The 115,343-nt window shown below is 39.7% G+C and carries 102 protein-coding genes, 1 tRNA gene and 1 riboswitch (2 of these 104 cut by a window edge); of the genes, 61 read left to right on the top strand and 42 right to left on the bottom strand.

The features are described 5' to 3' along the window. Together R2Q84_RS23725 and R2Q84_RS23720 are read left to right on the top strand one after the other, a co-directional pair. Window positions 1-221, top strand: partial view of a hypothetical protein gene (locus R2Q84_RS23725; protein ID WP_316819094.1) — the end only. The gene continues 478 nt to the left of window position 1, outside the view; the window shows 221 of its 699 coding nt (coding positions 479-699); its start codon lies beyond the left edge, outside the window; its stop codon occupies window positions 219-221. A 34-nt stretch (window positions 222-255) separates the two neighbouring features. Next, window positions 256-921, top strand: coding sequence for a hypothetical protein (locus R2Q84_RS23720; RefSeq protein ID WP_316819093.1), 666 nt, complete (start codon window positions 256-258; stop codon window positions 919-921). 4 nt (window positions 922-925) lie between these two features. Here R2Q84_RS23720 and R2Q84_RS23715 read toward each other — a convergent pair whose 3' ends face one another. Next, a complete protein-coding gene (locus R2Q84_RS23715) occupies window positions 926-1,852 on the bottom strand; it encodes a hypothetical protein (protein WP_316819092.1) in 927 nt (308 codons plus the stop codon). Window positions 1,853-1,953: 101 nt separating this feature from the next. On the opposite strand from R2Q84_RS23715, the gene R2Q84_RS23710 reads away from it, so the two are divergent. The 7 genes from R2Q84_RS23710 to R2Q84_RS23680 all read left to right on the top strand — a co-directional run bounded on the left by R2Q84_RS23710 (window position 1,954) and on the right by R2Q84_RS23680 (window position 9,532). Continuing rightward, a complete protein-coding gene (locus R2Q84_RS23710) occupies window positions 1,954-2,730 on the top strand; it encodes a hypothetical protein (protein WP_316819091.1) in 777 nt (258 codons plus the stop codon). A gap of 15 nt (window positions 2,731-2,745) precedes the next feature. Continuing rightward, on the top strand, window positions 2,746-3,897 hold the full coding sequence (locus R2Q84_RS23705; RefSeq protein ID WP_316819090.1) for a plasmid transfer protein: 1,152 nt from the start codon (window positions 2,746-2,748) through the stop codon (window positions 3,895-3,897). Between the two features lie 51 nt (window positions 3,898-3,948). Beyond that, window positions 3,949-4,563 carry a conjugative transposon protein TraK gene (traK, locus tag R2Q84_RS23700; RefSeq protein ID WP_316819089.1) on the top strand — a complete coding sequence of 205 codons (615 nt, stop codon included), beginning with the start codon at window positions 3,949-3,951 and terminating at the stop codon, window positions 4,561-4,563. 205 nt (window positions 4,564-4,768) lie between these two features. Then, window positions 4,769-4,960, top strand: coding sequence for a hypothetical protein (locus tag R2Q84_RS23695; protein ID WP_316819088.1), 192 nt, complete (start codon window positions 4,769-4,771; stop codon window positions 4,958-4,960). An 18-nt stretch (window positions 4,961-4,978) separates the two neighbouring features. After that, window positions 4,979-6,202 carry a conjugative transposon protein TraM gene (locus R2Q84_RS23690; protein WP_316819087.1) on the top strand — a complete coding sequence of 408 codons (1,224 nt, stop codon included), beginning with the start codon at window positions 4,979-4,981 and terminating at the stop codon, window positions 6,200-6,202. Window positions 6,203-6,278: 76 nt separating this feature from the next. Next, window positions 6,279-7,109, top strand: a complete 831-nt coding sequence (locus tag R2Q84_RS23685) for a DUF4138 domain-containing protein (protein WP_316819086.1) — start codon at window positions 6,279-6,281, stop codon at window positions 7,107-7,109. A 104-nt stretch (window positions 7,110-7,213) separates the two neighbouring features. Continuing rightward, window positions 7,214-9,532 carry a restriction endonuclease gene (locus tag R2Q84_RS23680; RefSeq protein ID WP_316819085.1) on the top strand — a complete coding sequence of 773 codons (2,319 nt, stop codon included), beginning with the start codon at window positions 7,214-7,216 and terminating at the stop codon, window positions 9,530-9,532. A gap of 316 nt (window positions 9,533-9,848) precedes the next feature. Here R2Q84_RS23680 and R2Q84_RS23675 read toward each other — a convergent pair whose 3' ends face one another. Beyond that, complete coding sequence (locus R2Q84_RS23675) at window positions 9,849-10,007, bottom strand: hypothetical protein (protein ID WP_316819084.1); 159 nt, start codon at window positions 10,005-10,007, stop codon at window positions 9,849-9,851. 148 nt (window positions 10,008-10,155) lie between these two features. On the opposite strand from R2Q84_RS23675, the gene R2Q84_RS23670 reads away from it, so the two are divergent. Genes R2Q84_RS23670 through R2Q84_RS23655 form a run of 4 tightly spaced genes read left to right on the top strand, consistent with a single transcriptional unit; the run spans window position 10,156 to window position 14,103 of the window. Next, window positions 10,156-12,111 carry a type IV secretory system conjugative DNA transfer family protein gene (locus R2Q84_RS23670; protein WP_316819083.1) on the top strand — a complete coding sequence of 652 codons (1,956 nt, stop codon included), beginning with the start codon at window positions 10,156-10,158 and terminating at the stop codon, window positions 12,109-12,111. Between the two features lie 21 nt (window positions 12,112-12,132). Then, window positions 12,133-12,849: an ArdC-like ssDNA-binding domain-containing protein gene (locus R2Q84_RS23665; protein WP_316819082.1), complete on the top strand. Its 717-nt coding sequence runs from the start codon at window positions 12,133-12,135 to the stop codon at window positions 12,847-12,849. A gap of 26 nt (window positions 12,850-12,875) precedes the next feature. Next, window positions 12,876-13,691, top strand: coding sequence for a DUF4099 domain-containing protein (locus R2Q84_RS23660; protein WP_316819081.1), 816 nt, complete (start codon window positions 12,876-12,878; stop codon window positions 13,689-13,691). Beyond that, a complete protein-coding gene (locus R2Q84_RS23655; protein ID WP_316819125.1) occupies window positions 13,648-14,103 on the top strand; it encodes a hypothetical protein in 456 nt (151 codons plus the stop codon). Before R2Q84_RS23660 ends, R2Q84_RS23655 begins: the two co-directional genes overlap by 44 nt. 38 nt (window positions 14,104-14,141) lie before the next feature. Here R2Q84_RS23655 and R2Q84_RS23650 read toward each other — a convergent pair whose 3' ends face one another. From R2Q84_RS23650 to R2Q84_RS23600, 11 genes are all read right to left on the bottom strand, one after another. Further along, window positions 14,142-14,321: a hypothetical protein gene (locus R2Q84_RS23650; protein WP_316819080.1), complete on the bottom strand. Its 180-nt coding sequence runs from the start codon at window positions 14,319-14,321 to the stop codon at window positions 14,142-14,144. A gap of 94 nt (window positions 14,322-14,415) precedes the next feature. Next, the gene (locus tag R2Q84_RS23645; RefSeq protein WP_316819079.1) at window positions 14,416-15,057 is read right to left on the bottom strand and encodes a hypothetical protein; all 642 of its coding nucleotides are present in this window, start codon (window positions 15,055-15,057) and stop codon (window positions 14,416-14,418) included. An 81-nt stretch (window positions 15,058-15,138) separates the two neighbouring features. Next, window positions 15,139-15,336, bottom strand: coding sequence for a hypothetical protein (locus R2Q84_RS23640; RefSeq protein ID WP_316819078.1), 198 nt, complete (start codon window positions 15,334-15,336; stop codon window positions 15,139-15,141). Between the two features lie 179 nt (window positions 15,337-15,515). After that, a complete protein-coding gene (locus R2Q84_RS23635) occupies window positions 15,516-15,977 on the bottom strand; it encodes a protein-disulfide reductase DsbD domain-containing protein (RefSeq protein ID WP_316819077.1) in 462 nt (153 codons plus the stop codon). 10 nt (window positions 15,978-15,987) lie between these two features. Beyond that, window positions 15,988-17,529 carry a M28 family peptidase gene (locus R2Q84_RS23630; RefSeq protein ID WP_316819076.1) on the bottom strand — a complete coding sequence of 514 codons (1,542 nt, stop codon included), beginning with the start codon at window positions 17,527-17,529 and terminating at the stop codon, window positions 15,988-15,990. Between the two features lie 19 nt (window positions 17,530-17,548). Further along, complete coding sequence (locus tag R2Q84_RS23625) at window positions 17,549-18,739, bottom strand: TlpA disulfide reductase family protein (RefSeq protein WP_316819075.1); 1,191 nt, start codon at window positions 18,737-18,739, stop codon at window positions 17,549-17,551. A gap of 5 nt (window positions 18,740-18,744) precedes the next feature. Beyond that, complete coding sequence (locus R2Q84_RS23620) at window positions 18,745-20,175, bottom strand: redoxin domain-containing protein (protein WP_316819074.1); 1,431 nt, start codon at window positions 20,173-20,175, stop codon at window positions 18,745-18,747. A gap of 32 nt (window positions 20,176-20,207) precedes the next feature. Further along, the gene (locus tag R2Q84_RS23615; protein WP_316819073.1) at window positions 20,208-21,614 is read right to left on the bottom strand and encodes a RagB/SusD family nutrient uptake outer membrane protein; all 1,407 of its coding nucleotides are present in this window, start codon (window positions 21,612-21,614) and stop codon (window positions 20,208-20,210) included. 8 nt (window positions 21,615-21,622) lie between these two features. After that, complete coding sequence (locus tag R2Q84_RS23610) at window positions 21,623-25,144, bottom strand: SusC/RagA family TonB-linked outer membrane protein (RefSeq protein WP_316819072.1); 3,522 nt, start codon at window positions 25,142-25,144, stop codon at window positions 21,623-21,625. Window positions 25,145-25,467: 323 nt separating this feature from the next. Beyond that, window positions 25,468-26,628 carry a FecR family protein gene (locus R2Q84_RS23605; RefSeq protein ID WP_316819071.1) on the bottom strand — a complete coding sequence of 387 codons (1,161 nt, stop codon included), beginning with the start codon at window positions 26,626-26,628 and terminating at the stop codon, window positions 25,468-25,470. A gap of 97 nt (window positions 26,629-26,725) precedes the next feature. Then, window positions 26,726-27,307 carry an RNA polymerase sigma-70 factor gene (locus R2Q84_RS23600; RefSeq protein ID WP_316819070.1) on the bottom strand — a complete coding sequence of 194 codons (582 nt, stop codon included), beginning with the start codon at window positions 27,305-27,307 and terminating at the stop codon, window positions 26,726-26,728. A 389-nt stretch (window positions 27,308-27,696) separates the two neighbouring features. Here R2Q84_RS23600 and R2Q84_RS23595 point away from each other — a divergent pair, with 389 nt between their 5' ends. The 3 genes from R2Q84_RS23595 (at window position 27,697) to R2Q84_RS23585 (ending at window position 28,724) form a co-directional block, all read left to right on the top strand. Continuing rightward, window positions 27,697-28,074, top strand: coding sequence for a hypothetical protein (locus R2Q84_RS23595; RefSeq protein WP_316819069.1), 378 nt, complete (start codon window positions 27,697-27,699; stop codon window positions 28,072-28,074). Between the two features lie 69 nt (window positions 28,075-28,143). Next, window positions 28,144-28,458 (top strand): hypothetical protein, encoded by a 315-nt coding sequence (locus tag R2Q84_RS23590; RefSeq protein ID WP_316819068.1) that lies wholly within the window; start codon window positions 28,144-28,146, stop codon window positions 28,456-28,458. An 86-nt stretch (window positions 28,459-28,544) separates the two neighbouring features. After that, window positions 28,545-28,724, top strand: coding sequence for a histone H1 (locus R2Q84_RS23585; protein WP_316819067.1), 180 nt, complete (start codon window positions 28,545-28,547; stop codon window positions 28,722-28,724). 57 nt (window positions 28,725-28,781) lie between these two features. On the opposite strand, the gene R2Q84_RS23580 is transcribed toward R2Q84_RS23585, so the two are convergent. Both R2Q84_RS23580 and R2Q84_RS23575 read right to left on the bottom strand, forming a co-directional pair. After that, the gene (locus R2Q84_RS23580; RefSeq protein ID WP_316819066.1) at window positions 28,782-28,970 is read right to left on the bottom strand and encodes a hypothetical protein; all 189 of its coding nucleotides are present in this window, start codon (window positions 28,968-28,970) and stop codon (window positions 28,782-28,784) included. A 34-nt stretch (window positions 28,971-29,004) separates the two neighbouring features. Then, window positions 29,005-29,406: a hypothetical protein gene (locus tag R2Q84_RS23575; RefSeq protein WP_316819065.1), complete on the bottom strand. Its 402-nt coding sequence runs from the start codon at window positions 29,404-29,406 to the stop codon at window positions 29,005-29,007. Window positions 29,407-29,758: 352 nt separating this feature from the next. Between R2Q84_RS23575 and R2Q84_RS23570 the strand changes: the two genes are divergently transcribed. Both R2Q84_RS23570 and R2Q84_RS23565 read left to right on the top strand, forming a co-directional pair. Beyond that, complete coding sequence (locus R2Q84_RS23570; protein ID WP_316819064.1) at window positions 29,759-30,670, top strand: hypothetical protein; 912 nt, start codon at window positions 29,759-29,761, stop codon at window positions 30,668-30,670. 121 nt (window positions 30,671-30,791) lie between these two features. Beyond that, the gene (locus R2Q84_RS23565; RefSeq protein ID WP_316819063.1) at window positions 30,792-31,391 is read left to right on the top strand and encodes a UPF0758 domain-containing protein; all 600 of its coding nucleotides are present in this window, start codon (window positions 30,792-30,794) and stop codon (window positions 31,389-31,391) included. Window positions 31,392-31,437: 46 nt separating this feature from the next. Here the strand turns inward: R2Q84_RS23565 and R2Q84_RS23560 are convergent, their stop codons facing one another. From R2Q84_RS23560 to mnmE, 5 genes are all read right to left on the bottom strand, one after another. Beyond that, complete coding sequence (locus R2Q84_RS23560) at window positions 31,438-32,136, bottom strand: hypothetical protein (protein WP_316819062.1); 699 nt, start codon at window positions 32,134-32,136, stop codon at window positions 31,438-31,440. 189 nt (window positions 32,137-32,325) lie between these two features. Continuing rightward, window positions 32,326-32,688 (bottom strand): helix-turn-helix domain-containing protein, encoded by a 363-nt coding sequence (locus tag R2Q84_RS23555; RefSeq protein WP_316819061.1) that lies wholly within the window; start codon window positions 32,686-32,688, stop codon window positions 32,326-32,328. A gap of 124 nt (window positions 32,689-32,812) precedes the next feature. Continuing rightward, window positions 32,813-33,949, bottom strand: a complete 1,137-nt coding sequence (locus R2Q84_RS23550; RefSeq protein ID WP_316819060.1) for a site-specific integrase — start codon at window positions 33,947-33,949, stop codon at window positions 32,813-32,815. After that, window positions 33,946-34,392, bottom strand: coding sequence for a helix-turn-helix domain-containing protein (locus R2Q84_RS23545; protein ID WP_316819059.1), 447 nt, complete (start codon window positions 34,390-34,392; stop codon window positions 33,946-33,948). Before R2Q84_RS23545 ends, R2Q84_RS23550 begins: the two co-directional genes overlap by 4 nt. Window positions 34,393-34,765: 373 nt before the next feature. Further along, window positions 34,766-36,136 carry a tRNA uridine-5-carboxymethylaminomethyl(34) synthesis GTPase MnmE gene (gene mnmE / locus R2Q84_RS23540; RefSeq protein WP_316819058.1) on the bottom strand — a complete coding sequence of 457 codons (1,371 nt, stop codon included), beginning with the start codon at window positions 36,134-36,136 and terminating at the stop codon, window positions 34,766-34,768. A 93-nt stretch (window positions 36,137-36,229) separates the two neighbouring features. Between mnmE and R2Q84_RS23535 the strand changes: the two genes are divergently transcribed. Together R2Q84_RS23535 and R2Q84_RS23530 are read left to right on the top strand one after the other, a co-directional pair. Then, window positions 36,230-37,348: an AI-2E family transporter gene (locus R2Q84_RS23535; RefSeq protein ID WP_316819057.1), complete on the top strand. Its 1,119-nt coding sequence runs from the start codon at window positions 36,230-36,232 to the stop codon at window positions 37,346-37,348. A gap of 42 nt (window positions 37,349-37,390) precedes the next feature. Continuing rightward, complete coding sequence (locus R2Q84_RS23530; RefSeq protein ID WP_316819056.1) at window positions 37,391-38,872, top strand: CotH kinase family protein; 1,482 nt, start codon at window positions 37,391-37,393, stop codon at window positions 38,870-38,872. A 49-nt stretch (window positions 38,873-38,921) separates the two neighbouring features. Here the strand turns inward: R2Q84_RS23530 and argS are convergent, their stop codons facing one another. Together argS and R2Q84_RS23520 are read right to left on the bottom strand one after the other, a co-directional pair. Continuing rightward, window positions 38,922-40,703, bottom strand: a complete 1,782-nt coding sequence (gene argS, locus R2Q84_RS23525) for an arginine--tRNA ligase (RefSeq protein ID WP_316819055.1) — start codon at window positions 40,701-40,703, stop codon at window positions 38,922-38,924. 22 nt (window positions 40,704-40,725) lie between these two features. Then, entirely contained in the window at window positions 40,726-41,676 is a 951-nt protein-coding gene (locus R2Q84_RS23520; protein ID WP_316819054.1) for an arginase, read from the bottom strand. Between the two features lie 103 nt (window positions 41,677-41,779). Between R2Q84_RS23520 and R2Q84_RS23515 the strand changes: the two genes are divergently transcribed. From R2Q84_RS23515 to R2Q84_RS23490, 6 genes are all read left to right on the top strand, one after another. Then, on the top strand, window positions 41,780-43,171 hold the full coding sequence (locus R2Q84_RS23515; RefSeq protein ID WP_121272627.1) for an arginine decarboxylase: 1,392 nt from the start codon (window positions 41,780-41,782) through the stop codon (window positions 43,169-43,171). A 437-nt stretch (window positions 43,172-43,608) separates the two neighbouring features. Continuing rightward, complete coding sequence (locus R2Q84_RS23510) at window positions 43,609-44,559, top strand: hypothetical protein (RefSeq protein ID WP_316819053.1); 951 nt, start codon at window positions 43,609-43,611, stop codon at window positions 44,557-44,559. Between the two features lie 94 nt (window positions 44,560-44,653). Beyond that, window positions 44,654-46,030: a PP2C family protein-serine/threonine phosphatase gene (locus tag R2Q84_RS23505; RefSeq protein ID WP_316819052.1), complete on the top strand. Its 1,377-nt coding sequence runs from the start codon at window positions 44,654-44,656 to the stop codon at window positions 46,028-46,030. A 59-nt stretch (window positions 46,031-46,089) separates the two neighbouring features. Further along, entirely contained in the window at window positions 46,090-50,079 is a 3,990-nt protein-coding gene (locus R2Q84_RS23500) for an FtsW/RodA/SpoVE family cell cycle protein (protein WP_316819051.1), read from the top strand. A gap of 7 nt (window positions 50,080-50,086) precedes the next feature. Continuing rightward, window positions 50,087-50,881 (top strand): FHA domain-containing protein, encoded by a 795-nt coding sequence (locus R2Q84_RS23495; protein WP_316819050.1) that lies wholly within the window; start codon window positions 50,087-50,089, stop codon window positions 50,879-50,881. 9 nt (window positions 50,882-50,890) lie between these two features. Continuing rightward, window positions 50,891-52,432: a serine/threonine-protein kinase gene (locus R2Q84_RS23490; RefSeq protein WP_316819049.1), complete on the top strand. Its 1,542-nt coding sequence runs from the start codon at window positions 50,891-50,893 to the stop codon at window positions 52,430-52,432. A gap of 23 nt (window positions 52,433-52,455) precedes the next feature. On the opposite strand, the gene R2Q84_RS23485 is transcribed toward R2Q84_RS23490, so the two are convergent. Together R2Q84_RS23485 and R2Q84_RS23480 are read right to left on the bottom strand one after the other, a co-directional pair. Beyond that, complete coding sequence (locus R2Q84_RS23485; protein WP_316819047.1) at window positions 52,456-53,799, bottom strand: TlpA disulfide reductase family protein; 1,344 nt, start codon at window positions 53,797-53,799, stop codon at window positions 52,456-52,458. 112 nt (window positions 53,800-53,911) lie between these two features. Then, complete coding sequence (locus R2Q84_RS23480; protein ID WP_316819046.1) at window positions 53,912-54,346, bottom strand: Hsp20/alpha crystallin family protein; 435 nt, start codon at window positions 54,344-54,346, stop codon at window positions 53,912-53,914. Between the two features lie 85 nt (window positions 54,347-54,431). Between R2Q84_RS23480 and R2Q84_RS23475 the strand changes: the two genes are divergently transcribed. Then, a complete protein-coding gene (locus R2Q84_RS23475) occupies window positions 54,432-54,920 on the top strand; it encodes a thioesterase family protein (protein ID WP_316819045.1) in 489 nt (162 codons plus the stop codon). Here R2Q84_RS23475 and R2Q84_RS23470 read toward each other — a convergent pair. Continuing rightward, on the bottom strand, window positions 54,917-55,291 hold the full coding sequence (locus tag R2Q84_RS23470) for a dihydroneopterin aldolase (RefSeq protein ID WP_316819044.1): 375 nt from the start codon (window positions 55,289-55,291) through the stop codon (window positions 54,917-54,919). The genes R2Q84_RS23475 and R2Q84_RS23470 overlap by 4 nt on opposite strands. Before the next feature lie 95 nt (window positions 55,292-55,386). Here R2Q84_RS23470 and R2Q84_RS23465 point away from each other — a divergent pair, with 95 nt between their 5' ends. Both R2Q84_RS23465 and R2Q84_RS23460 read left to right on the top strand, forming a co-directional pair. Continuing rightward, a complete protein-coding gene (locus R2Q84_RS23465) occupies window positions 55,387-56,577 on the top strand; it encodes an acyl-CoA dehydrogenase family protein (protein WP_316819043.1) in 1,191 nt (396 codons plus the stop codon). A 5-nt stretch (window positions 56,578-56,582) separates the two neighbouring features. Further along, window positions 56,583-56,963: an SRPBCC domain-containing protein gene (locus tag R2Q84_RS23460; RefSeq protein ID WP_316819042.1), complete on the top strand. Its 381-nt coding sequence runs from the start codon at window positions 56,583-56,585 to the stop codon at window positions 56,961-56,963. Window positions 56,964-57,033: 70 nt separating this feature from the next. Here R2Q84_RS23460 and lysA read toward each other — a convergent pair whose 3' ends face one another. Both lysA and R2Q84_RS23450 read right to left on the bottom strand, forming a co-directional pair. After that, a complete protein-coding gene (gene lysA / locus R2Q84_RS23455) occupies window positions 57,034-58,188 on the bottom strand; it encodes a diaminopimelate decarboxylase (protein ID WP_316819041.1) in 1,155 nt (384 codons plus the stop codon). Window positions 58,189-58,377: 189 nt separating this feature from the next. After that, window positions 58,378-59,691: an aspartate kinase gene (locus tag R2Q84_RS23450; protein WP_316819040.1), complete on the bottom strand. Its 1,314-nt coding sequence runs from the start codon at window positions 59,689-59,691 to the stop codon at window positions 58,378-58,380. 231 nt (window positions 59,692-59,922) lie between these two features. Between R2Q84_RS23450 and R2Q84_RS23445 the strand changes: the two genes are divergently transcribed. After that, the gene (locus tag R2Q84_RS23445; protein ID WP_316819039.1) at window positions 59,923-61,656 is read left to right on the top strand and encodes a phospho-sugar mutase; all 1,734 of its coding nucleotides are present in this window, start codon (window positions 59,923-59,925) and stop codon (window positions 61,654-61,656) included. A 14-nt stretch (window positions 61,657-61,670) separates the two neighbouring features. On the opposite strand, the gene R2Q84_RS23440 is transcribed toward R2Q84_RS23445, so the two are convergent. The 6 genes from R2Q84_RS23440 to R2Q84_RS23415 all read right to left on the bottom strand — a co-directional run bounded on the left by R2Q84_RS23440 (window position 61,671) and on the right by R2Q84_RS23415 (window position 70,044). Further along, on the bottom strand, window positions 61,671-62,108 hold the full coding sequence (locus R2Q84_RS23440; RefSeq protein WP_316819038.1) for a response regulator: 438 nt from the start codon (window positions 62,106-62,108) through the stop codon (window positions 61,671-61,673). A gap of 36 nt (window positions 62,109-62,144) precedes the next feature. After that, complete coding sequence (locus R2Q84_RS23435; RefSeq protein WP_316819037.1) at window positions 62,145-63,197, bottom strand: sensor histidine kinase; 1,053 nt, start codon at window positions 63,195-63,197, stop codon at window positions 62,145-62,147. 207 nt (window positions 63,198-63,404) lie between these two features. After that, a complete protein-coding gene (locus R2Q84_RS23430; RefSeq protein ID WP_316819036.1) occupies window positions 63,405-64,652 on the bottom strand; it encodes a glutamate-5-semialdehyde dehydrogenase in 1,248 nt (415 codons plus the stop codon). Between the two features lie 3 nt (window positions 64,653-64,655). Continuing rightward, on the bottom strand, window positions 64,656-65,690 hold the full coding sequence (gene proB, locus R2Q84_RS23425; RefSeq protein ID WP_316819035.1) for a glutamate 5-kinase: 1,035 nt from the start codon (window positions 65,688-65,690) through the stop codon (window positions 64,656-64,658). Between the two features lie 101 nt (window positions 65,691-65,791). Then, window positions 65,792-68,242, bottom strand: a complete 2,451-nt coding sequence (locus R2Q84_RS23420; RefSeq protein ID WP_316819034.1) for an AsmA family protein — start codon at window positions 68,240-68,242, stop codon at window positions 65,792-65,794. Between the two features lie 275 nt (window positions 68,243-68,517). Then, window positions 68,518-70,044, bottom strand: coding sequence for a malate:quinone oxidoreductase (locus R2Q84_RS23415; protein WP_316819033.1), 1,527 nt, complete (start codon window positions 70,042-70,044; stop codon window positions 68,518-68,520). Window positions 70,045-70,369: 325 nt separating this feature from the next. Here R2Q84_RS23415 and R2Q84_RS23410 point away from each other — a divergent pair, with 325 nt between their 5' ends. The 13 genes from R2Q84_RS23410 (at window position 70,370) to R2Q84_RS23350 (ending at window position 85,015) form a co-directional block, all read left to right on the top strand. Next, on the top strand, window positions 70,370-70,873 hold the full coding sequence (locus R2Q84_RS23410; RefSeq protein WP_316819032.1) for a GNAT family N-acetyltransferase: 504 nt from the start codon (window positions 70,370-70,372) through the stop codon (window positions 70,871-70,873). Between the two features lie 110 nt (window positions 70,874-70,983). Beyond that, on the top strand, window positions 70,984-71,523 hold the full coding sequence (locus tag R2Q84_RS23405; RefSeq protein ID WP_316819031.1) for a sigma-70 family RNA polymerase sigma factor: 540 nt from the start codon (window positions 70,984-70,986) through the stop codon (window positions 71,521-71,523). Between the two features lie 90 nt (window positions 71,524-71,613). Next, window positions 71,614-72,273, top strand: coding sequence for a hypothetical protein (locus tag R2Q84_RS23400; protein ID WP_316819030.1), 660 nt, complete (start codon window positions 71,614-71,616; stop codon window positions 72,271-72,273). After that, window positions 72,257-73,477: a DUF4374 domain-containing protein gene (locus tag R2Q84_RS23395; RefSeq protein WP_316819029.1), complete on the top strand. Its 1,221-nt coding sequence runs from the start codon at window positions 72,257-72,259 to the stop codon at window positions 73,475-73,477. The genes R2Q84_RS23400 and R2Q84_RS23395 overlap by 17 nt, the downstream gene beginning before the upstream one ends. A gap of 91 nt (window positions 73,478-73,568) precedes the next feature. Continuing rightward, window positions 73,569-75,962, top strand: coding sequence for a TonB-dependent receptor (locus tag R2Q84_RS23390; protein ID WP_316819028.1), 2,394 nt, complete (start codon window positions 73,569-73,571; stop codon window positions 75,960-75,962). A gap of 49 nt (window positions 75,963-76,011) precedes the next feature. After that, entirely contained in the window at window positions 76,012-77,214 is a 1,203-nt protein-coding gene (locus tag R2Q84_RS23385) for a DUF4374 domain-containing protein (RefSeq protein WP_316819027.1), read from the top strand. A 21-nt stretch (window positions 77,215-77,235) separates the two neighbouring features. Next, window positions 77,236-78,354: a PepSY-associated TM helix domain-containing protein gene (locus R2Q84_RS23380; RefSeq protein WP_316819026.1), complete on the top strand. Its 1,119-nt coding sequence runs from the start codon at window positions 77,236-77,238 to the stop codon at window positions 78,352-78,354. Window positions 78,355-78,436: 82 nt separating this feature from the next. After that, window positions 78,437-80,926, top strand: coding sequence for an outer membrane beta-barrel protein (locus R2Q84_RS23375; protein ID WP_316819025.1), 2,490 nt, complete (start codon window positions 78,437-78,439; stop codon window positions 80,924-80,926). A 158-nt stretch (window positions 80,927-81,084) separates the two neighbouring features. Further along, window positions 81,085-81,157, top strand: a tRNA-Thr gene (locus R2Q84_RS23370). Between the two features lie 91 nt (window positions 81,158-81,248). Next, window positions 81,249-82,124: an urea transporter gene (locus tag R2Q84_RS23365; protein ID WP_316819024.1), complete on the top strand. Its 876-nt coding sequence runs from the start codon at window positions 81,249-81,251 to the stop codon at window positions 82,122-82,124. 80 nt (window positions 82,125-82,204) lie between these two features. Continuing rightward, window positions 82,205-83,941 carry an amidohydrolase gene (locus R2Q84_RS23360; protein WP_316819023.1) on the top strand — a complete coding sequence of 579 codons (1,737 nt, stop codon included), beginning with the start codon at window positions 82,205-82,207 and terminating at the stop codon, window positions 83,939-83,941. A 52-nt stretch (window positions 83,942-83,993) separates the two neighbouring features. Further along, window positions 83,994-84,512: a hypothetical protein gene (locus tag R2Q84_RS23355; RefSeq protein ID WP_316819022.1), complete on the top strand. Its 519-nt coding sequence runs from the start codon at window positions 83,994-83,996 to the stop codon at window positions 84,510-84,512. Window positions 84,513-84,607: 95 nt separating this feature from the next. After that, a complete protein-coding gene (locus R2Q84_RS23350; protein ID WP_316819021.1) occupies window positions 84,608-85,015 on the top strand; it encodes a YtxH domain-containing protein in 408 nt (135 codons plus the stop codon). A 53-nt stretch (window positions 85,016-85,068) separates the two neighbouring features. Here the strand turns inward: R2Q84_RS23350 and R2Q84_RS23345 are convergent, their stop codons facing one another. Further along, window positions 85,069-86,220: an MFS transporter gene (locus tag R2Q84_RS23345; protein WP_316819020.1), complete on the bottom strand. Its 1,152-nt coding sequence runs from the start codon at window positions 86,218-86,220 to the stop codon at window positions 85,069-85,071. Window positions 86,221-86,253: 33 nt separating this feature from the next. After that, window positions 86,254-86,742 carry a YdeI/OmpD-associated family protein gene (locus tag R2Q84_RS23340; RefSeq protein WP_316819019.1) on the bottom strand — a complete coding sequence of 163 codons (489 nt, stop codon included), beginning with the start codon at window positions 86,740-86,742 and terminating at the stop codon, window positions 86,254-86,256. A gap of 193 nt (window positions 86,743-86,935) precedes the next feature. Continuing rightward, a riboswitch (TPP riboswitch) is annotated at window positions 86,936-87,023 on the top strand. Between the two features lie 60 nt (window positions 87,024-87,083). Between R2Q84_RS23340 and thiS the strand changes: the two genes are divergently transcribed. The 10 genes from thiS to R2Q84_RS23290 all read left to right on the top strand — a co-directional run bounded on the left by thiS (window position 87,084) and on the right by R2Q84_RS23290 (window position 95,477). Beyond that, on the top strand, window positions 87,084-87,287 hold the full coding sequence (thiS, locus tag R2Q84_RS23335; protein WP_316819018.1) for a sulfur carrier protein ThiS: 204 nt from the start codon (window positions 87,084-87,086) through the stop codon (window positions 87,285-87,287). Window positions 87,288-87,336: 49 nt separating this feature from the next. Beyond that, on the top strand, window positions 87,337-89,220 hold the full coding sequence (gene thiC, locus R2Q84_RS23330; protein ID WP_316819017.1) for a phosphomethylpyrimidine synthase ThiC: 1,884 nt from the start codon (window positions 87,337-87,339) through the stop codon (window positions 89,218-89,220). A 20-nt stretch (window positions 89,221-89,240) separates the two neighbouring features. Next, window positions 89,241-89,834, top strand: a complete 594-nt coding sequence (locus R2Q84_RS23325; protein WP_316819016.1) for a thiamine phosphate synthase — start codon at window positions 89,241-89,243, stop codon at window positions 89,832-89,834. 23 nt (window positions 89,835-89,857) lie between these two features. Next, window positions 89,858-90,631, top strand: a complete 774-nt coding sequence (locus R2Q84_RS23320; RefSeq protein WP_316819015.1) for a hydroxymethylpyrimidine/phosphomethylpyrimidine kinase — start codon at window positions 89,858-89,860, stop codon at window positions 90,629-90,631. 2 nt (window positions 90,632-90,633) lie between these two features. After that, a complete protein-coding gene (locus R2Q84_RS23315) occupies window positions 90,634-91,275 on the top strand; it encodes a thiamine phosphate synthase (RefSeq protein ID WP_316819014.1) in 642 nt (213 codons plus the stop codon). A gap of 14 nt (window positions 91,276-91,289) precedes the next feature. After that, window positions 91,290-92,051 (top strand): thiazole synthase, encoded by a 762-nt coding sequence (locus tag R2Q84_RS23310; RefSeq protein WP_316819013.1) that lies wholly within the window; start codon window positions 91,290-91,292, stop codon window positions 92,049-92,051. Window positions 92,052-92,059: 8 nt separating this feature from the next. Continuing rightward, the gene (gene thiH, locus R2Q84_RS23305; RefSeq protein ID WP_316819012.1) at window positions 92,060-93,172 is read left to right on the top strand and encodes a 2-iminoacetate synthase ThiH; all 1,113 of its coding nucleotides are present in this window, start codon (window positions 92,060-92,062) and stop codon (window positions 93,170-93,172) included. A 23-nt stretch (window positions 93,173-93,195) separates the two neighbouring features. Further along, entirely contained in the window at window positions 93,196-94,212 is a 1,017-nt protein-coding gene (locus R2Q84_RS23300) for a HesA/MoeB/ThiF family protein (RefSeq protein WP_316819011.1), read from the top strand. A 93-nt stretch (window positions 94,213-94,305) separates the two neighbouring features. Continuing rightward, window positions 94,306-94,611, top strand: a complete 306-nt coding sequence (locus tag R2Q84_RS23295; RefSeq protein ID WP_316819010.1) for a hypothetical protein — start codon at window positions 94,306-94,308, stop codon at window positions 94,609-94,611. Between the two features lie 17 nt (window positions 94,612-94,628). Next, complete coding sequence (locus R2Q84_RS23290) at window positions 94,629-95,477, top strand: S1 RNA-binding domain-containing protein (protein WP_316819009.1); 849 nt, start codon at window positions 94,629-94,631, stop codon at window positions 95,475-95,477. 63 nt (window positions 95,478-95,540) lie between these two features. On the opposite strand, the gene R2Q84_RS23285 is transcribed toward R2Q84_RS23290, so the two are convergent. The 7 genes from R2Q84_RS23285 to R2Q84_RS23255 form a co-directional block, all read right to left on the bottom strand. After that, window positions 95,541-97,241, bottom strand: a complete 1,701-nt coding sequence (locus R2Q84_RS23285) for a GMC family oxidoreductase (protein WP_316819008.1) — start codon at window positions 97,239-97,241, stop codon at window positions 95,541-95,543. Between the two features lie 28 nt (window positions 97,242-97,269). After that, a complete protein-coding gene (locus R2Q84_RS23280; protein ID WP_316819007.1) occupies window positions 97,270-97,854 on the bottom strand; it encodes a gluconate 2-dehydrogenase subunit 3 family protein in 585 nt (194 codons plus the stop codon). Window positions 97,855-98,052: 198 nt separating this feature from the next. Beyond that, window positions 98,053-100,653 (bottom strand): BamA/TamA family outer membrane protein, encoded by a 2,601-nt coding sequence (locus tag R2Q84_RS23275; RefSeq protein ID WP_316819006.1) that lies wholly within the window; start codon window positions 100,651-100,653, stop codon window positions 98,053-98,055. Window positions 100,654-100,665: 12 nt separating this feature from the next. Next, window positions 100,666-103,020, bottom strand: a complete 2,355-nt coding sequence (locus tag R2Q84_RS23270) for a GAF domain-containing protein (RefSeq protein ID WP_316819005.1) — start codon at window positions 103,018-103,020, stop codon at window positions 100,666-100,668. Between the two features lie 78 nt (window positions 103,021-103,098). Further along, window positions 103,099-103,980 (bottom strand): SdiA-regulated domain-containing protein, encoded by an 882-nt coding sequence (locus R2Q84_RS23265; RefSeq protein ID WP_316819004.1) that lies wholly within the window; start codon window positions 103,978-103,980, stop codon window positions 103,099-103,101. Between the two features lie 13 nt (window positions 103,981-103,993). Continuing rightward, on the bottom strand, window positions 103,994-105,946 hold the full coding sequence (gene ppk1, locus R2Q84_RS23260; protein ID WP_316819003.1) for a polyphosphate kinase 1: 1,953 nt from the start codon (window positions 105,944-105,946) through the stop codon (window positions 103,994-103,996). 7 nt (window positions 105,947-105,953) lie between these two features. Further along, window positions 105,954-107,135, bottom strand: coding sequence for a Pycsar system effector family protein (locus R2Q84_RS23255; RefSeq protein WP_316819002.1), 1,182 nt, complete (start codon window positions 107,133-107,135; stop codon window positions 105,954-105,956). Window positions 107,136-107,351: 216 nt separating this feature from the next. On the opposite strand from R2Q84_RS23255, the gene R2Q84_RS23250 reads away from it, so the two are divergent. The 8 genes from R2Q84_RS23250 to R2Q84_RS23215 all read left to right on the top strand — a co-directional run. Further along, window positions 107,352-109,772, top strand: a complete 2,421-nt coding sequence (locus tag R2Q84_RS23250) for a heavy metal translocating P-type ATPase (protein WP_410478436.1) — start codon at window positions 107,352-107,354, stop codon at window positions 109,770-109,772. Beyond that, window positions 109,769-109,954, top strand: a complete 186-nt coding sequence (gene ccoS / locus R2Q84_RS23245; protein ID WP_316819001.1) for a cbb3-type cytochrome oxidase assembly protein CcoS — start codon at window positions 109,769-109,771, stop codon at window positions 109,952-109,954. Before R2Q84_RS23250 ends, ccoS begins: the two co-directional genes overlap by 4 nt. A 73-nt stretch (window positions 109,955-110,027) precedes the next feature. Continuing rightward, window positions 110,028-112,139, top strand: a complete 2,112-nt coding sequence (gene ccoN, locus R2Q84_RS23240) for a cytochrome-c oxidase, cbb3-type subunit I (RefSeq protein WP_316819000.1) — start codon at window positions 110,028-110,030, stop codon at window positions 112,137-112,139. A gap of 21 nt (window positions 112,140-112,160) precedes the next feature. Then, window positions 112,161-112,328 (top strand): hypothetical protein, encoded by a 168-nt coding sequence (locus tag R2Q84_RS23235; RefSeq protein WP_316818999.1) that lies wholly within the window; start codon window positions 112,161-112,163, stop codon window positions 112,326-112,328. After that, window positions 112,325-113,122 carry a cbb3-type cytochrome c oxidase N-terminal domain-containing protein gene (locus R2Q84_RS23230; RefSeq protein ID WP_316818998.1) on the top strand — a complete coding sequence of 266 codons (798 nt, stop codon included), beginning with the start codon at window positions 112,325-112,327 and terminating at the stop codon, window positions 113,120-113,122. The genes R2Q84_RS23235 and R2Q84_RS23230 overlap by 4 nt, the downstream gene beginning before the upstream one ends. Before the next feature lies 1 nt (window position 113,123). Then, the gene (gene ccoG, locus R2Q84_RS23225) at window positions 113,124-114,521 is read left to right on the top strand and encodes a cytochrome c oxidase accessory protein CcoG (protein ID WP_316818997.1); all 1,398 of its coding nucleotides are present in this window, start codon (window positions 113,124-113,126) and stop codon (window positions 114,519-114,521) included. 3 nt (window positions 114,522-114,524) lie between these two features. Then, the gene (locus tag R2Q84_RS23220) at window positions 114,525-114,950 is read left to right on the top strand and encodes a FixH family protein (RefSeq protein WP_316818996.1); all 426 of its coding nucleotides are present in this window, start codon (window positions 114,525-114,527) and stop codon (window positions 114,948-114,950) included. 20 nt (window positions 114,951-114,970) lie between these two features. After that, on the top strand, window positions 114,971-115,343 hold the 5' portion of the coding sequence (locus tag R2Q84_RS23215; RefSeq protein WP_316818995.1) for a sulfite exporter TauE/SafE family protein. It continues 284 nt past the right edge of the window; only the first 373 of its 657 coding nucleotides appear in the window; its start codon is at window positions 114,971-114,973; the stop codon falls past the right edge of the window.

The following is a 115,343-nucleotide window of genomic DNA, read 5'->3' as shown; positions in this document are numbered from 1 at the left end:
CTGTAAATCAGATGAAAGCTTCCGACCGTAAAATACTCTTTGATCACGTGCTGATGGAGTTGAATACAATTCAGGAGTTGTCTTCCAGGCTTTCCAATGCCATGCAGATCAGTCATTCCGCTGGTTTATTGCGCAGTCTCAATCCTTTTCAAAACTATGTGGATCAGGATAGGGAGATTATTGATGACATCATCCGTAATGCAGGTTACCTGAAACGCTGATTGTCTTCTCGAATTACATTTAACAGAATATGCTATGAACAGAACATTGATTACCCTTTTGATGGGCGCCGGACTGATGACTCAGGCTGATGCACAGCGCATAGTTTATGATAAAAAACATTTCCTGTCTGTCAATGAAAATGCGGTTGCTCGTCAGGCTGCTGAACTCAGCCATAACCAGTATCTGGAGAAAATTAATCAGAATCTGGATAACATCAATCTGAATGTAGGTTCAGTAGTTGCGGCACAGACCATGATCTACAACGGACTAGCTAATGTAAATTCCGCTTTGAAAAATGGTTTGGCAATTCGCCAGCTGGGAACCATTGTGGCTGACCTGGTCAGTTACAGCAACCAGATGGTAAATATGGGGCGATCAGATCCTTACCTTTTGTTATTCGCTGAGGACTTTGGCAATCAGATGAAAGCCCGCTCTGTGCGGCTGGTTACAGAAGTTTCCGGGATAATTTTGAAAGAAGGTAACAATGTCCTTGCTGATTATAATAGCCGTGACCAGCTTCTAAGAAAGATCACCCAAGAACTGCAGTTGCTGGTTTCCCTGGCTTATGGTGCCTGGAAAGCGATGTACTGGGCTGAAGAAAGAGGCATTGTTGCTTCATTAAATCCGTTCGCTGCATTTATCGATCAGGACCGGCAGCATGTGGAAGAAGTCATTAGAAATGCTAAGTATTTAAAATAATGTTTCAAACATTCGATGTTTGAAAGTTTTCGGTTCCTTTTGCCAAAGGGTTTCCGCCAATAACGTATTCTTCATCGAATGTTCCGGTTTCCATTTTCAGAATTGCCTTGTTTCGCATCGCTTTGTCCAAAAGTACGTTCGCTGTGCTTTCAATAACTTCAGGGGTAAGTAATTCATTATCAAAAAACTTGTAAAATATCGACATAGGCATCGCAATTATTCCCCGTTGTCTCACGCGAGGCCTATAAATTAGGACGTTCTCCAAATAATTTGTCAAATCGCTTTTCGAGAAAGTCGCTTCGCCGTGTTCTCCAATAAATCCATTATATAAATTATTTTGAAAGGAAGCGAGCTTAATAGATGATAAAACCTTTTTGTTTCTAGCCTGAAAGCTATATGCGAATAACCATATAATTCCTGTGCAAAAAAGTGTCATGGACCATATCAGGAGAAAATTACCTGAAGTCGGATCAAGCCAGTTTTTAAAAATAGGATGCTCAATTACTTGCTTTGGAAATGCTAGAATTAGTGTGAATACTAAAGACAAAAAAGCTAAAGACATTCTTGGGAATACGAATCCAACACTTTGGTGCTCTATTACATCTCTGATATTTTCCTTTAAAACTGAATCAAGTGATTGAAGTGGCGAAACTGAATTGTTAGGCATTAATTGTGTAAACGCTTTGACAAGTTCAGTCACGGTTGAAACCGGTATTAGCTGTTGGTTTCCTTTGTTTGCTTCTAAATATTCAATCGCTTCCTGCAATTCATGAAACTTCTCTTTATGCTCGTCGTCAACAAAATTACCATTTGTTTTATCTGGGTGGCAAAGTGATAGTTCCTTTTTTAGCTTGTCTCTAACGGTATCGGAAAACTCATTAGCTAAATTGTATTTCGATGTTAATATAGAAAATTGTGTGGCGTTAATCATGTTTTTGATATTCCCTTATATAAAAATCGAATATAAATATTCAAACCGAATTTTGTACAACAATTATTTTCAAACTAACCTTATTTTCAAAATTACCTTTTATGAAAAAATACATCTTTCTTATTCTTCTACAGGGTATTACAATTGCCTGCCTTGCTCAACTGGCAATCGAAGACCGAGCCATACGCTACCAGCAGGAACGCATGGTATTTAAACAATGGGACCGCAAGAAGTTTGAGCCGACTTCTGGTTGGCTGGGAATTAATCCCTATTACTGGCTGACCTGGGGTCTGCATCCAAGTTATCCAAAGACTGACCGCCGGCCACTGCGAGGTGCAGGGCCACAGACTCAAAGACTGGGACTGGTGGCGGGTATGAATTCGACCAGTAATGCTTACAAACTGGAGGCTGATACGCTTCGAAATACAGCCTTACTGGAAATCGCGAATAACAGTGCAACAATTTCCGCGGCAGATCCCCTTTGGATCATGTATTATAGCCGGGAGCTGAAAGCTGCCCTTGACTTTTCAGATGCGAGTATTCTTTCTCCTCTCCCAGCTGCTGTTCGCAGCAAGGTGCTTGCGGATGGTTCGTTTTCCTGGTTCAAAAATGAACTGGAGATCTTGAAAGAACGCATCAACGGGGCACGCAGTGCTGATATGGATCGGGGTTCCAGGATTCTGGTCTATCACCGTTTGCTGATGGAGTACCGGAATCTTCAGGGTAACTGGACTGCGAGAACCGCAACAGCTTCAGCAAATCAACTGAAGATCAGTGCGCAGGAAAAAGTGCAAACTTCTGAATTAAATATAGGTTCCTGGTCTTCCGATACAGATGTAGAAATCGCAAAAGAGGTCCTTAAAAACCGGAAGTATTAACTAAAACTCATTCTTATGTACAAACTCGTACTGACAGCAATTCTGCTGTTCACAGGAGGCACTTTGTCTTTCGCTCAGGCGCCGCCTGCTTACAAAAAAGCCCTGGAATTCCTTCAGGGAAACGGTGTATACGAAGATGGAATGATGACCTTTCTCAAGGGGCTGAAAGATTCCATCTGGTCGCACTTCGATCTTTTCATTACCGATGCAAAAGCCCTTGCCGCGATTTTTATGATCATCTTTTTTGCCATCAAGTCTTATGAGATGATGGCGGGAGATAAAAAACTGGAAGTGATGCCACTGCTCAGGCCTTTTGGCCTGGCGATGATCATTCTCTGGTGGGGAGCTTTTGTAAAGATGGTGGCCTTTCCTACTGATCTGGTCGCTATAAAGACCGAGGAGATGTTCAAAAGTGAGCAAACCAATGTCAATAACCTGCGCTACAGCCGGGCGGAATATATGGCTAAAGTGGCGAGCATACTTTATCTGTTTCAGGCGGAAACGGAAGTTGCGGAAAAGGAAAGCGACACCTGGTACGGTCAGGCCTGGGATTCGGTGACCAGTCATGTGAAAGAAGGAATTTCGAAAGTCGTGGTTCCGCTAATCGAACTGAAAAACAGGATGGCCATCGGTTTTCAGCTTTTGCTGACCCAGCTGCTGGAACTCATCGCGATCTGGATTCTCCGGATTTCCGTATATGTCATCTTCATCATTCAGATCATCTACTCCAGCATCCTGATTATTCTTGGACCCTTTGCAGTGGCGGCAAGTATACTACCTGCATTCCGGGACAGTTTCAGCACCTGGGTTGCCCGTTTCATTTCTGTCAATCTCTATACCGGCATTGCTTACCTGATTATGTACATCATGGCACTAACACAGAAATACGCGATGACTTCCGAGATCGCTAAATATAAAGTATTGCTCGGCCCGGAGGGTACAGAAGGTGGGCTTGCTAAGATGGCGATCTTTGCCGGTAACGGCATTTTGTCCTTCGGAACGGTGATTATTGCTTTCCTGATCGGGGCGATCTGTATGTTCACTGTTCCGAGTATTTCTACCTGGATCATTTCTACTTCAGGCACCAGTTCCGCCGCATCCGGCTTTGGAAGAGGCTCAGTGACCGTGATGAGAACAGCGAAAAAAATCACTGGAAAACTTTTCTAGTTGTCCTGATTTCAATTAAACGCTCCAGTTTCTTGAATTCCTATAATTTCTATGCTCATCAAAAGTATTGAAAGTAAGATCCGTTTGGCGACTGTTGTTGCTCTAAGTAGTATATGTTGTTCGGTTCTGATTTCCGGCTTTGCGCTGTTCTCTGCCTATCAGCAGGTACGTGTCGCACGCCAAAGCGTGTATATACTGGATAACAATGTTCCCATCCTTGCCCGGCAGACGGATATGCAAATGAACCGACCTGCGGAATACCGGGCACATATTGATTTATTCCACTCCTTTTTCTTTTCCCTGACACCTGACGATAAATACATCCAGTATCAGATGAAAAAGGCGATGTACCTGATCGACGAATCTGGGATCAATCAACTCAACAACCTGAAAGAAAAAGGTTATTTCAACTCGATTTTATCCAGCAGTTCGGTATTGACATTGGAAACCGACAGCATTTTGCTCGATGTTCCTCGGAAGTATTTCCGGTACTATGGTAAGTTAAAGATTGACCGGCGCAGTGCTACCCTCACCCGATCGCTGATTACCGAGGGTTCCTTAAAAGACATTCCTCGCAGCGATAACAATCCACATGGCCTGCTGATCACGGGCTGGAAAACATTAGAAAACAAAGACCTGGAAAATGTTCAGAAAAATACACTCTAACCGAAACCCGCAGGACACGCTTTTCACTGAACTGCGAAAAACCTTTGCTGTTTATTTCAACCGGGTTGACCTGTGGTTCCGCAATATTTGTTTGTCCTATCCCAGGCAGGTTTATTCCGCAATGGTCATTCTATTGGTTTTTTCCATAGTCCTATCCTTTACTGTTTTTACGGGCAAGCCAGTTGCCGCGCGAAAACCTCCTCCCTTGAAATCAATTTCAGCGGAGTTGCCGGGTGGACCCGGACAGATCACGCAAAAGGCTTTGGCCTTGCAGGAAAGTATGCAGCTTCAGCAACAGATTGAATCCCTGATTGCTCAGGATAGTTTAAGCGCTCAAGACAGCATTGCACTGGAAAAAATGGTCGGTCGCCTACAGAAGCTAACTATTCAAAAATAATATTCGAATTACAGACATATGAAAATCAATTTCAATCAACCCAAGTACATTCTTCCGCTGATCATTCTGCCCTTTCTTTGCTTCTTCTTCTGGGTTTACAACAGCATGAGCGGGGATCGTGAGCAAGAAGTGAAAGACCAGGCAGGTATGCAAAATCAAGTCGGAAATGCTTCCGCTGAAGTGCAGAAAAGTGCTTTTGACGATAAGCTTGATGCTTTTACCGAGCAGTTTAAACAGGCTGATGGCAATAGTGCGGTCAATGCCATTAACGGAGATACTTATAACCTGGATTCAATTGACCAGCTGATGAAACAGCGTTTCAATACCGGGCCACCTGGTAGTCCAGCTGGTTTACCTTATGCTGCTGGAATGACTGTTCAGCAACAGGGTTTGAACAGGCTTTCTACTCAGGATCAGGCGCTGGCCGATGCACTTGCTCAGCTTCGGAATGGTTCCGGATTCAATCAGGCAAATGCTTTTTCGCCCTACACTTCCGGATATCCGCAGCAAACTTATCCGCAAGAATTGCCTGCGGTTAAAGAAAAAGATCCGATGGAGCTTTTCAAAGCGCAAATGAAATACATGGATAGTATCGGCAAAGCGGCCGACCCGGAGTACCAGGCGGAGCTGAAACGCCAGAAAGCGGTTGAGAAGGCTGAACAATTGAAGAGTAATACGCCTCTGCTCAATGTGACCAAGGTGTCAGAAAATTCATCGGTTTTTAATACCGTTAAACCGGGTAAGCCGGATAATTTTATCACAGCTGTAATTGATGAGAATGTGACGGGTTATGCGGGATCCCGGATCCGTTTAAGGTTGCTGGAGGATATTCGTGCCGGGAAAACACTGGTCAAAAAAGGAACTTATTTATATGCCCTGATCAATGGATTCGGGGATCAGCGGGTGACCCTTTCAGTGCGCTCTATTCTGCAGGATGGAAAGATCCTGCCGGTAAAACTGGATCTGTATGATACGGACGGCTTGCCGGGACTGTATGTTCCTGAATCTGCGTTCCGGGAGTTCACAAAAGATCTGGGCGGCAATTCCATGCAGGGCGTTAACCTGCAAGGTAACAGTACCGATGCCAACCAGTTCCTGATGAGCAGCATTGATAAAATGTTTCAGTCTACTTCAGCGGCTATTGCTTCGCTGATCCGTAAGAACAAAGCTAAAATCAAATACAATTCCTATATCTACCTGATTGACCCTGAAGCGCTGCAAAATGCCCAACAGGGTTATTAGTTCAGATTCTTCGTTTCAATGATTCCATTATTCATGGAGTCAATTATTCAACAATTCATCCATTCAATATTTCATTATGAAAACCAGATTTCTATTTCTGGCTGTTCTCTTTTTGACAGCCTTTTCTTTTACTGCTGTGCAGGCTCAAACCCTTCCTGTCATTGACCTTCCGGAAAATGTATCACTGCATTTCATTTCTCCCGAACCGATCCGGTATGTAGACATTTCTACTGAATCCATTTCGGGCGATTTACCCATTGAAAAAGTACTGAGGATCAAACGTATTGCGGATTCCCTATTGTCTCCAGCTGCTGCCGATTTGCAGGCCGAAACCATTGTGACGATAGCGGCTGAAAGTTTCATTGCGCAGTATAAGATCCGATACATTCCCCAGCAAGCCGGAATAGAATTTCAAACTCGGATTGATATTCTTCCTGAACACATGAAGCCTTTGGAAAGTGGTATAACGCTTTCCAGAGTTCAACTGGAGAAACTAGCATCGGGTTTATTGTTCAAAAAATTGGAAAGAGATATTGCCCGAACCAAGGCATTTGGTATTGAAGGAAATGTCAATCATCTGGCGACCTTCAGCGATTACATTTTTATTGATGTTGGCTATCAGAACAAAACAAACCTGAAATTTGATACTGACGAGGTGCGCTTTAAGATTGAGGATGAAAAGGTTACTAAAGCATCTACCGTTCAGGCGATAGAAATAAAACCAGAGTATACCTTATTTAAAAATCCTGCATTTCGAAAGAATTTCCGGAATGTATATGTCTTTAAAAAGTTCAGCTTTCCAGGACAAAAAATATTGAAAATTGAGCTCAACGAAAAGCAGATCAGTGGACGGGTGATTCTGATGAAACTGAAGTATAAAGATCTGCTAGAGGCGGATGTGCTATAATTACAACTCTTGGTTTTACAGATTTTCAACTGTTAAAAAATGCCGAGCAATATATCTTTCATTTTGGCGATTTATTTGTATTTTCCACGATACTATTTTTTAATATGCCAAACTATAATTACCACGTTTTATCTCCAACTGAATTCGAAAATCTAGTGAGAGATCTCATTCAAAGACAAGAAAAAATTACCTTGGAGAGTTTCAAAGAAGGTAAAGACTCAGGGATAGATTTACGGTATGCTAAAGCAAAAAGAAAAAGTATCATTGTACAGGCTAAAAGATATAAAGACGACTATGACGTACTCTACAAAAAGCTAGAAAAAGAGGAACTTCCTAAGGTAAAGAAACTCAAACCTGGGCGATATATTTTAGTAACTTCTGTAGGATTAACACCTAATAATAAGACAGCTATTCTTAATTTATTTGGTGGTTTTATTAAAAGTACAGCCAACGTTATAGGTAAAGATGACATTGATAACCTGCTAGGTTTGTACCCAGATTTAGAAAAAGCACATATTAAACTATGGCTAACTAGTACAAATATCATGCAGGAAGTATTGAACAGTAAGGAATACAACCAATCACGCTTTGAACTAGAAACCATTAACGATGAAATCCGCTTTTATGTCCAGAACGATAGTTTTGAACGAGCCCAAAATATAATATCAAAGGAAAAATTTGTCGTAATATCAGGCATTCCAGGTATTGGAAAAACAACATTAGCTAGAATGCTTGCATTCAGATATCTAGCGGACGGATATGAAGAATTTATTTATATTTCCGGTAATATCGATGATGCATTAACATTATATTCACCTGAGAAAAAGCAGGTTTTCTTTTACGATGACTTTCTCGGTGAAAACTTTTTGTCAGATAAACTATCGAAGAATGAAGATAAACGAATTCTAGCTTTTATAAATAAAATAAAGAGGGAATCTAACAAGATTCTTATCATGACAACTAGGGAATACATTCTCAGGCAGGCTGAAACAACCTACCCCCTTATGGAAGAATTAAAATCTGCCAAGGCTACTTTGGAACTTTCAGATTACACACCACTAATTAAGGCTCAGATTTTATTCAATCACCTGTTCTTCAATAACATTAACCCAGATTACCTAGAAAACATTATCGACGATAGTAATTACTTTAAAATTATCGGACATAAAAATTATAGTCCCCGCATTATTGCTGCAATCGCCAAGGATAAAATTTGGGACAAAGTAGGGCCTTCTGATTTTACAACGGAAATACTTAGCTTTTTAGATAATCCATTTAAAATCTGGGAGAATGTTTTTAATACAAAGATAAGCCAGCTTTCTCAGACTATTCTGCTTGTACTTTCTATTTCAGGTGTTCCGATGTTAATTGACGATCTTAAGTATAGTGTTGAAGCTAATAGGTCATTTTCTGGTCCAGAATTCAAGCTGGCAATAAAGGAACTAGAAAACACTTTTATTCTTACAAATGCTGATAAAAACGGTGTCATCGCCGTTGAGTTTCAAAACAATTCTATCCTAGATTATTTATTAAACTATTTAAAAACGAACAGATCGGAATTGCTCAAACTTTTGAACAACATAAGGTTTATTAGTCAAGGTTTTACTATGTTTTCATTTCCGAAAAGGGAGGCGGAATCCGGTGTAAGATTGATTCAGGAATTTACGCCTATTGATCATGATGATGCAACAATAACGTCGTTTAAAAATGTACTTTCCGAAAAGCTTGAAGAGCTATTCTCATCATGTAAAATATTTAAGAGCAGTTTGTTGGATGATAATTTCAAATGGAATAAAATTGATGACAATCGATTTGAGTGGTTAGCAAGAACTTTTGAGCTATTTGACTTGGAAAAAGACGAAAAGTATCGTTCCAAATTAATCAGCATTATTTCTGCTATTGATCCTTATGAGTTAAAAATTGATCGAGAATTTACTCCTATTTTACACTTACGTTATCAGCTCGGTGATTATTTAGAAACCGACGTTCCAAAGTTTATTAAAGCCGCTGGAAACAACATTGAAGATTTTGACGCTCTAGGACGCTTTTGTCAGATTGGCGACCCTTACAGATCAGAGTTTATTGATTACGTCAAAAGTCCAGAAGGCAAAGAATTAAAAGAGAAAGCATTGGAATGGTGCCAAATTGAATTCGCTAAGGGTTTGTCACCAACTTTTAATCCTCCTCCAACAGACTATTTTACTCGAATTTTTTATAAGGCTGAAATGGAAAGAATTTGTGAAGAAATCAATTACATCAGCGATCGCCTCGGACTTGGAGTAAATTTGGATAGTGAATATCATAAAGAATACGTCCGCTACAAATTGAAACAAAATGCTAAAGTTGAAGACTCTACTGCGGATAACGAGGCTCAGGAGGTTGCTGCCGTCATAAAAGATTTGTTCAAGTCACTAAAACACTAACTAAAATGTACCTAAAGATTTTGCTCGCAATGTAGTTTCCTGATAGTTTTATCTAACTCAGATATATATTTAACCAGACATTTGTGAGTATAGCAAGACTTTAATTGATGTAGTCAGTGTACAAAAAAAGTAAAATATTTCCAATCAATTGGAGGATGATTTTTTTTGGACTATATAAAATTTATGGAAAAACAAATTTCCAAGAAATGATAGAAGCACTAAAATATTAACATTCCCGTAGTTCAATTTCCTCCATATTGAACAGTTTGTCTAAATACCACAAAAGGCGTCCAAATGGAACGCCTTTTGTATTTTTTTAGAAAAAGCCGCTTAAACTATTTTGTTCCTCGTCATATTCCAGCTCATCAATGTGATAAATCTGTTCACGGTCATCATGCTGAATGCAGACCATACCAATTACGTCATTATCCATTGGGATTTGATAGCCTTTTTCACGTGTGGCTTTCACGATCATAAAATCTAACATTTGATTTGTCTCGTATCGATCTTTTGTTTTCTACGATTTGTAGCGACTGCTACATTACAAATATAAGAAAGATTAAAACACAAAGCAAATCGCTGAATTTCCAGACTTTACCGCCTAAAAATGCACATCAAAATCTATGGAAGAAACCAGAGAAATTCAGAAGCTTCACGGCTTCTTACAATGTACCATTTACCTGATGGTCATCTTCGAGATCATCATTTTCGTTTTTGCAGAAGCCCCATTTTTGGGGCTTTTTTCGTTTATAGTGGAAAAGCTCCGGCTGATCCCAATTTATCATAACCTGCTTTACAGCAAATTTGCCACACTAACATTGATCTGCCTGGTCAGCATTGGCACGCTTTCTAAAAAGAAAGTTGACCTGGATCCCAAAAAGCATATCCTTCTTCCGCTCAGTTTAGGACTGCTACTTTTCTTTGGCAGTCTATGGTGCTGGAACCGGCCCTCCTCTCTGGTGTTCAATTCGACCAGTTGGTATAACCTCTATTATATATTGTGTTCCTTGCTGGGTGCGCTGGCGATTAGCCTTTCCATGGACAACATTTCCAAGATGATCCGTTCAGGGCTGGGAAAAGACAAGTGGAATGTAGAGCAGGAAAGTTTCATGCAGCCGGTTAAAAAGGTGGTCACGGACAGTTCGGTGAATATCCCCATGCAGTTCTATTACAAAGGAAAAGTCCACGATGGCTGGCTAAATCTCTGCAACATCTATCGATCGTGCTTGATAGTGGGCACGCCTGGCTCCGGGAAATCCTTCAGCCTGGTCAACCCTATCATCAGGCAGCTGATGGCAAAGGAATATTGCCTCTGTGTTTTTGACTTTAAATATCCGGACCTGGGTAAGATCCTCTATTACCATTTCCTGCTGGCCAAACAGCAGGGCAAATGCAGGAATTATACTTTCCATGTAATCAATCCTACGGAGCCAGAGAAAAGCAGGCGGATCAACCTGTTTCGAAAGTCCTGGTTACAAACTTTGGGTGATGCTTCTGAAACGGCGGAAGCTCTAGTTGAGGCGATGAAAAAAGGTGATAAATCCGGTGGCAGTGATCAGTTTTTTACCCAATCGGCGATTAACTTTTTAGCTTCCTGTATCTTCTTTTTCAGCAAGTATAAGGATGGAAAATATTCCAGCTTTCCGCATGTATTATCTTTTCTGAACCGCAGCTATGAAGAGATCTTTAAGGTATTGTTTACCGAGCCAGAACTGGCTTCCCTGCTCTCCCCTTTCCGCAGTGCTTTTCAGGCCAAAGCCTTTGAACAACTGGAGGGACAGATCGGAACGCTAAAGATCTTCATCAGCCGTCTGGCAACAAAGGAGACTTTCTGGGTATTTTCAGGTGATGATTTTAACCTGAAGATCTCTGATCCGAACGAACCAGGTGTGCTGGTTTTGGCCAGCAATCCCAATACGCAGAACATCACTTCTGCTTGTTTTACGGGTATTGTCAACCGCATGTGCAGGTTACTGAACAGTCGGGGTAATCGTCCCTGCGGTCTGATTGTAGATGAGGCGCCTACGCTGTATTGTCATAAAATCGAAAACGTAATTTCTACCGCCAGGTCCATGCGTTTTGCAGTGGTTTTGGCGCTACAGGAATTACCCATGCTTCAGCAGCAATATGGCAAAGATACAGCCGCTGTGATTACTTCTGTTGTCGGTAATGTGCTTTCAGGTTCTGTCCGCAATAAAGATACCCTGGACTGGCTGGAACGTTTGCTGGGCAAGTCCAAGCAGATCAGTGAAAACCTGTCGATTGACCGCAACAAAACCTCTACTTCTTTAAACGAGCGCATGGAAGCGCTGGTCCCGGCAGGTAAGATCGCATCACTGAATACGGGTGAAATTGTGGGGCTGATTGCGGCAGAGCCTCAGGAACATTATGACGGCAAATATGAAACTTCAGCTGTTCACTGCCGGGTGAACCTCGATAAACAGGAACTCAAAATTGAAGAGGAGAATTATCCGGAGATGCCTGTTTTCTATGACTTCGGCAGCAGAAAAGAAGAAATCCTGATGGGCAATTTCCTCAGGATCAACCAGGAAATTGAAGACCTGGTGAACGCATTTTAATCATCTTAAATACTTTAACTCATGACAAAAGAAAAACCATTCCACGAGATGGTGGCTGATAAACTATTGGCCCAGCTCGAAGCTGGTACTGCGATGTTCCAGAAATTAAATCCTGATCAACCGATCATCGCTTTTATTAAGCCTTTTAATCCGCATACCAATAGGGAATACAATGGCAACAATGCGCTTTGGTTAGCGATGCAGCAGTACAATGATCCGCGCTGGCTGACGATGAGGCAAGCGAACATCATCGAAGCAAAAGTGCCTAAGGGTTCAAAGGCTACCTTGATCAGTTTTATGAAAGAAGTTGATGGAGTCAGTACGCCTCAGAAGGCCTGGGTATTCAATGCCCAGCAGCTGAGCAATATGCCTTCGCTGGCGGAATCGCTAGAAAGATTGCAGGAGCATAAGGCTGCTTTGGCCCAGCAGAAAGAAGCTGATATCGAAGCGGCTCCCCAGGTGCTGGTCGCCGGTGAGGAAGTAGGCTACAACAATACTACCTACAAAATTGTCGATGTGCTCAAGCGTGGCCAGGTGAAGATTGAAGATCTGGCTACTGGTGAAAAAACTAAGATTTCTGTAGAGGATGGCTTGTATAAGTCGCTGCTCCAGGCTAAATATCAACCAAACCTTTCTCTGGGCCAGCAAAACGCACAAGGTCAGGAAGATCATGTCGCCGTTGGTCCGGATCAGGACAATACACAGGATCAGTCGCAGCGGACTGGCCTGAGGCGATGAGCAATTATTGAATCTATAAATTCTAAATGATGATGAACAAACCTATTTTTAAATCAGATGAGTTGCCAATGTCAGAGTTTAAAACACTTGGCTTGGTGAAAAGCGGGGTCCTATTAATCGGTAGTGAGGATCTGCAGGCGTTATTAAACGGACGCAGAACGGACATCAAAGAGTTTCATGACCTGCAGCTCGGCAAATCAACTGTTCCAAGGATCGATGCGAAGCTTTCTTTATTTCGCAATGAAGAAGGTAAAGTAGAATTGCGGATGCATCCGATATACCATCAGCCGGATTACCCCATGGAGCTGACCGATGTGGAGGCAGAGCAGCTGATCAATGGAGAAACTACTTCGATCTACAGGGAGATTAAAAAACCGGGTGAACCTGATAAAGTGTATTTGTTTGAGTTTGACTCGGAAACCAATGAGTTCATCCGGACTGAGCCGGATAAACTGGTGATACCTGAAAGCATAAACGATGAATCGCTTACAGCGGCGCAGAAGGAAAAGCTTCGAAAAGGTAAAGAAGTGGAACTCGCTGATGGTACGAGGATCCGGTTTACCGGAGTGGATTCCCTTCCCTTTCGTGCGAGTAAATATGCGCTGGTGGCTTCATTACTGCTTGATGGTGGTGTTTCTTTTATTTTGTATAAAGGGATCCGGGCTTTGACCGGGACGAAACAGGCAGAAAAAGAAGCGGCATATGGTCAGGGTTACCGAAATGCGCTAGAAGATCTGAAAAAGGCGGAGCAGGAAGTAGAGAAAAAATCCGCTGGCGTTGTAAAGGAAAAAGAAACCATTGAGGAAACAAGAGGTTACACACGTTCAGGCCGCTCACGTTAGTGAAGCGGACTGGCGGGGCATCAGCCATGTGGTTTTCTGTATCGGTGCTGGAGACGTTCAGAGTTTTGTAACTCGTTACCGCAGCAGCTTTCCTGATTTGGGAAGGCTGCTGTTTTTCTACGTGGGGAACATTCCCAATAGAAGTGTTATTACGGGTTTAGCACTACAGATCAAATACCGGAAGGTCATCATGGCAATGCCTGATGATTTGCTGGGTCGAATCATGGGCATAAAAATCGCGATCTGGCTGAAACAGAAAGCTGTAAAGATTAGTTACCGCAAAGATGGTTTCGTTGATATTCACTATGATGGAAGGACATACTTCTTCCATGAGGACAAAATCTCCTTAAGTGCTTTTGAGAAAGCAGTGGGATTGCGCTTAAAAATCAGGTCCTACCAAATTCGCTGTTGAATTTTAATGTTCGTGTGTTCCTGATTGCGCGGGAACCGTTATGATCTGAGTTGCTGTTGTGATGCTTTTTTTGATCTGCGGTTTACTCCCCAGATGAACAGTATCCAGGCTACGCCCGCAAGTCCATACCCGATCCAGATGTTTCCGCTGTTTAATCCTGCCATCATCGCTCCGCTTGAAAATATCAGGGTGATTAAACACCATAATGTTGTTTTCATATCCTATAAAATTTAGTTTAGATGTGATCAGGCCTGCGGTATTCGGCTTCTTCGGTTCACATTAGACCCCGATGGTACTGTAAAAATACCGAAATTATTTATTTTCTGCAAGGTTGTGTTTGCGGTTGACCTGCTTTTCATCCTCAGGATAATGGAGTCTTCCGCTGTCCAGGAGTTTGTTTTTATATTCAATCAGCGTACTGACTCCGATGTTGAGGAAGGAGGCGATTTTTTCGTTGTTGAGGATCTTGTTGGCTACAAGCATTTTGGGGTATTGCTTGTAAAATGCTTCAACCAGATCGATTCCTTTTACGGAGAATAGTTTTTTAAGCTGGAGTTCTTTTCGGTTATGACTGGAGATGATCAGTGATGCCAGTTCCCTGGTTTCAGGAAACAGCTTATATACTTCTTGCATTTGCCTGTGGGTGATGTAAGCAACAAATGTTCCTGCAGTGGCTTCTATGACAAATTCTGAAGGTGTTTGTTGCATGAAGTCCGGACCTGCTTTGATTTCATCTGCTTCAATGATGCTCAGGATGCGGACATTCCCTTTCTTGTTCAAAGCGGATTGGGTGATGAATCCTTCTGAGATGAACATGGCTTTATCTACTTTATCATCGATGTAATAGAGAATGGTGTTTTCAGCATAATAGATACCTTGCCGTTTCATCACAGTTCTCAGGTACTCGAACAGTTTTGGGTTCTGCGGTTTGACGGATTGGAGTGCCTTGAACATGCGATCAAGTATAGGTTCTATATTGTGCATTCTAGCTGCTGGATGTTTTTCATGTTTGAATTTAGCTTTGTTGTTACCTGTCTATTGCCTTGGTTGCAGAAGTCCTACCCTAATCTCCACTTCCGTGGCAAAGGTCTCGAGCTCATCAGCCAACTGTCGTAAAAGGATTCCTTTTAGCTCCCACTGCTCTAGTTGCTTTTTGACGTTCCTTAAGTCTTGTTTTGCAAATTCATAGAGTGTTTTATAATCAGGCTGGTAGTCTTCAGGGATCTTATTCATAGCTGGTTGATTTTCTGTTTTAAATAAAGAGCGGGCGGGTGTTGAAATTAATAACGCTCAAATTGTTAAGTTAACCCCGCCACACTCTTATGCTTTGAAATCCATTTTTAAGAATTGAGAGGGATAACCACAACCCTCCCAAAAATTTCTTACGATATGGAGCGATTTAACATTTTTGGCTATTTCAAAGGAATATTGAATTCGATTTCTTCTGGTGGTAGACATTGCTGGGAGTCGCAGGCCATGAACTCCACCGTACCAGATAAACTTGTCTTCACATATGGCTTTTTCAGCTTCACGATCTGCACAAACTCTACTTTATTATCATAAGACCATACATCTACGCCGAACTCCTGTGAGGCTTCTTTATGCAGTTTGCCCAGCTCCTTTACTTTGCCGCCAAGTAATAGCAGAGGATTAGGCTTAAACTTAATTACCGTAGGCGATGGTCCGCCTTCGGGTGTCGCCTGACTATAAATGTGCCAGCCTTTATCTATCATAGCTGTCATTCTTACTTCGTACAAACCAACCTTACCTTTTATCGGCATAGATGTGAAAGTCCATTTCACTGGTCTTAAAATTTGGGCTTTCAACCCGCTCATCCCACAAAACAGCAGGAGGATCAATAACGTTCGTTTCATTCTCTAAGATTTATTCCCTATCAATTCTTAGTCTATTCGGTCTGTTCGCCAGTTCCAAAGCCGTGTGATAAACCAGCTTCACACGCTTTACCAGCGCATCAAAGTCAATCTTATCTATTTCGTCACTTGGCCGATGATAATCATTGTGAGTTCCGTTAAAATAAAAGATCACCGGAATCCCATGTTTGGCAAAATTATAGTGGTCAGAAGCGGTAAAGTAGAAACGTGGATTCCCTTCTACACCAACCTCCAGCTTCAAACCTACATTATCAGCGTTCACTTTCTTACTAATGCTATCCAATTCAGAACTGATCAACCCGGCACCGACTGTATACACATAGTTGTTATTGCCCTCACGTTTTTCTTCACCTCTGCCAATCATGTCCATATTTAGATTAACAATCGTATTTTCAAGAGGTACAACAGGATGTTCTGAGTAATAGCTCGAGCCCAGTAGTCCCATTTCCTCACCCACAAAAGTGACAAACAAAATGCTTCTTTTAGGTCCCTTACCTGCTTTTTTTGCCTTTGCAAATGCCTCGGCAAGCAACAAAACACCTGTAGTACCAGATCCGTCATCATCAGCGCCATTCATGATGTGGTCAACACCATCTTCACTCTTTGTCCCTCCAATATGATCGTAATGACTACTAATTACCAACACTTCTTTTTTCAACACAGGATCAGATCCTTCTAAATAACCGATCACATTTTCTGCTCTTAAGGGCTTTTCTTGAGTATAGCAATCTAGTTTTATAGGAATTTTAAATTCTTGTAGTACCGGGACCAACCCATATGGCACTTCTTCTACTATGGTATGAACAGAACGATTACCACTTGACAGTATAATATTTACAGCTGCTGTACCCATTTTGATAATTGGTAATTCGAGATTACCCGCATCACTGTATATCTTAGAGCTCTTTTCCAGAGATCTTGGCTTTCTGAGCCCACGACGATACTTCGCGGAAAAATCATTTATTTGATCGAGAGTTTTGTCTACCACGATCAGTCCACTCACATTTTTCCCTTTAAAATATGCTATTTTCTTTTTAAAATCTAAAAGATTACTATCCATAAGTGTCATGATAATTTTTCCCGAGAGATCTTTACTTTCATATGCCTCCGCTCCTTTAGTCTTAAAGCTATAGGCTGCAAGGAATATAGAAGGCTGTTCAAGATGAATTCCTTTTGGTAGGTAACAATTAGATTCTCCCATTGTAAAATCCTTTTCTGCAACCATACGATTCTTACCGATCTTTAAAGAAATGTAACGACGGTCATACACAAAGCCCAGGGATTGAAAATATTTACCATAAATAGGCCCTTTTAGTCCCTGATATTTAAACTGGTTTCTGATATAATTCGCAGCCAACCATGCGCCTTTAGTTCCGGTATATCGTCCTTCAAATCTATCCGAAGCTATAATAGACAAGTGCCTATAGGCATTTTGATTGTTAACAGTCTGTTCCAGATAACTAATTTTGTTATTTTGCGAAAATACAGGTAAAGACAACAGTGCAAACAATAATATGGTTGTTATATTCTTCATACTTCACTCAATAATTAATTTATTTACCTAGTAATTCTTCCAGCTTTCTATCTAATTCTTCCCCTCTTAAACTACCACCAAAATTTGAAACATTCGAGGTTGCACAGTCAAAGGCTATAAGTTTCCCCTCTTTATCGACTAAAATATATGCAGGTATAGCACCTAAACTAAATGCCTGTGTTACATTCTGACTAATTTCAAGTACATGATCCCATTGTGTTTTATCATCTTTAATTGCCTTTTTCCAGTCGGCTTCTCTTTTATCCGAGGAGATTCCGAGAATACTAAATCCTTTATTTCTATACTTTTGATATACGCTTTTAAGTTTAGGAATCTCTGCCCTACATGGTGAACACCATGATGCCCAACAATCAATTAAGGTATATTTATTATTCCTAATTAAACCATGGAGCTTCTCTATTTTTCCTTCAATACTTTTCACTTGGAAATTAGGGATCAATCCACCTCTTACGACGTGTCTGGCTTGAATTGCTATTCTTAGTATATCACCGTAGTAGCTTTGCTTTACTTCTAGAGTAAAGGAATTATAAATTTCCGCAATCAGTTCAGATGTCATCAATCCCAAGAAATTCCTCATAACATATGGCGCAAGAAGTGAAGTTTTGTGTTCCATTATCCATCTAGTTAATTTATTTACGAATTCCTGTTTTACCGAGTCCACTAAATTATTGGATTCTTCAATTGCCGTCTTAGTTTCTGATTCTTTTTGAACTTGGGATATATCAGGATTATTTCTGATATCGTTAATTTTGACATTTAATTTCTGTAAAGATTGGTTCATTTTTAGGTCAAAGTCTTTGGTTAGTGTTACTCTAACCTCCTCATATTCATTTTGTTCTACCGATCCTAACACTGATATGATTTTTTCTCCTATTGTACCTTTTACAGAAATTGGCTGGTTACTTAGAAATATTGCAGTAGTTCCAACTTTAGTTATAAGTGTATCAAATTTAATAAAATGGAAACGTCCATTTGAGGATAATTTTTGCCTGAATACCACACGATTACCCTCTGATAAAGCATAATCTACGGTATCTCGTTCTTGTGTGGTCAAATACACCTTACTTCTATCCGGTAAGCCTTCGAATGTACACGATAGAATGTAACTGTCGTTTTTTTGAGATGATCCCGAAAAGGGTAAAAATGTCACTAAAAGTATAACTAATAGCAAAAATCTAAGTAAATACATATTTTTTATTTTTTTTCTCTAAGTACAAAAACTGGAAGTAGCCTCTTTTCTTCACTTACCTTCAAACCATATTTTTTTAATTCAAAATTTAACAACTGATAATCATTTTTAACACAATGAAATATCATATCTACTTTTTTTGACCCATCAATTCCAGTCTCATCAATAAATACAGGACCTTCCTTCTGATCATTCAAAGAGGTTAAATATTTAGACAAAGCTGCTTTAAATGGAAAGTTACTTATAATCAAACCTCTATTAGACTTCGTATTTTCATACAGCTCCGGCCCTCCTTTTGTCGATAGATTGCTATAATCCTCGGTTCGGTATAATACAATACACTTCAATTCCCTAAGCTCCAATTCACCTTCCATCTTGAACACTTTTTCTAGATCTTCTTTTAGAATGTTTCTAGATTTTAGATCATAAATTGAAGCCATTCCCGGATAAGATAGTTCATATAGAAAATGAGCATTTCGATAATAACGTTCAATCTCCATAGCGGAAGCGTTGTTATTAGGTTGATAATATGGAGTGTGCTGATCGTCAATAATTACTTTTATATCATAATCTATGTTATAAGCTAGTCGATAAAGACTGAGAAGATCTAAACCTATTCGTTTTCCAATTATCTCACCAGTTAATGGATTAACAATATCACTAAAAGTTTTTAAGCCTAAGTGATACAACGATCTCATTAACATAGAGTAGTATGGTGCCTCTAAATCAATTAGTGAATTTTGGGTTCGAATTGTATCTATGTCGTTTTCCAATTGACTCTGATTGAAAATTTTTGAAAATGAGAGAACATATTTACTCAACTCGCCATTGTTTATTAGCAACCTCGGATAATATGCTTCTTCATTGGATAATTCTAAAGGTTCCTTATTTACAATATTAAGTGGATTGCCAGCAATCAGATTTTTAACGTTTTCAGAAGTTGCAAATTCATCAGTGGTCATTCCTCTAACTATTCCGAATTTGTCTATCCACACTTGATAAGGTTCTCCCCGATGAGGAAAGAGCTCATTAAGTTTATGATTACTAAATTCCATCGGCAATTTACTACTTTTGACAATCACGGAATTTTTAAAAAGATGAGAGAAGTTTTCAATGGATTGCCAGGTAACCATCAATACTTCAAGATCATTCTTAAATTCATTCCTTAAACCTTCCATTTTTGGCATACCAGCAATACAGCCTCCACACCCATGGTTCCAAAAGTCTAATATTAAGCCCTTACCCTTGAAATCTGAAAGTCTCGCTTCTTTTTTATGGTAGTTATACATTTGATTTAAAAAAATCAAAGGAATAGTATCGCCTACTTTAAGGCGTTTAGAACTTTGTTGCACGTCATCTGATGTATTTTTTTGAGCAGTACCAGGTAATGAAATCAATAGCACTGCTGCCAGTATAAAGAATTTTAGTTGTTTCATATGTCTTAATTGTATGTTCCGCAATTTTAGCGCTACTTCCAACCGGGGTTTTGATCCATCCCAGTTTTTTCGATCACCTCTTTAGGGATTGGCATAGTATATTTATAACTATTCGGCTCGATTGTATAAGTTGTTCCATTGACAACCCTTTTAAGGGTTATTGCAAACCTAGGATCCCGGTTCAATCTTCTCAAATCACTCCAGCGTACACCCCGTAAAAGCAATTCCTTTTTCCGCTCTTTCAATACCTTTTGTAAAGCATCATTTGCATCGTCAGCCGAAACATCTGTATAGTCTCCAACCCATCTGGTTTTCAGTAATTTATTTAAATCTACCATTGCATCTATTAATCTACCGGCCCGGGCGTAACATTCTGCTCTGATCAAGTAAATCTCATCTGTAGCTAAACCTGAAAAACAATAATTAAACCCTTGTCCACTATAAGTTCCTTTATAATTAACGGAACTATTACTAGCATTGATATTAAAAAAGGCCTTCTTTCGTAAGTCGTTATCAGCATAACTATCATACAAATTCCTGTCAATTTCAAAGTTATAAAAGGAAGTTGCATTGTAAGCGGCACCACTTGAGTAAAAGATAATCTCCGAATTGTATCCTAAAAACGGGTTTAATTCACCATAAGTACCCAGTGTAGAATAATTGAGCAATGTATCGTAACTATTTAAGCAGAAACTGGCATTTAGCTCTGCCTGATCATATTTTTCCATGCTCAAATAGCATCTAGCCAGAAGTGCGTAAACTGACTGTTTAGAAGGCCTTGTTCGATACTCAGGACTTTCAGGTAGAAGGTCTTTGGCTGTATTTAAATCAGCTATAATCTGATCATAAGTCTCTTGCAAACTGCTCCGTTTGCTTGGATTACTAACATCAGACGTTAGACGTAAGGGAATTCCTAGTTTCTGCTGCGCATTACTTGCTTCAAAAGGTGGTGCAAAAATTTGAGCCAATTCATAGAATGCATGGGCTCTGTGAAAAAGTGCTTGCCCCTTTATATTTCTTAGTTCAGTATCTTCTGCAGGTGTATGTACTTTTATTTTTAATATTGTCTCCAACACCAAATTCGCATAATGAACTCTTCGATAACTACCTTTATCACCTGCGTTAAAACTCCAATCCTGACTTGTTCGAAAATTTGCATCATACGTCCATGTATAGGCCGTTCTCTCGTCTGGAAGCGAATTCAGCAGATTTTGATCAATAATAAAATGACTATCTGAAGCTACTTCGCCTAAGCCTGGGGTACCAGTGTTCATAGCATTAGCATTGTCCATTAATGCTTGGAGGTCTTCTAAGGTAGTTGGTACAGCCAACGATTTGTCGCTTTTCACATCGTACCAATTGCTTTTTTTGCAAGAATATGCCGTACAGATAAGCAATAAATATAATATTACGTTTATATATTTTTTCGTTTTCATCATTCTTACGATTAAAAATTTACATTTAAACCAAAAGCTAAATTTCTAGGCTGAGGCGTCATTCCAAAGCTGTAAGCATCGGGATCGATTCCTTTTTTATTCGCTCGCCACAAAATCCCGAGATTATTCGCATATAGATAGAGTCGAATTCCACGTAGAGGTAATCCCTTAATTACACTGCGATCCAAATCATAACTGAGCCGAATATCCTGTAATCGGATATGATCAGCCTTTTCAATAGTAGCATCAGAATTTTTAAAAGCTATGTCTCTTATCGAATCGTATCCAGTTGTAGGCTTAGATGGTATTGTCGTTTTCAGTTCATCGCCTGGCTGTTGCCAACGAATAGCATAGTCTGAATGCGACCTCCAACCGTTGTTAATTAAGTCAACATAATCTACAGTTGGCCGTCTAAAAACATGTCCAAAACGATAAGTTATATTAGCTGAAACCGAGAATGATTTATATCTAAATTCATTTCGAAATGCACCATAAATTGTAGGATTAGTTTGTCCGTTATATATGAGATCTTCAACTTTTGCATTTGGTAAATTAGCGTAATTAGACACCGAATCTGCAAGTATAATCCTTGGGTCTCCATTAGTCGGATTGAGTTTTCCAAATCGATAGCTGTATAAATAATTAACGGGAGCACCAATTTTTGGAATATTACCTAGAACTAATGAAAAAGCATCCGTTGTCGCCAAAATATCGCCGTAATCCGTAATCTTATCTTTATTGATACTCAGCAAAATAGAGGTATTCCAAAATAATCTACCTGTTAAATTCTTTGTATTTAAAGTAAAATCCCATCCTCTACCGTTCATACTAGCATAGTTACCACTGTAGCTTACTACACCAGTTGTTGGCTCAGTTACAATTGGCCCTAATAGGCCTTGTCCTCTCTTATTATAATATTCAATGCTGCCCTGAATTCTTTCGTGTGCTAAGGTAATATCTACTCCAATATTTATAATTTTCACCTTCTCCCAACTTAAACCTGGATTATTAGGTGTTCTCAGTTGACCAAATAATACCTGTCTAGACGGCACGTATAAGTCCACTGGGTCTTGATATTGGAAGGTGGGGAAACTTGTTGCGCCAGAAACAGTATTCCCTGTGTAGCCATAACTTGCCTTAAACTTTAATTGCGATAACCAAGAGATTTTATAAAAGTTTTCCAAATGTGCGTTCCAAGCCAAACCTGTGCTCCATAACGGTGTTTTACGGAGATTGGCCTTTAACCCAAAAAAATTACTTTCATCGATTCTTCCACTGGCTGAAAACAAATATCTATTTTTGAAACTATAAGCAGCATTAGCGAATTGACTACCAAAGCGGGTTAGGTAGTTTCGTGGCATAAATAATTCCCCAATAATTCTTTTGTAGCTTTGTGGACGTCGAACAAAAACTGCTTCTGTAAAGCTTACGGGTTTATGAATATTAGTATTTGGATCAAAACCATACAAGTTATTAAAGTCACTTTCAGTTGTGCTTTCTCTAATTTCTGTCCCTGCAAAGGTATTAATTGAATGATTTTTCCAGGAACTTACAAAACTCAAAGTACCCCGCAGATTCCAGGCGTTAAAATCTGTAAATGTCCGTTGGACTCTATCTCCTACAGGATATGGACTTATTAAGTTTCCGTCTACATCCCTATACATAAAAATATTAATATCATTGCGAACCGCAAAGGCCTTTATCTGTTCGTATTTTTCACTTTTTGTTAATGTTCTTTGATTTTGATATTGCAACTCAGCTTGCAAGCCATCTATAAAAGTATACTTTATGCCTGCCAATATCCTAGTGTCATTATGTCTGCTGGAATTTGTTGTATAATCCAGTTCTTCCAATGGTTTGTATTGCCAATTCAGAAGTCCATTAAACCTAACTGTATCTAAATAACCAAGTCTATAGTATGGGTTAACATTTTCAATGGGATTACCGTAATTATCTGCCAACCGATCATAAATGGATCGACTATAAGAGGGTAATAAGTCTGAATACGAGATGCCAGAAGCTTTATATTCGCTCCTTGTATGAACCAAACTGGTACTTAACTCAAATTGCTTTATTGGTTTAAACGTATTCTTTAGGTTTAAAGAAAGGCGGGTGTTATTAGCTTTAATATCTTGCTCCAAATTCCGATCATATCCTACAGACCCGTAATAAGTAAATTTATCTGCTCCTCCGTTAACATTTAAGGCATATTGTTGGCTTATACTATTACGCAAAAGATATCTATCGATATGGTTGCGAACATCATTTTTACCCATTTCATTTAGTTGTTGTAATACCGCTGGATCACTCGCCGCACTGTAACTTGGATCTCCTGTATTACGTCTTCTTCCAGCCAAGAGTATCTCAATGGCACTAGGTAATGGACTAACAGCACCAAACTGTGGGTATAAATCATCATAAGCATTATACATTCCTGTAGAAAACTGCTCTATTTGAAAATTAATCACCTCACTAGAAGATAAATACGGAATGTAGAACAAGTTTGGTTTTTGCTGAATGCTAAAATTACTACTTACCGAAATCCGCCCAGATTGATTATACTGTCCCATTTTAGTATTGATCACAATTACCCCATTACCTGCGCGTGATCCCCAAATCGCAGATGCAGCAGCGTCCCTAAGGACTGTAATTGATTCCACATCGTTTGGATTTAACGTATTCAAATCTCCTTCATAGGGAAAATTATCAACTACAATTAATGGTTGTTTATTTGCCTCAATAGTACTTTCTCCTCGAATTCGTATCTCATTTTTAGTTGTTGACGCTTTCCCAGCTATCGGATTAGCAATTAAACCACTGGTTACATAATAAATTCTATCCAACACATTTGCCCCTATTTGTCTGTTAAACAAACCATTATCAATCTGAACAACAGATCCTGTAGATTTTCTTAAATCTAACTCCTGATAACCTGTATTATAAGTAACTTTCACTTCCTCTAATTCCCCCGTCAACTGATTCAATTTAATCTCCAAGGGCATTATAGCATCTTTCAATACAATAACCAAGATTTTATACCCCACATAAGAAATAATCAGTTTTGCGTTATCATCAACACCTTTAATTTCAAACATTCCCTTATCATCTGTTTCGTAAACCCTATCCTTCCCTTCTATTTGTACATTTGCCTTCGGCAACGGATTTCCCTCCTCATCCACCACCCGGCCCCTAATATCGCGATCAGCCCAGCGCTCAACCAGGCCATCCAGAAAGGTGGGTGGGGCTTTTGTGATGATGATGTTTTTTGTGTCTATTTCGAATCTCAGACTTTGGTCTTTTAGGCTTGTTGTTAGTACTTTTTCTATGGGTGTGTTTTGGAAGTCTGCGTTTATTGCTTTGCTGTCTTTTATGGTGGCGGCTGTGTAGATGACTGCATAGCCTGTTTGTTTCCGGATCTCTTTGAAGAGTTGTTCCAGACTGATGTTGTCTTTTTTGAGCGTGAGCTTCTGAGCAAATGAAGCTGCGCTTACCTGCATCATCGTTGCTATAAATAAAACTGTGATGAGTTTCATAATTAACAGGATTTTAGGTACATGCCGGTCTACCCAACATGGTTTTGTCGTGTATATTTTATACATTTGGTCTGCTGTTTAGAATAAAAAAATGGTTTACAAGGTCATTTTCTGTCTGATCAGTTTTAAATCAGGGGTGTTTGCTGCACTCCTGATTTTTTTATTTCTGCTCAGATTTTTTTAATCTTCTTAATCTTCGCTAGGGTCCTGTGTATGTTGTTTTTGCTTTCATTTTACTTGGTTTGGTTTAGGTTCTAGTTAATTCGAGATTGGTAATTTTTATCGTTTTTTTTGTTTGCTGTATTGCTGCTTGTTTTTGCTAGTTATTTCTTGCTGATGATGATGCTCTTTCCTTCTGCTTGCATGTTGACGTTTGCTGCTTTGCTCAGTACCCTTAGCAGGCCTAAGATGTTTTCTGATCGGGAGACGCTTCCGCCAAATACATCTTTTTTAAGTTCTTGCTGTTTGAATATGATATCTACGTTGTACCAGCGGCTGATTTTGCGCATGGCGGTTTCCATGGTTTCGTTTTCAAATATGAAGAAGCCGTTTTTCCAGGCGACTGCTTCTTCAGTGTCTACTTGTTTTATGCTGATCTCGCTTGATGCGCTGTTTACGGCCTGCTGTCCGGGTTTGAGTATATGGGCTTTGCTGTTACTGGATTTTGCATTTTTCTCTGCAACTTTTACACTTCCCTCTAAGAGTGTGGTTTTTGTGGCTGCTTCATCTGCGTAGGCCTGTATGTTGAAATGGGTTCCGAGCACTTCGACGGTTTGTTTGTCTGTGGTTACGATGAACGGATGCGATTTGTCTTTGGCTATTTCAAAGTAGGCCTCGCCAGTTAGTTCTATTGTTCTGTTTTTGAGTTTTGCGAAACTGGTCGGGTATTTTATTTCTGATGCTGCATTCAGGTAGACGATGGAACCGTCTGGTAATTTGACCCTTGTTTCTTCTCCTTGTATGGTAGTTAATGTATTGTATTCTGTGGTGGATGAGTTTTGATCGGTTACCTCATAAAGGATCTGCCCGTCTGCTGATTTGGAAATCTTCACTCCGCTCTGACTGGCGATGTTTCCGGCTAAGGCGTCATTGATCAGGATCTGTTTTCCATTGGCTAAGGTTAGCGTCGCTCCTGCTTTTCCTGGTTTGATGTTGCTGGCAATGGTGGTATCAGTGGCTTGCTCAGTTGCTGGTTTGTATAAGTAAATGCATATCCCGATGAATGCTATGACTGCAGCTGCTACGCTGATGCTTTTCCAGAGTTTGAAAGTCCGTGGTTGTTTTGTTGCGCTGTAAATGTTAAGGTCAATATTGCTTTTGATTTCGTTCCAGGTGTTTTCATCAGGGAACTGCTCGCCTTGTCCTTGTGGATCGGCCCTGTGTTCCAGTGCGCGGTAATAAGTCTCGATGAGTTTTACTTCATCAGCACTGGCCTTACCTTGCTGGTATCTGGCAATTAGCTGGTTGATCAATTCCTTTTCCATTGAATACATGTAGGGTGTATAATAGATAGGTTACATAAGCCCTGCTTTTTGCCCAGTCGTGCTAAAAAAATATTTTATTTTTTTTTAAACCCGCTGATTATTGCTCTCCGGATAGGTAAATGAGGATATGAATGATCATCATCGCAGATTTGAGGCTGGCCAGTGCCTTTCCCAAATGGTTTCTTACGGTTTTTGGAGATAGGTTGAGTAGTTCTGCTATTTCCTCGGGACTGCGGTTTTCAGTATAGCGCATTTTGTAAATGATCCGCTGCTGATCCGGCAGGTTGTTGACGATTGCTTCATAGGCTTCCAGCAACTCTTTATACAGCATTTGCTGGTCGGGGCGTTCCTTGCTTTCCAACAGGTCCGTCAGCAGTTCCTGCATGGGCACGAATTTGTCTTGCCTGGCGATGCTGCGGAGCACTAAGTTTCTGATGGAGATGAATAAATATCCGGGTAAGTTTGCGATTTCTTGATGGTTACCCTTGAGCCAAAGACTGGTGAATACATCCTGTGTAATGTCCTGTGCAAGCTCCGGATCATGGAGCCTTTTGTTGGCTTCTGCATAGACATCTTTCTTGTACTTTTCGTAAAGTAGATCAAATGCTGCTTTACTTCCAGAACGCATTTCTGCGAGCAGAAGACTATCAGATTCCGTATGTGTTTTCCCCCTTAGCACGGCGCCTAAGTTAGTATAATTCTGGTGAGTTAAAAAAATCAGCTTCGCTGTTTCCCTGATCCAATTTACAAATTTTTTCGTGTATTATCCTTATCTGCAAATAATTATCTATTGGTTTTCTTTTTGAAACGTGCCTGCTGCGTTGCCGTAGGCTGACCTTATCCTACTAACGGCTGAGAATTAAAAAGAATGCGAATTTCATGCTCCTGAATGCCTGCGAACGCATAATGCTGAGCTGTGCCCATCAACCTCCGGTACTTATATAGTTCTGCTCCTTTTTCAGGAGTCATGGCTCCGCTGCTTTCTTTTTAATCCTCCCCCCGTAAATAAAAAAGGGCTGGCAAAAAAGAGAAAAACAAACAAAATTTTTAACCTTTTAAATTGCTTTTATGAAAGCACTAACTGAATTTACCAATGTCGACAAAGCTGCACTTTTGCATCAGTTATTCCCTGAGGAGATTCCTGAATTGTTGGATTTTATCACTGGCATGTGCCAGAGCATTAAAGAAAAGGAAGCGCTTTATCGTTTTTCCTGGGATAATGGTTTGATGTCTTTTGATTTCTGGCTTCGGTTGTTAAACAGTTCTGAGTCGATGATTGCGCAGAAACGAAATTCGTTAATTAAAAGCCATCTGATTTTTTCAGAGCAGTTATTTTCTGACCATAAGGCCATCTTTCTAAACCATTGTATCAGTGTGTACACCACTGCACGGAAGCATCCCAACCCGAAATTCACTTTGTTGGTTGAGCTGTTGATTCATCCTTAATCACACTAAAATTATCAAAATGTTAAACCTTTCCCTGTACCTCAGTGCAGGGAAACTAAACCGAAAAATATGAATTTAATTAATGGGACTGATCTTAAAACCCAGTTATTGATTTGGGAAGATGCGGTATATGAAGCGATCACACTGGAGTTGGATAGACTGAACAGAACGGTTGCCATTTCAGAATTGGTATTTAATCCTTTTGTGAGTGAGATATCGGCCTACACAGATGGGATTACCCTGAATGAGCATGATGCGCCTGTGGTGGTGACTTCCTTCGCTGATACGGATGCGAAGTTGCTAAGCGATTGCATGAGCGACTCAGAGATTGACAGCTGGGGTTTACTAGGCTTACTAGATGGGCTTGAAAGTATAACTAAATAGAATACTAGCCGGGATTTCCCCGGCTTTTCTTGAATTTAGCCAGAATTCCGGAAAACTGTTATCTTAGCTGCCTTAATTCATAAAAAATGGAAAACTTCACAAAACTTAAAGAAGTGTTAGCTACTGTTGAGGCTGACGTTGAAAAATTTTACAATGCTGGTAACAGTGCTGCTGGTACACGTGTACGCAAAGCCATGCAGGATCTTAAAACCCTTGCTCAGGACATCCGTATTGAAGTTACAGAGAAGAAAAACGCAGGTAAATAAATCAACATTGTTTTGGGAAAACCCCGGATTTGTTTGTGCAGATCAGGGGTTTATTTTTTATTCGCCTTCCTCAGTCGATTGCCCGTTCACTTTTGTGATGTGAACGCCGTCCACAATCGCTGCATCCTTGATGATAAAGTCGTAGAGATGATCAATGATGACATCATATATTTCCTGATCCTGGGGCATTTGCTTTCCTGCAGCCGTTGAGATACTGATTTCAATGGTAAGTGTCTTTGATTCCATAGCTTAGTTGATTTTTGTGGTGGTTAAAGTCTGGTTAATCCGTGTCTACCTGATTCTGCTGAGTGACGAGTAAGACCTGGTTGTCTTTTAACCGGAGATAGCCCTGGTCAAAACAGAAGTGGTAGGTGTCCCCTTTCTTGGTGGTCTGATAGCTGGTGATGTACCTGAAGTTGAATCCCAATGCATCCAGCTTCTCCTTACTTACTTTAGTCGTACCGGTGGTATTCAGCTTCCTCATGATCCGGTAGTTGCTCAGAATGATCTTTGGAATGGTTCTGACAAAATCAGGCAGCGCGATCCTTTTTTCCAGCTTGATTTTATTATTGAAGTCAACTCTACATGCGTCGGTACAAAATTTCTTGTCAATCCTTCCGACACTGAAAATCTCCCCGCAGTTGCTGCAGGTCTTCGACGTCTGTATAGTATTGTTAATCAAGGCAGTTAGATAGATAATAGCTATGCTAAAATAAATTATTTCTCTGATCGGATCTAATAGACCGACAAACTTTATCCGTGTAAGCGACTATTTACCCGTGTATGCAAAAATCTTACATGGATATTTTTTTGGCATTGGTTGATCTCCAGCCTGGGCCCGTTACCATAAATTATGTCACTAAGATCGTCTTTTCGGCTTAGGGTTCGGGCGATAAACCCGCCCCAAGGTCGTCTCCAAAAATGGGGTTTCCCTAAAGGGAGCCTCCACAATTTTTAGCGCTCCACCTTGCCTTTTTCAGCCTGATTAGCCGCCGTGTCGTGAAATAATTTAATGTTTCACTAATCCCTTTATCATGAGACCACCAGCTAAAAACTACTCCAATCATCAAAATTGCGCCCATGCCTGGGCACACCAGCTTAGCCCAAACGGACATGCAAGTAACCTGTATTTTGAAGGTTCTACCATCTTCAGTTATGGCAGTCACTTCCCTATTGCCACACTTGTTGAAAACCGGGTCTTTTTCACTACTGAAGGCTACAGCGTATCTACCTCAAAACATAAATGCCGGGTGCTTTCAGCCGTTTCCCATCTGAAAATTGTTTATGTCAAACATGTACCACTCGGCACTGACCCTGCATCTGATCAATCATTTATCCGAAAGAACATTGAAGACTGGATTTCAGAAATCCAGCATTTGATCAGTACACTGGAAAGATATCCAAGACGCCTTTCTCTCCTTAGGGAGATAGACTACCTATTATCCCTTCTGAGAACTTTTATCGATGAATTGGGAGTTACTCCGGATCATCATCTTCAGCAGGTCCTGGATCACCCGTCACTGAATGCAATCGCTGAACTGAATGCCGCCAGAAAACTCAAAGCTGCTAAAGCTGAACAAAAACGACTCGCCTTACTGACTAAGATTTTTACAGGTCTATTGAAAGCCTGGAAATCAGACCTAGGTAACAATGGATCTCTTCAGAATCCTATTGACAGCAACCTTGCCTACCTACGCTGGAATGATAACACCAATTGCGTGGAAACATCCAAAGGCATTCAGGTACCACTGGAAGTGGCAAAAAAATGTTTTGATTTCCTGCATAGTGTACTACCAGAAGGTTGTAGTGACTGCAACTTCAGGTTAATGGGTTTCCAAATCAATAGCGTAAGCCCCGAGTACCTGATCGTGGGTTGTCATAAAATTGCGATGAATGAAGTAACAGACATTGCAAGAGAATTAGAATGGATCGGTCCCGGCGCATAGCGCGGGATCTTTTTATCCGTGTAAGAAAGTCTTTACCCGTTTAAACTCAAGTTTTATATGGATAATTTTCGGATGGATCGTGGCAGTATGCTGAGGTTTGCTGCAACAAAACCCGAATGTTATGAAACCACAAACCTTAGAAAGCGAAACTTTTGGATCAGGCTCAAGAAGCTATTTCATTGACTTTTCAAAAGCTACAAACCAATCTGAATACATCAAGATTACCCGATCTGATAAACAAGCGGACAATACTTACAAGAAAAATTCAGTAATTATCTTCGAGGAGGACTTCAGTTTTTTGATTGAAAGCTTTTCCATGTTATTCACCAGTGTCATTCATAGGAAGGAAAAGAATCATTCAGAGGTGACTGGTACCCATTCCAATGCCCCTGAATTTAGAAAACGAGGTATTAAAAGCTGGGCTCCTGAAAAAAGGCCAAGAGAGAAGCTGATGGAAGGCGGAGCTGGGTCTGTTTCCACTGCAGAATTATTGGCTTTATTGATTGGATCGGGGACAACAAAAGAAACCGCGGTTGATCTCGCTGCTAGAATTCAAAAAAGTGTTGGTGGTGACCTGAATGCATTATCCGAGCTTCCGCTTAAGAAATTGACCAGGTTTCAGGGAATTGGGGAGGCAAAGGCTGTAAGTATTATGGCAGCTATGGAATTGTCAAACCGTAGGGATACAATCTCCTTTCCGTTTAAATTAAAGGCTGGATAACTCAGGAGACAGCTTATACTTCTGGCTCTCGTATTAAGTCATTAGGCTAGTATGATCTGATCCTGCGTTTTTTCTGCTTCGTTTCACTGAAAAACCGCTTGTATATCAGGCAACCTATCCCAAACGCGACTACTCTAATTAAAGTTTTTGCTAATGGATTTTTGTTGTCGGGGCTTACTTTTGCTTCGTAATTCCCAATTGGTTTAAAGTAAGCATTCTGGCAGCCGTAAAAATTTTTACGGTCAGTCTGTTGAATAATCTCATTCTCCAGATCTGATAAATGAAAAACTCTGGGATAATTGCTCAAATCGATCACCAGACAGTCTGCGCCCTGCTGCTGATAATCCAAATGCTTTTCATAGGTCATCGGATGAGAAACTTCGATTTCCACGAGCAGGTTCTTTTCCTTCCCGTACAATGTAACGTCCGGGCGGTATTTGCTAAAGCTAATTTCAGGTTTTCCAGAATAAGCGAATGCCGGTCTACCTGGTAAATTGATCGAATTATTAGCACAAATAATTTCTTTCGCTGTCTTATGCAATAACGTTTCAAGAGCTGGCTTACAATTTGAATTTGCACTTTTATGTCTGAAATGTCTGGTCGTTAATGGCACATCTAGTACACAAACTATTCTTCCCCCACATTCAGCACATAGAAAATCTTTTCTAGTCTCTTCGGTCACGTCTAGAATATTAAGGATCTGCTGGGTAAGCTTGTATCTGCCGAGCGTAAATTTTGCAGCCATGTTGATTAATTGTTTACATACGAATATGAGCAAAACAGAAAGCGGCACCAATCAGAAGACTGGTGCCGCTTTCAAAATTAACGCTCTCAATACAATAATATAAAATTTCTGAATGTATTGCAAGTTATTTCTCAATTCAACAGATTTCTCGAGACTAATTGACTTTCTTCTGCTTAGATATTCGTTTTGTCAGCGGTTATTTCTGTAACCTGAATGTCTTTCAGCCCTTCTTTTCGATGCATGATATTCAGTTGCCGCAGAACTCAGTTCATCTACAGTTGCCCTTCTACCACTTCTCAACCATTCCAGTAATTCCTTTTTGGAAAAGTACAGGCGCTTGCCCTTTTTGATTACTGGTATCTTGGATTGAGAGCTTAACCCGTAGATGGTGTTTTTTGCGATGCCTAATAAGGTTGAGGCTTGGGTAATAGACAACAAATCTGCTTCAGGTCCTTCTGTTGGCGTTTTTCCTTGTATCCTAAGCTCATGCAATGCTGCTTCGATGTCGTTAAGTTTATCCATTATGACCTGAAAAGGGTTTTCTAATTGCATAGTTTTTCAATTGATATTATTTTTCTGTTGTATAGCTTGATTCCTTCTGGTTTCGTTGCTTACAAATTTTCCGGACATCAAATCTAACCCTCAGAACTGTCCAGCGATTCTGGTGGATGAATTTTTAGGAGGCATTAATCAATGCCTGTATATCAGCCAATTTAATTTTCTCTGTTGTTCCTTTTTTCTGGGTATCCAGCAAGTGCAGGTACCTCATGGTGCTTTTGATGCTTTTATGACCGAGCATTTTCATTAATGTAAATATGTCGGTGCCTAAGGCCAGTTGTAAGGTGGCATAGGTATGCCTTAGACAGTGGAAAGTGAAGTTTGATTTATGAACTCCGGCCAGATCCAGCCATTTCGCTAAAAAGGGTTTGATCCTTGAATAGCGTAGGTCCCTGAAGACCAGATCGTCCAAATATCTCCGTTCACCTAACAATTCAAACGCTTCGTCGGAGATGGGAAATGTTTCAGGTGATTCCGTTTTTTCCTGAGTAAATTGTATGTAGTGGTTCCCATAAAAGCCTCTCACCTGCTCCCATTTCAAGGATTTGATGTCGCAAAACCTAAGGCCGGTAAGTACCGCAAAGATAGAGGCCTTTCTCATCACGCAATTAGGAATCGGTACTTTTACCAATGCGCGAAACTCTTCCAGGGTTAGAAATTCTCGGATTGCTTCCTGTTCATCAATGGGCGGAACGATCTCGTATAAGTTTTCATCTAGCAGTTTTGCTTTGTATGCCGTCTTTAGCATGGTGCGAAACTTTGCAAAATAACTTCCTGCGGTATTAGAGCCGATACGCTTGCCGTACCTGCCAATTCCTGGTCCTGTGAGCATATAGTCACGGTATTCCTCGGAGAATTCCTCTGTGAGATCCCGGAACCGCAATCCTGACCCACCGTAACTTTCAAGGTACCTCCATGCCATCTTCCAGCCAAAATAATTTGAACCTGATTTTCTAGAAGCTATCTTTCTGAAGTATTCGATAAAATTGCCATCTTTTCTTTCTTCGGCTAGAAATCCAAACCGGTGATTCTGGATCTCAATTAGTCGTTGAGCACATATGTTCTGTGCCAGTAAATAAGTCTTCCGGTTTGTTTCCCGCTCCAGATCTGTTTTGGGTTTTTCTAGTAGGTAAAGCTTGAGGAATTGCCTGCGGGTAAACACACCGGTATCAGGATTCCTGATGGCAGGATAAAAGTCTAAATAGAGTGAAATCCTGCCAGTACCAAGGGTTTTCTTTCTTAAGTTAACACTCATAAATTACTGTCTTTTAATGTGGTATTGGTCAGGTTATGAATATCTGCTTTAGATACATAGACAAATTTGCCTTCCTGAAACTTAGAAATATTGTTACGCTTAATTGCTGAATAAAGCGCCTTTTCGGACATACCGGAGATTCTGATGGCCTCTCCCATTGAATAGCAGTCCTTTATTTTCAAAGGTATGACTTTTACTTCTTTTATCATAGCAACAACCTGCTCCTGATTGAACAACTTATCAATCTCTGATCTTTTAATCTTAGTTTGATGTGCGCCAAGGTTTACCGCATTGATTGTTCCTTTCCTGATCAATGCATAGATGGTGTCTTTAGAAGAGTTCAGTAATTTGGCAACTTCCCTGACTGAAAGGAATTCTTTAGCTTGCAACTCTACCATTGGTTTAGATTTAACAGTCTGAGTCTGCTGTTCACTTAGTCCCATCTTGAGCTGTTTGATTCTAAGTTTACCAGCCCGGCTGTTGCAGGTGTGTGAACAAAATCTTGTCACTGTCGTTTTTGCCTGAAAATCGAGTCCGCAGTACTCGCATATTCTGTTGATTCTGATGTTTGAACTCATGGCCTTATTCGTCCTTAGTTATCATTAGTTCTCCTTAATTGTCCGCGGTTGACGGGTTAGCTCGCCACTTTTTCTAAGCGAGGTACAAATCCTCCTTTTGAGGTACAATTCCGGTACAAGAATAGGCTAAATGATGCTGAAAATCAAAAACCTGCGATCAACAAAAAACCGCTATAGGTCTTATCTACAGCGGTTTTCTCAAAATTTTGTATTACTTATTTGGGGCTATTTAGCCACCTTACTTTCCGATACAGAACTTACTAAAGATATTTTCCAACAAATCGTCCGTTGTAACCGCCCCCGTTATCTCACCAAGGTAATGTAAAGCCTGCTTAATATCCATAGCAAGGAAATCAGAAGTAACAGGATTTACAAGTCCTTCAGCAACGCTATTCAAAGCCGTACGGGTTCTTTGCAAAGCTTCTACATGTCTAATATTCGTAACCATAGTATGATTATCAGATAACTTATCCCCTACAGCCGTATCATATAACATTTGCTTAAACTCTTCTATATTTTGACTTTCCTTCGCAGAAATAGAAATAAAGTTAATATCTGATGGTAGTTTCAACTCCTTCAGTTTATCATTATAGGAAAGGTCCATTTTATTGGCAACTGCAATAAAAGCAATCCCAGGTTTGTGTAAACTTAAAATATCATCACGTACTTCGGAAGCAGAAAGATTGACCACATCAAACAAATATACCAAAACCGCCGACTGGCTGATCTTCTGCATGGTTTTCTCTACACCAATCGCCTCTATCGTATCTGTAGCTTCACGAATACCTGCAGTGTCAATCAATCTGAAATTGATGCCGTTGATGTTCAGCACTTCCTCTATCGTATCACGGGTAGTACCAGCTATTTCACTAACAATCGCCCGGTCTTCATTCAACAAAGCGTTTAGCAGCGTTGACTTACCTGCGTTTGGTCTGCCGGCAATAACCGTATTGATCCCCAGTTTAATTACATTCCCCAATTCAAAAGAGCGGATCAGTTTGTTCAGCACCACGGTAATTTTGCTGATCAAGTCTTGTAACTGGTCTCTGTTGGCAAACTCCACATCCTCTTCTGCAAAATCAAGCTCCAGCTCAATCATCGAAGCAAAATGAATCAGCTGTTCGCGCAACACGTTCAATTCCGTACTAAAGCCTCCCCTCAACTGGTTCATAGCTACACTGTGTGCCGCAGCCGAATCAGAAGAAATCAAATCGGCCACAGCCTCGGCCTGGGAAAGATCTAAGCCGCCATTTAAAAATGCCCTTAAAGTAAATTCACCTGGCTTAGCAGCAGAGGCACCTTTTCTGGTCAGTAAGCTGATGATCTGCTGGATGATGTAATTAGAACCATGGCAGGAAATCTCTACCACATTCTCTTTGGTGTACGACTTAGGCGCCACAAATAAACTCACAAGCACCTCGTCGATAACTACATTCCCATCCTTAATTAAACCAAAATGTATGGTGTGGGAATCCTGAGCCAGTAAGTCCTTTCCGCTAAAAACAGAGTTGGTAATGGCAATTGCATCCTTTCCTGAAAGGCGGATTACGCCAATAGCACCCACTCCGGGCGGTGTAGACAAAGCAACTATAGTCTCATTTGTAATCATCGATAATCTTTGTTAAGTTTAATTTCTGGCACAAAATTAGCCAAACATTCGATACCTTATAATGTTATCCCTTCAAAAACAAACAAATTACGAATGAAAGACATGCCGCTTACCGTCCGACGGTCAATTGAATTACTCGGGATCGTGCTCGTTGGAGCCCTCTTTGTAATCGGAAAAGACATCATCATGCCAGTCATCATGGCCTTTTTTATCAGCATCGTATTGCTGCCTGTATTTCGTTTCTTAAGGAAATATAAGTTCCCCGAAATTGCCGCTATTATTCTACCCATCCTGCTGCTCGCGATTTTTGTAGGTGGTATTGTATGGTTCTTCTCTGCACAGATTGGTATTTTGGCTGCCGACTTTCCCCAGATCAAGAGCAATGTAAACTCCCACTTAAAATCACTAAGCGAGTGGTTTAGTACCATTAGTCATGTTTCGACCGCCGAACAAATGAAATTTATCACTGAAAAAAGTGATGACTTATTGGGAATGGCCGGAAAAGCTGCCAGCGGAGCTGCAGTGACTTTAAGTTCCATATTTGTTTTTATGGGTTTATTACCAATCTACATTTACCTGATGCTCTTTTATAAAGACATTTTACTACGCTTCATATTCATGTGGTTTAAACCAGACCACCATCCTAAAGTAAAAGAAGCCATTTACGAAACAGAATCCATCATAAAAAACTACCTGGTAGGTTTACTGATCCAGGTAACCTACATGACGGTTCTTTTAGGCGGTATATTGTTGCTGATCGGTATCAAACACGCATTATTGATTGGAGTGATTTTCGCAATATTAAACCTGATTCCTTACGTAGGTGCCTTAATCGGTAATATTATTGGTGTGATGCTTACCCTCACCTCTTCTACCGAATTATGGCCTGTAATTACAGTACTAGGCGTGATAGCAGTAGTTCAGTTTCTGGACAACAATATCCTGATGCCTAGAATTGTAGGTTCAAAAGTTAAGATCAATGCCTTATTTGCGATTCTGGGGGTAATCATTGGCGGAAGCATTGCCGGGGTCTCTGGCATGTTCCTCTCCATGCCCATTATTGCAGTATTGAAAGTTATTTTCGACAGAACAGATACCTTTAAACAATGGGGCGTATTGTTTGGAGATGAACGCCCGTCGAAGAGCCCGATGACCTTTGCCTCCTTCAGGAAGAAAAAGCCTGTTCCTACAAAAACAGGAACGGAAAAATAGAAAGCATTTAACCACCATAACCAAACTAACCAAATCAACTAAATGAACACCACCACGAAACTGTTCTTATTTCTTCTTGTTCTGGGTACCGGTAGCAGCTGTCGCAAACAAACACCTGTTCAATTAAACAGCGATAAAGAAATTACGGGTTTTAAATTAGAACTTACCCACAATACCGGAAGTATTGAAAAAGACATTGAGGGCAAAATAACCGGCAATGCTATTGTATTGGTACTGACAAAGGAAACTGACCTTACAAAACTCAAAGCAACCTTTGTAACCAGCGGGAAATCAGTTACTGTAGCCAACGTAAAACAAGAATCGATGGTTACCGTAAATGATTTTTCAAAACCACTGAATTACCAGGTAACAGCCGAAGATGGTAGTCAGCGTACCTATACAGTTACCTGTGAATGGAAAATTAGTGTTCCACATGTTTATATTCAAACGGCGAACAATACTCCTGTGACCTCTAAGGACGATTACTTGCAGGCAGACATACAGATAACAGGCAGTACTGCTTATCCGGATTACACAGGAACAACAAAGATTAAAGGTCGTGGAAATTCCACCTGGAACCTGCCTAAAAAGCCTTATCGCTTAAAACTAGATAAAAAAGCATCTATTTTAGGACTTGCCGAAGAGAAAGACTGGGTACTGCTGGCCAATTACATTGATCCAACCCTAATGTGCAATGCGGTAGCGATGAAAACCGGCCAACTATTGCAAATACCGTATACCAATCATATCATTCCGGTCGACGTGACCATAAACGGCACTTATATGGGTAGTTATTCCCTGACCGAACAGGTCGCCGTGAGCAAAAACAGGGTAAACATAGAAGATGGAGGCGTTTTGATGGAACTTGATGTATATTTTGATGAACCATGGAAATTTACCTCATCCAATTACAACCTGCCGGTGATGATCAAATATCCGGATTTAACATCCAATGATCAGCTCAACCTCATTAAAGACGATTTCCAGCTAATGGAAAATACAATTTTTAATAATGGATTTCCCAATAACAACTACACGGATCACTTCGACATTAATGCGCTGGTCAACTATTTCATTGTGTATAATTTAACTGGAAATGAAGAATTGAACCATCCCAAAAGTGTGTACCTGTATAAACCAAAAAATGGAAAATACACCATGGGGCCGTTATGGGATTTCGACTGGGCATATGGGTTTGAAGGAAGTGGAACACATTTCAAAACATTTGACAGACCCTTGTTCTGGAACTCATCTGCAATTGGAACGACCTTTTTCACAAGACTCTTATCCGATCCGAAGGTTAAAACCCTTTACAAACAAAAATGGACTGCTTTCAAGGCAGATAAACTGCCCGAACTCTTAACGTATATAGACAGATATGCGAATACCATTGAAACCTCCCAAAAGAAGGATTATGACAAATGGGGCAATAGTAGTGGAAACTTCAGCGCAGATGTATTGAAAATGCGCAACTGGATAAAAAACCGGGCCACTTACATAGATCAATATGTAGCTGGTTTTTAATTAAATCCCTCCTCAGTTTAAATTGGACTGAGGAGGGATAAAGTAATGCTTACATTCTTTCAGGAACGTTAATGCCTAAAATGCGCATTCCATTCTTTAAGATATTGGCCGTTACGAAACTTAAATTCAAACGGTGTTTTTTAACGCCTTCATTTTCTTCTTTGATAATCGGTGGCGTTTCATGATAAAACTTATTGAACATTTTAGCTACTTCATATAAGTAATTTGCTAACAATGCCGGACTGTGCGCCTTAGCAGCCGATTGGATCTCTGATGGGTATTTAGCCAGCAACATGATCATTTCCAGTTCAGTTGCCGTAATCACTGCATCAGCAACACCTGCATGTGCAAAGTCATAATTGGCTTTTTGCAACAACGACTTAATCCTTGCATGGGTATACTGAATGAAAGGCCCCGTATTACCCTGAAAATCGATAGACTCAGCCGGATCAAATAACAATCGTTTTTTAGGCTCTACCTTAAGCAGGAAGTATTTTAAAGCACCCATACCAATGTTGTAGTATAAACGCTCTTTCTCTGCTTCGTCAAAATCATTCACCTTACCTAAAGCTTCAGTTTTTGCTTTAGCGGTTTCTATCATCTCTGCAACCAGGTCATCTGCATCAACCACAGTTCCCTCGCGTGATTTCATTTTACCACTTGGCAAATCAACCATACCATAGGATAAATGATGTAATCCTTTGGCCCAGCTTTTACCCAGCTTCTCCAGGATTAAAAACAAAACCTTGAAATGATAATCCTGCTCGTTACCCACCACATAAATAGATTCTTCCATTTTGAAATCATCATACTTCATCTGTGCAGTTCCAAGATCCTGTGTAATGTATACAGAGGTACCATCGGCGCGCAACACCAGTTTCTGGTCTAAACCATCGGCAGTCAGATCTATCCATACGGATCCATCAGGCTTTTTAAAGAAAACACCTTTTTCCAGCCCTTCTTCAACTGTTCCTTTACCTAATAAATAGGTATTGCTTTCGTAATAGTATTTATCGAAATCAACGCCCAGGTTTTTATAAGACACTTCGAAACCGTCGTAAACCCAGCCATTCATTTTTTTCCAAAGCTCAATCACTTCAGGTACACCAGCTTCCCAGTCCTGCAGCATTTTTTGTGCTTCTTTAATCAACGCAGCGTTTTTCTTCGCTTCCTCTTCCGTCTGCCCTTCCAGTTTTAAAGCCTCGATTTCTTTTTTGTACTCCTTGTCGAAAATCACATAGTATTTTCCAACCAGGTGATCTCCTTTTAACAGCGAACTTTCAGGTGTTTCTCCATTACCCCATTTTTGCCAGGCCAGCATCGATTTACAGATGTGGATCCCCCTGTCGTTAACCAGGTTTACTTTAATCACCTCACAACCACTTGCTTTCAGTAATTCCGCAACGGAATAACCCAACAGGTTGTTACGAACGTGGCCCAAGTGCAATGGTTTATTGGTATTTGGCGAAGAATATTCGACCATTACCTTTTTCCCGTTCGGGCTAAATATGCCAAATGATGGGTTTAACAGGTCTGTATTAAACAGGTTAACCCAATACGAATCAGCGATGCTCAGGTTCAAAAAGCCTTTAACCACGTTAAAAGTGGTTACTTCTTCAATATTTGCCACTAAATATTCGCCCAGATCTGTAGCTGTTGCTTCCGGTGATTTTTTAGAAAAGCGTACTACAGGAAATACAACTATAGTGATCTGTCCTTCAAATTCAGACCTTGTATCCTGCAAACTCACCTGATTTTCAGGCAGCTCTTGATTGTATAATTCTTTTACTGCAGCTATTGTTGCGGTAATAATATGTTGTTCGATGTTCATATGCTAATAATCCCCAAATCTACTATTCGTTTCTGAAAGCGTTAGTCGCTTTAATTAAAATTTCAAAGGCATGCTCTGCCATCTGGTTTTCCCGGTCTAAAGTTGGGTTGACTTCCACAATTTCGAAGCAGCAAACTTTTTGGTTGGTAATCAGTCCCGACATTAGCTTGCCCGCTTCCCGTTCTGTTAAACCTTGTGCTACCGGTGTACCTGTTCCTCTTGATGCGGTAGGGTCCAATGAATCTACATCAAAAGAAACATAGATCAGATCGCAATGGTCCAGATACTGAAGCGTCTCAATTACTGTACGCTCTACTCCTCTTTTTCTGAGTTCGGTAGTACTCACAATCTTTACTTTGTTTTTCTTGAGGATCAGTTCTTCGGGTTGTTCCATATCCCTGGCCGAAATCAGTACCAGGTCGCTATAATTGATTTTTGGTGCGATGTTTCCAACGTTTTTCAGCTGGTACCAATAGTTGATCGTTTCCTGGTCCAGTTTATTCACTTTCGCGTCCAGATTGTCTTCATCCAAGGCCATAGCCAGCGGCATTCCGTGCATGTTTCCCGACGGAGTTGTGTAAGGGGAATGTAAATCTGCATGTGCATCGATCCACACTACACCTAATTTTGCCTTAGGATTGGCCGTTTTTATGCCGGCAATTGTGCCTGCCGCAGTGCTGTGATCACCTGCTAAAACGATAGGAAATTCTCCTTTTACCAATGTTGAACTTACCTCGTCACTTACGCGCTCAACCATGGTCAATATTCCGGAAATCCGCTTTGCAAAGGGGCTGCCGGTGCTTTCAAGCAACAAATGGTTCTCGTTAGGAACCTCCACAGACTTATGTTTTTTAAAAAATCTGCTCCCAAAATCAAGGGCTGCAATCTTAATTGCATCCACTCCCAAACTCGCCCCGCGTGTGCCGGCGCCGATCTCAGATTTTACTTCAATAATTTTTAAAGTCTTAGTCATAAAAAAAAATACGGGTGTATTTTATAAAGTGTTTATCTTTGAGCCCAAAATTAACTTATTTTAATTTGCCAAACCTTATAAATAATAGTTCAAAAATAAAAAAATGCAGAGTTACTCCGAATTTCTTGATCTAAGTGTTGGTTTCCCTCAGGAAGGTTACAGCGTTATAGACGACGAATTATATTTTCAAGACCTCAATCTGATGGAGATGATTGAAACCTATGGTACGCCATTACGTTTCACTTACCTTCCTATGATCAGCAAGAAAATTCAGCAGGCCAAGTTGTTGTTCCAAACGGCGATCATTAAGAACAACTACCGTGGCGATTATAAATATTGCTATTGCACCAAGAGCTCGCACTTCAGACATATTGTTGAAGAAGCCCTTAAAAATGGTATCCACCTCGAGACCTCTTCTGCGTTTGATATGCCGATGATCGAGGCCCTGGAGAAAAAAGGTGCCTTAACTAAAGACATCACCGTAATCTGTAATGGTTTTAAAACTTATCAGTACAAGCAATATATTATTGATATGTTGCATGATGGTTATAAAAACATCATTCCGGTATTAGACAACAAAGAGGAGTTTAACCTTTTTGATGATGAGGTGGAAATGGATACACCTTGTAACCTGGGTATCCGTATAGCGGCAGAAGAGCAGCCGGATTCACAATTCTATACTTCGCGCTTAGGTGTACGTTTGGAAGATGTAATTGATTTCTACAACAACAAGATTTCTGCAAATCCTAACTTCAGGGTTAAATTGCTGCACTTCTTCATCAATTCTGGTATTACCGATTCTCCGTATTACTGGAACGAACTGGAGAAATATGTAACGTTATACTGCAAATTCAAAAAGATCAATCCTGAACTGGATACTTTAGATATTGGTGGTGGTATGCCATTTAAAGACTCTTTAGTATTTGATTTCGATTACGAATACATGGTAAACGAAATTGTAAAAAGGATTAAAGAGATCTGTGCGGAGCATGATGTGGTGGAACCGGATATCATTACTGAATTTGGTAAATACACGGTTGCTGAAGCTTCTGGTATTTTGTACAAAGTATTAGGTCGTAAACAACAAAACGACAGAGAGAAATGGTTAATGCTGGATGGTTCGTTCATCACCAACCTACCAGATGTTTGGGCATTGAACCAAAAATACATCCTCCTTCCGATCAACAACTGGGATGCAGAGTACGAAAGGGTAAACTTAGGTGGTATTACCTGCGATGGACAGGATTATTACAACCAGGAGGCACACATGAACAGTGTGTTTATGCCTAAAACCCGTAAAGTTCAATACTTAGGTTTCTTTAACACTGGTGCATACCAGGAAGTATTGAGTGGCTACGGAGGTATACACCATTGTTTATTACCTAGTCCGAAACACGTAATCATTCGCCGTAACCGCGATGAAACCTTCAACTTTGAAGTATTCGGGGAGGAACAAAACAGTAAACAGGTATTGAAAATTCTGGGTTACACCTAGCATTTATCAACTCACAATAACGCAAGGGTGCATCATATTACATGATCACCCTTTTTTTACGCTCAAAGTTTTTTCCGCTCCATACATAACCAACCTTGTTTTTACTGCCGTCATACCGGCGAAGGCCGGTACCTCTCGTTAGAAAAGTCTACTATAATAGATACCGGCCTTCGCCGGTATGACGAATGCTTTAATTACATACTGCTTTAAATACGTAATACACTCTTTCTGCTCCCTGCTTGGCCGCCCAGTTTGAAACAAAAATTACCTTCTCCGAAAGAGCCTCAGCGTTCTTCGCTTTTTCAGCGAAGCAACCGAGCTTGCGAGCTCAACGAAACCATTAAAAGCAATAGATACCCTCTGAGTTAATGCAGCTCTTGAGGAGAACGGTTATTTTTGCTAGCTTTACCGTAATACAAACCATTAACCCTTTATAAATGGACGAAAAACCTTCTTTTTGGCAGCGAATAGGTATACAGGATTGGTTTTTAAGCAGCAATGAAACCGGACCAGTTGCTAAAGCACAGCCACTTACCCCCGATACAGTTTATAAATACATCATCGATAAGTTCAAGGAATCGATAGCAGAATTATCCTTTGCTGAACGAATTGTTTTCTATCACGAATACATCATTTGCTTAAATACCGACGACTACCGGACTTTTATGGACAATAAAAACGGTCTGTTTGGATTGATTGCCCAGGAATCTGTAAAAAAGTTTTATGAGATCCTGAACGATTATGCCGGAACCGGCAAAAGTGTGGAACCATCGAGCAATAAATGGGTATTTCGTTTTGTGTCGCACCCGGATTATAAAACGGGCGACAAAGGTTTTATAGGTAAGTTAATGCCTGATGCCGGACAAAAACAAGAAAACCTTAGGGTTACATTTATTCCCCGGCAAACCGGGTTGGCACAAACATTCGACATCAGTAATGATATTCTAAAAGACTTTATCTTTTATAGCGAAGGGTACTACGAAATCCCTTACCTGGCAAATTTAAAAAATGCGCCTAAAAACGAAGTCGTTGAAGGAAATGTCCTGTTAGCCAGATTTGAAACTACCCTACCGGATAAAGCGTATTCCGGACAGAAGCTGGAGTACCTGATGAAGTTTAACGACATCATCATCTCAGGAGATGAAGAAACACGGGAAGATGCCAATGTATTTAAGATCCCCTCAGAATGGGTAAACTCCCCACACCTGCAAATCAGGTACAACAAAACGGAAGATAAATTCTACCTCTCTTCCTTTGGCGAGAAAACAATATTAAATGAGAACCTGGTAGAAAAAAGCACACCAGAACATCCTAAATGGGTAGAATTACCGTTAAATTCAAGGATTATATTGAACGGAATTATTGGCATTAATATTTTTAAGTCCTGATTTATGTCGCAAATACTATCAATAGCGTTATTAGTTCTATGTGTGATTTTATTGATTTCACATTTTGTGGCTATTAAGAAATCGACCAGCAAGAATGGATAGAAACTATTTTGGAATAACAGACATCGGAAAAGTACGCAGCAATAATGAAGATACTTTTATTGCACAAAAAATAGATGGGACAAACTATATTCTTGCTTGTGTAATAGATGGTGTTGGTGGCTATGCCGGTGGCGAGGTTGCAGCAGCAATTGCAAAAGGCACCATCATAAGTTTGATGGAAAAGCCCGAAGGTGATTTATCATTGCTCATGCAGGCGGCTTTTGCTGAAGCTAACGACCAGATTCTTGCGGCTAAACTGCTAAATAAAGATCATGCCGACATGGCTTGTGTGATGACAATGGCACTTGCTGATCTAAAAACCAACCAGTTTTACTACGCACATGTGGGCGATACCAGGCTGTACCTGTTACGCGATGATTCCTTAATCAAAATATCCAAAGACCAATCCTTTGTTGGCTTCATGGAAGAATCAGGGCGTTTAACGGAAGAACAAGCCATGCAACACCCAAAACGCAATGAGATCAATAAAGCGCTGGGATTTTCAGGGAACATCGGCACGCAGGAAGATTACATAGAGACTGGCCACTCGCCTTTTCTACCTGGCGATATGATACTTTTGTGCAGCGATGGACTCTCGGATATGCTGAACAGGCAACACATTACCGATATCTTGTTAAAACATGGAGGGCTTGAACAAAAAGGAACGGAATTAATTGATGCAGCGAATGCAAATGGCGGTCGCGATAACATTACGGTAGTCCTGGTTAAAAATGATACCCCCGCCTTTGTTCATGAGGCCACAAAACCGATTGCCCGGCCTAAGAAAAAGAAAGTACCGGTAGTTACTCATGAAAACGTAGCTCCTGTTGATGAGCATCCGGTTCAGGAACAAACTACAGCGCTTAGTCCCCTGCCACATAAACAAAAAACCACTGGGTTTAGTCCGCTGTTGAAAATAGGTATTTTCATTGTGTTGGCCGCAATAGCTTATTATTTCTGGAAACAACAATATAATAGTACGCTGGAAGGCAAACACAAACTTCCTGATCTGGCAGTTTTTGATAAACACGCCCAGGCGCTGAAACTACAGGATACATTGGATAAGTTGATTGGGAATATATTGATACTGGACGATTCTACATTTAAATCGCCCATACTAATTGCTGAACCAATTAAAATCAACAGGGATAGCTTATATCTGAAGGCCACTGGTAACATCGTGATCAAAAGCGATACAGGTTACAAAGGACAACCTTTTTTGATTGCACCAAATAACAAAAGTACGTTACTTGAAAATTTCACCCTGGAGAATTTTGATGATTTAAATGTGCTGAAGCGCAAAGGTGTATTGTTAAAAAATGTACAGTTCATCAGAACAGACGGCGTAATTTCCGGAAGCGTAAAGTAAACCTATAATCAATTATAAACTAAATATTAAGCAACATAGATATCAAGTAAAAAATTAATATGGCAGAACAAACAGGAATTACCCCATCAAGAAAAACCGAGCGTATCTTTATACTGCTTGCAACGCTTATTCTGGGGGCTTTGTTTGTGACGCTGTATAATGCCCAGCAACAAAACTTTGCGGATGTGCAGCAGCGATTGGCTGATGGGACGATGATTAACCTCAATGATGTTGCTCCCGGCAAGAAAATCAAAAACCTGTTGATTAAAGGTTATTATTTCGAGGATAAAAAAGATATCGCGCTGATTGAAAATACGGTTGCTAATAGTGCTTTGTTGTACAAAAAGCCAATAGACAATGTGGGTGAGCTCAACAAAAAGAACTTCTTTGTACCTGCTGATATAGCCTTTGCAGAGGGTGGTAAAAATTTTAAAGAGCGGGTGATTGCCTCCCGCTTACTACTTGGCTTTACAGGTAAGGACTCTATTAAATATAAGCAGGAACAAACAAAACCACAGCAGTTAGCTTCAACAAAAGACTTTGCTAAAGGCAGTTATAGCATTAGCGGAAAGATTGTTGATACTGCGAATAAATCGGTAGCAGGTGTTTTAGTAAGGCTTCAGATGATATTACCGCAGGATACCGCCGGCACTGAAGAAGAAATTATCAATGACTTTATCAGTTACGTCCGTACCGATATAAACGGCGCTTATAGTTTTAATCATCTGCCTGATGGTGAGGCTTATGGAGTGCTTCCCTTAAAGCCAGGTTTTCAGTTCGGAAGATCGCAGGGTTTGCAGGAATTGGATAAAGATGCAACGCTTAATTTCCGCCAATCGCCACACACCATCAGGCTGTTTTCGACCAGGGATTTTAAGATCCTAAAAAAGGAAAAATCTTTAATTGTCCGTACGCCGGAAGACTATAACCAGTGGTTTTGGATCATTGTAGTTTGTTTCTTTGCGGGCTTCTACCTCTTGCATGCCATCATGAGCATCAAGTATCCAAAAGCCGATCAATTGATTCTGCCGATTATTATGCTGATGACGGGACTGTCCTTTCTTACGTTACTTAGTTTGCAGGACCCATTGAGAGACCGGTTTTTAGCGCGCGACAGTCTGGTGTTTTATGGACTGGGGGTGCTGAGTATCATCATTATGCTTGTCCTAAACATGCGTAAATTCAATGTTGACTCCAGCATATACCGTATGCTTCTCGTAAAAAACGTTTTTAGCAAAGCCAAGGGCTGGCAATGGGCAATTATGGCATTATGCTTACTTGCCCTTACTATAGTATTTGGTACGGGCCCCGAAGGCAGTGGAGTAAAAGTGAACCTGTTTGGTGTACAACCCAGTGAAATTGTTAAATATGCCATTATACTGTTCCTGGCTGGTTTTTTCGCCTCGAACGAAAGGTTCATTACAGAATACAGCAGCTGGCACAAACGTTGGTTCTTTTTCTCTTTTGCGCTGATAGCCATGGTAGTGTCGATATTGATGTACCTTTTATTAGGTGATCTGGGCCCTGCTATGGTGGTTTGTTTCACCTTTATTATCCTGTTTTCTTTTTCGAGAGGAGATTTTATGATGATGCTAACGGCCATCATCATCTATGTTTTTAGTGCATGGTTCCTGAACATTTGGATTGCCAGTCTGGTAACTATTGTATTGACAGTACTGATCATGATCATCAGTAAGAAAACAAGTGAATCGGCCATGATGATCATCATGGTAATGGCTGCTTTTCTATTGATTGACCAGGTTCCGTACCTGGATAAGCTGATTCCGGGACCGGTAAACAGATTGACTGAACGCAAATCGATATGGCAGGATCCATGGAACAATGAGGTGTACGGAGGCGATCAGGTAGCCAATGGTATATGGGCCATGGCCAGTGGCGGCTTTAGCGGTCAGGGTGTCGGTGAAGGGTTTGCCAAGACTATCCCCGAAGCGCATACAGACATGATTTTACCTGCTATTGGTGAAGAGTTTGGCGGGGCAGGGATCATCGGCATATTTATCTTGTTCCTCGTATTTCTGCACCGCGCTATCGTTATTGGCCGGCAAACAGGAATGCCATTTCTATTTTATTTATGCGCCGGCGTAGGCATCAGTCTGTTTATACAGTTCCTGCTTATTGCTGGTGGTTCTACAGGCGCTTTACCTTTGTCGGGCGTTGCACTTCCATTTATCAGCTATGGTGGTTCTTCTTTAGTCGCCAACATGCTTGCTGCCGGTTTTCTGCTGGCTGTATCACTGGTAAAAGGCTCGGAACTGCAAACGTCTTACATCACCAGACAGCAGGACAAAAACCTGGTACCTGCCTTACTTGCAGCAACTATTGCTATAGTATTGCTTACAGTAACGGTATCTAACTACATTATTGACAATAAAAAATGGGTAGTCCAACCAGCCCTGGTTGCTGATAAAAGCGGTGCCCGGATGTTTAGCTATAATCCACGTATAGCCATTTTAATGAACAAACTTGCAGCGGGCAACCTGTACGACCGGAATGGCCGCATTCTGGCAACGAGCAAACCTGAACAGATTAAAAAGCAACAGCGGGAACTTAGTGCGGCCGGTATTAGCTACAACCTGGACTCTGCCGAACACAAACGCGTAGATAGGTATTACCCTTTTGAAGAACAACTGTTTTTCTGGATTGGCGACAACAATACGGGTGTTTTTAATGGAAGTACCAACGGTTATTTTGCGGAATACGAGCATGCAGCAGAATTAAGAGGCTTTCAAACACCAACTATATCATTCAATACGCAGGCGAAAAAATACCAGGAGAACAGGTTTTTGCCACGTGGCGTAAAGGAGATGACGGTTAGTAAAAGAGATTATAAAGCTCTTGCTCCGCTCCTGTTATCGGGACTGAACAGTGATGAGGTAGAAACCTTTAAGAAGCGTAACAGGGACGTAAAACTGACGATCGATGCCAGTTTACAAACGACCATTCAAAATACCATGGCCCAGGACACGGCGATAAGGAACAGCCGGGTTTCGGTGGTGATTATGGAGGATGCTACAGGGGATGTGCTCACTTCGGCAGTATATCCGCTACCTCCTGTTAAAAACTGGGACTTACTGAACATGACCACTACTGAGCAGAATAAACTGGCGGGTTGGTATACTACAGCCGATTTAGGCTTCACTACTGCCACTCCTCCTGGGTCGACAGCTAAAGTACTTACCGCGATGGCGGCCTTTAACAAGTTAGGTCTGGATGCCGCTAAACGTGTATTTACAGTGAGTACTGCGGAAAGAATCAGGACTAAGGGCATTGAACCAGATGAAACAGGCCGCATTAACCTGGAACGCGCATTGGTCAAATCAAACAACGTATACTTTATTAAAATAGCCAATGAAGAACATCTACAGGATGATATGGCCACTTTGTATTTAAAAACGGGCATGTTTTTGCGTGGTGTGGGTGGTTATTATTACGGCAGGGACACCAGTAACATTAAGCAGGAAGACAAATGGCGGACGTTTTGGGCGAAAACAGAGTTCAATACCAAACCCAAATACGACCCTGCACGTATCCGCCGTACCCGGGCTAAAGGCATATCGGGAATGGCCTGGGGACAAGGCGAGCTGATTGCTACTCCTGCAGCTGTGGCCAGGCTGGTATCGGGCGTAGCCAATAAAGGCAATATTGTAGCCAATCGCTATGTGCTTAAAATCAGTGATTCGGCTACTGCCATTAATCCTGCGATAAAAATTGCCAATAACCCACAATATGCTGAGCTGTTAAGTGGTTATATGCTGAAACAAAGTGAGAACAAGATCTATACGCTTGGGATAAAAGTAGCCGGAAAAACAGGGACACCGGAAAGGATATGGAAAGGTGAACAGATAAACGACGGCTGGTATACTTTTTTTGCACCTAAAGCAAACGGTAAAGGCCATATTGTGGTTTGTATTAGAATAGAATCTACCCGCGGATCAAGTAAAGCGGTGCGGTTAGCCGGACAACATGTAGTGCCTGCCCTATTGAAACTGGGGTATTTAAAGAAAGAAACGACAAAAATTTTAAACTAGATCATATATGTTTAATCTATTTAATAAACGTAACCCGGAACCGCCCCAAGATGTAAAAGCCATCAGGGAACTGCTGCTGACAGGCATCAAACAGGAATTACAGAAACTGGAAGGTGGCGAAGGCAATCACATAAAGGGCTTAGCCTTGTTTATAGCCTGTCCCCCTGCAGAGAAATACATGTATGAATCGGCTGTTTTTGCGGAAGATGAACAAAGGTTTAAAAACGAAATTCAGCGCATAGCGGATGATTTCGCTATTGACCTGCCTCAAAACTGGACCATGCAGACCAATTTTATTGAAGAGCTGCCTGGAGATGCGATAAAACTTACCGGAATAAATGCAGCATTGTATATCAGAACTCCGGAACATGTGGTGGTAACCAGGTCGAAAACTGCATTTATACGCCCTTTAAATGGTGAATCGGAAAAAACAAGCTATAAAATCAATGCTACAGATGGAAAAATCAACATCGGCAGAGAACATAAAGTGCAGGTAAGCGATGGCTTTTTCAGAATCAACCATATCGCTTTTCCTGATGCCAGTTTGAATGAAGCCAACAAATTTATCAGCAGGCAACACGCGCATATTGAATGGGATGCCGATACAGGTTCCTTCCTGCTATTTGCTGATGATGGTGGTATCCCACCAAGAAACAAGGTAAAAATCAGATCGGTTAACGACCATAACCCTGTGAAATTAAATGTAACCGAGCTGGGCCATGTACTGGAAGAAGGCGACCAGATTATCTTAGGTGAGCTTGCTGTTTTAGAATTTAGTTATATTGACACCGATAAAAATTAACATTGTACAATGAGTAAAGTTTTTACAATTACAGAAGGATTAGAGAATCTTGGTGCTTTAAGTACAGGTGGACAAGGTTCTGTGTATAAGGGTAAACGTATAGGTACAATTATCACTGCGGTGAAAATTATGCCTACGCCGATACATACAGAAAGTGAGGATGACAAGAACTTCATTAAGTTTAAAAATGAGGTAGAGAAGCTGAAAAAGGTAAATGAAATGCCTAACCCTAATGTGGTAAAAATACTGGGCTCGGGCCTGACCGAAAGTGGTTCCTTCCCTTTTATTGAGATGGAATATATTGAAGGTCCTGACCTGGAAAAACTTTTAATGCCCCCTCACCCGCCAATTTTTACCGTTCATGAGGTAATTAAACTGGCAGAACAATTGGCGAATGCCCTTGCCCATTGTCACCGGGTAGGGATTAAACATGGAGACATTAAAAGCAACAACGTTAAATTCAATAATGAGACGGGCAATTATGTGCTGCTGGACTTTGGTTTGGCAATCATGTCTGATGAACAACGTCGTACCAGCTTAAGACATGCCGGTGCTGTGGAGTTTATGGCCCCTGAGCAGCATGATGGTGAAATGTTTTTCCAGACGGACATTTACAGCTACGGTATTATACTTTATGAGTTGCTGGCCGGCACGGTTCCCTTTCCGCTGATCAATAAAAACGAAAGTTCCCGTAACCAGGTGATGCTTTCACATATGGAAGCGCAGGTTCCGGACCTGATCGCGCTGCGCAGAAACCGTCTGCCCGAAAGCTGGGATGCGGATAAGAGGAAAAAGGAAATGCAGGTTCCGCAATGGCTGCTGGATGTGATCAAAAAATGCCTGGAAAAGAGTCCTGAAAAAAGATACAGCAACGGGCTGTCTTTACAAGATGCAATTATGTATCGTGGTGGTGAGTTTATTGCTCCGTTGGAAGTTGTTTCTAAACCGGAACCTTTTTATCAGAAGGAAGTTAAAAGTATCCACACGCCTTCTGATGAAGTCAGTTTATCTAAACCGGTATTTGGCATCATGATTCTTTCTATATTGATATTAAGCATGCTTTCGGTATATGGACTTTTTATGAAGGACATCGCCAAAAATCAACTGCCTGCAGCAGATACGATAGCTTCTGCACCTGTTGACACAACCGACACTAAACCTTTAACTGAATCGGTAGATACAACAAACATTCAGCCAATTACGATAGACACAGTAGCTCAAAAGGCAGAGATTGACAGTCTGAAAAAAGAGTATGAAATACAAATAGCCGCATCCGCAAAACGCGCTGAAGCGGAAGCTAAAGCCAGGGAAGCTGGTACAATTATCGTTAGCGAAGGAAAAAAATACCAGTTACCTAAAGGAACGGTTTATTTTTATGAAGCTGCAAGTGTAAACTCGCCTAGAAATGGCGTATTGGGCTTATGGAACAATGCGAAGTTCAATGTAATTGAAGAAGACAAAGGCTTTATTTATGTAACCCATACCAATAAGGACGGCCAGGTTACCAAGGGCTGGTTAAATAAAAATGATCTTCAGGAACAAAAGGAATAAGCTCAGCTTATTCCTTTTGTATTTTATTTAAGTAATTCATCTATGCGTTGCCCCACCTCAGTTTCTGATGGCATTGGGGCATTCATATCAACCATTTTAAAATCTTTATCGATCAGCAGGCTTCTCGGAATGCCAACGATATTGTAATCCCGGAGTTTACTCCTGTTGATGTGCCATTGGTAGCCATCTGCTTTACGTTCGGCCACACTTGCCTTCCATGGCGTAGTTGTATCGTCCAGTGAAAGCGAAATAAACACTACCGCCGGGTTGTCTTTGTATTTCAGTTTAAGCTTCTCAAAATAGGGCATTTCCTTCATGCATGGTCCGCACCAGGTAGCCCAAAGATCAACATATACAACTTTCCCCTTTAAACTGCTTAAGCTTACCTGCCTGCCACTGAGATCCTCCGCTATAAAATCTACCGCAGTATCGCCTTTACCAAAAGCCATCTGACGTACCAACGTTTGATTTACGACCCCTCTTAACTCAGGTGTTTTAATGGCTGCAATTTTCGCTTTAAAGGCACCTAATTGCGATTTATCACTTACTTTTTGGATAGCTCTAACCATTGAATAACTGCTATACCAATCATTTATACTTTGCAGGTCAGCAGCTTTACCTCCATTTTTCACCAGATCGCTGGCGATATCTCTGTAAACAACCAGCTTCATTAAAGATGCGTCTACAAAATTCTTACTATAGAAAGCAAGTTTAGGCGCGATTGCTTTTTGATAGGCCAGCGAAAATTCTTTGGCCTTCTCATCTTTTAATTTTAAACTGTAAATGCTATAATCTTCGCCGCTATAGAAACTATTGATCAGATCGGCCTTAATACGTGCCTGCTCCAGTCGTCTGAATTCAGCTGTAACATTTTTGGTATTGGCCAGTTCCTTTCTTCTGATATCAGCTTGTGCCTCTATTGCAATAATGGTAGCCTCCGGACTTTCTTTAACCTGGCTTCCGGCTTCTATAAATGATCCGCCTTTTGGAAAAGGTGTACTTTTTAAATAGGCATTAGCTTCTGCTCCCCTGCCTTTAAATACAGCTGCCATCTGGTTCTTATAATCAACGACGATCTCCATATCATCACCCGGGCTTAAGTACAAAATATTACGCCCCAGTCGGAAATAATTGGGTTTCGCTAACTTAAACCTGATGTTGAACGAAGATTTTGCGTCTGGTACAATCATCCGTTCGTTGGTTGGTGGCAACAGGTACTGAAATTCAGATAAGTCCTCGACCTGCACCTGATTACTAAAATTTTTAAGTTCACCTTTCAAGGTTACCCATTCTGTTTTTTTCTGAGCTGATGCAACTGTAAATAACAGCAGACATGAGCATAGCAAAGTATTTAGCTTGTTAGTCATACCATTAAGAGGATCCAAAAGAGAAATAGGACTATCGGCAGCTTAAATATTTTCAATAAAAAAAGGGCAGTCTTGCGACTTGCCCTTTTTCACCTTAAAACAAACTAACCAATTATGAAACCTTTATTTCTTTAGTTGCTGATTTAGACTCATCTTTTTTACCAATGGTAATGTTCAAGATACCATTTACGTATTCAGCTGTAATTTTCTCACCGTCAACACTCTCAGGTAATACAAATGATCTTGCAAACGAGAAGTAGTCGAACTCTTTTCTGGTGTAATCTTTTGTCTCTTCAGTTTCAGTAGTTTTTTTCTCTGCCCAAACTGATAAGGTGTCTTTTTTCAGGTTAATTTGAAAATCCTCTTTTGTTAAGCCTGGCGCTGCCAATTCAATCTTGTAATCAGTCTCAGACTCTAAGATGTTAACACCCGGTACTTTATTAATTGTTAAGTTTTTATTTAATGCTTCACTAAACAATGAGTCGAATACATTGTTAAAGTAAGGGGCAGTGTTTCTGGTTCTGTTGTTAAATTTTACTAGTGTCATGATTGTTTCTCCTATTTTTAGTTTTTTATGAATGACTAATTTTATACTAACCCTATATTCAACTCTTATACCAACCTAATTTTCTATGATTTTTAAGACATTTTGGCGCAACAGAAATAAAAAGACAGACAAAAAGACAGACATCATCAATACTTTAGACAGTTTTAAGTATAAAACGACCATCGAAACCCGCTTTGCAGACTTCGATATGATGGGGCATGTAAACAACGCGGTGTACTTTACCTATATGGAAATTGCCAGGACTAAATATTGGAACCAGGCCATACAGTGGGACTGGAAAAAAACCGGAGTGGTAATTGCAAAGGCCTCTATCGATTATATCTTACCCGTTTTTATAGAGGATAAAATCAGCATATACGTACGTACCTCAAGAATTGGAAACAGTAGTTTCGACCTGGAATACCTGCTGGTAAAACTGGTGCATGGTAAGGAACAAATATGTAACAAAGGAAAAACAACCTGTGTTGCTTTTAATTACGCCAGCAAAAGCTCCTTTCCTATTCCGGAAGACGAGAAATCACGCATGATATCCTTTGAACAACTGGAAGGCTAAACAGCTTTGTAACTCAATTGTACAAATGAATGACCTATTTCGCCTGGCATTGGAGGGTTTAACTTTCTGATGCCTACCGTTGCACTAAGCACAAATGGATAGGCCGATACCGTACGATCGATGATATTTTTAATTACCGTTTCTAGCATCTTTTGTGTTCTGGCCATCTCTTCCAGAATAATGGTATTTAAGACTTCGTAATTTACGGTATGTTGCAGGTTTTCAGTATCACCAAACGGGATAAACTCAACAACTACATCAACCATGAAATAAATTCCTGTCAATTGCTCCTCTGGATAATAGCCATGCAGCGCAAAACATTTAACATCCTTAAGGGCAACGGTTTGTATATAAGCAGGTGATTGAGACATCTCTTAACTTTATTTTGTTTGGTATTTACCAGCCATACCTTGAAATTAGTACCTTTGACAAGACAGCCGATTGTACGCCAAATATAGTGTAAACAATGAACAAATCCTCCAAAAAAGACCTTTATGAAGCTCCTGACTATTATTTGTTAGATGAGTTGTTGTCGGAAGAACACAAGCTGATCCGTGCAACGGCCCGTGATTGGGTGAAGAAAGAAATCAGTCCGATTATTGAAGATTACGCGCAAAGAGCGGAATTTCCAAAACATATCATTAAAGGTTTGGGTGAGATTGGTGCATTTGGCCCTACGATTCCGGTTGAGTATGGTGGTGCCGGCCTGGATTATATCGCTTATGGCATATTGATGCAGGAAATTGAACGTGGAGATTCTGGCATCAGGTCTACAGCATCTGTACAAGGTTCATTGGTGATGTATCCGATTTTTGCTTATGGAACTGAAGCGCAGCGTCGCAAATACCTGCCGAAATTAGCTACAGGTGAGTTAATGGGCTGCTTTGGACTTACAGAGCCCAACCACGGCTCCGATCCGGGAGGAATGTTAACCAACATTAAGGATAAAGGTGACCACTATATATTAAATGGTGCTAAGATGTGGATATCTAACGCCCCTTTCGCTGATATTGCTGTTGTTTGGGCAAAAGACGAATCGGGCAAGATACGCGGGTTAATTGTGGAGCGTGGCATGGAAGGCTTTACTACACCTGAGACCCACAATAAATGGAGCCTGCGGGCATCGGCTACCGGCGAACTGGTGTTTGACAATGTAAAAATCCCTAAGGACAATGTGTTCCCGAATATTAAAGGATTGAAAGGTCCGCTGGGTTGTTTAAACCAGGCACGTTACGGTATTGCATGGGGTGCTTTAGGTGCGGCCATGGATTGCTACGATACCGCTCTGCGTTATGCTAAAGAACGTATTCAGTTCGAGAAACCTATTGGCAGCTTTCAGCTACAACAGAAGAAACTTGCCGAAATGATTACCGAAATTACCAAAGCGCAGCTCCTGGTATGGCGCCTGGGTGTACTTAAAACTGAAAACAGGGCTACGCCGGAACAGATATCAATGGCAAAAAGGAACAGTGTAGAAATTGCATTAAATATTGCCCGAAATGCCAGGCAAATGCTCGGCGGAATGGGCATAACAGGTGAATATTCGATTATGCGCCACATGATGAACCTCGAGTCGGTGGTGACCTATGAGGGGACACACGACATCCACCTGCTCATTACTGGAATGGATGTCACAGGAATAAATGCATTTAAATAATTTTGATGAAAACTTTTAAAAAATATTATCACATCCCGGCAAGCCCAGAAGAGGTTTACTGGGCATTAACGAAACCACAAAGTATACAGTTATGGACTGGCGCCGAAGTAGAATTTACTGAAGAACCAGGTACAGAGTTTTCATTTTGGGACGGAGACATTGTAGGTAAAAACCTGGAATTTGATTACGGAAAGAAAATAGTGCAGGAATGGTATTTTGGAGACGACAATGAACCGTCTATTGTAACCATTAAATTGCACCAGGACAAAAAAGGAACTTCCCTGGAATTTGTACAAACGAATATCCCTGAAGCTGATTACAATGATTTTACTGAAGGCCTGGATGAATACTATCTTGGTGGCCTTATAGATTTCTTTGACGAATAAAATGTCTACAAAAAAATCGGGTAATCATATGTTATGATTACCCGATTTTTTTTCGAATGATGGTTATCTTTTAAGCTTCTTCGTTATAAACAGATCTGATTTCATCACGAAGGTTGTACTTCGAAGCCATTACTTCTCCGTAAGCGCCCGCACTTCTGATGGCGTACAAATCGCCTCTAAAAGTTTCAGGCTGTTCAACTTCTTTTCCGAAGCAGTCTGTACTCTCGCAGATAGGACCTACGATATCATATTTTAAAGCAGTTTCATTACCTCTTGTTAAATTCTCAATCTTGTGGTAAGCCTGATACAATGCCGGACGCATCAGTTCCGTCATGCCTGCATCCAAAACGACAAAGTTTTTCTTCTTGCCATTTTTTACATATAAAACCCTGCTGATGAGCGAAGCCGATTGCCCAACTAAAGCTCTGCCTAATTCAAAATGAACTTCCTGTCCTGGTTTAATATCCAAAAACTCAGAGAATATTTTAAAATAGCTTTCGAAATCAGGAATCTGTCCATCTGGATTGTGATAATCAATACCTAAGCCTCCCCCAACGTTTAACACTTTTACATTGAAACCTCTTTCTTCAAACCAAATGGCAAATTCGTTTACTCGTACACAAAGGTTTTTATAAACGTCCAGATTGGTAATCTGTGAGCCAATATGAAAGTGGATACCTATAAATTCAATATGAGCTGAAGCTCTCAAAGTTTCCGCACACTGTGGTAAATCCCATGAATTTACACCGAACTTATTTTCGTCCAATCCGGTAGTGATGTTATGATGTGTATGCGCATCTACGTTAGGATTAATACGGATAGCTACCCTCGCCTTTTTACCTTTCTTTTCAGCTAATTCATTAATCACTTCCAGTTCCTGAACAGACTCTACATTGAAGCAGAAGATATCCTTGTCTAAAGCATGGTTAATTTCTTTATCTGACTTACCAACTCCGGCGAAAACGATTTGAGCATTATCAAAACCGGTTTCAACCGCCTTATTTACTTCGCCCCCACTAACACAATCAGCACCAAAGCCAACAGCCTTAATTGCCTGCAAAACTTTTTCATTGAAATTTGCCTTCATGGCATAGTGAACATGAAAATTGTATAACTTAGCGGCCGCTGCGCAAGTATTTAAGGTATTTTGCAGCAGATTCAGGTCGTAATAATAGAAAGGTGTTTCTAAATTTGCAAACCGTGATATATCTTTATTAGAAAACATAATGTTTAAATATCTTGTTATATTTTTTGTCGTTGTACTTGGCTTAATTTACATTGGAAACCAAATAGATCTTAAAAATCAGAAGATCAGTAAAAAAGAGTACGACAGAAGAATCAGGTTCTTTATCGCACTCATTTTTATCGTTATTGGTATCCTTGTCTGGATAAAAAGAAGGTAAATCCTTACTTGTTATTCAAACAGCCTGTTGTGTAAACTCTTTAAAGCTTCAGTTTTATCTGAAGTATTCAACAACAACGAAATGTTATAATTGCTTCCACCATATGAAATCATTCTTAACGGAATGTGCTTAATGGCATCAAGTACACGTGCAGCGTAACCATGTGTTTGCGCGCTAAAGTCACCAACAACACACACGATTGACTGGTTTGTATCAATTTCTACCGACCCGAAAGCATGTAGCTCTTCAACAATTTTCTCCAGGTTATCTGTAAAATCAATAGTTAAAGATACAGCCACTTCTGACGTTGTGATCATATCAATCGGTGTTTTATATCTTTCAAAGATTTCGAAAACTCTTCTCAAGAAACCATAGGCCAATAACATACGGCTTGACTGGATCTTAATTGCGGTAATTCCGTCTTTTGCAGCGATAGATTTAATTTTCCCTTTTTCGCTTTCCGTAGAGATCAATGTACCTGCAGCTTTTGGCTCCATAGTATTTAACAATCTTACAGGAATTTTATACTTCTGGGCTGGAAAAACAGATTGTGGGTGCAAAATTTTTGCTCCGAAATAGGCCAGCTCTGCAGCTTCATCAAACGAAAGGTGTGAAATAGGTTTAGTACCTTTTACAATTCTTGGATCGTTATTGTGCATACCGTCGATATCTGTCCAGATCTGAACTTCTTCGGCTAATATCGCCGCTCCGATTAAAGAAGCTGTATAGTCGCTACCACCACGGCGCAGGTTGTCAACTTCACCAAAGCTATTTCTGCAAATAAATCCTTGCGTAATAAACAGCTTGTTATCTTTATGCTGATCTAATATAGGTTGCAAATGTTTAGTTGCGTAAGGAACATCCGGTTCATTGTCCTCATCAATTTTCATAAAATCCAATGCAGGCAACAATACTGATGGCACGCCGATAGACTTTAAATAGATGTGGTACAAGGTAGTAGAAAGTAATTCACCTTGTGCAAGAACTACTTTTTCTTCAACAGGCGTAAAGATATCATTTGCCAAGGTGCTCAAAAAGTTAAAGTGATAATCTACAACTTCTTGTCCTTGCTCACGATATTCGCCTTCTACTAAAAGTTCTACGATGAACTCGTTATATTTTTGCTGTAATGCGTTAATCAAATCTAACGCAACCTGTTTATCTTCCTTTAAAAGTTTGGCTGAAATTTCCACTAAACTATTGGTTGTACCAGACACAGCTGATAATACCACAATTTGCTCTTCTGCAGGATTGATAATATCCAGCAATTTTTTCATGCGCTCAGGGCTTCCTACAGAAGTGCCTCCAAACTTTAATACTTTCATAGTTTTTTAATTGTTTTTTAATGGTCATGAGACACGGACCAAAGCCACAAGGTCTCATTTCTTGTTTATTTAATTTTTAAAGGTTAAAAGCTGTATAAATAGCTATATTTATTTGCTACAAGTATTTCAATTTTAACTAAAATGGTTATATACTTGTAATTGGGCGTGAATTTAAATAAATCGTGCTTAATAAAGGCAAAATAGACAAAATAAAATTTGGAAGGAGAAGATATGCAATTAGAACAAGCTACACTAAGCACAATTAACGAATGGCTTAAAGGCAATTATGACGAAGCAACGAAAAAAGAAATACAAGGTCTTTTAGATAAGGAAGCATATACTGAACTTACAGATTCCTTTTACAGAAGTCTGGAGTTTGGAACTGGGGGATTACGGGGCATAATGGGGCCAGGATCAAACAGGATTAATAAATATACTATCGGTACAGCTACTCAGGGCTTAGCCAATTATTTGAACAACAAGTACCCAGGCGAAAAAATCAAAGTAGCCATAGCACACGACAGTCGTAATAACTCCGATTATTTTGCACAAATTACAGCTGATGTGTTTTCAGCAAACGGAATACATGTGTATTTCTTTTCGGCTTTAAGACCAACCCCTGAGCTGTCTTTCGCTATCCGTAACCTTGGTTGCAAAAGTGGTGTGATGCTTACGGCTTCTCACAACCCAAAAGAATATAACGGTTACAAAGCTTATGGTGCTGATGGTGGACAGTTTACTGCTCCTGACGACAGCCTTGTTATGGATGAAGTAGCTAAAATAACGAATATTGATGCCGTAAAATTTGGCCGTGTTGAAACAAATATTGAATTGATTGGCGAAGAGATAGACCAATTGTATCTGGATAAAATCGCAGCGCTATCGGTTTCACCGGAAGCAATTGCACGTCAGAAAGACCTTAAAATTGTTTACTCCCCTATCCACGGGACCGGAATTACACTTGTACCTAAAGCTTTAGAGCAATTTGGCTTTAATAATTTAACACTTGTAGAAGAACAAAGTAAACCAAATGGAAATTTCCCTACTGTGGTTTATCCAAACCCGGAAGAGAAAGAAGCCCTTACGCTTGCGTTGAAAAAAGCAGAGGAAATTGATGCTGACCTGGTATTGGCAACCGATCCGGATGCCGATCGCGTGGGTATTGCCGTAAAAAATAACGATGGTGAGTTCGTATTATTAAATGGAAACCAAACCGGAAGCTTACTTATTAACTACCTGCTTACGGCATGGGAAGAAAAAGGTAAACTTACAGGAAATGAATATATTGTTAAAACTATTGTAACCTCTAACCTGATTGAGGCAATTGCGAACGTTAAGAAGGTTACCTTCTACAATACTTTAACCGGATTTAAATGGATCGGACAAATCATGACCCAGCTGGAAGGCAAAAAGACTTTTATTGGCGGTGGTGAAGAAAGCTATGGTTACCTGATCGGCGATTTGGTAAGAGATAAAGACGCCGTGGTTTCCTGTGCATTTATTGCTGAAATGACTGCCTTTTATAAAGATAAAGGAAGTAGCCTATATGATGCTTTGTTAAATACTTATGTAGAATACGGATTGTACAAAGAGGAATTGGTATCCATCACCAAAAAAGGTAAAACCGGTGCGGAAGACATTAAAGCCATGATGGAGAAATTCAGAAACAATCCTCCTGCAACATTAGGTGGTTCGAAAATAGCAACTTTAAAGGATTATGAACTGGGGATACAAACGGATCTGAAAACTGGTATAAAGACTGCACTTGATTTACCGAAGTCTGATGTTTTACAATTCATCACTGAAGATGGCAGCATTGTTTCTGCCCGCCCTTCGGGAACAGAGCCGAAGATTAAATTCTACTGCAGTGTGAATGCACCTTTAAAAGATAAAGCTGCTTTTAAAGCAGCAGATGCTGAATTGGGTAATAAAATTAAAGCGGTTATGAATGATCTTGAGGTTTAATTACCTTAGGATTATTACTCTTCAATAATTTTAAAAAACTTATCTGCGATATTTGCGAAAGCCTCTTTGTTAAGCGGCTTTTGCAAATATGTAGCTATTTCTGCTACATTCGCGGCATGCTGCTCATCATCTGGATTGAGCGAGGTAGTTAGCATTACTACTATAATTCTGGCTTTATGTTTTTCATCTAATTGCTTGTATTCGTCGATAAAGTCCCAACCGTTCATCCCTGGCATATTGATGTCCAAAAATATAATTCCGGCCTTTGGCGCATGAATATTGTCTTCATACTTCCCCGAATAGGTCAAATAATCCAAAGCTTCTTTGGCAGAGGTAATCTCCTTTACATCTACTTTAATTTCAGCATTTTCTACGATCCTACGATGAATGAAATTTGTGGAAATATCATCATCAACTAATAAAACACAATCAAGATCTTTATACTTCTTCATTAAAATGTCTTCTTTTATTCTTGTTCGAAATTATTTTTAAACTTTTAGGGAAAAACTAAAGGTACTTCCTTCATTCAATACAGATTCCACATTGATTTTCCCACCATGCAACTCAACAATCTTTTTGCAATGGGATAAACCTATACCGTACCCTTCATAATCAGTAGCACTGTGTAAGCGCTGAAACATCACAAATACCTTTTCTTTAAAACGGTCTTCAATACCAATACCATTGTCTTTAAATTCAAAATGCCAGAAATTATCATGGCCAACAACGGCAACCTGGATTTGCGGAGGTGTACCTGCCCGCTTAAATTTCAATGAATTACTGAGCAAATTTTGGAAAAGCTGTCGCAAGGCCGTCTCAAAGCCATAAACGATAGGAAGATCGGTATAATGAATTTCGGCACCTGCAGTCTGTATACTACTGTATAAATCATTTTTTAAACTATCCATTAGGGCATTGCAATCGACCAATGTTTTAGACTGCTGCCCTCCTAGTCTTGCATAATCCAATAAGCCTTTGATCAGGTTTCTCATGCGTTCGGTAGAACGGTCTATAAATTGGAGATAAAGTCTGGCATTGTCATCAAACACATCCTTGTACTCATCTTTAAACAACTCTACAAAATTCTTAACGGTGAGCAATGGCTCCTGTAAATCGTGCGACGCGATGTACACAAATTGTTCAAGTTCTTTGTTCTTTATTTCCAGTTCCCTGGCATATTCCTCTGCGGTCTTCTCCAGTTGTCTTTTTGCAGTGAGGTCCCTTATAAATTTAGAAAAACCAACTACGTTATTGTTATCGTCGTAAATTGCCGACAGCGTAACGAAAGCCCAGAAGAGCTCTCCATTTTTTCTAACACGCCAACCTTCATGCTGAGATCTGCCTTTCAGTCTGGCTTCTTCAATAAGTAATTCTGGTAATTTATTTCTGCGACTATCTTCGCTATAGAACACACTAAAATTCTGACCAATGATTTCATCGGCTGAGTATCCTTTTATTTTCTCCGCTTCTTTATTCCAATTCTCAATATTTCCTTGCCTGTCTAAAAAGAGAATAGCATAATCATCTATTACTTCAAGCATTCTAAGTAAGCTGTCCGATCTCAAGTACTTGTATTTAATTTTATCTGGTGGAATCCAGTACAAGTATTTTCAAAATTCAAGCCAAAGCACAGGGCTTACAACCTATTGAAACAAGGTGTTTTAATGTTATAACATCAAAAATACACGGCGCATTTTTTTCCCAAAAAGGGGAATTATACCACATACACACCGCTAAAAGCCAATAAATTAACGGACCTGTCCTTTCCCTCTAACTACCCATTTTTCGGTAACTAGTTTTTCTAATGCGAAAGGGCCGCGCGCATGAAGTTTTTGTGTAGAAATACCTATTTCAGCACCCAAACCAAATACTTGCCCGTCAGTGAACCTTGTTGAAGCGTTTAAATAAACCACGGCAGCATCAACTTGATTTAAAAACCTTTCCGCTTTAGAATGGTCTTCGGTCAAGATTGCTTCAGAGTGTTTTGAAGAAAAATCTGAGATATGTGATAAGGCTTCGTCTATACCTTCAACTACTTTAACAGAACATTTGAAATCTAAAAACTCTCTTCCGAAATCTTCTGATTTAGCCTCGTTTAACTGAGGGTAGTTTAATCCCTGAAGGATAGGGAACGAAATCTCATCAGCAAATATTTCTACATTATATTCAGCTAGTAACGGGGCTAATATGTTTAGAAAAGGTCGAACGATAACATGATCGACCACAACCGTATCCAATGCATTACAGACTGATGGCCGGGATACTTTAGCATTCACGACAATTTTTGCGGCTTCTTCTAATTTTGCCGTACCTTCTATATAAGTATGACAAACCCCTGCTCCCGTTTCAATAACAGGCACCAATGCGTTTTTACGTACATACTCTATAAGCTGATTTGAGCCACGTGGAATAATCACGTCGATATACCCTTCGGCCTGTAAAATATCTAATATGTATTTTCTGTCGGCCGGAAGTTGCTGTACCACATTCTTATCCAAACCGTATGTTTCCAGTACACACTGAATTAAAGAAACAATATACAGATTTGTATGATACGCATCTTGTCCACCGCGCAATAAACACACGTTTCCGGATCTGATGCACAAAGCTGCAACATCAATAGTAACGTTAGGACGCGACTCATATATTACACCAACGACGCCAAGAGGTACTGTTTTCTTCTGAATAAACAAACCATTATCAAGCGTGTTCTCCGAAAGAATGATGTTTGTAGGATCGCTCAATGCCGCAACGTCTTTTAAACTTGACACAAGATCAGCGATCCTGTTTTCATTCAACAACAGACGATCTTTCTTGGGGTCTGTATCGGGCATTTTTTCCAGGTCTTTTAAATTTTCTGAAATGATTTGTGCCGATTGGTCTTTAATAAGTACAGCCAGGCTGTTGATCAGGTCTTGTTTCCCCTTGTCACTTAAAGAAGAAATAGAAGCCTGTGCCTTTTTTGCATTGATTAATTGTTGTTGAATGGTTTCCATTGCTTAAAGTATTACAATATCACTGGCGTTTGCAATTTCCAGGTTATGTTGTTTTATATTTTTAACTATTGTTTCGGATGATGTTTTTGCTCGTGCCACAGCGACGATGTTTTCCTGCTCGTCGGTAATTTCAAAGATTTCACCGTCACTAAATTCCTCAATCACCGACATTACACCTACGGCAAGCAAGCTTTTACGCTTCCTGATGGCTTCACACGCACCTCCGTCTACCATGATACGCCCCGTAACCAGGCTCCCACTAGCCAGCCATTTATTTCTGGCAGATATATTAGAACTTTTTGGAACACATACGGTACCTGTTTTTTCTATTGCCGCTTTTAGTATACCATCTGGTGTACGAACACCAAAAATGATCACTTTGATTCCCATTACTGACGCTAAATGAGCAAAAGTTAATTTTGAAATCATTCCGCCTAAACCTAAATCAGATTTATTTTTATCCGCAAGGGAAAAAATATCGTTATTGATACTTTCAATTTTGTCAATCACCTTTCCTTCTCTATCCAACACACCAGGTACAGAGGTTCCTAATAGAATTACCGAAGCACCAAAACCTACTCCCAATAAGGTAGCCAATTCATCATTATCAGAAAACTTCAGCTCTAAACTGCTGACTACGTCATTTTCATTGGCGATAGGAATCACATCATTCTTCCATAGCTCTTCGTAGGTTTCCTTTAGTTGTAAAAACTGTTTACGGTTTGAAAAATGCTGGCGCTCGCAGAGGCTCTGTGCAATTGAAATTCCATAAGGAGAAAAATGTTTTGAATATATATTCAATAGTAAGGGGTTTCCAATTGAAGCTGCTGCTTTACGTTCGGAAATTTTTCCTTTGTAATTTTTAATATACTTTTTACCGGCACCTACTGCGCCTGAAGAAACAAGAATTAAACGATATTCCTTTGCAATTTCGGCAACTTGCCTGGCAACATCAGCAATTACCAGCTCATCAAGTTCTCCTTTTGTAGTAGTTATAGAAGCGGTTCCTAATTTCAAAACAAGTATTGGCTTGTCCATTGTGGTTCGGGTTATAGGTCTGTAATGAAAACCCGAAAATAGTCAATTATCCTCCTATCTATGAAATAAAGGAGAGGATAATTGATAGATTTTATAGAAAATTATTTCTCAGCGCTCTTATTTTTATCTCTGTTCTTGTTTAACTTGATTTTTATCTTCCCGTCTTCCCCATCGGTGGCCAATAAATGAAGTACAATCCCCTTCATTCGGCGCTCCTGAATTTCCTTTTTATCGGTAAGATCTGCATCCTTTTTAGGGTTTCGTAAAGGTACGTCAACAGTAATGTTTGTTCCTGTAGATAAGGAATAGACACCAGCAACATCCATATTCAAAAGGCTGGAATTAATTTGCATTGGATTTATGGTAATCTTTTGTCCACGGACATCGAATTTCCCATTCAGATTTTCGAAAGTGATATTATTAAGGTCCCTGAAGGGGAATGCAAATTTCCCTACACTAATGATGGGGTCAAAATTTAGCAGTGCTCCTTTTCGTAGGTCAAAGTTCAAGCTTCCATTCATAGAATTCGTCACCAATTTCCCCTGGTTAGTGATCCCACCGGATATGTTGGCGTTAGAAAACAAGAACCCTTTTAGATTTTTTGAAGTAAGACTTGTTAGACCAAAATTATCAAAAGCATAAAAAAAGTGTTTAATATCTACATTGGATAATACTGTATTTATATTAAAACGGTTGAGTGTGCCTCGTTGACTAATATTTCCATTAAGTTTTAGGGAGCCTCCGGCATGTTTAACATTCACATTCCGAATGGCGATACCAGATTCCGAAAGCAACAGATCGGCATTGGCATTGGTTGCCAGAAACTTATTATAATAAACCTTATCAACGCTTAAATGCATGTTTACATTACTCTTTTCAAACACCTCATTTAAATCTTCAGAGAAAGTACTCTTTTTCACGCTTTTCTTTCTGGTCTTCGCCGCAGGTCTTCTACGCTCAAGAAAGCCCAGAAATTCACCTAGATGCACTTGTGGACTGCTGATTTTCCAGGTCAATAAAATCTTTTCGGGAGCAGTATAATACAAGTTCAGGAAATTACGGACAACACCATCCATCATTACCACACTTTTACCACTTTGCAACCTTATATTTTTAATAAAAAGATCATTATTGGTAAAATTCAATAAAATAGCTGTATTGTTAAAGTTCAGTTTTCTGGGCATATAACTGATGTCTGCATTCTTTATGTCTATTGAGCCTGCAACCAAAGGCTTATTCAACTTAAAGTCAACTATATCTGCCTTATATGCTAAATTCACAATAGCAGTTCCCTTACCAAATTTCAGTGTCTCCTCACCTACAACCTTGTTTAATTTCGCAATTTCAAACTGTGATTTAAAAATCCCCGTAGCTATTGGTTTTTCCAGATTATGAATAAAAGCGGTGTCGATAGAAAAAGGAATTTCCTTATAACCACCTTTAAAATGATACAATTTAATTGCCGAATTTTCATCGTTAAAGCCTTTCCCGTTTACATAATTGTTAGTAAACATTCCAGTAAAATTACAGTCATCAATCACCCCACCGGGTGTAGTTAGCTGATTGTCTTTAACAACAGCTTCTACATCTATTTGAGGATCGCCACCTGGCCCCATATCTCCTTTTAACGTACATTTAGCATAAATAGGTTGTGCAAGATTAAACATATTTAGCTTTTCAGTAATATTCGGCGCTAACAATCCTGACGCATTTCTCCAAAGAATTTTCGGAACATCTATGTGAATCGTAAATTCAGTGCTCTCTTTTGAGGTATCAAATCTTGCATCTATAATAAAAGTATCATCCCCTATTTTTAGTTTATTCTGGGCCACATCAACAATTCCGTTACTTTCGTTGTAGCTCACCTTAAAAGGACCTTCTAACAGCTTGTCTTTAATAAAACTACCTCTGCGGGTATTAAAAGCCATACTTTTGGCAATGGTTTTTAGTTCAATATTCGCGTCCCAACCTCCAAGAAAAGGATAATCAATTTTTCCCGTTAACTCATCTACAACAAAATGAAAAAGCTTGTGCCCTTTTTGATTATCTACTACAAAGTTTACATTGTTTAATGCAATTTTTCTGATTTGTGCGGGAGCTGATCCGGATTCATCTGTAGCAGGCGTTGATTTTTTCTTCTTAAAAACAGCCGTATTTGTGTAACCATTACTATCAGTATAGAGATAAATAGTTGAATTATTAATGCCTATTTTTCCAATTTCTATATTCCCTTTTAGTAAACCAAGCATATTCACAGACACATCAAATTCACTGGCTTCTAAAAGGTTATGCCTATGGGTATTCCATAAGCTATCTTTAATAATTACATTATTGAGCCTTAAAGAAACACCAGGAAAACCCTTCAAAAATGTAGGATCCATGCTACCGATGGTCATGCTACCATTGAGGTTTTTATTGAGCTGCGTTGTTATTTTAGCCAACAAGGTTTTATTGTTCGTATTTACGTAGAAGGCAAGACCCACGTACAAAAGAAGAACAAATGCAACAAGGGCAGCAAATGTTATGAGTGCGATTTTAGACCAACGGGGCATGTTCTCTTGATTAAAGGGTTAGCTTAGCGATTGATTTGTTCTGGATTTGAACCGTTTATACATGTTCAATTATTATACCAAATAAGCTATACAAGCCATAGGTATCCCCTTAAAGATACAAATAAAAATGCCGTATTTTATTCAACTAACCTTTTATGCCCCATTGTTTTATTTTGGTATCAGCTTGTTTTAATATTCCTTTTTTATCGGTCTGAGCAAAAGGACAACAAAAGAAAAGCAAAAGAGGACCAAAAGCCGGGCAAAAGAAATTAAGACTATAATCCCAGTGCGTGGGTAGTTTGGATCCTGATATTTTCGGTCAATTGCGCATCACCATTAAGCTTTTCACCATAAGACGGGATCATTTGCTTTAGTTTCTTCTGCCATGCTTCTGTTTTGATTTGATCACTAAAGCAACGCTCCATTAATGTAATCATAATTGAAACAGCTGTAGACGCACCAGGTGATGCTCCTAATAGCGCAGCGATTGAACCATCGGCAGCAGTTACCATTTCGGTACCAAATTCAAGGATACCGCCATGTTTTTCATCTTTTTTAATTACCTGAACACGTTGACCAGCAGTTTCAAGTTCCCAATCTTCCATTTTTGCTCCCGGGAAATATTCTCTTAAAGCAACCATGCGGTCTTCAGGTGACTGACGTACTTGTTCAATCAGGTATTTGGTTAATTGCAAATTATCCAATCCCGCAGAAATCATTGGGCGAATGTTATTAACTTTTATGGATAAGGGTAAATCAAGCAATGAACCGTTTTTTAAGAAACGTGTAGAGAAACCGGCGTAAGGACCAAAAAGCAAAGCTTTTTTACCGTCGATCATCCTTGTATCCAAGTGTGGTACCGACATCGGAGGCGCACCTACTGAAGCTTTACCATACACTTTTGCATTATGTTGTTCAATAATTTCAGGATTCACACATTTAAGCCATTGTCCGCTTACCGGGAATCCACCAAATCCGTTTCCTTCGGGAATACCTGCTTTCTCAAGTAAAGGTAATGATCCGCCTCCCGCACCAATAAATACAAATTTAGCCTTTACTACTCTTCTTTGTCCCGCAGTTTCATCTTTGACCTTCACTTCCCATAAGCTGTTTTTTTGCTTAAGTTTTTTCACATCATGATTAAAGTGAAGTTTTACCCCGGGTTTTCCCTGCAATTTACTGAACATCATTCGGGTTAATGCACCGAAATTAACATCAGTACCCATTTCCATCCTCGTAGCTGCAACTTTTTCATCAGGATTACGTTCCTTCATCACAAGCGGCATCCATTCAGCAAGTTGCTTAGGATCTTCTGAATAGATCATTCCTTTAAACAAATCACTCTCCTGCATTCTTGCATAACGCTCTTTAAGAAAATCAACATTCTCCTGGCCCCATACAAAACTCATGTGCGGAATAGCTTTGATAAAAGTTTCAGGACTATCTACCAGTTTGCTTTTAACCAAAAACGACCAGAACTGTTTTGATACTTCAAATGACTCAGCAATCGAAACAGCTTTTTTTGTGTCTACGGATCCATTTGCCTGTTGAGGTGTATAATTCAATTCACAAAAAGCAGAATGCCCTGTACCTGCATTGTTCCATGCATCCGAACTTTCGGCTGCAGCAACGTCAAGTCTTTCAAAAATCTCGATAGTAATATCCGGCTGTAACTCCTTGAGCAACATACCTAAAGTAGCACTCATAATACCTGCTCCAATTAACACAACATCAACAGTTTTCTCCGGATTACTATTTTTTCGAGTCATTTTTCTGAAATTTTCCGCAAAAGTACAACACAAAAATTTATTTGACGTGAATTTTTCAAAAATTATCCTTGTTTTTTACATTCTTATTGAAATCAACTAGTTAGTTTTGAAATATGTAGACACAATTAACAATTTTATTACATAAAAATGATTATTCTGATTTGTTTTTATCAATCAGAACGCAAAAACAGTGTATAATACGAGCGAAATCTTCAAAGTAAAATATCTGACTGTTTTTTTTTTACACTTCAAATTATTTGCATTCCCTGCTTAGCCCCACCCCAAATTAAAATTCATTTTCCGCGTTAATAACAACATATCTACCTGACTACGTATACTTGTACATAAATTAAAACCTATGAACACTCCTATTACAATTGACCAACTTAACAATACCTATTGCGACCGCATTGTTAAGCTCATCTTACCAATACAACAGATCGAATTCAATGTGCCAGTAACTCTGGAAGGACAGCCAGACTTGCTCGACATAGAAACAAGCTATCAAAAAGAAGGCGGCAATTTCTGGGGGGCCTTCTATAATGCTGAACTGGTTGGTACTATTGCATTAATTAATATCGGTCATCAAGCTTGCGCATTAAGAAAAATGTTCGTTAAAAAAGAGTTTAGAGGAAAAGAACACGGGATTGCACAGCTACTCCTTGAAAAATATATTAGATTTTGCAGGGAAAATGCTATCACCGACATTTACCTCGGCACGGTTGACGTGCTAAAAGCCGCACATCGTTTTTATGAAAAAAATGGCTTTATGGAGATTAATATGAACGAACTGCCTGAATACTTTCCCCGGATGCCTGCTGATAACATTTTCTATCATCTTCACATCACGAATGCCGTTTAAAGACTTGATTAATACAACAGAAGAATGCTGAGTAAAATAAAAACGTCCAATCTATTTAGATTAATTACAAATAATCTATATTTGCTGCAGATACGATTAATGAGCATCTTTTGGCAGAACAAGAAACCATACACAAAACAAATACACTGATCGACAGAAATACTTTCGAAACAGTCTACAATTTGTATTGGGAAAAAATTTACGCCGTATGCTTCAACAACATCCGGGAGATTGAACCCTCTCGGGAAATGGTTCAGGATATTTTTAAATCTTTATGGGAACGTCGTCACGAGCTAGAACTGGAAAACATCAACAATTACCTGGTTCGCTCTGCCAAATTCAAAACTTTTGAATTCATCCGTAATAAGGTTAGCCAGCAAAAACATATCTGTAATAAATACCAGGATTGTAGTATGTCTTCCAATTGTACCGAAGAGCGAGTATTGTTCAATAACCTCAAAGAGAAGGTTAATATTTTGGTTGACACCCTTCCGTGCCAGTGCAAACGGGTTTATAAAATGAGCCGGGAACAAGGATTAAGTAATAAGGAAATTGCATCGGCGCTATTGATCACTGAAAGAGCTGTAGAATACCATATTACCAAAGCTCTAAGCGTTCTTAGACTCAACCTTTCCAATTATTCTGCTTAATTTTCAAACTCACTTACGGTAAAACCGCTGTTATGCTACTTATATTTTATATAAGTTTGTAAACAAGATTAAGACAGACTCAGCGATTAAATGAAAATCAGTAGCGAACTCATAGAAAAATATCACCGTAACGAATGTAACCAAGAGGAAATAGAGGTTGTTGAAACATGGTTATTTTCGGGCGATAGCGATGAGGCCCTACAACTTCCTTTGGGTGAAAACAAAGCTGAGCATAAAGTGAAGATCTGGAATGAGATAGAGAAAATACTACCTATCGAAACCCCTGCACCGGTTTTAACCAAAAAGCCTTTCTTTAAAAATCCATTCTGGTCGGGTGCCATTGCCGCTTCTGTAGTATTTTGTGTTGCAATTATAGCAATTGATAGACTAAATGAATCCAATTCTGCTAAGCATGAGCCATTTGTAATGGTCAACAATACCTCTGCCATCAAGATAAGAAATTTTGAAGCGAACGGCTATAACATAGCTATAGGTACCAATACATCCACTAAAATCGATCACGAAACTGGTATTGTTGATCTTTCTGGTAGTCTCTTGATTCGTCCTAAAAAGGATATTGAGCTCTTATTTGAAGGTAGTAAAGAAAAGATGAAATTTAAAGCTGGTCAAACTTATATTATATTAAAAGGCGAAACTGGCAATGACAAAGTTATCATTGTTAACGAGAGAAATATTATGGATCTTCCTCCGGTGATTCAAAAACAAATCATCAATGAATTTCAAATTTAAACGCCTGCAGCTTCTTTTATTAATTCTTGTTTGCTTTTCATCTTGCACGCAAAAACCGTTGACAGGTAACGATTCTGCAAATAAAAAATATAGTCTTTATATTCTTGGAAAAAATGGCAATGAATACCTGCTACAAACCAATAGTTTGGATAGTGGAGTTTTGTTGCCCGAACATGATGGAGCCGATATCAGCACAAAAGAAATTAGTCGCGCAGTAATTGTGAAAAATGGCTATTATTATCATTTAAATAGGAAGAAAGCAACATTTGTAAAATATAAACTGGTAAACGGAGCACTCGTTGAAAGCGCAAGTCTTCCGCTGGTAGATTTCTCCATTGAAAACTTTTACTGGAAAAGTATCGATACGCTTTTGTTAACGGGTTTAAATGCGACAGACTTCTCCCAGGTACGATACGCCATTATAAATACGGCCAACATGAAACAAATCTCTGCGGGAGACATGGAAATCCCTCGTCCTATAGGCCGTTTTGATAATATGTCGATTGGTTTTGTAGAGCCACGTAAAGCCAGCTTACTGGTAGGATACACTTATCATCAGCAGTTAAACACAGCAGATTACACCACAAGTGATACGACCTATGTGACCGAATTGAGTTATCCTGAAATGAAAGCGATAAAAACTTCTAAAGATACTCGATCTACTTATCCGGGAGGTATCAACACCATTCAGCCCTATTCATTTAATGATGAACAGCATAATTATTATTTCATGACCTGTCCGGGAATAGCCTTAGGAAACCGTCCTGAACTTCCCACGGGTATTATGAGAATTAAAGCGAACGAAGCTACTCCTGATAAAAACTATTTCTTTAATATTTCTGCAAGCATTATCCACAACCATGCCTATGGCATGTGGTATCTTGGTCACAATAAAGCGATCATCAGAAGTGAAAGAAAAGATCTGTTTAAGGGAATTGGAGACCATTACAGCACCGCTCATTTCGAATTTTATGTACTAGATCTAAATAGTCAGGATATACAAAAATTAGCGCTTCCTTTAGATAAAGGAACCCGTCGTGAATGTGTGATCATAGATAAGGATATTGCATATATATCGGTAAATTCAAGTACTTCCGGCAACTTTATATGGCTATACAACATTAAAACCGGATCACTTAAAAAAGGCCTTGAGCTAGCTGGAAACACCGATTTTATCATGAGAATTGACAAGTTAAATCCTTAAGATTAAAATATATTTAATATTTCGTCTTTACCACCTTCGGTAAAGCTGCAGTTATGCTACCTCCTAGTATAAATGTACAATATTAAATAAAATGTCATACGGGAAAACTTTACTACTCTTCTTACTTTGCGCAGTTTCATTGAGCGCCTTCTCTCAAAACTCCCCGGTCATCTCCGGATATATAAAAGATGGAAATGAATTAATTACCGGTGCCTCAATTGTTGTAAAAGGTACAAAAACAGGTGCCAGCTCCGATACTAAAGGTTATTATGAATTAACAACGCTTAAGCCAGGAACATACACATTGGTTGTCTCCTATCTTGGTTATCTGAAAGAGTCCAGATCGGTAACCTTAAATGCCAATCAAAATCTAAGTCTAAATTTTTCTCTAAAAAAAGATCAACAGCAACTTCATAATGTAGATATCCATGGAAAGACCAAATCCCAGGAAGTAAAAGAGTCTGGCTTTGCTGTAAATGCAATAGACACCAAAAAATTTGCAAATACTACTGCCGACCTGAACCAGGTCCTTAACCGCAGTACAGGCGTAAGGATTAGGGAACAAGGCGGACTGGGTTCGGACTTTAAATTTTCAATTAATGGTTTATCAGGCAAGCAGGTAAAATTCTTTATCGACGGCATTCCTATGGAAGTAATGGGTAGTGCAATGTCTTTAAACAATATTCCAGTTAACCTTGCAGACCGACTGGAAGTTTACAAAGGTGTTGTACCCGTGCAACTTGGTGCAGATGCTATGGGAGGTGCGGTAAATGTAGTTACCAATCAAAAAGCCAGCAACTACCTGGATGTAAGTCATAGTTACGGCTCATTTAATACAAACCGTTCGGCTTTAACTGGTCAGTTTGTAGATAAAAAAACAGGCATCATTGTAAAGGCCAGCGGATTCCTGAACTCATCTGATAACAATTACAAAATGAAGGGTGTTGACGTTTTAAATATCGGCTCTAGAGAAAACCCATTCATCCCTGAGGAAGAATTAAACGGCATGGAATACGTTCAGGCGGATGTAAAGCGATTCCACGACAACTATTTCTCGGCCCTGGCTCAGCTTGAAGCTGGTATAACTAACAAAAAATGGGCAGATGTTTTTTTTATAGGTGGCGGTTACAATGAGTCACATCAGGATCTTCAAACAGGCTTCGATCAGAAAACCGTTTATGGTACTGTAAAAAGAAACAGCTACGCCAAAAGTGCAACGATACGTTATAAAAAAGATAATCTTTTCACGAAGGGGTTAAGCCTAAGTGCATTTGCAGCCCGGTCATCAGATACCTACAGGACTATAGATACGCTTTTTGGAAAATATGACTGGAGCGGAACCTGGTACGAAAGTGGCCGCACCGAAATGGGCAACGGCATCAAGAATATTAGTGTGATCAAAAGACCGAGGACTTATGCGATGGCCAACATGAGTTATGTGATAAATCCAAATCACTCATTAAACCTCAACTATACACTTGATCATTTAAAAAACAAGAGCTATAATGCCTTACAAGTATCAACTGACAGCTTACCTGGCAAAATTAATAAACAGATACTGGGACTTGCCTACCAGCAGGACCTTCTTGAAGGTAGATTGGTGAATACAATTTTCGCTAAATATTATAGTCTTGGCTTAAATCGCGCCAAATACATTAACCGTATCTTAACCAGTCAGGATACTACAGCTTCTAACCTTGGGTATGGTATTGCATCCAGGTATAAATTAACTTCAGGTCTGGGTATTAAAGCGTCTTACGAGCATGCCTATCGCTTACAGGAAGTTGAAGAAGTATTTGGTGACGGTTTAAATCTTCAGGGAAACCCAGATTTAAAGCCTGAAAACAGTGACAATATCAACCTGGGGGCGTTCTATAGTTTCGAGGTCGGTAAAAATTCCTTTTTTATCGAGGCTTCAGGCTTCTATCGTAATGCGAAAGACTTTATATTCCCTGTGCCGGATGTGCGTTCCAATTTGCTGAAAAATGAAAACCAATCCAGTGTCCGCATTTCTGGTTTTGAATCAGAAGTACGCTATAACTACGATCAACTACTTTCAGTTACGCTAAACATGACTTACCAAAATGCCATCAATACGACCAAATCCGGACAAACAGAATCTTACTATGTGGAAGGCACCTACAACAATAAAATCCCAAATCAACCCTGGTTATTCGGGAATGCCGACTTCACCATTGGAAAAAATGATGTTTTCGGAAAAGATACCCGCTTACAGTTCAACTGGTATACACAATACATCAACTGGTTTTATCTAACCTGGGAAAGCAAGGGAAATCCAAATGGAAAATCCGATATACCGACACAGTTTGTACAAAACGCAGCTTTAAGTTACTCAGTTCAAAATGGTAAATACAACATTTCAGCAGAATGCAGAAACCTGACCGATCAACTGACCTACGACAATTTTAAACTGCAAAAACCAGGTAGGTCGTTCTCTGTGAAATTCAGATATTTTATACACTAAGCATTCCAGTACTAAGCATCAAACAGAATAAATAAAACATACAGTCCATATGAAACGACTAAATAATATTCCGGCAAAACTAACCCTAATGATACTCGTGTTTTTTTCCATCAGTGGTTGCGAAAAAAGAAACGTAGGTAATGTAGAAGAAGGGACAAAATATTCAGCAATCCTTTGTGTGGGTAGCTGGCCAAATACAGCTTATTACATTTCCAGTATCCCCTCTCTAACAAGCGGGACGATCAGTCTGAAAGGTAATGGCGCTGAAATGACAGGAAAAGTTTACGCCCAGGATGTCATCCAGAGAGACGGATTTTACTACCATGCAAACGCTGGAAGCGGGCGTTTAGGGAAATATCATGTAGAAAACGGAGTACTCTTGATCGATAAAGAAATTCCTTTTTCATGGTTAAACTGGGCTTCCTATACATGGGTGGATAACAATACCCTGGTAATTTTTGGTGATGGTAAAGGCGAGGCACGTTATGCCATTATTAAAGTAGATAAAATGACTATAAAAACTGGCCGCCTGACATTAAACCCCATTGCAGCTGGATTTCAGATTTACAATTTCGGTTTCGCAGAATATAGAAATAACAAAATTTTCCTTGGATATGGATTTGGTTCTAACGACTGGACCAACTACCCTAAAATGCCAGTGTATCCAAAATCGTTTGTGGCAGTTATCGACTATTCCAACATGACCGTTGAAAAAACAATAGAAGAAACAAGAAGCAATGGTCTGGGTGGTTCAAGCGTTTATGCTCCTTCTTCATTCATCGACGAAAATAATGATCTTTATTTCATCAGTGATCCTGTTGGAATCTATGATTATATTTCTCCATCTGCGATGTACCGTATCAAAAACGGATCAACAGAGATCGATCCTACTTACTTTTTTAACTTCTCTGCAGCAACAAGTAACGAAAGAGCACCCGCTATGTGGTACATCGGTAATGGAAAAGCTATAGTTCGCTCACGTATTGCCGGAGAATCTATTGACACAGATCATTATTACTGTGTAATCGATGTTAAATCAGGTGCGCTGATTAAAAAGCTGGATCTGCCTGCGGATAAAGGAGAGCGTATGGTAAATGCAGTCATCGTTGAGGATGGAAAAGCTTTTATTGCTGTAAACGCCGCCGACAGGGATTACATCTGGCAATATGATCCCGCAACGGATAAACTAACCAAAGGTGTTGAGTTTATTGGTGGTATCGATTACATCTTAAGAATCGAAAAATTAAAATAGCAAGCACAGGTAGTATTAAAGATGACTTTTAAAAAAATTAACGCCTGGTTTCATTTATGGCTCGGATTAGCTTCCGGAATTGTAGTATTTGTATTAGGTATCACGGGATGCATACTTGTTTTTGAACAGGAAATAAAAAGCATGACCTCTCCCTGGCTTCATGCAGAAAAGCCTGATGGTGGTAAATATTTACCCCCATCCGTACTTGTCAATTCACTACAAAAGCAGGTTCCAGGTAAAGAGATTGAATCCATATGGTATCATGGAGAAGGTCGTACCGCACATTTAAACATGCATGAGTCTGATTCGACAGCTTACGTAAACCCATACACAGCAGAGGTAGTAGCATTGGTTGATCATGAAGATATTTTTCATTTTTTCAAAGATGGACACTATTACCTTTGGTTCCCAAAAGAAATAGGTCACTATGTTACAGGTTGGGGAACGTTGATTTTCTTTCTTTTGTTAATCAGCGGTCTGATTTTATGGTGGCCAAAAAGATGGAACAAAAAAGGACGGGACCAAAGCTTTAAAATCAGGTGGAGAGCGAAATTTAAGCGGGTGAATTATGACTTACATAATGTGCTTGGTTTTTACAGTATCATACTCGCTCTGATCTTCGCATTTACCGCCTTAATGATGAGCTTCACCTGGTTCAACAATGGCGTATACTGGATGGCAGGCGGTAAAAATAAACCACGTTTAGAAGCTGTTTCAGATACGACTACCAATATTCGAAGCAATGTAATGGTGCAGGTAGATAAAGCCTGGCACAAAGGCATACATGAAATTGCAGAACATAATCCACTTGAAATCCTAATGCATTTCCCTGAAAAAGCATCGGAAGCCATCTATGTGTGTACCGACATGTTCAATGGTACATGGCGTGATGTTTACCTCGACCAATATACCTTAAGGGAGCTGCCAGCCTCAAACAAACGGGTGAGAGATGAAGATCTCGCCTCCTGGATCCGACGTTACAATTATGGGCTACACGTTGGCCTGGTTGGCGGCCTACCTGTAAAAATAATATATTTCCTTGCCAGCTTAATCTGCGCCAGTCTACCGGTAACCGGTTTCTATATCTGGTGGGGAAAAAAGAAAAAATCAGCTAAAAAGACTAAACCAAGAGTGATATAACTGATTAATTCTTATCCAACATGGAGTTGAACATTTGCGATTAGCAATTGAGCAACTCCATGCTAATGAAAATGATTACACTATGAACAACACAAAACAATCAATAGGCATAAAGTCTATTGCAGGAACAGCTTTGCTTTTTTGTATTATCTTGTTAATTTCTGTTTTCTCTACGAACTGTGTGCTGGCACAAGAACAAGGGAAAATAACCGGACAGGTAACGTCTACAGACGGAAAATCGCTTCCGTTTGCCTCTATTGCATTGCAAAAAGAAGACGGTCAGATGCTAAAAGGCACCCTAAGCGATACGCTTGGTGTGTTTACCTTTACGTCCGTTCCAAACGGAAAATACCTGGTAAAAGTAACAGTTGTAGGCTTTAACACCCACCACTCTAAAACTTTCCTGGTTCATGCCCGACAAAACACGATAAACCTAGGTAGTTTCAGTTTATCAGAAGATGCCCGGCTTTTAAATTCCGTAACTATAAAAGCAGAAAAACGCCTGATCGAACAAAATATAGATCGTACAGTGATTAACGTAGAAAACAGCATTCTTTCCGGCGGCAACACTGCACTGGAGCTATTAGAAAGAGCTCCAGGTGTTAGTGTAAATCAGGATGGAGAAATATCTCTAAAAGGGCGTTCCGGCGTATTGGTTATGATAAATGGTAAAAACACTTATCTATCGCCAAAAGAGCTGGGTATGCTTTTAAAAGGAACTAATTCTAATTCCATCTCCAAAATAGAGATTATGGGCAACCCTTCTGCTAAATATGATGCGGCCGGAAATGCGGGGATCATCAATATTCAAATGAAAAAGAATATAGCTACAGGTTTTAATGGAGCGGTATCTGTAAATGGCGGAGCCGGACGAAAAGCACGCTACGGGAGTGGAATTAACCTCAATTACCGTAATGATAAATTGAATATTTATGGTAGCTATGACTATGGTTTTCGTGGTGAAACAGAATATCTGGATTTTGAACGCCGATTTTACGACAACGGGATTACTACAGGACTGCCAAACAGAACTTCCTATCAAAATACAAAAACCGATGAACCTTTACACACAAATAATTTTAGGGTTGGATTAGATTATGAATTTAATAAAAACAATTCTATTGGCTTTTTAATGAATGGCAACATCGGAAAATACACTCACGATAGTAAAACAGATAATTCATTAATTGATCATTCAGGAACGCTTTTAAGTAAAATGACAACTACAAATTATGATCAGCAAAACTGGAAAAATCTGACTTATAACCTAAACTACCTACATAAATTCGCAAAAGAAGGCCGGGCATTTACCGCAGATGCTGATTTTGCGAGCAACCGCTTTACTTCAAAACTTAATCTACATACTATATCACAGGCAGGCACACCACAATCTTCGGGTAACATCACCAGAAAAGGTTACGTACCGGCAATTACTGATGTTTATGTCGCTAAAGCTGATTACACAGATCCTTTAAGCAAAGCTGTCAAACTCGAAGCCGGATTAAAAAGCAGCTTTACGTCTTCAGATAACAACTTGCGCTATGACTTGCTCAATAATGGCAATTGGGAGTATGACAGCAATGGGAGTAATCATTTTAAATACGATGAACAGATCCATGCGGGGTACCTCAATTTCAATATAGATTTCAAGTATTTTAGTATTCAAGCCGGACTAAGAGCTGAAAACACGCAAACAAAAGGTCACCAGATTACCACTGACTCTTTGATAAAACGTAACTATTTTCAATTATTCCCAAGTCTATTTATTGATAAACCATTCGGCGAAAATCACCAGTTACAGGCTTCCTATAGCAGAAGAATTGAACGCCCGGATTACGGAGACCTGAACCCTTTCCGCGTGTTCAGAGATCCCCTGCTCTTTTACCAGGGCAATCCCTTTCTGAAACCAGAAATGATTGATGGTTTTCAACTGAGCCATAGTTTTAAAAGCAGGTATACAACAGCAATCAATTACAATAGGACGACAGATGTAATGACCTGGATAAGTGGACAAATAGATGCGCTAAACACCACTTTTGAAATGCCGAAAAACTTAAGCAAGCTGGTTAATTATGGCATAAGTTTTACTGCCTCTACTAGTGTTGCAACGTGGTGGACAGGTACGCATTTTGCAAACGTATTCCGCAATGAATATAGCGGTACTGGTGATGGCGGTGCTATAAATAGTAAAGCAACCAGCTTTAGCTTTAATTCTCAGAACACATTTAAAGCCGGTAATGGGTACACGATGGAGCTTAATGGTTTATATAATGGTGCTTCTGTTTATGGAATTTCCAGGTACAAAGGAAATTATATGATTTCTGCGGGAATTCAAAAAACGGTTTTCAATGATAAGGGTACCCTAAAGTTAATGGTAAATGACATTTTTCAAAGCAGACAGTTAAGAGAAACTACACAATACGGAAATATTGATATGAATACGCATATCCATTTAGATAGCAGACGAGGAATCCTTTCTTTCTCCTATCGTTTTGGTAATCAAAACATAAGCAAAAAAGAACGTAAAACGGGAAGTGAAGACATTATGAACAGAGTTAAAGGTGGTGGTTAATTACCACCTTTAACAAATTAATTTAACTCCCTGAGCGCTTTGGAGTTCCTTAATTATTTAAAAAAATACTTTGTAGAAGTATATTAAAGTACTACATTTGCGACCACAATGCCAACAGGGATACAACTACTCTAAACGGCATCTTTGAAATTTTAAAAGCCTCCTTAGCTCAGCTGGTAGAGCAACTGACTTGTAATCAGTAGGTCATTGGTTCGATTCCGATAGGAGGCTCTTTAATTTTCTCCCCCATTCAATTATTCTCTTATAATTACTTGAATTACTCTTCCATTTTGATCAAATTTATAGGTAGGTTTATCAAACCATGGAACAAATCACTCAAAAGCCTGCCTTTGTTCATACTCTTTTAAAGGGGGTCGGGCAAATTATGCTCCAGGAAAATTCATTTACCGGATTACTTTTTTTAATTGGTATCTTTTATGGATCTGTGCCAATGGGTATTGGAGCCATACTATCTGTGTGCTGTGGGACAATGACTGCAAAAATACTGAAGTATAACCACGATGAAATAAAACAAGGATTATATGGTTTTAGTGCTGCTTTAGTTGGTGTAGCGCTTCCCTTCTATTTTGAACCGGTTATCGCAACATGGGTTGCCGTAGTTATTGGATCTGCATTGGCGACTATCATTCAGCATTTTTTTATTGTAAAAAAGATACCAGTATATACCCTGCCGTTTATTCTGGTTACCTGGTTAGTATTGTACATATTTCATCAGGTTTATCCGGTACCAGTTTCAACGTTATTAACTTCTCATACTTCAATCGGATATAACTTTGCGGCTGCCGCCAGGGGATTTGGACAAGTTATTTTTCAAGGCGCCTTATTTTCCGGTATTGTATTTTTTATCGGGGTGTTTGTTAATACACCTATTGCTGCTTTGTATGCACTTGCAGCCTCTGTTCTGGGTGCTTTGCTGGCAACCTGCTTTTCTATTCCCACTGATACAATAGAGATGGGATTATTTGGTTACAACGCAGTACTCTGTGCCATTGTTTTTGCTGGCACTGATAAAATGGATGGTATTTGGGTATTTCTAGCTACAACATTCGCAGTAGCAATTGCATTATTCATGTCAACTTATTCACTTACCCAATTAACTTTCCCTTTTGTTGCTGCAACCTGGATTACTTTAACAATTAAACACTTTTCGCTTAAGTACGTGGTTAAGCCTGCCTAGATATTTTAAAATCCACAAACAAATCATAGTAAAAAGCGTTTTTACATCAGGTAATTTTTCCTCTCTTAATAATTAACCTTATGAATATCAAACCTTACTACTATCTATCTGCTGTAATTTTACTTTTTAGTTGTCAGAATAAGGCAACAAGTGAAAAAGCTGATGCCATTTATTTCGGTGGAACCATTATAACGATGGAAGATTCCAGTCCCAGTGCTGAAGCTGTTGCAGTAAAAGATGGAAAAATAATTTTCGTCGGAAAAAAAACAGAAGCTGATAAATATCTGGGTGATAGTACAAAAAACGTTGATCTGAAAGGAAAAACATTATTACCAGGTTTTATTGATGCACATGGACACCTGACTTCAAGAGCGGGAATGATGCAGGCAGTTGACTTATCTCCCACTCCTTACGGAACGGTAAATTCAATTCCAGATCTGCAAAAAACAATCAAAAAATATATTACTGACCACCATCTCCCAGCAACCCAGGCGCTTATCGGAAACGGCTATGATGATGCTATTATGATTGAACACAAACATCCTAGCCTACAGGATTTGGATGCCATAAGTACAACAAACCCTATTATTGTCATTCATGCGTCCGGACACTCCAGCGTTGCCAATTCTGCCATGCTAAAGCTCGTTGGGATTACGGAAACCACCAAGGAACCACAAGGCGGACATTTTGGGCGTGATAAAAAGACGGGAAAATTAAACGGTAAACTGGAAGAAAATGCCAGTTTTACGGCTTTGCTAACCCTCACAAAAAAAATGTCTGAAGAAGCCGGCACAAAAGTCGATCCACAGGTACAAGCACTGAAAGACCTCATGAAAGCACAAGATGAATGGTTAAGCTATGGTCAGACTACAATTTGCGACGGAAGAACAATGGGAAGTAGTGTTGGACTTTTAAAAGAAGCTGCAGCCAAAAATATGTTTAAAGCTGACGTTGTATATTTTCCCGATTATGAATATTACAAAACTCAGTTAGACAGCTTTAAACCTGATTATATGAAATATAAAAATCGCTTAAAATTAGGCGGTTTCAAGTTTTCTGATGATGGTTCACCGCAGGCAAAAACAGCATGGTTAACTAAACCGTATTACGTTGCACCCGAAGGTCAGGGGCCAGACTATAAAGGCTTCCCAATATTTACAGACTCTGTTTTATATGCTGACTTAAAAACTTTATTTCAGAACGGCATTACTGCACAACTGCATGTAAATGGTGATGCAGCCATAGATCAGGCGATCAGAGTAATCAAGCAACTAAAAGATGAGGGGCTTTATAAACCAGAACTACGGACAACATTAATCCATGTTCAAAATAGTCGTCCTGATCATATTCAAAAAATCAAAGATCTTGGCGTAATCCCCTCCTACTTCTCTACTCACGTTTACTTATGGGGCGACTGGCATTATACCAGTGTTTTTGGTCCTGACCGGGCACCTTTTATCAGTCCGGCTAATTCGGCGTTAAAAGCGGGCATTATTTTCACTATGCATCATGATTCTCCGGTTACACCTCCTGATTTGCTTACGGCAGTATATTCAGCAGTGAACAGGAAGACACGCTCAGGAATGATATTAGGACCAGACGAAAGAATAAAACCTTTAGAAGCCTTAAAGGCAATTACAATCAATGCGGCTTATCAATATCATGAAGAAGATGCTAAAGGATCACTTAAAGTAGGCAAACTAGCAGATATGGTCGTTTTGGATCAGGACCCGTTAACTATTGCCCCATTAAAAATAAAAGACATCAAGGTCCTGGAAACTATAAAAGAAGGACAAACAGTTTACATAAAGAACTAGGAGGTTGTAGCATAATTTGCATTTTACTCGTTTTGGCTGAAAAAGAACCAATATGAACCGAAACTACTATCTTCTTATTGTGCTGATGATGGCATGCATAGTGACATCCTGCAAAAAAAGCGACATTGAACATGAAAATGATTATGACAAAAGCTATAAAGCCTGGCAGGCTTTCAAAGCATCATCGAACAATTCATACCGTTACAAGACTTATTTCGGCTCTTGGGTTGGATACAGTGGCGAGACCACCATTACTGTAAAAGACGGTAAAGTAGTTGGACGTTCCTACATAGGAAAAAAGAGAGAACACCCATCTAACGAACTTGTTGTTTACGAAGAATGGACGGAAGACGCAACCAACCTTAATAGTCATGTACTTGGAGACAACATCTGGACTTTAGATGAAATTTATGAAAAAGCGAAAACTGTGTGGTTAGTAAAAAATAAAGAAGCCAAAACATCCCTGGAAACTAAAAACAATGGGATGATTTCCGCTTGCGGATTTGTGCCAAACAACTGTGCTGATGATTGTTTTAGAGGAATTACCATCACTTTAATAGAAGCTATTTAGTATTCTCTCTCTTTCTACTTTCATTTTATCAAAACACAATAGCAAAGTATGTGTTTAATAAAGAAGTAGAAGTGTAATCAATAAAATAGATAGCTATGAATTATAAAAAATTAATTTCCGACCGCTTTGCACGTATTCCATCATACAGACCTACAGACACCTCGGGTGCCGTAGTAGCTTTACTGGCAGGACTTGCGGTTGGCGCTGTATTGGGTGTGTTATTTGCGCCTGATAGCGGAAAAAGAACCAGAGAACGAATTTCAGATAAGGCCTTGGGTGCCACAGATAACATTAAAGATGGTTTTCATTCCATTAAAGAAAGAATGGCTACAGGTAAAGACAGCCTGATTAGCATGAAAGATCGTTTGGTAGACAATGTAAAAACCAAAGCAAATACTGTTAGTCAGGATTTTAAAGACTTCAAAAATGAAGAAATTGATAAGGCAAAGTCATCGATAAAACAGGTGGCTGATGAAGCCAACGAGTCAATTCAACGTTCTTAAGAATAATTTCACAAACTAGTTAGCATTAAAATAAAAGCTTTCAGATAAATCAATTAAATCGTTTTATCTGAAAGCTTTTGATATTTAAAAAACATCTGTGTAATAGGAATCAATAATGCTCCGCATAAAGCGAAAATGACAAACGAAACCCTTAAACTAAAGGCATGTGCCAGGTAACCAATTAGTGGCGGGCCGAGCAACATTCCGGTGATAGAATAAGTAGCAATAATAGAAATCGCCATCCCCGCTGAATATTTTTTCGATGCACCTGCCAGCGCATATGCCATCGGAATAACCGCAGCAGCACCAAATCCTACTAAAGAAAAGCCAATCATGGCTGGCCAAAAGAAAGGAAAGATAATAGCAAGACTGATACCGGAAATTATACATACCGCACTCATAATATAAGTTCTAGGCATGCCAAACCCGGCAATAATGATATCTGACAAAAATCGGGATGTAGCCATAAAGGTCATAAATATCAGATACCCATAGGTAAATATCTCTACCTTAATAACCTCCTGAAAATAGATTCCGCTCCAGTCAAACATTCCTCCTTCACATATTGCACATAGGAAAACGACAACGCCAAGGTAAAAAATGTAAGGATCCGGTTTACTCAAGACCAATTTATTACCAGTTTCAGAACGATCTCCTTTTAGTAAAAACTGATAGGAATAGAATGTTATCATTAACATAACAGCTGCTACAGCAATAAAATGATACTGTATAGGAACCTTTAACTCCAACAAAAGGGTTGACAAAAGAATACCTCCTATCCCGCCCATACTCCAATAACCATGAAAAGAGCCTATTATTTTTTTGTCAAACCGTTTTTGTAGGGTTAAGGCCTGTGTATTTACCGAAATATTAAAGATCCTTGTGGTAAATGCAAATAGCACTACCGCAAGGACCAGGCTAAATGTGCTCTGGGCAAATCCAATAAATGCCAAAGAAAATGCGTTAAGCCCATATCCGACGGTTAAAGGAACACGACTGTTGTATTTTGAAACCAGCCAGCCCGAAAGTGGTAATCCAATTAACGAACCAATTGGCAAAGCCAGTAAAAGACTACCCAATTCAGCTTCATTGAAGCCGAAAGTCTCCTTAATGGTAGGGATTCTTGATGCCCAGGTAGAAAAACTCAACCCCGACATGAAGAAAAAGAGACTTAAAAAGAAACGATGTTTTATATTAGAAATCATTGCATTGCGATTGCGCCGCAAAGTTAGCATTTATTAAAGCGTCTTTTTTCCTATAAACGAACTTTTACCTAACAAAAAATTAATGGCTCTTTCAATATTTCGATTTCTACTTTCCTCTGTTTTTAAAGAAGAAATATATCTCACCATTTCTTTCTGCGCTGAAGGACTTAGCTTATCGAACTTAGATTTCGCTTCCAAATTACTTTTTAATGCTTCTAGTAGTTTTGGATGCGGCTTTATTTTTCTGTCAGATGGGTCGAATTTAATAGTCACTTTAATGGATTCTCCTATTCGTTTAGGTGAATTTTCGAGCATCGATGTGTTAATGTAAAGTCGCCAAAGACCACTGTACCTTAGTAACGTTTGTTGGTACGATAAACTGTTTACAGTGCCGGCAACAGGAATATGCCCTTTATTTTTACCTGCCTGAATAAAAATTTCGTTCAAAATAGTTTCTGGTACCTGAACGTATGGATTAATTCCAATTATTTCTATGACCGCATCAAAGGAATAGCTTTTCATTTTTTAATATCTCATCATCTACAACGGCAATTTTCACTCGGAAAATTGCCGTTCTGTGTTTAAACAAAGAATATCTTATAGTTTAATAGGTATGTAAATTACCAAAAATGCGGTTATCATACTCCTCTTTTTATTTTTTCACCTATCTAAATTCTGGCAGTTTGTATTTAAAAATAAAATAACATAGCTTTACAAAAAACTTTAGGGGTGCCTTGCGCTGAGAAATACCCTTTGAACCTGATGCAGTTAGTACTGCCGAAGGGAAAAGTAGAAGCAAATCTATTGCTATCTTTTCGACCCGTTATGGGCTGTCTCCTATAGTTTCCAAATTTTAACAGATTATGGAAATAACTATAAACCAACAACAACATCAGTTTGAAGACCTTTGCTCAGTAACGCAAATGCTGGCTATCGTTCTTTCTGGCGAGGCTAAGGGCATCGCCGTAGCCGTAAATCAAACCATCATCACCAAATCTACCTGGCAAACCCATCTTTTAAAAGATGGTGATCAGGTGATGCTCATTAAAGCAACTCAAGGCGGATAATAAGCCTTTCCACAAATTGATAAATCCACACACCCTACATTAAATCACTATGAAAACTGAAAAAACTCCAAACCAGGAAGTAATCAGCCGCACACCATTCCCGGCATCACGAAAGGTATTTGTAAAAGGCCAGCTGCATGACATCAGTGTTGCAATGCGCGAAATTACTTTAAGTGAAACCAAAATTCACAATGGATTTGGTTTAACTGAGCCCAACCCTCCGGTAACTGTGTATGATACAAGTGGCCCTTATACCGACCCGAATGCCCATATTGATGTAAAAGAGGGCTTACCGAGGTTAAGAGAAAAATGGATTACCGACAGATTGGATGTAGAACAGCTGTCACAGATTACTTCTGATTACGGTCAACTTCGACTGGCAGACAGCAAACTGGATGTACTTCGCTTTTCGCATCTGAACAAACCATACAAGGCTAAGAAAGGTATGAATGTATCGCAGATGCATTATGCAAAAAAAGGAATCATCACCGCCGAAATGGAGTATATCGCTATCAGGGAAAATCAAAGGATAGATTTACTACAGGAGCAGCTTGGTGCGCAACATGAGGTAATGAACCATCAACATAAAGGGCAAAGTTTCGGGGCCAATACACCTAAGGGATACATTACTCCAGAATTTGTACGCTCAGAAGTGGCAGCCGGACGTGCGGTTATCCCTTGTAACATTAACCACCCGGAACTTGAGCCAATGATTATTGGCCGTAACTTCTTGGTAAAGATCAATGCCAACATCGGCAACTCAGCCGTTACTTCATCTATTGAGGAAGAAGTTGAAAAGGCGGTTTGGGCTTGTAGATGGGGCGCGGATACCATTATGGACCTCTCTACTGGAAAAAACATTCATGAAACCCGCGAATGGATCATCCGTAACTCGCCTGTACCTATTGGTACCGTTCCTATTTACCAGGCACTTGAAAAAGTAAACGGCAAAGCGGAAGACCTGACCTGGGAATTGTTTAGAGATACCTTGATTGAGCAAGCTGAGCAAGGTGTTGATTATTTCACCATCCATGCTGGCGTATTGTTACGTTATGTGCCCCTAACGGCAAAAAGGGTGACCGGCATTGTATCCCGTGGTGGCTCTATTATGGCTAAATGGTGCTTGGCACATCATAAAGAGAACTTCCTCTATACACATTTTGAAGAGATCTGTGAAATTATGAAAGCATACGATGTAGCCTTTTCATTGGGCGATGGTTTACGTCCGGGCTGCATCGCGGATGCCAACGATGAAGCACAATTTGGTGAACTCGAAACACTAGGCGAACTGACTAAAATTGCCTGGAAACATGATGTACAAACCATTATTGAAGGTCCTGGACACGTACCGATGCACCTGATTAAAGAAAATATGGAAAAGCAACTTGAACATTGTTCTGAGGCTCCTTTCTATACATTGGGCCCACTTACTACCGATATCGCCCCTGGTTACGATCACATCACTTCAGCCATTGGTGCCGCTATGATAGGTTGGTTTGGAACCGCTATGCTTTGTTATGTGACGCCTAAAGAGCATTTAGGTTTACCAAATAAAAAGGATGTAAAAGATGGTGTAATTACCTATAAAATTGCGGCTCATGCTGCCGATCTGGCTAAAGGTCACCCAGGCGCCCAATACCGCGATAATGCATTAAGTAAAGCGAGATTTGAATTTAGATGGGAAGATCAGTTTAACCTTTCTCTTGATCCGGATACTGCAAAGGAATTTCACGACGAGACTTTACCTGCTGATGGTGCAAAAATTGCACACTTCTGTTCCATGTGCGGACCGAACTTCTGCTCCATGAAAATTACACAGGACGTCAGGGAATATGCAGCTAAACAAGGCGTAGATGAACAGGAAGCACTTGAAAAAGGAATGGCCGATAAATCTAAAGAGTTCGCTGAAAAAGGAAGTGAAATCTACCTGTAATTTAAACAGTTATACATTACATGTCTTTCATTGTTATTTCCGATCCACTGAGCTTTGAACATGAATCCGAACTCATTAATCTGCTTTTCGAAACCGGTATGCCACTTTTTCATTTGAGAAAACCAGGTATGGATATAGACAGCTATGCAAAGCTCATTTCATTGATTGATTCGTCTTATCATAACAGAATCGCTTTGCATCAGTTTCATGAACTGGTTAGTGATTTTGCTTTGATTAAGCGACTTCATTACCCGGAAAAACTTAGAACGGAAGGCTGTAAATATGAACAGGATAATGTACTAAGTACTTCCATTCACAGTTTAAATGAACTGGACAAGCTGCAGTCTTTTGATTATGCATTTTACGGGCCTGTATTTAACAGTATATCGAAGCCGGGCTATATCGGTCTGGATGTTGGTAAACTGGAATTACCAGCCGGAAATAAGCGCATTAAACTGATTGCCCTGGGCGGAATTGAGTTAGATAAAGTAGAAAAAGTAAAACTTATCGGCTTTGACGGCTTGGCAGTATTGGGAACCATATGGAGAGACAAAAAGCAGGCTGTTTTTGAAATTAAATCACTAATAGACAAATACAATGAGACCTTCAACTAAAGTGTACAATCATAAATAGAACGATGTCTAAAATAGCACAGCGACCTTATGTAATGAGTATTGCAGGTTTTGATCCTACCGCAGGTGCCGGAATATTGGCCGACATTAAATGTTTCGAACAAAATGAAACATATGGTTTCGGTATATGTAGTGCACTGACCGTACAAACCGACAGTGAATTTCTGAAAAATAGCTGGCTCAGTGTAACAGAGATTATAGATCAAATGGCTCCGCTACTCTACCGTTTTAAAGTAGCAGCGGTTAAGATTGGGTTGATAAAAGATATTGCAGTTTTACTTGAAGTTATTGCGTATTTAAAAAAGCATCAGACAACTATAAAAATAGTATTGGATCCGGTATTAAAAGCAAGTGCAGGTTATGCATTTCATGATTGGGATGCCGGACTTAAACATTTGCTCCCGGTCTTAAAACAAATCAACCTGATTACCCCCAATTACCCGGAAATGCTAAGTATGGGAGGTCAGGAAGAAGTTTTCACTGCTGCTGGATCCTGGTCTGCCTACTGCCCGGTCTTACTAAAAGGTGGTCACATGAAAACGCATATAGGGACAGATTATTTATTTGAGAACAAGAAGATGGTTGAATTAAAACCCAGTGTTACAAAGGTCTATCAAAAACACGGCTCTGGATGCGTATTATCGGCAGCCATAACTGCCACTTTAGCAAAAAATCACACGCTGTTAGATGCATGTAAACATGCAAAAAAATATACTGAACAATTTTTAAACAGTAATGAAAGCCTTTTAGGGCATCATAAACTTCAATTCACACAATAGTTATGATTGACAAATTACATTATATATCACAGGTAGAGCACGCTCAATCATCGGTAACTTCACACCTGGCAGCTATCGAGAAAGTACTGGCTGCAGGAGGTAAATGGATCCAGCTAAGGGTTAAGGATCAAACGGAAGCCGAAGTATTGCCATTGGCTATTGAGGCAGTAGCACTATGTAAAAAGCATGGGGCAAAGTTAATTGTAAACGACTATCCACTTGTTGCATTAAAGGCCGGAGCCGATGGCGTTCATTTAGGGCTTGATGACATGCCTGTTGCAGCAGCCAGGGCGCTGCTTGGTGCCAAAATGATTATTGGAGGAACAGCAAATACTTTAGCACACATGCAATTGAGGGCTCAGGAAGGTGCCGACTATATAGGTTTGGGCCCCTACAGATTTACAACAACAAAACAGAACTTAAGCCCGGTAATCGGTTTAGAAGGTTACTTCAGCTTAATTGAAGCGGCCAGAAATGCAGAAATAACACTTCCTGTAATCGCTATTGGAGGAATAGAACTAACAGATATACCTCTATTGATGCAGTCAGGTATACATGGTGTTGCAATTTCAGGTGCCTTAACTAATCATCCCGACTTGCCGACACAAATGGGCCTATTTCAAAGTCAACTGATTACAAACTGATTAAATAACCTACAATGTTAAAAATAGCAGACAAAACATTCAATTCGCGCTTGTTTACAGGCACTGGAAAATTCAGTTCAGCCTTAAAAATGGAGGAGGCTTTATTAGCTTCTGCCTCTGAACTGGTTACTGTTGCGCTTAAAAGAGTAGATATGCAGTCGGAAGATGATGATATACTAATGCACTTAAACCATCCTCACATCAACCTTCTACCCAATACTTCAGGCGTTAGAAATGCGAAAGAAGCAGTTTTCGCTGCTCAAATGGCCAGGGAAGCTTTGCAAACAAATTGGATCAAACTGGAGATTCATCCCGATCCAAAATACCTAATGCCCGACCCTATTGAAACCCTAAAAGCAACGGAAGAACTCGCTAAACTAGGCTTTATTGTGCTGCCTTATATTCATGCCGATCCTGTTTTGTGTAAACGTCTCGAAGATGCAGGAACCTCGGCAGTGATGCCCCTTGGATCGCCAATTGGCAGTAACAAAGGCCTAAAAACAATCGACTTTCTCGAAATCATCATCAGTCAGAGTACTGTACCCGTAATAATTGACGCCGGTATTGGTGCTCCTTCAGATGCTGCAAAAGCCATGGAAATTGGTGCCGATGCGGTGTTGGTGAACACAGCAATTGCAGTTTCCGGAAATCCGGTTAGAATGGCTGAGGCATTTAAAATGGCAGTTGAAGCAGGTAGAATGGCTTACAAGGCTAAACTGGGCGTTGTTGCTGCCCAAGCTGTCGCCAGCAGTCCACTCACCTCCTTTTTAGATTAATGACAACAATGGCGACCTTTAACGATATTTTTGAAAAGTCTGACTGGAACGAAACCAGCAAAAGCATTTACAGCAAAACAGCTATTGATGTTGAATATGCGTTGTCGACAAGGAAAAGAACATTAGAAGACTTTAAGGCACTTATCTCTCCTGCTGCCGCTCCCTACCTGGAACAAATGGCACAGATTAGTCAGCAGCTGACCCTTAAACGCTTTGGCAGTGTGGTTCAAATGTACGTTCCACTTTATCTATCTAACGAATGCAATAACATCTGTACCTATTGCGGTTTTAGCTACGACAACAAAGTAAGGCGTAAAACGCTAAGCCCTATCGAAATTATGCAAGAAGTAGCTGTAATTAAGAAAATGGGCTTTGAACACGTGCTACTGGTCACCGGTGAAGCCAACCAAACCGTCCATACCGATTACTTTAAAAAGGTTCTGGAACTGATCGGACCCCATTTTGCACAGATTTCGATGGAAGTGCAACCATTAGATCTCGAGGATTACGAGGAATTAAGGTCATTTGGTTTAAATACAGTACTGGTATATCAGGAGACTTATCACCAGGAAGATTATAAAAAACATCATCCAAAAGGTAAGAAATCGAACTTTCAGTATAGACTTGAAACACCAGACAGACTAGGCAAAGCCCGAATTCATAAAATGGGACTGGGTGTTTTAATTGGTCTTGAAGACTGGCGCACCGACTCATTCTATACCGCTATGCATTTAGACTATCTCGAAAAAACTTACTGGCAAAGCAAATACAGCATATCATTTCCTCGCTTAAGACCTTTTAGTGGTGGTTTAGAACCAAAGGTTGTGATGAACGACAGAGAGCTGGTACAACTGATCTGTGCTTACCGTTTGTTTAATGAAGAAGTAGAACTTTCAATATCCACGCGGGAATCGGAGATATTTAGAGATAACATCATTAAGTTAGGTATAACTTCTATGAGTGCTGCTTCAAAAACCAATCCTGGTGGTTACGCGGTAGAACCACAGTCGCTGGAACAATTTGAAATTTCGGATGAACGTAGTGCGGCGAAAATAGCTGAAATGATTTCCAGACAGGGTTATGAACCCGTATGGAAAGATTGGGACAATAGCCTGGTTTAAATTAATCAAAGTAAAAGCTTAACATGGATACTACATTTAATTTTAAACGATATAGCAGACAGATGTCATTGGATGAAATAGGTATTACCGGTCAGCGCAAACTTACAACAGCAAGCATATTGGTTATTGGTGCCGGTGGACTGGGTTGTCCCTTATTGATGTACCTTGCCGGCGCAGGTGTTGGCCGTATTGGAATTGTAGACCATGATATCGTCGAGGAAAGCAATCTTCACCGGCAAATACTATATCATACCGGTGATATGGGGAAACTTAAAGCCGATGTTGCTACCGCAAAACTACAATTGTTTAATCCCGACATAGACGTTGTTTCTTACCCCTTTAAGCTTAGCACGGAAAATGCATCGATAGTTGAACACTATGACCTGGTGATTGATGGCTCTGATAATTTCCCTACGCGTTACCTGGTAAATGACACTTGCGTAAAACTGAACAGACCTTTGGTATTTGGTTCTATATTTCAATTTGAAGGTCAGGTATCTGTGTTTAATTTGAATGGAGGCCCCAGCTACCGGTCCATTTATCCGGAGCCCCCATTGCCAGAAGACACCCAAAACTGCGGTGAGGCTGGTGTTATTGGAACACTACCTGGTATCATTGGTAGTATAATGGCCAACGAAGCTATAAAAATAATATGCGGATTCGGAACCCCACTGTCTGGTAAACTACTAGTCTTTAATACACTTAACAATGAGACGCAACTGTTTATTTTCGCAGCAGCAGAAGATAAAAAACAACTACAAATAGAAACCACAAATGAAATTGGGTTGGCAGACCTGGCACAATGGGAAACAGAGCAGCACGATTATCTCTTGATTGACGTAAGAGAAACTTATGAGTTCGAAGAACATAACATTGGAGGCATTAACATTCCACTTTATGAGCTAAACAACCGTCTCACTGAATTACAAGATCATCAAAGGATAGTATTCTGTTGTACAATGGGTAAAAGAAGCAAAATGGCCATGCAATTGGCAAAACCTACATTTGCTGGCGAACTGTTTTCATTAATAATTAAATAATGTAATATTTTTTACCAACGTATATTCCTTTCTGTATAGACTTGCAATAATTTAAACTTTTAACAAATTATTTAACCGAAAAACAATTCTGTTATGCAAGAAAACACTCAGAATAAAGAGTTACTGCCCAAGAAGTACAAAATTGAAGAATGTATCGATAATTTAAAAAGACATGAGTACCGGATTGTCCTTAAGGCAATTCCCGGGATCATTGGTAAAGGAATGACCACTTTTTACAATTACAGAGACATACTGATTGATGATCAGCTGGATATTCCTTATAAAATCGCGCGAAAACTAGAGATTCTGTTTGGACTGGAAACTGGGGGACTGGAAACTACAAAAACTGAAGGTAAACATTACAGGGAAATTGTTGAAGCACATAGAAAACGACAATAGATTGCTACCTTTGTAAAATGATAGCAATAGGACAATACAACGACCTTAGAATTATAAAGAAAACGGAAGAAGGCCTGATTTTAACTGAGGGTGAAAAAGAGGTACTCCTACCTTATGTTGATGTTCCGCAAAATGCCGAAATAGGTGATAACCTGAACGTATTTGTCTTTGTACAAAAAGACGGCAGGTTACAGGCTACTACCAAAAAACCTTATGCTTGCGTAGGCGATTTTGCTTATCTGACTGTGGTGGATGAAACCGAAGATGGCGGTGCTTTTATGGACATAGGTTTAGGTAAAGACATTTATGTACCTAAACGCGAACAAAAACGCCCGATGTTTAAAGGAGATAAACATGTGGTCTATGTATTTTTAGATGAAAGTAATGACAGAATGCTTGCTTCTTCGAAACTTGTGAATTTTGTTGAAGAGGAAGATATTGATCTGGAAGAAAGTGACGAAGTAAGTTTATTAATAGTAGACAGATCTGATTTGGGGTACAATGCCATCATTGACAACAAATACATCGGTTTATTATATACTAATGAGCTATTCGACGAGTTAAACCCTGGCGAGACACGTAAAGGATGGATAAAAAAGATCCGTGTGGAAGGCAAAATAGACCTGAGTTTACAGCCTATGGGTTATGGTCACATCCTTGAAACTAAAGATGTATTACTTGCTGATCTGAAAGAAAGTGGCGGCATAATTTCATTGGGCGACAAAAGTACACCTGATGACATCTATCATCGTTTTAAAATAAGTAAAAGTGCATTTAAAAAAGCCATTGGTGGTTTATACAAAGATCGTTTAATTACGATTTCCGATCATGAGATCAGGCTTTTTGTAGACGGTGAAGCTGAATAAAAAAACTAAAACAAAAAAGTCGGTAGTTGAAACTACCGACTTTTTTGTTTCCAGCAACTTTTGTTAGATGTTCTTTTTCTTCAGTTCTTTTACCGCGTAATCACAGGCACGTGCTGTTAAAGCCATAAAAGTTAAAGAAGGATTCTGACAAGCAATGGATGGCATACAAGATCCGTCTGTTACAAACACATTGTTTACTTCATGCATTTGATTCCATTTGTTTAATACCGACGTTTTTGGATCATTACCCATTCTGGCTGTACCCATTTCGTGAATGGCCATACCAGGATAACAACCATTATCATAAGTTTTGATATTCTTCATCCCTGCTGCTTCGAGCATTTCAGCGGCATCGTTCATCATATCCAAACGCATCTTCTTCTCATTGTCTTTGTATTCGCAATCGATAGCCAATACCGGTTGGCCCCACTTATCTTTCTTGGTTTTATCGATATATACTTTGTTTTCATAATAAGGCAGCATTTCACCGAAACCACCAAGTCCCATTGTCCACGCACCTGGAGTACTCATTTTCTCTTTAAAGTCATTACCGAAAGCAAGTTCGGCAATATCACTTTGCCAGTTCCTGCGACTTGCACCACCCTGGTAACCAAATCCACGCAGGTAATCACGTTTATCGCTACCAACATTCTGGTACCTTGGTATATAAATTCCGTTTGCTCTACGGCCAAAAGTATATTTATCGTCGAAACCGCTAGCTTCTCCGGAAGCCCCACAACGGAAATGGTGATCCATTAGGTTGTGACCAAGCTGTCCACTTCCATTACCCAATCCATTTGGATGAGCCTCAGAAGTAGAATTTAACAAAATAAAGGTTGAACCAAGTGTAGATCCATTTACAAAAACAATTTTAGCATAGAACTCCATTGTTTTATTGGTCTCTGCATCAATTACCATTACCCCCTTTGCTTTTTTAGTATTCTTATCATAAATAATATGATTTACAATAGAATACGGTCGTAAAGTCAACCTTCCTGTCGCTTCTGCAGCAGGTAAAGTTGAAGATTGCGTACTAAAATAAGCACCAAACGGACAACCACGGCTACATAAATTTCTGTACTGGCAATTGCCGCGTCCTTTGTGAGGAACTGTTAAATTGGCCACGCGGCCAATGGTCATGATCCTTGTTCTTTTATAATGCTCTTCAATACGCTTCTTAACGGACTTCTCAACAATATTCAGATCCATTGGTGGCAGGAACTGACCATCTGGTAATGTAGGCCAGTTTTCAGCTTGTCCGCTAATGCCTGCAAAACGCTCTGCATAGTCGTACCATGGTGCCAGATCTTTATAACGAATAGGCCAATCATTACCGTGACCATCTTTGGCATTATCTTCAAAGTTATGATCACTTAGACGGTAACTTTGGCGACCCCACATTAACGATTTTCCCCCGACATGAAAACCACGGTACCAATCGAAACGTTTGTCTTCCGTATATGGACATTCCAAATCATTTACCCACCACTTTTCATTATACTCCGTATATGGATAATCTCGTTTTTGAACAGGGTGTGTAGCCTTTTGTTCTTCAGTCAACCGACCAGCATGTTTAAACTCCCAGGGATCTTTCATGGCAGTATCGTAATCTTTTACGTGTTCTACATTCATTCCACGTTCAAGCATCAATACCCTTAAACCTTTTTCAGTTAATTCTTTTGCAGCCCAGCCGCCACTAATTCCAGAGCCTACGACAATAGCATCGTATGTATTTTCCTTTTTTAAATCGGTATTTATATTCATGATTTACAATTCCTTAAATATTAAAACGTTAACTAGCCCATGATTTTTGTCCGGGCTTCAAGTCCGCAGAACCATCATAGCGACCTGGTATGGCAATGTATTCACGTGCTTGTGTACAGCCTATCTCGGAATTAAAGTAGCCCAACACTGTAAGGTCTCTGGCCAACACAAAGAAATAGGGGGTACTTCTTTTAGCCGCTTTATCGGCTTTCTGCTTTTCGATAGTCTCTGTTCTAATGCTTTCTACCAGTTGTTCGCGTTCTTTTACGCTAAGAGATAAGAAATCTTTATTAAAGTCTTTTAATGATTTGGCCTCCATGTCTTTTAATCCTTCAGCAAAAGCTTTTTGCATTTCAGCTGGATAGCAGTCTGTAATCATCATTGGAATGAAACTACCTACACCCGCCGCCTTTGCACCGCCTGCATCTTTCGAAGGAGGAATAATAATATCGGCAAGCTCTGCCAGGATTTGTTCCTGGTTTGCAGAAAACGAGACTGAGTTTTTCTCATTTTCAGGAAGTGTAAAACTTTCAAATAAAACACCAAAAGTAGTAGCCGAAATTGCGGTTCCGAGCCATACAGCGGTATTTTTAAGCGCTTCTCTTCTGTTCATCTTTGAGTGTGGTTATCGTGTGTTTAATCTTGCTTTATTTGTTAAAATAACGGTACTCAAATTAAGGGTTATTTGTCAATAAACAAAATAAACCATTCTGTTCAACGCATAACACCGCCAACAGAATGGTTTACCTCTGTAATGTTTTGTAAAAAAGAGAGTTTAAGTACTGAATACTAAACTAGTAGATACAGCTCATTAGAAATTAAAGCCGACAGATAAATATAGCATACTGGCTTCTTTAGATGCACCTACACTTGCTTGCAGCAACATCACCTCGCCCGGCATTACGTATAAACCACCGCCATAACCCTGGTGCCACCTACCTGAATGCTCTCCTTTTTCCCATACCCGGCCTACATCTGTAAAGCCAATCATACCAACAGTTCCGGGAACCAGGTAAGAAGTGAAATTAAAGAGTTTCAGTCGCAGATCAAGGTTATTATAAAACATGCTCGTACCAGTAAAACGCTTACTGTTAAAGCCACGCAAACTATTCGTCCCACCCAGCTGCATGCGTTGGAAGAAAGTCGGATCACCTATGGTTGTACCTCCGCCAAGACGGTTAGCAATGACCAGTCCTGATTTTGCCGGATTAACATAGAAACGGAATTCACTTGTCACCGAGCCGTAGTTGTCCCCTGTTTTATCTATCCTTTGTTGCGCTGTGAAAACAGTTTTCCAATAAATTCCTTTTTTTGGAATAGATACATTATCCCTGGTGTCATAAACCAATCCAGCAACAAAACCGCCATACAACTTATCAGAAAAAATCTCCTGATCCGGATTGGCCGCATTGTAATCATTAAAAAATCTCTCTTCATTTGCAGAGGCAGAACTTGTATAATAAGAGAACAATACGCCCGCGTCAGCTCTTAGATGCTTAGTAATATTGCGCCCTAGTCTAACATCGGCATTGAGGTAATTATAACGGTTCCTGTAATAAGAAATCCCATCCTCTCTATCCATATCCAGGTCATCAAAATCATGATCAATGTTTTCCGTATTGTTTCCCAATCCGAAGAAATTACTTAGGTTGTTTGGCCCAAGAAAATTGGCATGTACAGTCAGGTCGTTGTTACCTACAGCTTTTTTAAAATCAGACAAGTAATCCAGTACGAATGATTTTCTTCCACTGTTATAATTAGCCCAAAACTCATGTTTTCTGGCATATGGTTCTTTTCTGAAGCCTTGTTTTTCTATCACATAACCTAAACCAATCTGAATCCCCTGATCAATATTGTAACCACCATTAAAAAGTACCCCTGAACGGTCATATAAAAAACTATTTTTATCAAAGTGGTTTACAAGGGAGTCGTTTGACAAACGAAACCTTGCCTGAGCTCTATCAGGGAATAAATTAGCTTTATCTGGCTGGTCATAGATGAAAGGTTTATTCCTTACATCTTTTGCAACCTGGTATTGGTTGGCTGTCGCTGCGCCAATTAAACGCACACGAATGGGTGAAGCTGAAGCCCCCTCAACTGTAAATATATCTTCATCGCCTATACCAAACAGCCTCAATTCTCTTGTGACCTCATGACTAAAAGTTCTTTTGTAAACCAATCGCCCCTCTTTCCCTTCTTTATTGATATTACGAATGATAACTTCGACATCACCGTTTTCCAGGTTTAACACTTTAAAACTCTCTTTTTTCTCTGATGCCGGAATATCTACATTAATCGATAAAAACTTATAATACTGCAGGGCCAGTGTTTCCAGCTTATCACGTCGCGACGTAAAAAAACGAATTAGCTCAGGGCCGGAAAGTTTAAATACCGTATCCGGCATTTTACGGAAGGCCTTATCGATCAACTCATCCGTTAACTTACTTTGAACATACTTAACCTCCGCCTGCCAGTCCTGCGCTGTCAGTTCATTTAAAAAGTACCGGTCAAAATATCTTTCATTAAAATTCCAATGGTTTACATCCCTGATGTTTTCACTATAAGGCTGTAAATGTGTTTTAAGCCACTGATGATTTAATACCCATGGGAACACACCCGATGTTTTGTAGAATACCTTATCTCTGTCGCGAGGCACAGGTACATAAATGGTTTCGTTCCCCTCATCTTTTGGTGCCCAGCGCCAATTATCCTCATGCCTGTCCCAATCTCCAAGTACAAAATCAAGCAACCTTGCTCGTAGCGTTAAACGCTGATCAGCCTTGGTATCATTATTTTTCTGGATCTTTTTCTGCGCCTTCTCTGTATTATCGGTTTTTTCTTCAAAAGGACTTCTTTCCTCTATCAGATACACCGCATTCGCAAAATCTTTTCTATATTCTTTTAATCCAGGATCATCACCAACATAAACAATCTCTGGTTTAGCATGTGGTAAATCCAATGCACCAGCAAGGTCTGGAACAACCAGCGATGCGAAAGGGTGATTGGTAGACACCTGATCTTGCGCGATATCTTTTGCAATTGTTGCCCTCAGATTTTCTGCAAGACCCCTTTCAGGATATTTCTGAACAGTTCGTAAAGCCCATTCCTTTCCCGTAGGATCCACCAGGCGCAAAGAACGTGTCTGCATTCCTCCTCCCAGCTTTACAATAGTTAAGCCCCCCTTCTCCTTCTGAAGATCAATAACCCTCACTTTCACCGGTGTCGCCCAAATTTTACGATAACTTTCTCCAAGCCAAAAGCGATGAAAAGCGCTTACTTTATTATACTCCGGCGCAACAGCTATCGTAATTGAATCTTTAGTGTTCAGTTGCTGGGCTCTTGCATCATAAAATGATGTCATTAGCACCGGACCAGAAAATGCTAGAGCAAACAGGGACTTTTTAAAACTCATGATGATAACTATTTAATATTTCACCCCTATTCTCAGGGCTTTCAATCCTTCTACCCCCTGTAACTCTTCCAATTCAAGAAACTCTAAATCATCATTTAACAAACGCTGACTCTGTAGTTTTTTAATATAACCAACATAATCTTTAGCTTCATTACTGTTAAAATATACAATAGCTATTTTTCCTGGTTGTGTAAGTCGTTCCGTTGTATCCTTAATCAAAGCTTTATCTATCCGTTTTTTAACCATCTGATAACGGATGTTATAACTTCCCTCCACATCAAACCTTTGTTCATCTATCCTAAAGCTAATGTCAATTTGCTTTTCATAAACAAAAATCAACTGTGTAGTTTCTAACGGAATAGAGAAATAAGGACCCAGATTATTGGTTGTTCTTGCGATTTCGGCAAGTATACGTAACTGCCTTAACCTAAAATCACTAACAATGTTTGAAGGAAAAGGAATTCCTGGCGTGATGGACTGTCCCAGGTAAAGATCAAACTCAACACCATCCGTCCTGAATTTCTCAAAATAACAAGGATAAATGCTTTGAAGCTCAGCATTAAATTCATCCAAATGACGGGTTACCGCAACATTTATCATTTGCATGCTCTTTTCATAGCGCTCCCTATTTTCAAGGATCTTACCTTTAGTTCCCGTTAATTTAAAGTAGTTATCTACAATCTCAACCACTTCCGGATAGGTGTCCTTTAAATGTTGCAGGGCACTGGGTATTTGTCGCTGCAGATAATCTTCTGTTTTAAAAATCTCACGGTCAGACAATTCTTCAAGGTGCTTACTGTTCCATGCCGACGTACCCTTGGGAATTTCGGCAGCAAGGCATTCTTTTGCTCTGCTTTTTATAGCAGTTAACGTATTGTCTAAAATTTCGAAATGCGCATACAAATCCCTTCTTATAGCAGCATTACGCTGAATACTGGAATTACGAATATCTATAGCCCCATACAATGGAATTACATCTTTAAAAAAAACCGGTTCTATAGGGAAATTTCTATCCCTGGCACCAGATTGTACATAATGATAAGCAGCCTCCTGAAACCTCCATTGTACTGAAGGTTGTAAAGCAGTGAACTTATCCATAATGACATCCTGGATTTCCTTGTTAAAATCAACAATTACATTGTGAAACAATTGTGCCAGCAAAGGAAACGAAGTCTCAATTTTGCTTAACGTATTCCCGTTAAACTGACTTGAATCCTTCGTATACAATTCCAGGCAACCCACTAAGCGAGCATTGAAATACAATGGAAAAAGTGCGTATGATTTGATACCTACCTGTCCCAGCAACTTCAACATCGGATACTTAACCTGGTCTTCCTCAAAAACTTCAGGAAAAATCAGGGTACGAGGCTGGGCGAGGTAATCATCAATAAGACTTTCATGCACATCATCATCAATTCCCTGTTCCCTTGACAGTTGAATTAAAACACTATTAAAACCAAATAACTGATTGACCTGAACCTTGTTATTTAACCTGATATAAGGAATCATACCAAAATCTATCTGATCTGTACCTACCAATGTTTTTAAAGCAGTAGCAATCTCTTTTGTGTGTAAACCCTGCTGCGACTCATCATGGTCTATGATCAGGTTTTTGATCGTCTCCAGCGCATATTCCCCTGTTACATCGGTTAATGTAACTATAGATATACCTTCTATCATGAATGCTTCAGGTGGAAGCATTTTGGTTAAAACCTTTATGGTATTTCTTTCATCCTTTATATAATCTTTTACGTCTTTTAAATTGTACTCAGGTAATTTAATACTCGATTTAACTTCTAAAAAACGGGTATCTACATTTAGCCTGTAATACTTAAGCAAATGCGTTTCCGGATCTATCACGGAATGGATGATCAGCTGGTTGCCGGTAAGTGAAAAGTTATAAAACCTTTCCATGATAAGATTATAAAATGCAGATAACAGACTTTTCTCCATCTCCCTTTTTGAAGGTAAACTAAGATCGGCTTTTAAATTGCATTTGGTTGCATCCATCAAAACACTATAGAAAGCATCCGTACCGTAATGGAAACAAGGGGATATCGGTTTACTGATTGCCCAATACTGCTGTTTCTCTTCATTTATAATAGGCGACAAAGCAGTGTAAATCAACTCATAAAGATCAGTATACTTCAATGCTTCTTCCGAAGGAATTGGATGTCTAAGCTCGGGATAAGCATTAAACTGTCCCAGTATATACTTATAAAAATTAACCTTTACAGTTTTCTCTTCCGCTGCTCTTTTCTCTAAATATTCAATAAAAGGTCTTAATGAAAACTCGATATCAGCACCAATAGGTTTATGGCCTGATTCAATTATACCTTTACCTAGATCTAGCGTTATTGCTTGCATGTATTTGTTTGTTAGGAGCCTGGCAGCTGCGCTCCAAATTTACTACCTGTTTTGGTATAATCGGTAAAAAGAGGGTAATTATTTCTTTACCGAATCTAAATACCTGAACTTTAAAATATTGCCATCACTTACCTCATCTCCTTCATTAGATATATAAAGGTTTAATTCCCTGTCAAATGCGATACCTTCAGGCTGATTAAAAGTTGATGAATTTAAACGATGAACTGCTTTAATATTCCACATGGCATCCGTGATCAGCAACAGTTTATTTGTCGACGAAAGTATAAACCACTCACCGGTTTTAGGATGTTTCGCCAAAGCAGAAGGACTTAAACTCGTTTTAAGTTTTGAATTAAACTTTTTTATCTGACTAAGATCAATCTTAAAATCTCCGGCAGCAGTCAGACTATCCAATTCAGCGTTATAGTCAAACACATAACCTGTAACCTGCTTCATTTTCTTATCCAGATCACATTTTTTACATAAGACATAAACTTTATTGGTTTGCGGATCAACAAACATCCCCTCATACTCTGCTTTTGGAACAAGTCCTTTCCGTATTTTTACGATATCAGTTGCTTCTTTTATCGCTTCTGTAAAGGGAAATGAGTAAATACTGCCTTCACTTTTCAATACAAACACCATTTCGTTAAATATCCCAATATCCTCGAAATCACCCTTAGGCGCAAACTTCATATGAAACTGCTTTTTAACACCCCATCCTTGTCTAAATAACTTACCATCCTCATCCTGAATACTATATACAGTATCACTTATACCTTTGTAAAAGGCTATTCCTGATATTTCAAGTAAACTGGAAGGCATATTGAACTTATCTGGCTTATTAAAATTGTACCCTTGCGGACTTGTATATTTGTTAACCAGATTTTTACATGCATATGCACCAAAAATGGCCAGCACAACCATTAATCGTAAAACATTCTTGTAAAATATGCGCATAAGTTCGTTTGGTTTATATCTTGTTTTGCAAAAATAGATAAATAGATTCCTGAACATTATCATCTAGCTGTAAGTTAATAATTTTGATTAACAATTGCTTTAACTCCTCGTCGTAAACAGGGAAACAAACCTCGACTCTGCTATAAATATTACGGTTCATCCAGTCTGCTGAACCCATAAACAGCTCATGTCTGCCGTTATTTTCAAATAAAAAAACACGACCATGTTCAAGATAACGGTCCACAATCCTCGTTACTGTAATATTTTCGCTTAAACCTACCCTTCCTGGTATTAAACAACAGATACCGCGGATGATAAGTCTGACCTTTACTCCTGCTTGTGAGGCTTCGTAAAGCTTTTTAATAAGCACCTGTTCCTCCAGGTTGTTTAGTTTTATAGTAATCCCTGCCTTACCTCCACTTTTCGCATGATCAATTTCACGTTGAATCAAATCTAGAAAGCGCGACTGAAGGTTAAACTGTGCAACAATCAGGTGCTGAAAATCAATCATATCTTCCGGCAAAGGTGCTTTTTTATTTTCGCTCAGAAAACCAAATAGCGCTTCCAGCTCTTTGAGCATAGCCTGATGAGCCGTAAGCAATATATGATCTGTATAAAACCGGGCAGTACCTTCATTTAAATTTCCTGTCGCCAACAATCCAAGGTAATCACATCGATCTTTGGTCCTGCGTTTAACCAACGCCACTTTAGCATGCACCTTAAGATCCAGACTGCTATAAATGAGCTGAACCCCGGCGGTCTTCATTTTCTTGGCCCATTTAATGTTGTTCGCTTCATCAAACCTGGCTTTCAATTCTACCAATACCGTTACTTTCTTCCCATTTCTGGCTGCAGTAATCAAAGCGTTAACAATCCTGGAATTATCTGCTACCCGATAAAGTGTGGTATAAATTTCTTCCGTGTACCGATCATTGGCAGCTTCATTAAAAAAACGGAGTATAGGATCATAGCTTTGATAAGGAACACTGATCAGTAAATCGCGTTTTAAAATCAACTCAAACAAGGTCGTTGTTTCAGGTATTTTTATTGATTCCGTTGCCGGCCATTTTGGGTAACTAAACGCAGTTCCTTGAATTGGAAAATTACTCAGGTCTTTTAAATTATGGTAAGCCCCGCCTTCTACAACAGAAGCATTCTTTAAATTTAAAACATAAACAATATAGTACAAGTTGCGTAAAGGAATGCCCGGCTCACATAGCAAACGCGTAGCAAACCCAAAATCACGACGCTCCAGCTGCCGCTCCAACGCCTCAGTTATGTCTTCAAAAAGATCAGTTTCAATTTTCAATTCCGCATCACGTGTAATTTTAAGGTTAAACACACCTTTAATACGATCATCAGGAAACAAATAAGCTAAATTATATTTGATAAGATCCTCTAAAAACACCACGTACTGCTCTTCTCCATCGACGATCGCATACAATCGCGGCAAAACATCAGACGGAACATGAATCAGTTCAAGTCGTTCCTTTCCCTCTTTATCCTCTAAAATTACCAGCTGGTATAATTTATTATTCTCAGCAAAGAAATCAGTTAATTGGTCATTAATACATACCGTATGAATAAAAGCCAGTACTTCATTAAAAAAGAGCGTAACGACTTTGGTAGAAATATGATCAGGAATTGGTTTATTGTAAACCCAATGAACATGATGTTTAGCCAGGTCAGGAAGAATCTGTGTAGCGATAATTGATCCGAATTTCTGTTGTTGCCGGTCTATTTCAATCTGTGCGCGTTCATAATTACCTGGTTCTTCAGTTTGTGCTTTAACAGCCATCAAAACCGGCATTCTTACTCTATAAAACTCATCAAGATTAGACGAATAAATGGAAAGAAACTTAATCCGTTCCAGTAAAGGAACAGTAGGTTTATCGGCCTGTAGCAGCACACGTTCATTAAAACTAAGCCAGCTTAAATCTCTGTTAAAAAAAATGGCTTCTTCCATAAATTTGTTAAAGAGTTACCAGTGCCGATGCAATGATGAATGCAAGGACGGCCGCTACTATACCAAACATGAATACGTTATAAGCCACCCTTAGTAATCTGTACTTACGTCCTAACACCACGCCTTGTGCATATACATCTTTTATTAAGCTGCCATAAAGGAACTCACGATCATCCATCATTTTAAGCATCCCATTTTGATAGTCGGAAAGACTCATACGATAAAAGTTCCCAAAAAATAACAGGTTCACTTTCTTCTCTTCTATATCCTTCGGCGTAAATACACCTTCTGGTATCGACGGCCTTGTGGCCAGTATAGAAAAAACCATTGTCGTTACGCAAATGATCAATAAAAGTAAGGTAGGAATGATCAGATGCGGATTATCCTCCAGTTTTCGAAGTAGTAAACTCAATATTACAGACAAAATAATCGAGTTGGTAGAAATCATAATATGTGCCTTATTATCGGCCATATCACTTAATCGCTGGTGATTTGTGGAAGAAATGCGAAACATAGTTTCGACTCCCCGCTCCGGTTTATCGCTCTTTTTCTTCTTCTTTGTTAACGAAGCGATTGTTGTACCGGTTTCTGACTGGGCATTTAACTTTTCTTCCATTTCGGCTAAATTCTGTGCTTTTTTATGATTTAATAAATCTTTACAATAATCTGTGTGATAATGATGTGCTTTAAATAGTGCTATAGTTTTAGCTCTCCATACTTCCTTATCTATATCCTTATTACAAAAGGCCTCAACTTCTTTATGAATCAGTTTATTCTTTTCCTTAAAACTGTCGCTACCCAAATGGTACAAATCTGCATCGCAGACTATTTGCTCCAATAAACCCGATGGGTTTTGAGGCATCTTGGTTGCCAGTATGCATCCACTAACCTGATCAATGACAGCTTTTTCTACACCTTTTTCTTCTAAAAAAGCTACCGCAATACGTTCTCCTCTTGCTTCGTGCTGACTGCAATCAAATAAATATCCCATATCATGGAACCAGCTTGCTGCTACAACAATGAAGAAGTCCTGATCCGACAGTTGATAATGATTGGCAATTTTAACCGTATTTTCAACTACCTGCTCAGTATGATGTAAATTGTGGTAAATAAATCTCTCGTCTTTATGTGTATCAAACAGGTTTGTCACATAGGCATGAAGCTGATCTAAAATTTCCCGGTACTGCATCTTTTTATTTCGTTTTTCTCCATAACACATCAATGACCACTATGTTTAGTTCAATGCATAAATATGCAGGTTTTAATTTTTATATTTAATAAATAACTTGAAAAGATAGCTAAAAAACAAAATGATCGATTACTTGTTATGAATTAAATAATGATCCCTATCATATTCGGCCGTGACTTCTGTCATACTATACCATGACAATTACGCTGAACTTTGATGAAAATGATTTTGTCTATGGTGCAGCAAAAAACGCTCAATGCCGAAAAACATTGTTACCATTGCGGAGACGATCTGCCAGGTAACCTATATCTACATGATGATAAACAGTTCTGCTGTCTGGGCTGCAAAAGTGTCTATCAAATTTTATCTGATCATAACCTGGATAACTATTATGCCTACAATGATGTCCCCGGACAAAGCCAAAAAGGCAGGGAACAACATTTCGAGTATCTGGACGAGCCCAAAATAGTTCAAAAACTGGTTGATTATCAAGATCAAAAAATCACATCCATTACCTTGTATGTTCCGGCTATACATTGCAGTTCCTGCATCTGGCTACTGGAAAACCTGCATAAAATTAACCCTGCAATTGTACAGTCGAGGATAGATTTTTTAAAGAAACAGGTAGCCATTACCTTCAAAAATGAGCAAAGCTCATTAAGGAATGTTGTAGAAACCATGGCCTCCATTGGTTACGAACCATTGATCAGCTTACAAGACGTGGTTAAAAAACAGCAATCAGATTTTTCAGAAAGAAAGCTAGTAAGCAAGATAGCTGTTGCCGGATTTTGTTTCGGTAATGTCATGCTCCTTAGCTTTCCGGAATACTTTGGGCTATCTGATCTGGAACAACAGTTTAAATCATTCTTTGGCTGGTTAAACCTGGCCTTCGCCTTACCCGTTGTATTTTATTGTGGGAAAGACTATTTTATTTCTGCTTATAACAACCTAAAAAACGGCGTACTCAATCTTGATTTTCCACTGGCCTTAGGTATAGCCGTGATGTTTATCAGATCCATAGCAGAGATCGTTAATAATTCAGGTGCCGGATTCGTAGATACACTATGTGGTCTTGTTTTCTTCCTGCTGATTGGAAAATGGATGCAGCAACGCACTTACCATCATCTTTCTTTTGAACGCGACTACAGGTCTTACTTCCCGGTAGCAGTAACCTTAATAAAAGACGGTAAAGAAAAGCCTGTCCCTCTCAATGAACTTCACATTGGCGACAGGATGCTGATCAGAAGCAATGAAATTATTCCAGCTGATGCTATATTATTAAAAGGTGAAGCCGAAATGGACTTTAGTTTTGTAACCGGTGAATCTATCCCCGTTCCAAAAACACTGGGAGAAGTTGTTTATGCCGGGGGCCGACAACTTCTTGGTGCTATAGAACTGGAAGTGGTAAAACCCGTTTCACAAAGCTATCTGACAAAACTATGGAACAATCAGGCCTTCTTCAGCGAAAAAAATAGAATTAAGACTTTTAGCGACACAGCCAGTAAATATTTTAGCATCGTGCTGTTGCTTATTGCTACAGGTTCGGCTGCATTCTGGATGATATATGAAGGTAATGCCACTAAGGCTATAGCTTCGTTTACTGCTGTACTCATTATTGCATGCCCTTGCGCCCTGGCATTAAGCACTCCTTTTACACTTGCCGCAGTACTCAGCATTTTTGATAAAAATAAGTTTTATTTAAAAAGCACCGCAGTAGTCGAAGAACTTGCCAGAATAGATACGTTTATTTTTGATAAAACAGGTACAATTACGAATCCCGAGGCCGCAGGCTTTAGCTTTCATGGAAATATTACGGACGATCAAAAACAATTGATAAGCGATTTATCGCGAAACTCCGGTCACCCGCTAAGCCGGGAACTCGTAAAATCATTAAACATCGACAAAGTTTATCCGGTAGATGATTATATAGAAAAAGTTGGAAGAGGAATCAGCGGAAGAATTAATGGAAATAAAGTGAAATTGGGAAGTTCCGCTTTTATTGGCCTGCCGCTGATCAACTCTCCAATGAAAAGCAGCGTGCACGTGATGATAAACGACAACTATCTTGGTTATTTCACCTTTCAGCAGCAATGGCGGGATGGTTTTAAAGACCTTACATTTAAACTGGGCAAACAAGCAGACCTCCACCTGCTTTCCGGAGATCAGGATCATGATAAACAAACCCTCATCCCCTTTTTCCCACGTGCACAACAAATGCAATTCGGACAAAGTCCACAAAACAAGCTAGACTACATCGTAGGTCTGCAAAACATGGGTAAAAAAGTATTGATGTTTGGCGACGGCCTGAATGATGCAGGTGCTTTAAGACAAAGCAACCTGGGAGTGGCTGTTACCGACAACATCAACAACTTCTCTCCCGATTGTGATGCCATTCTGGATGGTGATGCTTTTCGTAAAATACCGAACTTCATTCAACAAGCTAAAGATGCGGTTAAAGTAATCCATATCAGCTTTGTCATTTCACTTCTTTACAATGCAGTCGGATTATTTTTTGCCGTTCAAGGTTTATTATCCCCGCTAATTGCAGCGATCTTAATGCCTATAAGTACCGTAACCATCATTCTATTCACCAGCATAGCGGCAAGACTTTATGCACGTAAAAACAATTTGTTATGAACATGATCTACTTCTTGATAGGTTGCAGCATTCTGCTCGCACTTGTCTTTCTGGCAGCCTTCTTCTGGGCAACAAAAACCGGTCAGCATGATGATACTTATACCCCCGCGGTACGTATACTTTTTGATGACGAACTGAAGGAAGAAAAAGAGCCCAAAAAATGTGATGAAGATCACATTTAAGCACAATTAGCGTCATGCTATATTCAACAGCACCCTACTAATTTTACATCCATAAACCTTTCATTAATTTCACATGACAGAAAAATTTTACTACGACAACAAGATCGTCAGAAACTTTGCCATAGCCACCATCGTATGGGGGATTATTGGCATGACGGTTGGCTTGCTCATTGCAATGCAACTCTTTAAACCGGCGTTAAACATGGGGTCTCAATACACCACGTTTGGCCGTATCAGACCACTACACACCAATGCAGTAATTTTCGCCTTTGTGGGTAATGCGATATTTATGGGGGTATATTATTCCTTACAGCGACTATTAAAAGCGCGTATGTTTAGTGATGTACTTAGTAAAATACATTTCTGGGGATGGCAGCTCATTATTGTTTCAGCAGTAATCACGCTTCCTTTAGGACTTACATCTTCCCATGAATACGCAGAACTGGAGTGGCCAATTGATATCGCCATTACATTAATCTGGGTAGCATTTGGAGTAAACATGTTTGGAACAATCATTAAGCGTCGGGAAAAACATATGTATGTAGCCATCTGGTTCTACATCGCAACATTTGTTACTGTTGCAGTATTACATATCGTAAACTCTTTCCAACTACCTATTTCAGCTTTTAAAAGCTATTATCTGTATGCAGGTGTACAAGATGCATTGGTACAATGGTGGTATGGACACAATGCAGTAGCGTTCTTTTTAACAACACCATACCTGGGTATGATGTACTACTTCCTGCCAAAAATGGCGAACAGACCTGTATACTCTTACAAACTTAGTATACTCCACTTCTGGTCGTTAATTTTCATTTACATCTGGGCCGGCCCTCACCATTTGTTATACACCTCCCTACCGGGATGGGCACAATCATTAGGTGTTGCTTTCTCTATTATGCTTATTGCACCAAGCTGGGGTGGTATGATCAATGGTTTGCTTACGCTACGTGGCGCATGGGACAAAGTACGCGAAGATGCGACACTTAAATTCATGGTGGTTGGTTTAACAGCCTATGGTATGGCAACTTTTGAAGGGCCAATGTTAGCCTTAAAACAAATTAATGCAATAGCGCATTATACCGACTGGATAGTAGCACACGTACACGTAGGTGCTTTAGGCTGGAATGGATTCCTTACATTCGGTATTTTATACTGGTTAATACCAAGAATCTACAGAACTTCTTTATACTCTAAAAAACTAGCTTCTTTCCATTTCTGGATCGGCACTTTAGGTATTATATTTTACGCAGTGCCATTGTATTTCGCTGGGTTTACCCAAGGATTAATGTGGAAAGAATTTACTGAAGACGGTATGTTGAGGTACCCTAACTTCCTGGAGACCATCTTGCAGATTGTACCAATGTACATATTAAGAGCAATAGGTGGTGCCTTGTATCTTGTTGGGGTAATTGTAATGACTTATAACCTGATTAAAACTGTTGGCACAGGTAAATTATTAGCAAATGAACCTGCTGAAGCAATGCCTCTACCTGAAGAGTTTGTAGCTCAGGGTTCTGACAGAAAATTACACCGCGTACTGGAGCGCAAACCAATGGTGTTTTTAGTACTATCTTTAATTGTGATCCTTATTGGCGGAGCAATTGAAATGATGCCAACCTTCACTATTAAGTCCAACATCCCTACTATTAGTAGTATAAAACCTTATACGCCATTAGAATTGCAGGGTAGAGACCTTTACATTAAAGAAGGTTGCGTGAGCTGTCACTCTCAAATGATCCGTCCTTTCCGCTCTGAGACAGAAAGATATGGAGAATATAGCAAGGCTGGTGAGTTTGTGTATGACCATCCACATCTATGGGGTTCAAAACGCACAGGTCCGGATTTACAACGTGAAGGTGGAAAATATGGTAATGCGTGGCACTACAATCACATGTTAGATCCACAAACGATGTCGCCGGGCAGTATCATGCCTCCTTACGAATGGTTAATTACGCAGACGCTGGATACCACAACTACCCGTAGCAAGATTAATGCGATGCGGACACTGGGTGTGCCTTATGCTAAAGGTTATGAAGATAAAGCAAACAGCGATCTGGACATCCAGGCTAAAGAAATTGCTGCAGATCTTCAGAAGAACAATATCAAAGTAAAAAGTGACAAAGAAATCATCGCATTGATTGCTTATTTACAACGACTTGGAACAGACATTAAAGCAAAATAAACACAGCTAACCTATAACACCATGTTTAAACAATTTTTAGATCAAACCAGCGGTAATCAGGGATACCTGATTACCTCACTGGGAATATTCCTGCTCTTTTTTATTGTGGTGGCCATACTATTATTGACCATGAAAAAAGAGGAAGTAAAATATATGAGCGAACTCCCTTTAAAAGATGATGTAAAATGAACGATATATTAATCTGGGCCTTACTGTTTATAGCAGTAGCCATACTCATATCCGCAATACTGGTTTTGAGAGTGATCAAAATCTATGTTCAGCAAAGTTTGCATCCTACCTATTTCGCTTCCGCTGAGGAAAAGGAAAAATATGAACTTGAACAGCAAAAACTTGAAGCCAAAAAGCCAGAGAAAAAGACACTATGGAACTGGTTATTGGGACTTAGACCATTATCAGAAGAGAAAGACCTGGTTATGGAGCATGAGTTCGACGGCATTGCTGAGTTAGACAACCCTACTCCCGCCTGGTTCATGGTTCTTTTTTATGGCACCATTCTCTTCGCTATCGGCTATATGGTGAATTACCACGTCATCGGATGGGGTAAATCACAGGAACAGGAATATGTAGCAGAATTACAGCAGGCAGAAGATGAAAGAATTGCCATGCTACAGAAACCTGGGGCTGGCGGTGCAAATAAAATCAATGAGAACAATGTGGAGGCTTCAACAGACGAAGCGACCATAAAAGCAGGTGCAGTCTTATTTAAAAATGTTTGTACACCATGTCACGGTGAACATGCTGAAGGCGGCGTTGGTCCGAACCTTACAGACGAATACCATTTACATGGCGGCACGGCGAAAGACATCTTTAAAACCATTAAGTACGGTGTTCCTGACAAAGGAATGGTTGCCTGGGAAAAACAGATGAATGGAAAACAAATTGCCGATATCACCAGCTATATCCTGTCATTAAAAGGATCTAATCCTGCAGGTGCGAAAGCGCCTCAAGGTCAAAAAGAATAATATGTCACAAAGTCCAGCTCACTTCAGAAATCAGATTTCAACTTTAACAGATGACGGAAAAAGCCGTAAATGGATTTATCCGCGTGTAGTAAAAGGAAAACTCTATAAATACCGCTCTGCAGTGAGCTACTTCTTCCTGGCACTGTTATTTGCCGCACCGTTTATAAAAATAAATGGCGAACAGCTGGTTTTGCTGAACGTTTTAGAAAGGAAGTTCGTTTTCTTTGGAATCATTTTCTGGCCGCAGGACTTCTATCTCTTTGTACTTGCCCTACTCACCTTTATGGTATTTATTGTACTGTTTACGGTTGTATTTGGACGGGTATTCTGCGGATGGGCCTGCCCTCAGACGATTTTCCTTGAAATGGTATTCCGTAAAATTGAAATATGGATAGAGGGCGATCAGATCAAGCGTAAAAAGCTTGATGAGGGACCACTTACAGCAAACAAAATCTTCAAAAAAGGCTTAAAACATGGGATCTACCTTTTTCTATCTTTCTTTATAGCTAATATTTTTCTGGCTTACATCATCGGTACTGCACAACTTGTAAAAATCATCACAGAACCAGTTTCACAACATCTTTCCGGATTTATATCCATCTCTGTTTTTACACTGGTGTTTTACCTCGTGTTCTCCAGAATGCGCGAACTGGTATGTACAGTTGTCTGTCCTTACGGTCGATTACAAGGCGTCTTACTCGATAACCAGAGCATCATTGTGGCATACGACTATGAGCGCGGGGAGCCAAGGGCTAAACGTGTAAAAGGTGTAGAAAACCAGGCTGGAGATTGCATTGATTGTAAGTTATGCGTTGATGTTTGCCCTACAGGCATCGACATCCGCAATGGTACGCAAATGGAATGTGTGAACTGTACAGCATGTATTGATGCATGTGATATGGTGATGGAAAAAATAGACCGCCCTACCCGGCTTATTGGTTTTAAATCTGAAGACGAAATCAAGAACAAAAAAGCCTTCCAGATTAATAAACGCGTATATGCCTATGCTGCTGTGCTGGGAGTTCTGATAACTGTACTTTCTTACCTTCTGATTACAAGAAGTGATGTAAAAACTACTATATTGAGAGCTGGAGGTACACTTTACCAATTAAGAGATAAAGAAAAAGAAGTTAGCAATTTATACAATGCAGAATTAATCAATAAAACGAACAGTAGTATTAAATTCGAAATAATAGCAGATGATCCTGCCGCGAAAATACAATACATCCAAAAACAAGATAGCATTGCTTATGGAGGGGTAGCTAAACTCACTTTCTTTGTAATTCTTCCACAAAAGGAAATAAAAAAATATAAAACAACCATAAAGTTTAAGTTAATGGCCAATGGTAAAGTGGCAGACCATTTTGAGACTACATTTATAGGACCACCTAATGAATAAAATATGAACTGGGGAGTAAAACTAATGATTGGAATGCTTTGTTTTATGAGTTTTATCATCGTTCTGGCAGTATTGATGATGAAAAGTAAAACAGATGCGCTGGTGGACACGGATTATTACGAAAAAGGATTGGACTACGATAAAGACTATAACCGAAAGGAACAAGTCAACGCAGATAATGCTGCACCAATAATCCAGATTGTTGACGGCAACATTTCTCTTAAATTTAAAGATAAAGCAGAAGGCGATGTTAAGCTAGTTAGGAATGCAGACAAACGGTTAGACAAAAAACTAACAATAAGCACAGATACACTTAACACCGTAAAGATTCCATTGAAAGGAATAGAAAAAGGACAATGGCGATTGATCATATCATGGACAACAGATGGAAAAGCTTATCTGAATGAACAGGAGGTAATGATACCATGAACACAGAAAAACTAGCCTTTATGATTGGACTGTTGGGTAGCATACATTGCGTCGGCATGTGTGGACCGTTGGCTTTCGCAGTTCCGTCTTTTAAAAAAGGCTGGTTTTTTCTTGTTACCGACAAATTAATTTATCAGTTTGGAAGGATTATAGCCTATTGCACTTTAGGTGTTCTTATCGGCCTGATTGGTAAACAAATCTGGCTGGCCGGCTTTCAGCAAGGCGTCAGCATATTAAGCGGCGTACTCATTGTTATGGCTGCCTGCTCACGCATATTTAAACTTCAGTTTTTAAATGACAACCCCTCCTTTATATTGAAACCATTCAACAAGATATTTGGCTATGCCTTAAAACACAAAGCCAACCACCTCATCATCGGCTTTATAAATGGAT

It is taken from the genome of Pedobacter nyackensis (genome assembly GCF_032678475.1).
GTDB lineage: Bacteria > Bacteroidota > Bacteroidia > Sphingobacteriales > Sphingobacteriaceae > Pedobacter > Pedobacter nyackensis_A.
This window is presented reverse-complemented; position numbering and strand designations above follow the sequence as displayed.

Coding starts and splice junctions, on each gene's coding strand:
- R2Q84_RS23720 (WP_316819093.1), top strand. CDS start 256: ATGAACAGAACATTGATTACCCTTTTGATGGGCGCCGGACTGATGACT.
- R2Q84_RS23715 (WP_316819092.1), bottom strand. CDS start 1,852: ATGATTAACGCCACACAATTTTCTATATTAACATCGAAATACAATTTA.
- R2Q84_RS23710 (WP_316819091.1), top strand. CDS start 1,954: ATGAAAAAATACATCTTTCTTATTCTTCTACAGGGTATTACAATTGCC.
- R2Q84_RS23705 (WP_316819090.1), top strand. CDS start 2,746: ATGTACAAACTCGTACTGACAGCAATTCTGCTGTTCACAGGAGGCACT.
- traK (WP_316819089.1), top strand. CDS start 3,949: ATGCTCATCAAAAGTATTGAAAGTAAGATCCGTTTGGCGACTGTTGTT.
- R2Q84_RS23690 (WP_316819087.1), top strand. CDS start 4,979: ATGAAAATCAATTTCAATCAACCCAAGTACATTCTTCCGCTGATCATT.
- R2Q84_RS23685 (WP_316819086.1), top strand. CDS start 6,279: ATGAAAACCAGATTTCTATTTCTGGCTGTTCTCTTTTTGACAGCCTTT.
- R2Q84_RS23680 (WP_316819085.1), top strand. CDS start 7,214: ATGCCAAACTATAATTACCACGTTTTATCTCCAACTGAATTCGAAAAT.
- R2Q84_RS23675 (WP_316819084.1), bottom strand. CDS start 10,007: ATGATCGTGAAAGCCACACGTGAAAAAGGCTATCAAATCCCAATGGAT.
- R2Q84_RS23670 (WP_316819083.1), top strand. CDS start 10,156: ATGGAAGAAACCAGAGAAATTCAGAAGCTTCACGGCTTCTTACAATGT.
- R2Q84_RS23665 (WP_316819082.1), top strand. CDS start 12,133: ATGACAAAAGAAAAACCATTCCACGAGATGGTGGCTGATAAACTATTG.
- R2Q84_RS23660 (WP_316819081.1), top strand. CDS start 12,876: ATGATGATGAACAAACCTATTTTTAAATCAGATGAGTTGCCAATGTCA.
- R2Q84_RS23650 (WP_316819080.1), bottom strand. CDS start 14,321: ATGAAAACAACATTATGGTGTTTAATCACCCTGATATTTTCAAGCGGA.
- R2Q84_RS23645 (WP_316819079.1), bottom strand. CDS start 15,057: ATGTTCAAGGCACTCCAATCCGTCAAACCGCAGAACCCAAAACTGTTC.
- R2Q84_RS23640 (WP_316819078.1), bottom strand. CDS start 15,336: ATGAATAAGATCCCTGAAGACTACCAGCCTGATTATAAAACACTCTAT.
- R2Q84_RS23635 (WP_316819077.1), bottom strand. CDS start 15,977: ATGAAACGAACGTTATTGATCCTCCTGCTGTTTTGTGGGATGAGCGGG.
- R2Q84_RS23630 (WP_316819076.1), bottom strand. CDS start 17,529: ATGAAGAATATAACAACCATATTATTGTTTGCACTGTTGTCTTTACCT.
- R2Q84_RS23625 (WP_316819075.1), bottom strand. CDS start 18,739: ATGTATTTACTTAGATTTTTGCTATTAGTTATACTTTTAGTGACATTT.
- R2Q84_RS23620 (WP_316819074.1), bottom strand. CDS start 20,175: ATGAAACAACTAAAATTCTTTATACTGGCAGCAGTGCTATTGATTTCA.
- R2Q84_RS23615 (WP_316819073.1), bottom strand. CDS start 21,614: ATGATGAAAACGAAAAAATATATAAACGTAATATTATATTTATTGCTT.
- R2Q84_RS23610 (WP_316819072.1), bottom strand. CDS start 25,144: ATGAAACTCATCACAGTTTTATTTATAGCAACGATGATGCAGGTAAGC.
- R2Q84_RS23605 (WP_316819071.1), bottom strand. CDS start 26,628: ATGGAAAAGGAATTGATCAACCAGCTAATTGCCAGATACCAGCAAGGT.
- R2Q84_RS23595 (WP_316819069.1), top strand. CDS start 27,697: ATGAAAGCACTAACTGAATTTACCAATGTCGACAAAGCTGCACTTTTG.
- R2Q84_RS23590 (WP_316819068.1), top strand. CDS start 28,144: ATGAATTTAATTAATGGGACTGATCTTAAAACCCAGTTATTGATTTGG.
- R2Q84_RS23585 (WP_316819067.1), top strand. CDS start 28,545: ATGGAAAACTTCACAAAACTTAAAGAAGTGTTAGCTACTGTTGAGGCT.
- R2Q84_RS23580 (WP_316819066.1), bottom strand. CDS start 28,970: ATGGAATCAAAGACACTTACCATTGAAATCAGTATCTCAACGGCTGCA.
- R2Q84_RS23570 (WP_316819064.1), top strand. CDS start 29,759: ATGAGACCACCAGCTAAAAACTACTCCAATCATCAAAATTGCGCCCAT.
- R2Q84_RS23565 (WP_316819063.1), top strand. CDS start 30,792: ATGAAACCACAAACCTTAGAAAGCGAAACTTTTGGATCAGGCTCAAGA.
- R2Q84_RS23560 (WP_316819062.1), bottom strand. CDS start 32,136: ATGGCTGCAAAATTTACGCTCGGCAGATACAAGCTTACCCAGCAGATC.
- R2Q84_RS23555 (WP_316819061.1), bottom strand. CDS start 32,688: ATGCAATTAGAAAACCCTTTTCAGGTCATAATGGATAAACTTAACGAC.
- R2Q84_RS23550 (WP_316819060.1), bottom strand. CDS start 33,949: ATGAGTGTTAACTTAAGAAAGAAAACCCTTGGTACTGGCAGGATTTCA.
- R2Q84_RS23545 (WP_316819059.1), bottom strand. CDS start 34,392: ATGGGACTAAGTGAACAGCAGACTCAGACTGTTAAATCTAAACCAATG.
- mnmE (WP_316819058.1), bottom strand. CDS start 36,136: ATGATTACAAATGAGACTATAGTTGCTTTGTCTACACCGCCCGGAGTG.
- R2Q84_RS23535 (WP_316819057.1), top strand. CDS start 36,230: ATGAAAGACATGCCGCTTACCGTCCGACGGTCAATTGAATTACTCGGG.
- R2Q84_RS23530 (WP_316819056.1), top strand. CDS start 37,391: ATGAACACCACCACGAAACTGTTCTTATTTCTTCTTGTTCTGGGTACC.
- argS (WP_316819055.1), bottom strand. CDS start 40,703: ATGAACATCGAACAACATATTATTACCGCAACAATAGCTGCAGTAAAA.
- R2Q84_RS23520 (WP_316819054.1), bottom strand. CDS start 41,676: ATGACTAAGACTTTAAAAATTATTGAAGTAAAATCTGAGATCGGCGCC.
- R2Q84_RS23515 (WP_121272627.1), top strand. CDS start 41,780: ATGCAGAGTTACTCCGAATTTCTTGATCTAAGTGTTGGTTTCCCTCAG.
- R2Q84_RS23510 (WP_316819053.1), top strand. CDS start 43,609: ATGGACGAAAAACCTTCTTTTTGGCAGCGAATAGGTATACAGGATTGG.
- R2Q84_RS23505 (WP_316819052.1), top strand. CDS start 44,654: ATGGATAGAAACTATTTTGGAATAACAGACATCGGAAAAGTACGCAGC.
- R2Q84_RS23500 (WP_316819051.1), top strand. CDS start 46,090: ATGGCAGAACAAACAGGAATTACCCCATCAAGAAAAACCGAGCGTATC.
- R2Q84_RS23495 (WP_316819050.1), top strand. CDS start 50,087: ATGTTTAATCTATTTAATAAACGTAACCCGGAACCGCCCCAAGATGTA.
- R2Q84_RS23490 (WP_316819049.1), top strand. CDS start 50,891: ATGAGTAAAGTTTTTACAATTACAGAAGGATTAGAGAATCTTGGTGCT.
- R2Q84_RS23485 (WP_316819047.1), bottom strand. CDS start 53,799: ATGACTAACAAGCTAAATACTTTGCTATGCTCATGTCTGCTGTTATTT.
- R2Q84_RS23480 (WP_316819046.1), bottom strand. CDS start 54,346: ATGACACTAGTAAAATTTAACAACAGAACCAGAAACACTGCCCCTTAC.
- R2Q84_RS23475 (WP_316819045.1), top strand. CDS start 54,432: ATGATTTTTAAGACATTTTGGCGCAACAGAAATAAAAAGACAGACAAA.
- R2Q84_RS23470 (WP_316819044.1), bottom strand. CDS start 55,291: ATGTCTCAATCACCTGCTTATATACAAACCGTTGCCCTTAAGGATGTT.
- R2Q84_RS23465 (WP_316819043.1), top strand. CDS start 55,387: ATGAACAAATCCTCCAAAAAAGACCTTTATGAAGCTCCTGACTATTAT.
- R2Q84_RS23460 (WP_316819042.1), top strand. CDS start 56,583: ATGAAAACTTTTAAAAAATATTATCACATCCCGGCAAGCCCAGAAGAG.
- lysA (WP_316819041.1), bottom strand. CDS start 58,188: ATGTTTTCTAATAAAGATATATCACGGTTTGCAAATTTAGAAACACCT.
- R2Q84_RS23450 (WP_316819040.1), bottom strand. CDS start 59,691: ATGAAAGTATTAAAGTTTGGAGGCACTTCTGTAGGAAGCCCTGAGCGC.
- R2Q84_RS23445 (WP_316819039.1), top strand. CDS start 59,923: ATGCAATTAGAACAAGCTACACTAAGCACAATTAACGAATGGCTTAAA.
- R2Q84_RS23440 (WP_316819038.1), bottom strand. CDS start 62,108: ATGAAGAAGTATAAAGATCTTGATTGTGTTTTATTAGTTGATGATGAT.
- R2Q84_RS23435 (WP_316819037.1), bottom strand. CDS start 63,197: ATGCTTGAAGTAATAGATGATTATGCTATTCTCTTTTTAGACAGGCAA.
- R2Q84_RS23430 (WP_316819036.1), bottom strand. CDS start 64,652: ATGGAAACCATTCAACAACAATTAATCAATGCAAAAAAGGCACAGGCT.
- proB (WP_316819035.1), bottom strand. CDS start 65,690: ATGGACAAGCCAATACTTGTTTTGAAATTAGGAACCGCTTCTATAACT.
- R2Q84_RS23420 (WP_316819034.1), bottom strand. CDS start 68,242: ATGCCCCGTTGGTCTAAAATCGCACTCATAACATTTGCTGCCCTTGTT.
- R2Q84_RS23410 (WP_316819032.1), top strand. CDS start 70,370: ATGAACACTCCTATTACAATTGACCAACTTAACAATACCTATTGCGAC.
- R2Q84_RS23400 (WP_316819030.1), top strand. CDS start 71,614: ATGAAAATCAGTAGCGAACTCATAGAAAAATATCACCGTAACGAATGT.
- R2Q84_RS23395 (WP_316819029.1), top strand. CDS start 72,257: ATGAATTTCAAATTTAAACGCCTGCAGCTTCTTTTATTAATTCTTGTT.
- R2Q84_RS23390 (WP_316819028.1), top strand. CDS start 73,569: ATGTCATACGGGAAAACTTTACTACTCTTCTTACTTTGCGCAGTTTCA.
- R2Q84_RS23385 (WP_316819027.1), top strand. CDS start 76,012: ATGAAACGACTAAATAATATTCCGGCAAAACTAACCCTAATGATACTC.
- R2Q84_RS23380 (WP_316819026.1), top strand. CDS start 77,236: ATGACTTTTAAAAAAATTAACGCCTGGTTTCATTTATGGCTCGGATTA.
- R2Q84_RS23375 (WP_316819025.1), top strand. CDS start 78,437: ATGAACAACACAAAACAATCAATAGGCATAAAGTCTATTGCAGGAACA.
- R2Q84_RS23365 (WP_316819024.1), top strand. CDS start 81,249: ATGGAACAAATCACTCAAAAGCCTGCCTTTGTTCATACTCTTTTAAAG.
- R2Q84_RS23360 (WP_316819023.1), top strand. CDS start 82,205: ATGAATATCAAACCTTACTACTATCTATCTGCTGTAATTTTACTTTTT.
- R2Q84_RS23355 (WP_316819022.1), top strand. CDS start 83,994: ATGAACCGAAACTACTATCTTCTTATTGTGCTGATGATGGCATGCATA.
- R2Q84_RS23350 (WP_316819021.1), top strand. CDS start 84,608: ATGAATTATAAAAAATTAATTTCCGACCGCTTTGCACGTATTCCATCA.
- R2Q84_RS23345 (WP_316819020.1), bottom strand. CDS start 86,220: ATGATTTCTAATATAAAACATCGTTTCTTTTTAAGTCTCTTTTTCTTC.
- R2Q84_RS23340 (WP_316819019.1), bottom strand. CDS start 86,742: ATGAAAAGCTATTCCTTTGATGCGGTCATAGAAATAATTGGAATTAAT.
- thiS (WP_316819018.1), top strand. CDS start 87,084: ATGGAAATAACTATAAACCAACAACAACATCAGTTTGAAGACCTTTGC.
- thiC (WP_316819017.1), top strand. CDS start 87,337: ATGAAAACTGAAAAAACTCCAAACCAGGAAGTAATCAGCCGCACACCA.
- R2Q84_RS23325 (WP_316819016.1), top strand. CDS start 89,241: ATGTCTTTCATTGTTATTTCCGATCCACTGAGCTTTGAACATGAATCC.
- R2Q84_RS23320 (WP_316819015.1), top strand. CDS start 89,858: ATGTCTAAAATAGCACAGCGACCTTATGTAATGAGTATTGCAGGTTTT.
- R2Q84_RS23315 (WP_316819014.1), top strand. CDS start 90,634: ATGATTGACAAATTACATTATATATCACAGGTAGAGCACGCTCAATCA.
- R2Q84_RS23310 (WP_316819013.1), top strand. CDS start 91,290: ATGTTAAAAATAGCAGACAAAACATTCAATTCGCGCTTGTTTACAGGC.
- thiH (WP_316819012.1), top strand. CDS start 92,060: ATGGCGACCTTTAACGATATTTTTGAAAAGTCTGACTGGAACGAAACC.
- R2Q84_RS23300 (WP_316819011.1), top strand. CDS start 93,196: ATGGATACTACATTTAATTTTAAACGATATAGCAGACAGATGTCATTG.
- R2Q84_RS23295 (WP_316819010.1), top strand. CDS start 94,306: ATGCAAGAAAACACTCAGAATAAAGAGTTACTGCCCAAGAAGTACAAA.
- R2Q84_RS23290 (WP_316819009.1), top strand. CDS start 94,629: ATGATAGCAATAGGACAATACAACGACCTTAGAATTATAAAGAAAACG.
- R2Q84_RS23285 (WP_316819008.1), bottom strand. CDS start 97,241: ATGAATATAAATACCGATTTAAAAAAGGAAAATACATACGATGCTATT.
- R2Q84_RS23280 (WP_316819007.1), bottom strand. CDS start 97,854: ATGAACAGAAGAGAAGCGCTTAAAAATACCGCTGTATGGCTCGGAACC.
- R2Q84_RS23275 (WP_316819006.1), bottom strand. CDS start 100,653: ATGAGTTTTAAAAAGTCCCTGTTTGCTCTAGCATTTTCTGGTCCGGTG.
- R2Q84_RS23270 (WP_316819005.1), bottom strand. CDS start 103,020: ATGCAAGCAATAACGCTAGATCTAGGTAAAGGTATAATTGAATCAGGC.
- R2Q84_RS23265 (WP_316819004.1), bottom strand. CDS start 103,980: ATGCGCATATTTTACAAGAATGTTTTACGATTAATGGTTGTGCTGGCC.
- ppk1 (WP_316819003.1), bottom strand. CDS start 105,946: ATGGAAGAAGCCATTTTTTTTAACAGAGATTTAAGCTGGCTTAGTTTT.
- R2Q84_RS23255 (WP_316819002.1), bottom strand. CDS start 107,135: ATGCAGTACCGGGAAATTTTAGATCAGCTTCATGCCTATGTGACAAAC.
- R2Q84_RS23250 (WP_410478436.1), top strand. CDS start 107,352: ATGAAAATGATTTTGTCTATGGTGCAGCAAAAAACGCTCAATGCCGAA.
- ccoS (WP_316819001.1), top strand. CDS start 109,769: ATGAACATGATCTACTTCTTGATAGGTTGCAGCATTCTGCTCGCACTT.
- ccoN (WP_316819000.1), top strand. CDS start 110,028: ATGACAGAAAAATTTTACTACGACAACAAGATCGTCAGAAACTTTGCC.
- R2Q84_RS23235 (WP_316818999.1), top strand. CDS start 112,161: ATGTTTAAACAATTTTTAGATCAAACCAGCGGTAATCAGGGATACCTG.
- R2Q84_RS23230 (WP_316818998.1), top strand. CDS start 112,325: ATGAACGATATATTAATCTGGGCCTTACTGTTTATAGCAGTAGCCATA.
- ccoG (WP_316818997.1), top strand. CDS start 113,124: ATGTCACAAAGTCCAGCTCACTTCAGAAATCAGATTTCAACTTTAACA.
- R2Q84_RS23220 (WP_316818996.1), top strand. CDS start 114,525: ATGAACTGGGGAGTAAAACTAATGATTGGAATGCTTTGTTTTATGAGT.